Raw genomic sequence first — 115,343 nt, 5'->3', positions numbered from 1 at the left:
GAGGCCTTCCAGCTGCGCTACGTCTCGAAGGGGCTCATGCTGGATGAAGAAAAAAACGGCTCCGCGCCCTTGCCGAATGGCATTTCAGCGGGGGCGACCAGTATTGCCGATCCTGTCGCGCCACCTGCGGCGAGTGCCCAGCCGTCCTGAACCGCCCCCATACGCTTGAAGGCTGGCAGGTCTGGGATCTGGCCTTGCGGCTCACCGGCCAGATCCGCGTCATCCCCGGTGCGGTGCTGGGGCTCGACATGAATGCGGCACTCGCGATCGCCGGGGCGCTTGGGCTCGACACGCTCATCTGCGCCGAGCTCCTGCCGGATATCGAGGCGGTGATGGTGCGCGGTCTCAATGCGCAAATAAAGGCTGAATACGATGGCTGAGAAAAGGGTGTCCGTGCGCCTGGCGGTCGTCGGCGGCCGCGAAGTGCGCGCCGAACTGCACGGCATCGGCGATGCGGGCGAACAGGGCATGCGCCGTCTGTCGCGCGAGATGGATGCGGCCAATTCGCGCGTCGCTGCCTTCTATCGCCGGGTCCAGATCGCCGCCGCTGCGGCGGCTGCCGCCTTTGCAGCGGGCGCAGCGGCCATGATCCGCTCAGGGCTGCAGGTCGTCGATGCGCAGGCCAAGCTCGCCCAGTCGCTTGGCACCACCGTGGAGAGCATTCAGGTGCTCGAACGCGCCGGCGAGCTGGCCGGCGTCTCGATGTCGGGCATCGAGCAGGCCACCAAGGACCTCACGCGCCGCCTCAGCCAGGCAGCCGCCGGGACCGGTCCTGCCGTCGCGGCGCTCGAACGCCTGGGGCTCTCGGCCACCGCCCTCATCGCCCTGCCGCTTGATGAGCGCGTGGCCCGCATCAATCAGGCAATCGAGGACTTTGTGCCCGCCGCCGAGCGTGCAGCGGTCGCCGGTCAGCTGTTCGGCGAGGAAGGCAGCATCGCCATCTCGCGCATCGACACGGCCACGCTGCGGCACGCGACGCAGGACGTTCGCGACTTCGGCGTGGTCGTGTCCGAGCAGGACGCTGATCAGATCGAGCGGACGAACGATGCCATCTCCCGCCTCGGTCTGATCTGGCGGGGACTGTCCAACCAGCTGGCTGTCGCGGCCGCACCGGCGCTCGAAGCGGTCGCCGACGCGCTTGCGTCGGTCTCGCGCACGACCGGTCCTCTGGCGCAGGCGATCTCACTCCTGTTCGACAATCTGGGGCGTCTGGCCTCGATCGCGGCGGCTTTCGCCGCCTTCATGGCGGGCCGCTTCGTGGCCGGCATGGTCGTGGCCGCCGCCTCGGTGCGAGGTCTCGCCACGGCGCTCGTGTTCCTGCGCGGGGCGCTCATCCGCACCGGCATTGGCGCGATCGTGGTGGCCGCAGGCGAGCTGATCTACCAGTTCTCGCGCCTCATGCAGGCGACCGGCGGCTTCGGCGCCGCGCTCGGCCTTCTGGGCGATGTGGCGCGCGAGGTCTGGGACCGGATCGGGCTTCTGGCCGCTATCCTTCAAGCGCGTGTCAGTGCATCCTGGAGCGGCATTCAGGCAAGCATCGCTGATGCACTGCAGGCCTCGCTCGAGGCTGTCGTCGCCCTCGGCAATCGCACCATCGGGACGTTTCAGGGCGCTTTCGATGCGATGGTCGTCATCTGGAGCAATCTGCCCACGGCGATCGGCGATCTGACGATCCAGGCGGCGAATGCGCTGATCACTGGGCTCGAGGCGATGCTGAACGGCGCGGTCGACGGTATCAACGGCCTCCTCGAAAGCGTCAATGCGGGTCTGACGGCGATCGGCGTCGAGCGGGCGATCGAGCTTGTGCCGGACGTTGATCTCGGCCGGATCGAGAACGAGTTTGCCGGCGCCGCGAGCCGGGCTGGCAATGCCGCGCGCGACGCGTTTGCCGCCGCTTTCGAGACAGACACCTTCGCCACGCCGGATTTCGGGTTCTCGGCATTCGCCGAGGATGCGCGCGCTGCTGGCACCCGTGCGCGAGAGACGGCAGCGGCGCTCGGTGAGCTTGCTGGTGCGCCGCTGGCGTCCATCGCGGCGCTGCGTGAGGCGATGGCAGGTGCCAATACCGAGATCGATAACGCAGCCGAGGCAACCGAGCGGCTCGACGAAGCCTTCGCAGCCATCGGCGGTGCCGGGGGTGGCGCTGCAGGAGATGGTGAAACCGCAGCCGGTTCCGCAGTACGGGCCGCTGAGGCCAGCCGGGCCGCCGGTGAGGCAGCAGTCACTGCCGCTGCACAGGCGGTGACCGGCTGGGCCGCGGTGCGCGAGGAGCTGTCGCGTTACGCCAGTGAGGCAATGGACTGGGGCAGGGATCTGGGCAGCGCACTCTCGAGCGCATTCCGCCGCGCCGAGGACGCCGTTGCCAGCTTTGTGACCGGCGGCAGGTTCGACTTCAAGGCGCTCGCCGACAGCATCCTGGCTGACATCACAAGGATCGCAGTTCGCTCTGCGATCCTCGGGCCGCTCGCCAACGCGCTCGGCGGCATGGGTGGCAGTGGCGGGATCTTTGGCAATCTGTTCGGCGGAGGCAGCGGCATCCTGTCGGGCATCTTCCATTCGGGCGGTATCGTCGGCGCGCCCGCGCCGCAGCGGCTCGTGCCAGCGCTGGCCTTTGCTGGCGCGCCGCGTCTGCATGGCGGCGGCATGGCGGGACTGCGTGCCGACGAGGTGCCCGCCATCCTCCAGCGCGGCGAGATGGTGCTGTCGCGCTCTCAACTCGCGGCGATCGGCTCAGGCGCCGGCAGGCAATCGCCGGTCAATGTCGTGATGAACATCTCGACGCCGGACGCGAACAGCTTCCGCTACGCGCAAGGCCAGATCGCCGCCGACGCCGCCCGCGCCATGGAACGGGCGCGGCGCAATCTCTGACGGAGATGGGCCATGAGCGGATTTCACGAGGTGCAGTTCCCGCCTGACATCTCCTACGGGGCGTCGGGCGGGCCGGGCTATTCGACGACGGTGGTGACCACCGTGTCGGGGCACGAGCGCCGCAACGCCAACTGGGCCGCTGCACGCGGCAGATGGAACGTGGCCCATGGCCTGAAGAAGCGTGAACAGGTCGCGGCGCTGATCGCGTTCTTCCGCGCCCGCAGGGGCCGGGCTTATGGCTTCCGGTTCAGGGACTGGACCGATTATCAGGCGCTCGCCCAGCTCATCGGCGTTGGCGATGGGGCGACCAAGACCTTCCAGCTCATCAAGCGCTACGCCAGCGGCGGTGAGATCGAGGCCCGCATCATCGCCAAGCCTGTCCCTGGCACGGTGAAGATCTACCGCGATGGCGTCGAGGTGGTGTCGGGTTGGAGCGTGAATACGTCGACGGGACTCGTGACCTTTACGACCGCACCGGCATCGGGCGTTCAGGTGACAGCGGATTTCGAGTTCGATGTGCCGGTCCGGTTCGACAGCGACCAGATGGATATCACCATCGAGACCTATCAGCTCGGCAGCTGGGGACAGATCCAGGTGTTGGAGATCCGGCCCTAAGCGGCCCACGGGTCGATGAGCGTGATGCCGGTGTCCTGAAAGTGACGGGTATTGCCTGTGGCGAGCGCCGCCTTGCGCGATGCGGCGATGCCCGCGATCTGGACATCGCGGATCTCGACAGGCCTGCCAGCCTCACGCTGGCGAGCGGCAATGAGCGCAGCCGCATCTGCGGCGGCCTGATCGAACGCAAGAACCCGTCCGTCGAAATCCTCGCCAAGCGCCAGGGCGAACGCCTCTTCGAGGGCCTTGCGCCGGCGCCCCTCGGGCAGGATCTCAAGTCCATAGCGGATCTCGAAAACGGTGATGGCGGTGGTCCAGATGGATTCTGGGGGCTGGGCGTCCAGCCACGCCGAGACCGCCTGATCCGGCTCGCGCCGCATCAGGGCGGACAGCACATTGGTATCGATGAGGATCAAGTGTTGAACTCGGCAGGCCGGGCGGGCTGACCGCGCAGCTCGCGAATATCCTCGTCAAGACCGATCCCCGCAAACCGCGCACTCAGCCGCGAGCCGAGCGGGGGCAGGGGCGCGTCCTCGCCGCGCACGGCGCCGCGCAGGATGTCGCGCACCTCTTCCTCGGTGCTGCGGCCATGGCGGCGCGCGCGCCGCTGAAGCTTCGCCTTCACGTCATCATCGAGATTGCGGACCACAAGCTGGGCCATTGGCGCCTCCATATTGGATATCATGATATCGCATCTGGAGCGTGCTTTTCAAGGGCTCCCACGAAACGCACGGGTTCTCCCATGAAGTCCACCTCACCTGCGCTCGCCGCCCACCTGGCAGGGCCTGTCACCACGCTTGCCACCTGCTGGCGCATCACGCGCGTGGATGGCCGCGAGTTCTTCTTCACCGACCATGACCGCGATCTGCCCTTCGAAGGTGAGACTTACAAGGCAAGTTCTGGCTATTCGCGTACGGCCATCTCCAATGATGCAAGCCTCAGCGTCGACAATCTCGATGTGGAAGGCGTGTTCGATGACGAGGCAATTACCGAGGAGGAACTGCGCGCGGGTCTGTTTGATCAGGCCGAGGCGCGCATCTTCCTCATCAACTGGGCCGATCCATCCATGGGCGCCCTTCGCATGCGCCGGGGCTGGTTCGGCGAGGTGGTGCTGAGCGAACAGGGCGTGTTCCGCACCGAGTTGCGTGGGCTGAGCCAGGCGCTCTCCCAGCGCATTGGCGAGCTCTACAGCCCCGAATGCCGCGCAGACCTTGGCGACCATCGCTGCAAGGTGGCGATCACCGACCCGGCCTGGACCCGGCCTGGAACCGTGCTCGCCGTCACCTCGCGCGCGCAGTTCACCGCTGATGTGGACGCGCCGGACGCCGTGGATGGCTGGTTTGCGGGCGGGGTTCTCACCTGGCAGACCGGCTCAAATGCCGGTCGCTCCATCGAGGTGAAGGCCTGGAACCAGGCGAGCGGCGAGATCGAGCTCTTCCTGCCCATGCCGTACGCCATAGAGGCTGGCGACGCGTTCGCCATCCACCCCGGCTGCGACAAGCGCCTCGATACCTGCATCACCCGCTTCGCCAACGTCCTCAACTTCCGCGGCGAGCCCTACGTGCCCGGGCAGGACGCAATGATGAGCTATCCCGATGCCCGCTGAGGCCATCACGTCCAAGACCGTCACACCCGAGGCGATAGTCGCCGAGGCGCGCGGCTGGCTGGGCGTACCCTGGCGCCATCAGGGGCGCACACGGGCGGGGATCGATTGCGTGGGGCTGGTGGTGTGTGTCGCCCATGCGCTTGATCTCTCTGACTATGACGCCACCGGTTATGGCCGCCGCGCGCAGGGGCAAGGGTTCGTAGCGCATTTCCGGGACAACATGGACGCCGTCGCGATCCCCGACGCCCGGCCCGGCGACGTGCTCGTCTTTGCTGATCACGCCTATCCCTGCCATTGCGGCTTCCTGACCGAGTGGCTCGGCCATCCCCATCTCCTCCACGCCCATGCGACGCGCCGCAAAGTGATCGAGGAGCCCTATGCCGGCGAATGGCTGGCCAGGGTGAGGTTCGCGTTCAGATTCGATTGATGGGTGGGATGCGCGCGCTATTTCCAGTAGTGGAGAAAATTTCGATTCACTTTGGATTCAGAAAGTGCTGGTAAATACCGCAATTTAAAATGAGTGCGCCTTGGTGAAATGGCTCTAGAAGGGAGCGGTCATGACATCGGTGTCGGCCTATGCCGCGCCTCAAGGTGCCGTGTCGAGTGCACAAGCCTCGCAATCGTCGGCGGTTGCGAGCGCGACGTCCCATGGCCAGCGCCCGGCCAGGTCCATGGATGCCGTTTCGGCCATCCAGGTGACCAATGCGCTCAGCCAGCGCCTCAACCATCTCAACCAGATCCGTGCGCTGGAACGGGCCGATGGGCTCGTCAACGTAACCCTTGCCGCCGTGGAGGCCATCGAGGACACGCTCATGGAGATGAGGGCGCTGTCGGCGCGCCTGCAGGACGCAAGCCTGCCAGAAGATCATCGCGCCAAGCTGGCACAGGAGTATGGCGCGCTCATCCCGCGCATCAACCAGATCACCGAAATGGCGACATTCGGCGGGCGCAATCTCCTCAACCCGCAAGCGGCCAGCCAGTCAGGCGATGTCATCCTGCCAGGCGCGACGAATCTGGCCGCTGCAGATCTGCGCCCGGGGCCCTACGGCGTCACCGGAAGTTTGGACATGTTGGTCCCGCCGGCGGTTGAAAGCCTGCGCGGGGCCTTTGCGTTCGAGGGATCGCTTGCCAATCTTGCCTGGACGGGGGGGCTTGGCGCAGCGCTATTCTCCGCTGAATTCGTAAGCGGAGACCTGTATGGCTCCAACGGTCCAGACGCTGACCAGAGTATCAATACACAAGGGTCCACACGTGTGACAACGGTGGGTGAAATACCATTTTTTCGAGATAGGACGATTTCCTTTAACGTTATGGTCGACACCAATGATATTGATGGTTCTCAGGGCGTGTTGGAATTGTTTAATTACCATGTGAATGTAAATGAAAGTGGTGGTATTAGAATTCGTTTCGACATGAATAAAAGTGATGGAAAAATATTCATCAGATACGGAATTGGTCCAATAGGAACTCAAATATATTTAAAACCTGGAGAGTGGTCGAATATAACTGTTACGGAAGGCATCAATCAAGCCAATAACGTCGGCGATATAAGGCTGTATCACGACGGTAAACTCGTCGGTAGCTTCACAGATAATAGCCCGCTTCTTAGCGCTGGTAAAATAAGGATCAATGAAGGCCGATATAGTGATCTGGCTCTTTGGGATCGGGTTCTATCTGGGCAGGAAGTGGCGCAGGCGACAAGCGCCATGAAGCGGGGCGTGCATAACTGGCGCCCCGAGATCACCACGGCGGACTGGGGCTCAAAGATGTCGGCCCTTGATCAGTCGCTGGGCAATGTCCGCCAGGTCGCACAGCAATATGGCAGCGCATCGCGCTCCATCGCGGCCAAAATGAGTATGCAGCAGCGCATGACCGACATCATCGATGCAGGCGTGGCGCGGCTGGTTGATCGCGACATTGACCGGGTGGGCGCCGTCCAAGCGGCCGCAGACGTCCGCATCCAGCTTGCACAGGCGATGATGCAGACACAGACCGGCATCATGAGCGCCCAGATCGGCCTCCTGTCAAACAGCCTGGCTCTTTTCGACTCCATCAATATCGGCGGGTTCACGCCGGGACGGTTGAGTCTTTGACCTCTAGCCGGCCTCTCAGCTCACTGAACGGCTCGGCCATCCCCATCTCCTCCACGCCCATGCCACGCGCCGCAAGGTGATCGAGGAGCCCTATGCGGGTGAATGGCCGGCAAGGGTCAGGTTCGCGTTCAGGTTCCGCTCCACCCGAGGCTGATCCATGGCCATTCTCGTTGCAGCAGGCGGCGCCGCGCTCGGCTCCGCTGTCGGTCTTGGCTGGCAGGCAGGCTGGCTTGCAGGCTCGGCCATTGGCAGCCTGCTGTTTCCGGCCAGAGGCCAGAACATCACCACCGAAGGCCCGCGCCTTGGCGATCTGACGGTCTCGTCCTCGGCCTATGGCGCAGCGATCCCGATCGGTTACGGCACGGTGCGCATGGCCGGCAACATGATCTGGTCGTCCGGGATCCGTGAGCAGCAGAACGTCACGCGCGCGCGATCTGGCGGCAAGGGCGCGGCCACCGCGACCCAGACCTCCGTGAGCTACGCGTATTTCGCTTCGTTCGCGCTGAGCTTTGGCGAGGGCCCGGCTGCGGACGTGCTGCGCCTCTGGGCCGATGGCAAGCTGATCTACGACAAGACGGGATCAGGCCCGGATGTCGCCAGAGCGAGCCTGCGCTTTCGTTTCCATGGCGGCGGCGAGACCCAGCTGCCCGATCCCCTGATCGAGGCCCATGTGGGTCAGGGCCGCGCGCCCGCCCATCGCGGGCTGTGCGTCATCGTGTTCGAGGATCTGGCGCTGGCCGATTTCGGCAACCGCATCCCCAACATCACCGCCGAGATCACGTACAGGCGCGCAGACCAGAAGCCCTGGCAGCTGATCGACTTCATCACGGGCGGTGAAGGCGGCGTCCTTGACGGTTACCAGACCGGCGAGCTCGCTGTCGACTGGCGGCGCGGGCATGGCTATTTCCTGACCACCAGCCTGGACCCGCTGGAGGCGGGCGTGCGCCGGTTCAGTCTGCGCACTATGGCCGAGGACCGCCAGGCACGCATGGCCGATATCGCCAGCACCGAGCCTGCCGGTTCGCCCTCCACACTGTTCTGCGGCGAGGATGGCCATCTCTATCTGACCGTCGGCTCGGGCAATACCCGGCCGATCCTTCGCATCGAGCCCAATGCGCTAAAGGAGGTGGCCCGGTTTGGCTCCGGGGGAACCGGGCTCTCCAACACCACCACCAGCTTTGCGGCGGTGCGGTGGATGGCGATGATCTCGGCCTATGGCGCGTCAGGGCGGTCCGACTTCCTTCTGACGGGCGGGCTCTTTGATGATGTGGGCCTCCTGCGCGCCGACACGATGAGCTATGTCTGGGGCGCAGGGGAGAGCGTGGATGAGCCGCGTGTGTGCGGCGTGGTGGGCGGTCTGGTCGCGCAAGGTTTCGGCCAGGGCTGGATCCTCGCCAGCGCCACCAGCGGCGATCATGAGAGCATCGGCCTTTACCGCCTGCAGGTCTCGGCGCTGGCGCGCCATGACGCTCTGACCGGCCAGACACTCGGCGTGACCTTCGAGAAAATGGCCAACTTCAGCGCCAGTGATATCGAGCCAGGCGCGACGGGGTTTTTTACGAGCGCCGGCGCGCTGAGCTATGACGCCACCGACGACAGCGTCATCTTCCAGGTCCGCATGTCGAACGCCGGTTCTGCCGGGACGATCTACGTGGTCAAGTGGCGCGCCGATGCGGGGATCGTCTGGAAGACCGCTGTCCCCGTCGAGATCAATCAGGACGGCTCGTTTTTCGCTCAGGCCCGCCTGCGGGGCCAGCGCTGGACGCTGATGCGCTCGGCGCGCGTCACCCAGCTCGACACGGCCACAGGCGAACTCGTGCTCGACGAGATCTGGCCGTCGCAGGTCAGCGAGCTCGGCGCGCAGGTCTATGACGCGGTCACCGACACGCTTCTGGTGCGCGCCAGCAATGGCTGGGCGCGCCTCTTCCTCAATCGCGGCGGCGGAGAGGGAGAGGCGCTCTCCTCCATCGTCGCCGATCTGTGCGCGCGCGCAGGGCTGGGGCTGGCTGACATCGATGTGGGCGAGCTCACCATGTCCGTGCCCGGTTATGTGATCGCGCGCCAGACCAGCGTGCGCGGTGCCATAGAGCCGCTGGCGCAGGCCTTCTTCTTCGACGCTGCCGAGAGCGATGACACGCTGCGCTTTCGCACCCGGGGGCGCGCGCCGGTCGCCGCGATCGAGGCTCACCACCTCCTGGCGCTCGATACCCGCACGGGGGAGAGCTGGCGCGAGCGGCGCACCCAGGAGGTCGAGCTGCCAGAGCGCGTGTCGGTCGCCTATATGGACCGCGATCGCGACTATGCTCAGGGCGTGCAGAGCGAGAAGCGCGCCTCCCTGCCGCTGGCCGCCATGCACTCGCGCAACCAGACAAGCCTCGAGCTGGCGCTCGCGATCGACGCCACGACCGCCAAGCGTATCGCCGCCAGGACGCTCTTCAGCGCATGGGTCGAACGCAGCGCCTGCGAGGCTGAGCTGGCGCCCGACTGGCTGCGGCTTGATCCCACTGACGTCGTGGATGTGGTGCTCGCTTCGGGCTCCATCTTCCGTATACGGATTGCGCGGATCGATGTGGGCGCAGATTTTACTCTGGCGATGAAGGGCGTCTCGCAGGACGCCGCCAGCTATGTGTCCTCGGTCATCGCCGATGGCGGCTCGGGCGCCCCTGTCCAGACGATCGGCGCTGACGCCGCCACGCGCCTTATCCTGCCTGATCTGCCGCTCCTGCGTGATGTGGATGACGCCGGCGGGGCCGGCTCGCGGGTCTATTATCTGATGGGCGGGTTCGGCGGTCCGGGCTGGCCCGGCGCTGCGCTCTATGCCAGCGCGGACGGTTCCGCATGGGCGCAGGCCGGGCGGGCGTTGAGCGAGGCGGCCTGGGGCGCTGCGGCCAATGCCCTCGGCAGTCCGCGATCGGCGTTCTGCACCGATGAAGACAACGCCCTGCAGGTGTTCATGACCACAGGCGGCGAGCGGCTCGAAAGCGTCACGCAGGAGGCTCTGGTCAATGGCGCCAATGGCGCCCTGTTGCTCAAAGCCAATGGCGGGCCGGAAATCATCCAGTTCCGCGATGTCACCCTGAACCCGGATGGGTCCTACACGCTCACCGGCCTCCTGCGCGGGCGGCGCGGCACCGACGTGTTTGTTGAGGGCCATGCGGCCGGGGAGCTCTTTGTCCTGCTCGACCCCGACGATATCGAGACGCTGGTTGCCGCACTTGGCGATCTGGGCCTTGTGCGGTCCTGGCGCGCGGTGGGGTTCGGCACGCTGTTCGAGGACGCCGAGACGCTGGTCCAGAGCCAGACGGGCCGAGACCTCAAGCCCTATGCACCGTGGGACGTGCGCGCGGTGAAGAGCGGCAGCCCGGCAGACATCACGCTCAGCTGGATCCGTCGCACGCGCATTGGCGGCGAGCTGAAGGACGGGACCGGGCTCGTCCCGCTCGGCGAGGCGAGCGAGGCCTATGAGGTCGATATCCTGGATGCTCCCGGCGGCGCGGTGAAACGCACGCTGACGGCTTCGAGCCCGAGCGTTGTCTATGCCCATGCCGACATCCTGGCCGATTTCGGCGCGGCGCCAGCCGTTCTGTCTGTCGCCGTTTACCAGCTGAGCGCCGTTGCGGGGCGTAGTTTCGCGCGCGCCGTCACATTGGACATTGAATAGCGGAGATCTCCTGATGCCGAGCCCGAACCTCGCCGTGACCCATGTGGCGGCCGCCCAGAACCAGAAGGAGGTCACGATCAATGACGCCATCGACGCTCTTGATCGCGCCCTGACTGACACGCTGGCGCTCGATCTGTCGACCGGCGCGCTGACGCTCACCGCCGCGCAGTTTCGCTCTGCCATGGCGCTGCGCCCAGACGGGGCGCTGTCAGGGCCAGCCACGATCACCGTGCCTGCGCTGCGCCGGGTGTTCGCGGTTCTGAACACGGACGCGGTGCATGCGCTCACTGTGCAGCGCGGGACAGCAAGCGTCCTGCTGGTTCCGGGCGAAAGCGCCGTGCTGATCTGTGATGGCTCAGCCAACGGCCTGTTCCGCGCTGGCTCCGGGGCGCCGGTCTATGATTTCGGGATGGTGGCCAATGAGACACCTGCGGCGGGCGCTGTGCTGGGCAAGGTGGTCATGACCCGCGCGCTTGTCATCCCGGCCTTGCTGGCAGGCTCGCTCGCCCATGTAGACATGCCGCCCGATGACGCGTTCGAGATTACCGTGACCCGCAATGGAACCGCCGTCGGCTCCGTGACGATCAACCCGGACGCCAGCGTGGATCTCTCCACCGCCGGCGGCGCGCCCGTCACGATCGCACCCGGCGACATCATCCGCTTCCTGGCGCCCGCCGCCGCGGATGGGTCGATCGCAGGGATATCCCTGACCATCGCAGCGAGGCGCATCCCATGACGCTCCTGTTCACATCGCTGTTCTCGTCCGGGGCGATGGCGGCCCCGCCGCTCCCGCCCGAACCGCCCTTCGTCTGGACCACGAACCTCCTCTACCGGTTCAGCGCCAGTGAAGGCGCCGCGAGCGATGATGAGGGCTCGCCCGCCAGCGATGGCGACCCGGTTGCCCGCTGGCTAAATCTTGGTTCAGCCGAGGACGCAGTCCAGACCACGCCGGCGCGCCGGCCCGTCTATCGCACGGGCGGGCTCAATGGACGGCCCTACATCGCGTGTGACCGCGCCCTCGAGCAGTATTTTGAGGATCTGGCGTTCGCCCAGCCCTCCGGGTTCTCCAGCTTCAATCCGTTCACGGTCTTTGTGGTGACGGACGCCGTGGGGGAGCTCGATCAGTTCCCGGCGATCCTCGGCTCGCCCGCCACCAACGGCGGCAAGATGGGCTTTCACTTCCGCGATCCCGAAGGCGGCCAGATCCACTGGATCAAGTCCCAGATCCGCGTCGGCAATGTGGCCAGTCCCCAGCTCATCATGGCGGCTGCGGGACGCAATGCGGATGGAACCACATCCTCTGGCCATGTGCGTTTCTGGGTGCGCCAGAACCGGGCAGGGCTCTGGGAGGCGGCCTCCCAGACTTCCAACATCGTCAGCACCGCCATCGCCTCCACCCAGTTCCTGCGCTCGACCGGCTTGTCCACCGGCGGCCTCTTCCACGGGCGGCTCTACGAGTTCCTTTTCTATGTAGGCACGCTTGATGACGCGGCGACCTTCGCCATCGAGGACTGGCTCATCGCGCGCTACGCCATCGCCTAAGCCTGCCGCCTCCATCCATCCCGGCACAGCAGGGCACATGACATGACCCATACAGAGCAGCCGCCAGAAAGGCTGGAATCCATGACGGCGGGCGATCTTGAACGCCTGCTCGAACGCGCCGCGCAAACCGGCGCGCGCCGGGCGCTGCGTGAGGCCGGTCTCGACGGCCAGGACGCTGCCGAGGACATACGCCATCTGCGCTCACTGCTCGCAGGGCTCCGGATGGCCAGCCGCACCGCGGTCCAGACCAGCGTGCGCATCATCACCACCGCCATGCTGCTCGCCCTGATGACTGGTATCGCCATCAGGCTCGGTCTGTTCGGCAACGGCTCCTGAACCGCTGACGCCCACGCCATCGCCCATCAGCCCGCCCTCACGGCGGGCTTTTTCATATCCGGAGATCATCCATGACCACGACCTGCTTTGCACACTGGCGCGACGTGCCAGCCAGCCTCTGGCGCTGGCCGAACTTCAGCCCCGCCGAGATCGCCTGCCGCGGCACGGGCGCGTTGCGCATCCATGAAGATGCGCTCGACAGGCTCCAGGCGCTGCGCGACCAGCTGGGCAAGCCGCTCATCATCCGCTCGGCCTATCGCAGTGCGGCCCACAACCGCGCCATCGGCGGCTCGCCCCGCTCAAAGCACATGGACGGCGCCGCGTTCGATATCGCCATGGCCAACCATGATCCGTCAGAGTTCGAGGCGGCGGCGCGGGAGGCCGGTTTCGCCGGGTTCGGGTTCTATCCGCGCTCGGGGTTCATGCACATCGATCTGGGACCAGCGCGCACGTGGGGCGAGCGGTTCGAGGTGCGGCCGACGCCATTCGCCGCGGATACGCCGCCCGCGCGAGAGACCCTGGCTGACAGCCGCACCATGAAAGGTAGCGGGGCGGCCGGTGTGGCGACGCTGGGGGCAGCGGGCGTGGAGGTCGCACAAACCGTTCTGGCCGAGACCGAGGCCGCCATCCTGCCGCTCGTGCCCTATCTCGACACGCTGCGCTGGGTGCTGATCGTCGTGGCGCTCGCAGGCGTTGCCATCACGATCTACGCCCGCCTTGATGACTGGAAGCGGGGGCAGCGATGATCTCTGCGCTGTTCAACGCGATCGCCGCGAGCTCTTGGGGCCAGGGGGCCCTGCGTTACGGCGCACTCGCGCTCACCATCCTTCTGTTCCTGCTCGCACTGCGGCGCTCCGGCGAGCGCGCTGGCCGCATCGCCGAACGCCTCGAAACTATGGAGAAAACCCATGATGTCCAACGCCAGATGCTGGATGCCGCGACTCGCCGTCCTCGCGATCGCGACGAGCTTGCTGAGCGCCTGCGCGACGGCGAGTTCTGAGCCGCGCGTCGTCACCGTCTGTCCGCCGGTGGTGGAGTACAGCCGCGCGTTCCAGGCGCGCGCGGCCGACGAGCTCGTTTCGTTGCCGCAAGGCTCGGCGATCGCCGAGATGCTCGCCGACTACGCCGTCATGCGGGAGCAGGCGCGGGCGTGTGGCGGCAAGCTTCTTCGATAACAGAGAGATACTACCCCGCCCGAGACGATCAACGGCCTGTACAAAGCCGGGGCAATCTGGCGCCAGCGGTCATGGCCTACAACTACGCCAAACGACTGAAAGCGCTTCGCGGCCTCACGCCGTACGAACACATCGTCAAATGCTGGACCGATGAGCCAAACCGCTTCATCCATGATCCAACCCACCACATGCCGGGACTGAACAGATGCCAGTCAACGATCCTCTCCAGCCCTGCCGCGCATCAATTCGATCTGGACCTCAAGGGCCTCTGCCTTGAGATCGGCTATCCTGGAGATCAGGCTGCTCACGTTTTCCTGCTGGCCATCATCGGTGATGAGCAGCCCGAACAGGGCCATCTGCGCCAGGTTGCTGACTTTCTCGGCGATGGCTTCGTCGTGCTGGGTGGAGCCGGCTCTGCTGGCGATTTCCCCCATCGCCACCATCGAGAGCGCGCCGCCTGTCGCCGCTCTGAGAAAGCTCGCATATTCTGATGCGCTGATAACGCCTTGAGCATGGGCGATGCAGGCCTGAGCCAGCGTGTCGCGAAAGAGTTCCACAGCAAGATCGCGAGTGATGGTAGTTTGAGTGCGGCCGCTGGTTAGTGACATAGCTTGGCCTCCTCCACCAATCTCCACACCGCCATACTGACCGCGATCACGGCGAGTGGTGGTGTCGAAGCCGCCAACGACAAAGTTTTCGGTCATCCCCGCAGCGGTGTCGGGCGAGGGTTCAATGCACACCCGGTAGCTCGTTGGATCTGGCGCGCCTCGAAACACATGAAGCCCGCGATGGCCGCTGTCTGTGAAAAGCACGCTGTGACCGGGCGCGATTTCAACCGGTGCGCTCGGCCCGGAAAGGCGCGGGGCCAGCTGGCCTGCACAGGCGCTGAGCATGAGAGCGCTGACGCTCGCCAAAACCGTAGCCGAGAATTTCATGACTGCCCTCATTGCTAATTTCATTGTATGGCGTTGTTACTGCGCGCCGATCCGAGGCGCTCAAGCGGGGCCTGCACAAACCGGATTATCTGACGCTGCAGGCCCGGGTCGACACAAACATCGTCGCCTGGCCGGTAGAGGGAGGCCAGTGCGGGCGCGGCGTCCAGATCCTCCTGCGTGATCCGGCGCAATGCGCCACGCAGCCAACCGGCCTCAGGATCGCATACCGCTTCGCGCAGGGGCGGCAGTCCAAGCTGGGCTCGATCAACCGGGCCCATGGAGCGTTCGACATTCCATATCTGGGCGCTACCAGCTCCGCTGGCTGTGACTATACGGGAACCACCCGGGGAGAAGGTCACAGAATATACTGAGGAATCATGGTGCAGAGGATCCGTGACCAGTAAGCCCGTGGCGGAATCCCACACCCGCGCTGTTCCATCCCAGCTCGCTGTCACGATGCGCGCCCCATCCGGGGAGAAAGCGGCTGAGGTCACTGGCCTATCATGGCGCAATGGTTGGGTGACAGGTTCGCCTGTCGTGGCATCCCACACCCGGGCTGTGCCATCCCTGCTCGCTGTGACAATGCGCACCCTATCCTGTGTGATGCGCGTCCCAATCGGAGAAAAGGCGGCGGAGTTGATATCCGCCTCATGGCGCAGGGGCCCAGTCACAGGCGCGCCAGTGCCGGCGTCCCATACCCTGGAGGTGCGGTCCTGGCTCGCCGTGACAATTAGCGCTCCGTCCGCAGAGAACGCGGCGGAGTTAACTCCCTCCTCATGGCGCAAAGGCCCGGCTACAAGCTCCCCCGAGGCGGCATCCCACACCCGGGCTGTGCCGTCCCAGCTCGCCGTGACAATGCGCCCCCCGTCCGGGGAGAAAGCAGCGGAGGTGACTCTGTCTAGGTGGCCCAGGAGCCCGCTCACAAGCTCCCCCGTGGCGGCATCCCACAACCGGGCTGTGCCGTCCCAGCTCGCCGTGACAATACGTCCGCCGTTCGGAGAGAAGGCGGCGGAAGTGACTGGCCCTTCATGGCGCAGGGGTTCCATGAAAGCAGGCTCACCCGTAACGGCGTCCCACACCCGAGCTGTATGGTCCCAGCTGGCCGTGACTATACGCGTGCTGTCCGGTGAGAGAACTGCAGAGGTAACTCTATCATCATGGCGAAAATTTTGGATTTTGGACGCGCCGCTGTTAGCAGCCCACACTCGGACTGTACCATCATCGCATGCTGTGAGTATTTGTCGGCTGTACGCAGAGCTGTCGCCACGGTCCCGGAAAAAGGAGGCGGAGGTGACCCATTCCTCATGGCGCAATTGTTCGGCGATGGCAGCTCCTGTGACGGCGTCCCATACCCGGGCTGTGCGATCAGAGCTCGCGGTGATGATACGCTCACCATCCAGAGAGAAGGCGGCGGAAGTGACCCAACCCTCATGTCGCATCGGCTCTGCTACGGGCGTGCTCGTGAGGAGGTCCCAAACCCTCGCCGTGCCATCCTGGCTCGCAGTAACAATGCGCCCCCCGTCAGCGGAGAAGGCGGCGGAACTGACCCAACCCTCATGGCGCAGGGGTCCTGCTAAAGGCACGCCCGTAGCGGCGTTCCAAATTAGCGCTGCACCATTATTCAAAAGAGAGCCACCAGCAGTCAGGTGAGACGAGCCGGTTGCCGTGAGGATGCTCTCACCGTCTGGCGAAAAAGAAGCGGCGAAGACTTCACCCTCATGACGCAGTGGACCAGCGATGGGCTCACCCGTCCTCGCGTTCCAAATCAGCGCAACGCCACTGTTCAATGGCGGGCCGCTTACCGTGAGGATGCTCTCACCATCTGGAGAAAAGGAAGCGGAGTTGACCCAGTCCTGATGGCGGAGTGGCTCGGTGAGAGGCGCGCCTGTGCCTGCATCCCAGATCCGGGCGGTTCTATCCCGGCTTGCCGTGACTATACGAGTCCCCTCCGGAGAGAAGCTGGCCGAGGTGAGCCCCTCCCCATGGCGCAAGGGTCCGGCGATGGGAGCACCAGTGGCAGTGTCCCAAATCAGTGCTGTGCCATCTGAGCTGGCCGTAACTATGCGTTCGCCATAAGGAGAGAAGGCGGCGGACGTGATAATTTCCCCATGGCGCAGCGGGTCGGTGATCAGAGTACCGGTGGCGGTGTCCCAAACCCATGCTGCATTCTTGCCAACCGTCATGATGAGAGTGCCGTCTGCCGAGTGGGCGGCGAAGGTCATGCCCTCTCTGTGCTGAGCCAGGATAAGCGTTCGCGCCGCTGTGCCCGCCCGCGCCAAAGCTGGCTCCGCACGATTAGACGTGGGGCTCCACGGACTTTCGTAAGTCGCCGCGACGGCCAGACGCAAAGCTCTCTCTGACTGGGATACGGTCCGTTCCGGAGCATCCAACAGATCATTGGCTGTTCTCGCCAGTGCTTGAGATCGTTGTGCGCCCACTTCGCGCACCTGATAAGCCATCCCCGCGGCGATGAGGAGCGCGCCCATCGCTGTGGCTCCGGCAAGTCTCTGCCGCCCTCTCGCCCTGCGCCTGTCGCGTTGCCAGAGGCTGTCAAATGACACGTCGAGAAGCCCGGCGGCCAGACGGGCGCGCAGGCGCTTTATGCCGTCCTTGCGCCAGTCCGGCGCCAGCGGCTCGTCAGGCTCGCCGGTCAGCGAGCGGTCGCCGGCCACTTTCTCGCGCAGCGCCGGGCAGAAACACTCGGTATCAGGATCGCCGGTATTGGGCTGGCCCGCGACAATGACGGCAAACACCTTGCCCTGAGCGCGGGCCTTGAACCGGCGCACTTCCAGATCGACCCATTTCGAGCGGGCCGAACGCGGCGAACACACCACGATGAGGTGCTCAGAACCGTCAATGGCGCTCTCCAGCGTGGCGCTGAGCGAATGGGCCGCGCCGAGTTCCTCATCATCGCGGAAGAAGCGGCCCAGACGGCGTGTGCGGACGTCCAGGCTTGCCGCATCAACACCCTTTGGCACGCGATACGTCTCCAGCGCCTTGTGCAATGCTTTCGCCCAGCGCTTGTCGCGCTGGCTGTAGCTGATGAAGGCGCGATACCGCTTTGCGCCGGTAGCTCGAGGGCTCATGTTGAACCCTCTTGAGCCGATCTGGACACTCCGGTGAGCCGCGGCAGGCGCGCTGCGGCTATGGTGTCAAAGCCCGGGCGCACAGACTCTTCCTGGATACGGACCCATTCCTGATGCTCGGACGATATCTGCGCGTGAACCGCGCCGACGAACTCAAGCACGGCGTCCTTGTCACCCTGCACAGCCGCCTGACGGGCGGTATCGATATAGGTGCGATAGAGATACGACAGATTATCAAACGCCGTCGCGTAGCGGCTGGCGTTGCGGCGGTCCTGGGACAGAAGAGAGAGCGCGTTCTGGGCTGCCATAAGGGTAGCCGCGATGACGCCGGAAACCATCAGAAGGCTGGCGATGACGGGCTCTGACAGGAGCCGGGCGTCCGCGGTCTCCAGAAGTCCGCCAATGCGTGATCTCCAGTCGTCACTGACAAATGAAAGGGCGCCGGCACTGGCCGGCGCCACAGACAGCGCGCCGAGCAGACTGTACATATCGCGCCTTGTGGCCCGGCCGCGCGCCGCTCGGTCGTGCTGCGCTCCCCGGCCGGAATAGTAGTCCAGCTGGACGCCCAGCTGATATCGCCGGAAATACTCGAGCTGCAGCGGCAGCAGCGCCAGCTCTCCGTCCTTTTGAGGCTCTTTCAGCCGTATCACGGTCTCGAACAGCTCCAGCCGGCACATTTCCGCTGCCGCTCTGGCCTTCATCCAGGTTTCGAATGGCCGAAGGCGGATGACGAGCTGGGCGCTGATCAGGGCCGCGGCGATCAGCCCGTACTGCACGCTCAGCGCTACCGAGCGCGTTATGTCACCGGGCTCGACGCCGAACGTGGACAATATGTCAGCGCCTGCGAGGCTCAGCGCGCCAAGGATTACAGCCCCGGCATTCAGCATGATGGCCAACCGGCCAAAGCGCTTGTAGCGCGACTGGGCGGCCCCGGCCCTGCTGTCCGCGGCCGAGAACTGATCCATCAGCCCCTGCAGGTCAGACCGCATCAGGATGCGTTTCAGAGCTCCGGCTTCCGCTGGCAGCCGGGCGGCATGGGCTTGCGGCTCAAGTCGCCAGTCGGGCGACGCTGTATGCATGCCGATCGCGTTGATCGCGGCGCGCGTGATGGAGAGCCCCTCTGCCATCTCCATACCCCCGGTTACGCAGACTTGCGGGCAAGCTTGCGGGCCTGGCGGCGCGCACGGCGCCACCGCACAATGCGTCTCAGCAAGAGGTAGAGCCCCAGCGCAAAGATGATCAGGCCAAGAACGAGGGCGATCTGCGCCCAGACAGAACCTTCGGTCCATATCCGGCTCAAGAATGCAAAAACCGAGTCAATCATGCTCCCAGCGGCGCCCAGGTCCTCCTGGGGCGCGGATGGCGGATCGCTCGCGACTGGGGCAATGGCCTCTGGGGCTTGCGGAGCGTCAGGCCTGTCGGTCAAGGCTGCTTCAGGAACGGCCGGCTCCGGAACTGTGGCCGGTGGGTCGGCCGGACCCTCGCCTGAAGCGCTCAGCTCCGCGCCCGCGACAGCTGTCACTGCTGCGCCGCCAGCCGTTACGCCAACGGCCGCCAATGCCGTCCGCTCCTGGTCGCTTTCCTGAGCTTCATCGGCATCAACGCGCCCCGTGTCAGGGTCAATGACGGCCGCGCCGCCCGCTCTCTGGGCTGCGGATGCGTCATACTCAGATTTGGGATATTGCGCCCACGGCAACTGCCAGTGCGGCCCGTCGGGGAAGCTTTGCCAGTCGCCGCCCCACTCCACCGGAACGCCGCACTCCTCGGCTGCCTGTTTGACGACGGGGGCGAGAATGTGAAACAGGGGCCAGTCCCATCGAAGCGACCCGTCGACAAAGGGTGCGATATCTACCGCGTGCCCAGTAAGATGCCTTGAGTTCATCGTCGTGGACGCGCCCCGGGCAACATATTCCTGTTGCTGTTCGATCGTCCGGAGGCCCTCAACTATCGTGAAGTCCAGTGGCGAGATTTCCAGAGCACGCCGGATTACCCTCTCCAGATGAGGGTGAACGCCTCGCAGGCGCTGCTCGGAACGCGCAGAAAATCGAAACCCCATTCCCAGCCCCTCCCAGTAGCGTTAACATTTAAGCAAGGCTTCGGACCGATGGCGAGTCAAAAACAACCTGTCATCAAAAGGTCATTGAGCGAGTTTTGAGCAGATCGCCGGATATGCAGTCCCCAACTAGGGTGTGGCCATGATTGACTGCCCTGACGCTGAGCCAGTCGAAACTGTGGCGATGGTTGTTCACGAAACCATGCGCGCCTTCGCATCGCGATACGGAGACCAAATGCCCTCCTGGGAGGAGGCGCCGGACTGGATGCGTGACGCCACATTTGAGGGCGTCCGGTTCAGGCTAAGCCATCGCGATGCCAGCCCTGGCGCCCAGCACGATCAGTGGATGGCGCAGAAGGCCAGAAACGGATGGCGCTATGGCGAGGTTAAAGACGCCGACGCAAGGACCCACCCCATGATGGTTCCGTTCGAGGACCTGCAAGTGCATGAACGGCGCAAGGACGCCCTTTTCGCGGCTGTGGTCGAGGCGCTGACACGCCCTATCTGATTTTGCGTTAACCTTTCGAGGCAGGTTGGTTAAACTGCGTCTGTGAGGGGTTTGGGGAGCGGGGGCATGACGGGGGCTTCGTCAGGCGAGATAGCGGGCTCGAAGCTCAAGGTCTTCGTGTCCTATTCGCGCGCCGATGTGGCATTCGCCGATCAGCTTGTTCTGATGCTCAATGATCGCGGCTTCGAGGCTCTGATCGACCGCCACGCGATCGAGGGCGCCGAAGCATGGCGGCCGCGTCTGGCTACGCTAATCCGGTCCTGCGACGTGGTCGTGTTCGTCCTGAGCGACCATTCGGCTGTGTCCGCGATATGCGCCTGGGAAGTCGAGGAGGCGCTGCGCCAGGGCAAGCGCTGCATACCGGTGCTGCCAACCCCTCTGACTGCGCCGGCCCCGGCCGCGCTTTCGGAACTCAACTTTCTTTTCTTTTATCCCGATCCCAACATGCCGGGCTCGGGGTTTTATGACGGGCTGATCAAGCTCGAAGCGGCGTTGAGCCGGAATCTTGGCTGGACCCGCCTTCATACCCGGTTCGGTGAGCTGGCGTTTGAATGGGAGCAACGCGACCGGCCTGACGACCTACTTTTGCGCGGCAGCGTGCTGGACGAGGCTGAAAACTGGCTGCGCGCTGCACCGCCCGGTGAAACCGTAAATGATCGTGTGCGCGCCTTCATTACCGCCAGCAGGGACGCCGAAGACCGGCGGCAGGCTCTGCTCAAATCCGAAATCGCCGAGCGCGAGGCGCTGATTACAGAGCGTGAGGCGCTGGCGTCAAAGACCCTGATCCTGGGCCAACAGGCCCGCAAGCTCGGCTCGCGGCTCCAGATCGTCGCCATGGTGCTGGTACTGACGGCCATGGCGGGCACATCCTGGACTTGGGTGCAATTGCGTGAGACGGGCGAGCAGCGATCGCTGATGCTGGCGACCTTAACGCAGGATATACTTGAGCGACCGCAACGCACTGCAACTGAGATCGAACGAGCCTTGCGACTGGCCATAGTGGCAGCCGATGAACGCCCCTGGAGTCCAGCTTCGGATGCCGCGAAGCCAGCTTTGGTAAGGGCTGGTGGCGTAACGCGGACTATAGCTTTAGTTCGGCAAGATGAAGGAATCATATTTTCGGCTTTCTCCCCAGATGGGATACGCTTCGTCACCGCGAGCATGGATGGCACGGCGCGCATTTGGGACGCCGCCACGGGCACCCCTGTTACTGAGCCCATACGCCATCAGGAAGCGGTACGATCGGTAGCCTTTTCACCGGACGGGGCGCACATCGTTACTCGCACCAGTGATGCAGCCTATATTTGGGACGCTAGCTCAGGCGCGTCGATTTCAGGTCCCCTACTCCACGACGAGGGTGAGATCTTCTCAGCCACCTTTTCTCCTGATGGAGAGCGCATCATCACGGCTGGCGCGGATCGCACAGCTCGGGTGTGGGATGTTGGTACAGGCGCTTTAGTAATTGATCCTTTGCGCCATGGAGACGTGGTGTACTCTGCAAGATTCTCTCCAGATGGGTTGCATATTGTTACCGCAGGCAAGGATGGTGTGGCGCAGGTATGGGAAACGAATGGAGGCGCACCAGTCATACGTATTTTGCAAAATGGTTGGGCCTTTACTTCTGCTTTGTTTTCTCCTGATGGGGCGTATATTTTAACAGTTTCCCATGACGACATTCTGCTCGCTCGTAATGCTGTATTGCAGGTGTGGGATTCGACAACTGGCTTGCCCGTATCCGAGGGAATACATCGTCAAGGAAGAATAACTTTTGCCCTTTTCTCCCCCGATAGTAGTAGCGTTGTCACAGCAAGCGAACAAATTGGGTCGCGCAATAGCAGAGTCCAGATGTGGAGCGTCATAACTGGCGAACCTATCGGTGCGCCAATGCTCCATGATGATGGGGTCGAGTCGGTTGCTTTTTCCTTGGATGGGATGCGCCTCGTTACGGCAAGCAGGGATAACACAGCGCGGGTGTGGGACACTTCCACTGGTGCGCTCAATACCGAACCCCTGCGACATGAGGACTGGGTCAGTTCAGCCGCTTTCTCCCCGGACGGGATGCGTATTCTCACTGCCAGCTATGATCGCACGGCTCGTGTTTGGGATGGTGCCACAGGCTCCCCCACCACCCAGCCCATGCGTCACGAAGGGTGGGTATACTCCGCCGCATTTTCCCAAAATGGCGCACGTATTGTGACAGCGACCGGTTCAGATTTCGCTCGGGGCGAATGGCGAGTCTGGAATGCTGGGACAGGAACGCCCCTTATCGTCCCCCAGCGCCATGAGGCAATGTTCAGCTCTGCGGCTCTATCCCCGGACGGGGCGCAGGTCGTCACCGCGAGCATGGATGGCACGGCGCGCATTTGGGACGCCGCCACGGGCACCCCTGTTACTGAGCCCATACGCCATCAGGAAGCGGTACGATCGGTAGCCTTTTCACCGGACGGGGCGCACATCGTTACTCGCACCAGTGATGCAGCCTATATTTGGGACGCTAGCTCAGGCGCGTCGATTTCAGGTCCCTTGCGCCATCCGGGAGAGGTCACCTCCGCCACGTTTTCTCCTGATGGCGCGCGCATCGTTACTGCTGGCCGGGATGGTACAGCCCTAGTGTGGGACGCCGCAATCGGCGTACCCCTCACTGAGCCCCTCCGCCATGAGGAATCGGTCAGGTCCGCCGCTTTCTCCCCGGACGGGACGCTTATTTTGACGCAAAGCTTTGACCGTCAGGTCCGAATATGGGACGCTGCCTCTGGCGAGGTTATCCACGATCCAGTGCGTTATCTGCGTAATGGTGCCGCTACAAACTCCACTGACCGTTCAATAAATGGCACGTGCATTGTTTCCACTAGCGGCTCCCTTCTGAGCAATCGCGGTGCCATTGTGATCTCGGATATTGTAACGAATGAGCCCATTATGCAGCCAATAACATATAATACTGCAGTCTTAGATGCCGCTTTCTCCCCAGACGGCCGGAGCGTCGTTGCTACGGCTGAGGATGGTACAGTGAGAGTCTGGAGCGTCGATCGCGCAATGGGCTCCCTTGGCTGTGGTGGACAACTAACTCTCCCGCGGCGCGAGGCGATGTGCGATCCCGAGACGGGCTTGCTCCGCGGTCAACTCAGAATGCTCACCGAGAATGATTTAAGGGCCGCACCCCTACTGAGGTCGCTCTATGAACCGGGCGATGATGTCTGCAATCTGCCCGGACCGGCGGCCCGCGCCGGGCGATCAGTCAGCGGTTGGCTTCGACGTTCAGATCAAAGCTGACCGGGAAATGCGTATCCCTGACATATCGTCGGGCCATCGCTGCGCCGACCGCGTGGGCGAGGGGCATGGCCTTGGGATCGGTCATGTCGCGCAGTGTCTTGATGTCCCGGTCGCTGAACCCAAACCCGAGTTCCGACACCAGGTACGCCCGCGTCAGCTGTGACTGGTAACGCTGATAGCTCAGCAATGGTTTGTCGGCGATGAGGTCCTCGCGCAGATCTCCGATCTCACTGTTCAGCACCAGCGGGTCCGGCGCGTTGGAGGCCCATTGCATAAGCAGTTCGATAAATGCCTCCGAGCTTGAGATCATGGATGTCAGGGCGTTCAGGGCGCGTGCGGCGGATGTTCCGGAGAGCAGACCCGGCCGCTTGGGTGTTTTATCAATCAGCGAGCCTGTGCCGATGGAGATCATCAACAGATTGCGCGCGTTCAGGGTCCAGCCATAGCTGTGGTTCTTGAGGCCTGCCAGCATGAGCAGCTGAAACGCCGGATTGTTATGCGGAGTGAGGCCGCCATCAATGAACTCGCCAAACTGGCCCGGGCCGATTTCTATGCGCTCGGGATCGAAATACATGGGGGCCGCCGCTGAGGCGCGCACGATCTGGGTCAGCCGGTATCGCCGGTTTCCGAGATACCCGCCGTGTTCGGGGTCCTCAAAATAAGGTGACCTCGGATTATTGTGCAGCACCCACGGGCTCACCGTGTCGATCCGCTTGGCCACGGCGGCAAAGCCGGTTGCGAACTCTTGGGAACCGAGTTCAAGCTCGCCAAATACATTATCAAGCTGACGATGCAGATTGCCCGCGTCAAATCGCGCCCTGATCGCCCCGCGAGCGAGAAAGCGCCGCTTGAACACCTTGCCGGCCATCTCCTGATAGAGGTCCCAGATTTCGCTCACGGTCATGCGCTTGGCGGCAAGGCCTGCCGCGATGATGGAGCCCGTCGATGTGCCGCCGATGAGGTCGAAGTAGTCAGCGAGGCGGAAGTCGGGATGATTGCCGTGCCGGGCCCGCAGGAGGTCTTCGATACGTTGCAGGATCGCGATCTCCATCGCGCCGCGCACACCGCCACCGTCCAGCGCCAGAATGCGCTTGGGGCCCTCAGGGTCCAGATGTTCGGCAAGCGATTTTCGATGGTATGGGAGCGGAACGACCGTCGGAGCCTCGGCCGCCAGGCGGTTAGTCCGGAATAATGCGCGTAAAAACCCCATTGCCCCACCCCGAGTGCTCATTCCCCACAGATCAGATATCATCGGCACAGAGCAGCCGAGTGCAAGATGGAGAAAGAGGGTCTTCTTTCAGATAGCGCTTACTCAGTGCGGCAAAGGTGAGAGCGAGACCAGAAATTACTGTAAAGCGGTCACGGTTTGGCCCGGATTGATGGCGAGGCTGAGCCTGTTGCACAGGAGCCACGTCATGAGACTTTTATCAAAACTGACCGTGTCAGGAGCAATGGCTGTGATGGTGGCCGGTTGCGCGCCACTGCTGGACTTCGCCGGCCCTTCACTTTTCAACGCCGCCGGGCGCAATGCCTGTGAGCCTGCTCACCCGTCCGAGCCATCGGCTCCAGGCGACTGGATTTGCCCATCCACCTCTGGCGCCGGGTCCATCAATCGGCCCCGCCATCGTGTTGAGCGCAAGGAGTGAGCCGGACGGGAGGCTTAATCGTTCATCAGGCACGCATTGGGCGGATCAAAAGCGAACATTCGCTCTTGAGCGCCACCGCGGCCTCATGACCGTTGGCGTAGCTAGATGCAAGAGGCGCGGATCTGATCGGGAATAGCCTTGTCCGGCCCGACTAGGTCACTGAAGCATGTGATCGCAAAAATCGACGCGACGATAGCCCAATACACGACAGGGTATTGTCAGAGGAATCCGACTTGAGCCGGGCAGGACGGCTTCGCGGCCTTTTCGGATGAGAAATCCGCCCCACTATTTCAAGACTTCGCCTGAGGTGATCCGCCTTGAGGTGATGATGCATGTCCGGTTCCCGCATTGCTTTGCAATGTCGAGGATCTGCTGCACGAGCGCGGCGTCGATGTGAGCCACGAGACGATGCGGTTCCGGTAGATATCCCAGAGAGAGTTGGGTGTCAGTGCCGTTCCCTCCGCCAGTTTCCAGTCGCGAAACGGACTCGAGGCTCCTGATGGGGCCTTTTTTCTTTTTGTTTCAAAGGGGTTTGCGGCAGCCATCCGAACCTCGGAGACTGGCGAGCGCCCGTTTTTCGGTCTCTGAATCGCCCTGGTCTCAAACCGAGCGAACCTCGCCGGAATTGGTTCGCTTGAACAAGAGCAAATTAATCCAGTCACTTACCGATTTGCGCCAACCGCACTTTTACGCACGGTCCTCTCGCCTGGCATGTGGCCAGAGGAACCCGAGGTGCGCGTAGTGGCGCGTGGAGATGGCTGTGATTGCGTAGGTGGCCGTGCGCCTATTTGGATGTGGGGCTGGTGCGCGCCGAGGCGTCGCTGACGCTGGCCAACATGGCCTACAACATGGGCGATGGTGCTGGCTCGCTAGGCAAAATGCACCTGCGCGAGCGAAATAGACGCCCCGAGGGGGCCGAAAGCGCCCGCCGCGAACCCAGAACTGCGATAAAAATCCGCTCGGTCGGCAAGAAACGGCTTTCAGGGGACGACAGCCCGTAAATCAGGCGTCTCCGGAGGTGCTCAAACTCTATGCCCCGCCGGTTTCGTTTGCTTGTAACGCCCGGCTGGCGTAGCTTTCAAAAAGTCGGGTGGAGGGGCGTTGTTGAAATTTTTACAATTGTTTGCGGTCGGTTGCGTGCTTCTTGCCGAACAGCCAGCTTCTGCTCAATTGAATTTCCTTGGCGCAGTTTCTCCGGAGAGCCTTCGGAGCAACCCTGCCTATAGAGCATATTCGGAAAGTTTTGGTGCGGCCATGCCGGAGGCGGGTCCAGGCACGGAGCTTTCGGTAGTCGTAAGTAGGTCATTTAGTGACATCGCTGGGAATGGCGGATCTTTGGATCAAATTGCATCGATCAGAGGCGGCGCTGGCTACGGAATTTTTGTGCCTCGCTTTGAACACGACGTCGTCGAGATGCGTCTGATGGACGGGTCTAGTGCATATGCAACCAGGGTCTATACTACCGTCGTTCTGGATGTTTTTGCTGATCGCGGCGCCTTCTCAACGTCGCGACGGCTGGAAAGCGTCTACTCGAGAGGCGTTGCTCACGTATCCGTCTTTCCGGCTGGGTCTGTCTCACGACGGCCGCCGTCAGTTGCGGATCTGACAGCTTGGTACAGCCTAGCTTTTGAAGGGGCGCTCAATGAAATAAGATTGGCAATTGAGGCGGATGAGGTTGGCTTCCGGCGTCGCGCATTCCGCGTGTTTCGAGTCGAGCCAGTCCTGCTTTCGAGCGAGGCGCGTGAATTTCTGGAAGAAATCGGCTGGATAACTGACGCTAACTCTGCCCAACTCCTGGCGGGAGAGCTGGCATACACGTTCCATCTGAGCCTTCAAGGATACCTGATCGAGAACGGTTTCGATCAGGTCGCCCTCCTTCCCCCAAGCCTTGGCTGGGCTACTGGCTCGATTGCTCGCCTACTTGAGGACCGGCTTCCTCCCGGGACAGCGCTGATTTCAGCATCAGAAGATCTGGGGCGTCTGGCTTTGTCGGTTCAGGTCGAGCTGCAGCGAGCGGGTGTCGTCACAGGCGAGTCAAACCAGCTAGGCGAGCAACGCGTAGCCGCTACGCGCATTGCTGGCTGGCTGGAACGTGAGGGCATACGTGTCGGTGCGGAGGAGACGGTGGCAATCGCCCGCGGTGGCGGCTCGTATTTGGCGATTGCGGGCGTGCCGCCGTCAGCCGTTAGGGGAGCGTGGCGTGAAGGCTTCTCAGCGGCGACCCGTCAGCTGTCTCCAGAGGTTGGTGTGCACATATCAGTAGCGAATGAAAGCATGGAGTGACGACAGACAATGCTGCGATTTTTTGCATTGGCTTTGCTGGCTTATATCTTGATAGGCCAGTCACAGGCTCAGGATATATCGCCGGTGGTCGGAGTGGGGTCCGGTTCATCCATTGAGGAGGCAACTGTGGAGGCCTACCTCAACGCGTTCGACGCGGAGCTCCTTGGTGTATTGGGGCAAGCAGCAGTTAGGACCGCTGGCGATCGGTTTAGGCGCGCCGCTGAGCGTGATATTGCCAGCTTCAAACGCCGTTATTTCGGTGGCGACACTTTAGAGCGCTGCGTTCCACAAGGGGCGGCCTTCCTTTGTGAGATCCAAGGGGGGTTCAATCGGGCTGCGCTTCAAGTTGACGCTGCCGATCTAATTTCGGCTGCAGGCGGCGCATCATATGTATTTGTGGCCAGTGCTGCAGAGGCAAGTGATCACCGCGCCAGTTTTGTGGTTGACCGGCTGAGTGGTGAGTTCGCGAGCTATAATCATCGGATTCTTTCAGGTTCCGCAGGGGTTGCTGCGGCGCGAAGTGGTCAAGCTGACTTCAGTTTGGCTATCCATGAGGTCTCGTTCTCAGATTTTCAATTTGACCCCAATCTCGGTCGCAGCACGGGTGCTCTTACTGTGCGTTTTCGATTGAATGACTTAAGGGCAGAGGAAGTTCTAGCTGTGACTCCCGTGGCTGTTTCGGGCTGGGTGACTGGTGACAATCGCTCCGCCCTTGAGTCTCTTCTTGTTGCTGATTTGAGCAATAACGCCGCGCGCCAGATAGCTCGCGTCGTGAATGCTGAGACAGCCGAATATGGTTCGCGCCGAGCTGGTATCGCCACCGCGGAAACGCTTGCTGCTCTTGGGCGCACCGTTTTTTCAATTCGGGTCTTGAACGTCAATCGCCGTGATGTCGCAGACCGCAATCGCCTTCGCAGCTTGCGTGAGCGGTTAGAGTCGATGGATGGAATAGCTGATGTTGACACGGACTTTGCCGCAAGCACCGATATCGAGACGATCATTCGGTTCACCGCTCCAAGTACCAGCTCTCCCCAAAACCTTATCGACGCGCTTTATGATGCTTTCTCCACTGAGCCAGCATTCTATGCTGACTACTTTGGTGGGGAAGAATATGAGGTAAGCTTCCAATGAAACTCGTTACGTCCCTGTTTGCCGTGTCGCTCGCCCTCACTCCGGCGGCGCATGCTCAAAGTAACCGTCCGACTGCGGCGGTGATGGATACACAGATCTCAGCAGATGCGCGCGCGGCCCAGAATGCTGTGGGTATCGCTGAAACGCTGAGGCTAGAGATTGAGAATGCTTTGAGAGGTTCAAGGCAGTTCACGATGCTTGAGCGCAACCTAGTTAATCTCGACATGGCGTTTGCAGAGCAGGAGCTAGCTGATAGTGAGCTTTCGAACAGCGCAAATGCTCGCTCTGGCGCCCTTGAGGTGGCGGGTTATGTAGTAGTGCCGAGAATTACACATTTCAGCGCGGGAGCGAGATTCGAAGCTGTGGACGTTCTTCCTGGAATGTATAATAGACGTGACAGTGCGCGTCTTTCGGCGACCGTTCGAGTGCTGAGTTCAACGACGGGGGCGCTCTTGTACTCGTCGGATGATGACGCGACCTTCTCTCGCACTGTGGAGCTGGTTCAAGGCCGCACTGGTGGGCCTAGCATTAGCGTAATGGAGAGCCTCGCCCAGAGGATTGGCCGAAAGCTCGGTGCGGATATAATCGAGTTTCGCTTCCCGGTGATGGTGGCGCAGGTCCAAAATAGTGAGGTCTATCTGAATCGTGGAGAAGGCGGTCTTGAAATCGGCGATCAATTCATTGTTTTCAATCAAGGGCCGCAGCTGATAGATCCTGCTACCGGTGAACCGTTGGGCGGTTTTGGTTCGAGCGTTGAAACTCGGGTGGCGACTGTACGCGTTACTCGGGTGGCGGCCAGGTTTAGTGTTGCTGAAATCATAAGCGGCGATGCTAACGCGATCGAAATTGGTGCGGTTGCGCGACGTCCGCAATAGAAACCCCTTCAAGAGGAGAAGTGCTATGTTTTCACGACGTATGTTTATCGCAGGCGCCGCAACAGCAGGTGCATTTGTCAGTAGCGGTTCAGCATTCGCCCAAGTTAATGCAAGTCGCGTACTGCAGGTAATGGCTGATAATGGCCAGCTGCCAGAATTCGTATCCCCGACCCTTTTTGGCGATGCACCATTCGAGACGACGCTATCGGCGGGCACGACGTCTTTGATCACTGGGCTGGCCGAGGTTTATCTTGCGCTTGATAATCGCCTTTCCGCCGAACAGCTGATGGCGCTCCCGGCGGCGCTTGCTGGCGATTATGGACGTAATGAAATAAATGCAGTCAACGAAGAAATCTCTAGCAAAAGCAATATAGATCTTAGCGCCCTCGCCGGCGTTGCAGGCGAAGAGGCGCAGCAACACATTCGAAATGCGACCCTCCATTCCGGGCTGAGCTCTGTCTATCATGCTATTGCTATCCAGCAGGCGCGTGAAATCGCAGAAAATACGAGCAGTAGCGCTCGTGGGATTGGCGGAGGGCTCGGGGGGCTCCGCTCTGCAGCCAACGCCGTGGGGAATCGACGCACTATGTCGCTTGTGACTGCCGTTACTACAACACTGCCTCAGAATGCACGACTTGCGACAAATATTTTCAGGGCAAGCCGTGAATATCTTCAGGCCAATAACCTTTCTCTTCCCACACAGGACGAGGCTGCAGCGCTCTTGGCTGATTTTTAGGAGACCCAAATGTTCCTGCGAATTGCTCTTACGCTTTGCCTTTTAGGAGCAGGAGCGTCTGCTTCGGTTGCGGATGCTCAGCAACGGCCTCGTATTCTTGTTGCTGTCCCCCGTCAGCACCTATGGCACAGGTTTGGGGTTGTGATTTAAGGAGGATTTGGGTCTCGTCGCAGTGACGAAGGAACGAAGATGAGATCCAAATCCACAAAGCCCAAAGCCCCTGCTGCAACCGTTGTGAAGGACATTCGCCGAGCGACCCGGCGACACTTCTCGGCTGAAGACAAGATCCGCATTGTTCTGGAAGGCCTGCGCGGTGACGACAGCATCGCCGAGCTGTGCCGCAAGGAAGGCATAGCCCAGAGCCTTTATTATACTTGGTCGAAGGAGTTCATGGAGGCTGGCAAGCGCCGACTGGCGGGCGACACGGCACGTGCTGCCACCAGTGACGAGGTCAAGAACCTGCGCCATCAGGCGCGTGACCTGAAAGAATGCGTGGCTGATCTGACCTTGGAGAACCGTCTGCTCAAAAAAAGCATGATCGCGGATGGGGAGGACGACGCATGAGGCACCCCGCATCCGAGAAGCTCGAGATCATCAGGATCGTCGAGCAGTCGCACCTGCCTGCCAAGGTCACGCTCGACAAGCTGGGTATAGCCCGTCGGACCTTTTATCGCTGGTATGACCGGTATCTGGAAGGCGGACCTGAAGCGCTAGAGGACCGGCCATCAGCGCCAAGCAGGGTGTGGAACCGCATCCCCGCCGAGGTGCATGACCAGATTATCGAACTGGCGCTGGAGCAGTCCGAGCTGAGCCCGCGCGAGCTGGCTGTGCGGTTCACCGACGAGACGCGTTACTTCGTGTCGGAGGCGACGGTCTATCGCCTTCTGAAGGCCCATGATCTGATCACCAGCCCGGCCTATGTCGTGATCAAGGCCGCCGACCAGTTCCACACCAAGACCACCCGGCCGAACGAGATGTGGCAGACCGACTTTACCTACTTCAAGATCATCGGCTGGGGCTGGATGTATCTGTCAACCGTGCTCGACGACTTCTCGCGCTACATCATCGCCTGGAAGCTTTGCACCAATATGCGGGCCGAGGACGTGACCGACACGCTGGACCTCGCTCTCGCGGCTTCCGGCTGCGACCAGGTGAACGTCCATCACAAGCCGCGCCTGCTGTCGGATAATGGCCCTTGTTACATCGCCGGCGAGCTCGCCGAATACATCGAGGCCCAGCGTATGAGCCATGTGCGCGGTGCGCCGTTCCATCCCCAGACGCAGGGCAAGATCGAGCGCTGGCACCAGACCATGAAGAACCGCATCCTGCTGGAAAACTACTTCCTGCCCGGCGATCTTGAGACCCAGATCGAAGCGTTCGTCGAACATTACAATCACCAACGCTACCACGAGAGCCTGAACAACGTGACGCCCGCCGACGCCTACTTCGGCAGGGCCCCAGCCATCATCAAAGAGCGTGAAAAGATCAAGCGACAGACCATCGAACATCGACGCTTGCAACACCGAAAGCACGCCGCCTAATATCAACCAACCAGACGAGGCCGATGCTCCACTAATCTACGATGCCATCTGTGCCAAATGTTCTGACGACGGACAGAGGGCAAGACCCACGTCTATGCCGTCCCGTCCGGCGCGCTCTCCAGCCTGCCGCTGGCGTTGCTTGTGACCGAATTGCCCAGCGGCGCGGACGAGGATGTTCAGGCGTTACGCGAGACCGCATGGCTCGGGCGCCGTTTCGCCATGACCGTGCTGCCCACGCCCGCATCGCTGCAATCGCTGTCGCGCTTCGGGGCGAGCCGGGCGACGGGCCCGTTCCTCGGGGTCGGCGATCCGTGCATCGGCGCCCGGTCGGGCGCCGGGTGCGAGCGGGCGCCGGCCAGCTCGGGCGGCGGTCAGAATCGCGGCGGTCAAACGCGCGGCGTCTTCAACGCCAGCGCGTCGCGCGACGGGGTGTTCCTGGCCGATGTTGAGGCGGTGCGCGCCCTGAGCGCCCTGCCCAACACCCGGCCCGAATTGATCGCCCTGGCCCAGGCCTTTGGCGGCGAGCCGCAGCGTGATCTGCTGATCGGCGACGGCGCCACCGAGAGCAATCTGCGCACCACGGCCAATCTGCAGAACCGTCAGGTGATCGCCTTCGCCACCCACGGCCTGATCGCCGATGAACTGCCAGGCCTGACCGAGCCGGCCCTGGTGCTGACCCCGCCGGCCCAGGCCAGCGATGGCGATGACGGGCTGCTGACCGCGTCCGAGATTGCACGCGATCTGACGCTGGATGCTGACTGGGTGATCCTGTCGGCCTGCAACACCGCGGCGCCCGGCGGCGCCGGCGCCGAAAGCCTGTCGGGTCTGGCCAGCGCCTTTTTCTATGCCGGCGCCCGCGCGCTTCTGGTGAGCCACTGGGTCGTCGATGATGCGGCCGCGCGCCGGATCACCACCGGCACGCTGTCCATGAACGCCAACCCGTCAGCGGGCCGCGCGGAAGCGCTGCGCCAGTCCATGATGTCGATGATGGATGATCCGGAGTTCGCCCACCCGGCCATGTGGGCGCCGTTCGTGCTGGTCGGCCAGAACCGCCCGGCGCAGTAGGACGCACAGCGCCAGCGCGGGGCCCGCGCCCCGCGCTATTGGCGCCCCGCCATCAGCCGGGTGATCAGGATGCGCACCTCATCCAGCCTGTCCGTGATCGCCGCGCCCGGCGTGGCCACGGCGCTCTGCAGCAGCGCCATCGGATCGCCATCCTCGCCGCCGCGGCGCATGGCCGTGATAGAGTATTTGAACACATCCAGTTCGCAATTCGCCCCGGTCTGGGGATCGACAGCGTAGAACTGGCCGAGCTGGCCGGTGTCCGTATGCAGGATGCAGCGCTCCTGCGGGCTCAGCGACAGCCAGATCAGCGCCCGGAAATCGTCCATGGCCGGGCCGGCATAGTCGGAGTGCCCCAGCCCGCGCCCGCCCGCCGCCGTGGTGTCCACCGTGCTCAATCCCGCCAGCACCACCGGATAGGGCGGGCTGGAATCACCCGCGCGCGGCGCGCCGCCATTGATCCGCCGTGACAGGCGCAAGGCGCGGTCGCGGCTGGAGGTGTAGAGCGTCATGTCCGCCGCAAGATGGCCCACCTGCGGAACCAGCGCCATGAATTCCTGTGCGTCGACATCGGGCGACGCCCACACCACCTGGTCAAACAGCGGTTCGGGCGGGTTGGGATAGGTTTCGGCCAGACGCTCCAGCGCGCGGGCGAGGAAGCGGTTGCCCATGGAGTGCGCGACGATGTGGATGCGATCCGCGTTGGCGCCGCTCATGAGGAGGTAGAGATAGTCCACCAGATCTCCGACATTCTGGTCATTGACCTCGCGCCCATCGGCGAAATAGCCCAGGAGGGAGCCTCGCGACGGCCAGGAATAGAGCGCCGGGACGCCATCAATCTCCAGATCCACCGCCAGCTGGGCGGCGCGCTCGGCGGCCCCGCGGAAATCGGAATTGAACCCGTGAATGAAGACCAGCAGCTCGCGCCGCTCCGACGCGTCCATGGCCTCGCCCAGCGCGCCGGTGAACGCGTAATCATCGGCGAACGGCTCCACCCGCTCCAGGATGAAATAGTCTCCGCGATACTGGTCGATATCGCCGGGATAATCGCCGCGCCGCGGGATCGACCCGACTTCGCGATTGCGCGGCACCGACACCGTGACGACGCCCAGATCCAGAGGGCCGGCCGACGCGCCATAGAAGGCATTGGGATCGTCTGAGCCCGTGCGCAGCCTGTTGACGCCATAGAAGACCGGCACGACCACGTGGTCGGCGTCCGCCCCCGCTTCGGGATCACGCGTCAGCGCCGCTTCATCCTCGCTCGCGGCCTGGGCCCGCAAGGCGGCCAGTTCCGCCTGCACCGCTTCACGGCTATGGGACTGATCAGCGGCGGACGCGGCGGCCTCGACGATCAGCGCGGTCTCCATCAGGAACAGAAAATCACGCGCCCGCGCGGCGCCGGCGTCCACCAGCATCGCGTCCGCTTCGTCAATGATCCCGCGCGCGCGATCAAATTGGCCCTGCGCAGCCTCCATGCGCGCTTCGGTCAGAAGCCCGAGCGCCCAGGCGCCGTCGACGTCTTGTGTGGCCGCGATCAGGGCGCGCGCCTGCGCATAAGCGCTGCGCGCCGCGGCGATGTCGCCGCACCCTGCGCGCCACTCGCCCACATCGAAATGGAACGCAATCTGTTCAGCCTGGCTGAGCTCCAGCCCGGACAGGTCCAGTGCAGCGATCTCGCTCTGCGCCACATTGCAGGCCTGCGCCTGAACGGGTGCGGCGGGCAAAGCCGCGAGCCCCGCCAGAGCAAGCGCGAACGCCATAGTGTGCCTGAAACCCATGCCCGATCTCCCCACCCTTGCGCCAGAGCCTTATTCTGACGTCTCGATATTGGGACACGCCCACCATGGGGGCAAGCTGGCGCGGCGACCGGGCGGAGTGTTTCAGCCCGTCTGACCGTGAAAGTCAGACTTTTTGCGGCGAGCGCGGCGTTTGCCAGACGGTGCGGGACCGGTAATCATGCGTCCGGGACAAAGTCTGCGGGGGAGGTTGGGTTCATGAACCGTATCGTGTTCACCGTGTGGGCGCTCGCGCTTGCGCTGGCATTGATGATCTCGCCCGCCGCATTGTCCCAGGACGCGCCGCCGCCACTGGCGCCGAGCATCACCGACGCCTCTGCCCGCGCCCTGATCGCCGCCGCCGAAGCCATTGATATGGAGCAGGACCCGGCCGGCGCGCGCGCCGCCTGGCAAGCCGCCCATGACGCGGCGCAGGCGCTGGACGGGGTGGCGGCGCATGATCGCGCGGCCATCATCAACCAGCTGGGCTCGGCCATTTTCTATGATGGCGGCCGTGAAGCTGCGCTCGCCAATTTCCAGGAAGCGGCGGACATTTTCGCGTCCGCAGGCCCGGAGCACCGCGAAGCGCTTGAGCAGTCGCTGGGCAATGTCGCGTCCATCCTGGCGACGCTGGGCCGTCTGGAAGAGGCCGAGGCTGTGCAGCGGCAGGTGCTGGATATCCGCCGTGCGCTCTACCCCGAAAACCACCCGCAAATCGCCCGGTCCTATTTCGAGCTCGGCTCGGTGCTGAACGCGCGCGGTGATCTGGACAATGCGATTGCGCTGGTCGAACGCTCGCTGGATATCCGCCGCGCCGTGCTGGAGGACGGCCACCCTCACATCGCGATGACGCAGGTCAGCCTGGCCGCGATCCTGATCCGCGCCCACCGCTATGGCGATGCGGCGGAGCTGTCGCGCAGCGCCGCCGAACAGCTCGAAGCCAATCTGCCGCCCGGACATCCCTTCATTGGTTTTGCGCAATCAAGCTATGCCGGCGCGCTCAATGCGTGGGGCCGGTATGAAGCGGCTGAACCCCTGCTGCGCCGGATTCTGGAAGATCGCCGGGCAAGCCTGGGCGAAGCCCATCCCCAGGTGGCCGACACGCTGAACAATCTGGGCGTGGCGCTGTTTGCGCAGGGCCGCGCCGCCGAAGCGCGCCCGCTGTTTCTCGCCGCGCGCGACATCTACCGAAACGCCGCCGGTGCGGACTCGGTCGAAGCGGCGCGCATGCAGATGAACGCCGCCGACGCCGCGCTCGCGGCGGGAGAGATGGACGCTGCGCGCTCTGAATATCTCAATTCATTGGCCGTTTTTGATGCAGCCGGGACCGGAGGGCCGGACCGTTTGCGGGTTCTGACTGAACTGGCGGCTCTGGAGACCCTGTCGGGCGATTTTGACATGGGCCGGCAATATCTCGGCGATGCGCGGGCGCTGGCCGCGTCCTACCTGCCCGAAGGCCATGAGCGGCGGCTCGAGCTGGCCATTGACGAGGCCTGGATATCGGCGATGAGCGGCGACGCCATGCGCTTTGTCCCGCGCGCGGCCAACAATGCCGTCACGGCGCTGGCCGCCGATCTCAGCCTGGTGGATGTCGACAGCGCGAGGGACATGGCCCGCCGGCGCCAGCGCGCGTTCCGCCGCGCGCTGGACGTCGCCTTCGCCGCCAGCGACGCCGAGGCCGCCTTTCGCTATATGCAGCATGTCCAGATGACGGGACTGGCGCTGGCCGCCGAGGCGACAGCCCTGCGGGCGCGGGCCGAAGGCGTGGACGCGGCCAATCTGATCCGCGCGCGGCAGGATGGCTGGCGGGCCGTGCGCCTGGCCGAAGAAAGTTATATCCGCGTGCGCTCGGCTGCCGGAACGCCGGACCCGCAGGCGCTTGCGAATGCGCGTGACGCCTATGATGCGGCGCGCGCCGGGCTGGGTCAGCTTACGGATGCGGGCGCCACGCCTGGCGGTCTGGCGGGCGTCAGCCTGCAAACGGTCCGCGACGCACTTCAGCCCCAAGAAACGATTGTCGCCTTCGCCTTCACGCCCGCAGGCGGGGTGAGCCTTCGCATCACGCCGGACGAGGTGCATATGGACCGTTTGGCGATCGACGCGGATACGGCGCTGGAGGCCGTCACCACGCTGCGGTCCGCGCTGGAAGCCGGTCCGTCAGGCGGCGATGTGCGGCCGTTCCCGGCCGAGCAGGCCCATCAGCTTTACGCCGGGGTGTTCACGCCGCGCCTGACGCAGGGGCTGGAGGCGGAGACGACGCTGCTGATCGTGGCCGACGGGCCCTACCGGTCCATTCCTTTCACGGTGCTGCTTACCGATGAATTTGACGCGCCGCTGACAGACGGCGCCGGCTTGCGGGCCGCGCCCTGGTTGATCCGGCGGCACGCCACGGCGGCCCTGCCGGACTTTTCGAGCCTCACAGCCCGCCACGCCCACGGGGGCGGCGTACGGGATCCCTTCCTGATGGGTTTTGGCGCGCCGGACTTTGCCGGCGAGGGGGATGGCGGCCCGGTCACGATGGCGGCGCTGGTGCGCAGCGGGGGTGGAGAGAGCGCCACACGGTCCCTTTCATCGCTGGCGCCATTGCCCGGCGCGCGCGCCGAGCTGGAGGAGCTGGCGCTGGTGTTTGGCGCGGACCGCTCTGACATCCGCCTTGGCGCTGACGCCACCGAAGCGGCGGTGAAGACCGCCGATCTCAGCCGCGCGAGCACGCTGGTCTTCGCCACCCACGGGCTGTTGAGCGGAGAACTGGAGACGGTGCTGGAGCCAGCGCTGGCCTTCACGCCGCCGGATGAATCCGGCCCGCTGGATGACGGTCTGCTGACCGCGTCCGAGATCGCCCGCCTGCCGCTCAATGCCGACTGGGTGGTGCTGTCGGCGTGCAATACCTTCGCCGCGGACGGCGCGGCGCGCTCGCCCGACAGGCTGGCCCAGGCCTTTCTTTATGCGGGCGCCCGCAGCCTTCTGGTGTCGCACTGGACGGTGCGGGACGATGCGGCGGCGGCGATTACGGCGCAGACCGCGCGCCGGTCGCTGGCCGGCGAGCCGCGCGCGCAGGCGTTCCGCAATGCGGTGTTGGGGCTGATGCAGGATGACACGATTGACGGTAGCAGCCATCCCGGCGTCTGGGGGCCCTTCGCCCTGATCGGACAGTGACCTGGCGATGTCAGCCCGTCAGATGTCAGTTGGTGATCAGATAATATTCAACCGGGCCGCCGGTGAGATGGGCGATCTCTATGGTGAACGGCTCCGACCACACCGGAATCCACTGGCAGTTTCCCGGTGCGTCGGCCGCCAGCACGTCGCAAACCGCTTCGCCATCTGTGCGCTGGACCGACAGGCGCAGCACCCCGGCGCTGCGGGCCTGCAGCGAGACCCTCGCCGCGCGGCCCGAGTGGAAGCTGTCGCGCAGCACCGCCGCCTCGCCTGGACCCACGCTGCCGATGCGGTAGGCCGGCCCGGCGATTCGTCCGCGTACGGGCGGCGCAGAATGACCCAGATCACGGGCCATATTCCGCCAGCGCGCCGCCAGGTTTGCTTCGCCCTCGGCAGGCCGTGCGCCGCTGGAGTCCAGCAGCGTGGCGGCGGTCAGCATGGCGGCGCCGTCACGCGCCAATTCGGCCTGCAGGCCGGTTTCGAGCGCCAGGACAATCCGGGCCTCCGGTCCGGATGCGGCCTCGGCCATCGGGGCCGGGGCGTGCCCGGCGCAGGCGGCGAGACTGGCCGACACGGCCAGGCTGGCGGCCAGCGTGCTGCACCGATGACGCATTGGGGAGCCCCTCGTCCATGACCTCTGTGGAGAGTTTACCGCCAGAGGCCGCCGGGCGAAAACCCTTTCGTTTCGCGATGCTGCGGTCCACCTTTGCGCGCCTGGCCGCGCTGATCGCCGTGCTGGTCAGCCTGGCCTCCACCGTGGTCTTCGTGATCGCCTATGTCGCCTTCGCCTATGTCTCTGACCAGACCCTGCGCCAGCTGGTGGACACCGACGCGGCGGGGCTGGTGGATATCTACACGCTGGAAGGCGAGCCGGGCCTGCGCCGGTCGATCCAGGACAGGCTGGCCCTGCGTCCGCTGGAGGGGGAGGGGCCGGTCTATCTGCTGACCGACCCGGACGGCGAACCGCTGGCGGGCAATCTCACCCGTTGGCCCGAGGCTTTCGCGCTGGACGCCAGCTGGGTGCGCGGCGACTTCACCGTTGATGATGAGCCGCTGCCGGTTCTGGGCCGGGCGTTCCTGATGCCACAGGACTACCGCCTGTTCGTCGGGCGATCGACCACCAGCCAGGCGCAGGCGCAGGCGCGTCTGCGCACCATCTTCATCGCTGGGTTCTTCATCACGCTGACGCTGGGGATCGCGGCGGGACTGGTCGCGGCGGGGTGGATCATGACCCGGGTCGAACGGCTGAACCGCACCTGCCAGGCGGTGCGCGACGGCGCCATCGACCAGCGCGCGCCCGGGGCGGACGGGGTGGACGAGTTCGGCCTGCTGTCTCGCAATGTCAACGCCATGCTCGACCGGATCGAGCGGCTTATCAGCGCCCAGCGCGACGTGTCCGACCTGACGGCGCACGAACTGCGCACGCCCCTGATCCGCATTGACCGCACGCTGGCCGACGCCCTCGACGACCCGGCCCGGGTTGAGGATGCGCGCGAGCAACTCGCCGAGCTGGGCGAGCTCATCAACTCCCTGATGGATATCTCCGCGATCAGCGCCGAAATCGGCGATACGCGCGGACTGGAGATTCTGGATCTGGCCGCGCTCGCGCGGTCGGTCACGCCGCTTTACGATGATGTCGCCGCGGAAAAGGGCGCGCGGGTGAAACTCGATGCCCCCCGGCCGGTGATGATGCGCGGCAGCCCCGCCCAGCTGGGCCGCCTGATCGCCAATTTGCTCGACAACGCCGTCAAGTTTCTGCCCGATGGTGGAGAGGTGACGGTGATCGTACGCGACGGCCCGGTCCTGATCGTTGAAGACAACGGCCCCGGCGTGCCGGCCGACTGGCGCGAGCGGGTGTTCATGCGCTTTGCCCGGATCAGCCATGGCGGCCCGCGCGGGCACGGGCTGGGCCTGTCCTTTGTTCATGCCGTCGCGCGGCGTCACGCACTGGCCATCGAGGTGGAGGACGCCCGGCCGGGCGCCGCCCGCCCCGGCGCCCGATTCATCGTGCGTCCGGCGGGAGGCGCATAGCCGCCCGCGCCGAGGCGATGGCCCGATCTGAATTGGGGCGGAGCGACAGCATCGAGCAGCCGGAGGACGGCCGCCACGTCACCAAGAGCGTTCACGCCTGGTGCTGATCAGGGATTCGGGGAGCCAAAGCCGTGTTCGGGCGTTGATACCTCAATCCTTGCCGCCCCGGAGGCCTGCCGCCATGCTGAGGCAAGGCAGTTCGCGGGCGGCGCAATACGTTACGTTTGCGTGACGCGATGTCGCCGGCCAATCGGCCGGTCCGGCGCCGTGATCGAACCAGGCCCGCCCGTTGCGGGACGCCGCCGCACAGGAGCGAGCATGACCGAACCCCTATCGCCCGCCCCACCCCCGGCCTGGCAGCGGCATCTGGTGGAGCGGGCCCAGGCCATCATCCTGAAGCCCAAATCCACGTGGGCCGTGATTGACGGCGAGACCACGCCCATCCGCAATCTGTTCATCTATTATGTCCTTCCGCTGGCGGCTATCGGTCCGGTCGCCGGATTTCTGGGCGGGCAGATTTTCGGGCGCGGGGTAGGTGTTCTGGGCACGGTCTACCGGCCGTCCTTCCTGAATGCGCTGTCTTCGGCCGTGATCCAGTATGTGTTCGCGATTCTGGGCGTCGCCGTGCTGGCCCTTATCATCCATGCCTTCGCCCGGCAGTTTGGCGGCGCGCCCAGCCAGGCCCAGGCGTTCAAGGTGGCGATCTACGGCTCCACAGCCGCCTGGCTTGCCGGGATTTTCCAGCTTGTGCCGGCCCTGTCCGCGCTGAGCATAGTGGGGCTGTACAGCCTCTACCTGATCTATCTCGGCCTGCCCCGGTTGATGAAGGCGCCGCAGGACAAGGCGGTGATCTACGTGATCGTTGCGATCATTGCGGCGGTCATGGTGTGGATTGTCGCGGGCGCACTGGGCGCCGCTCTGACGCCACGCATGGTGGCATAGGATCTGACAGGACAATGCATGACCGGTTTGCGGCCTTCCACTGACAAAATCACACCCGCCCGGGGAACCGGATTGAGGTATATGTGATTTTTCATAACAAGGCTGGCGCCTCGCGCAATGAGCGCTATTATCCCCATCTGCCAATTTCGGAGGAGCAGGCTTAATGAGAACCACCAGTTTCTTTGCCGCGCTGATCGCGTCCACGGCCCTGGCCGCTTGCGGCGACAGCGGCGAACAGCCCGCCAGCGGCGCGCAACCGGCCCAGCCGGAACCCGCGGGTACGCAGACGTCTGCGCCTGAGCCCGCTGAAGAGCCGGCCGCTGAGGAGCCCGCCGCGGAAGAACCCGCCGCTGAAGAACCCGCCGCTGAAGAGCCGGCCGCGGAAGAGCCGGCCGCGGAAGAGCCGGCGACCGAAACGCCTCCCGCCGGTTCCGGCGGTGCGGGTGACGGCGAATACCTGATTGCGGGCCTGACCGGCGATCCGGCGGCTGGCCGCCGCGTGTTCGTTCGCTGCCAGACCTGCCACGTGATCGAAGAAGGCGTGAACCGCGTCGGCCCGTCCCTTTACGGGATTTTCGGCCGCACTGCGGGCACCGTGGATGGCTTCCGCTACTCCACCGCCAACGCTGAGTCGGGTGTGGTCTGGGATGCGGAGAACATGTTCGAGTATCTCGAAAATCCGCGCGCCTTCATTCCCGGCACGATCATGGCGTTCCCCGGCATCCGCAGCGAGCAGGAGCGGGCCGACGTGATCGCCTATATCAAGGACAATGGCGGCGTCGCCGAGTAAGGCGCTGACCTCACGCGGCGCCCCGGCGCCGGCGGATAACGTCCCACAGATGAAATACGAAAGCGGCGGCCAATATGGCCGCCGTTATCGTATGGGGCGCGTCCGTGAGGGCGGCGCGCAGCGCCAGCATCAGCATGACCCCGGGGGCGATCAGCAGAGCGATATCGGCGAAACTCATGGCCCCGCGCAGTCGGGGGAAAGCCGCCAGCACTATAACCTCCACGACGACCACAAGCAGGATGAGGTCGACCACCCGTCCTGACGTGAACAGGTCCGACCAAAGCTCTGTCATCACAGCCGCATCAGATCTGCATCAGCGCGGGGAGAGGCCCAGCAAGTGGGCCATATCCTTGAAGAAAATCTTGGCGTGGGCGGCGGGATCGCGGCGCACCAGCTCTTTCTCCATATAGCCTTGCCAGGTCAGGCGCTGGACATCTTCATCGGCGCAGATCTTCACAAAGCGCTCGCGCCGTTTGTCATTGCGGTACCAGAAATGCTGCATGATCCCGAGGATAAAGAAGACCCGTCCGTGCGCTTTCATGAAGCGCTTGCGCACATTGGCCAGCGCCCGGGAATCGCCGGTGGCGAGGAATTCCAGCGCGCCTTCAGCCGCCATTTCCCCCGACGTCATGGCGTAGAAAATACCTTCGCCGGATGAGGGCGCGACCGCTCCGGCGGCGTCGCCGGCGAGGACCAGGTCGCGGCCATTGTCCCAGCGGGGCGCGGGTTTGTAGGGCAGGGGGGCGCCTTCGCGCCGGACCACTTCGCAGTCGGCGAGCCCGGCCGATTCGCGCAAGGATTTGACCGCGCCGCGCAGCGAGAAGCCCTTGACCTGGCTGCCTGTCCCCACGCTGGCCACCGCGCCGTGGGGGAAGACCCAGCCATAGAAGTCCGGGGATATCTTGCCGTCATAATACACGTCGCAGCGCTGGGGATCGTAATGGCTTTTGCTGCCGGCTTCGGGCGCGCGCACGATTTCATGATAGGCGAACACGCTCTTGACCTTCTCGGCGCCCTTCACCGTTTGCTGGGCGAGTTTGGAGCGCGCTCCATCGGCCGCGATGACGACACGGGCGCGAACGCGCACGGTCTCGTCGGGCGCCTGCGCGGGTGAAAACACAATGATGGCAGCGCCCTGGTCGTCGCGCTCCATCGCTTCGACCGTGCCGTCGCGGCGCTCGGCCCCTGCGGCCGCGGCGCGCTCGCGCAGGAACTCGTCAAAGTGCTCGCGGTCGACCATGCCGACGTAACCCTCGCCGATGGGCATATCCACTTCGAGGCCTGAAGGGGCGAGGATACGCGCGCCCTGAGTGCGCGCGACGATCTGGGAATCGGGGATGTTATAGGTGCGGATAAGTTTGGGCGGCACGGCGCCGCCGCACGGCTTGATGCGACCGGGCTTGTCGATCAGCAGGACCGAGGCGCCGGTCTCGGCGATCTTCTGGGCGGCGGTGGCGCCGGCCGGTCCGCCGCCCACAACGACGGCGTCATAACTCTTCACAGCGTCGGTCACTATCCACCTCCCACTTGGGTTAGTACGAGTCCTCAAACGGGCCGATTGCGCCCGCCCTTATCCCTGATTTGCGTGACAACACAGCCTGTGACGGGGTCGTCAAACGGTCCTGAGGGGACATGGCGCGCCCGGCGCGTCACGAAACCGCCCCCTGATTGAGACCTGCCAGTGCAAAGGCGCTCGCCAGCATGCCCAGGACATAGAGCGTCACCCCGGTCCCGTTATACCAGGGCGCCAGCGCCTTGGGGTCGCGCATCAGGCGCACCATCAGGAGGAGCTGGACCAGCAGGGACAGGCCGACAATGCCGGCATGGATGGGCTGGCCCCAGAATGCCAGCAAAGCGACGACGACAAACTGTGGCGCAGCCATGGTGATGCAGGCGATCCAGGCGGCCTTGCGCGGCCCCAGGGCGGCGGGCAGGGATTTGAGCCCCATCTTGATGTCGCCCTCGATCGCCTTGAAGTCGTTGAGCACCATGATGCCGTAGGCCCCCAGGCTGTAGAGGACGGCCAGCAGTATGGTCCGCCCGTCGGGCAGGGCCTGGGCCATCACGGCGGCGCCGGTGAACCAGGCAAGGCCTTCATAGGAAATGCCGACCGAAAGCGGTCCCCAGACGCCGCTGCGCTTCAGCCGCACCGGCGGCGCGCTATAGGCCCAGGACAGGGCGACGCCCACGGCGGCCGCCACCAGCACCCAGACGCCCAGAAAGGCGGCCCAGACCAGGCCGGCGACGGACCAGAAAATCGCGATCCACAAACCCCAGCGGCCGGGGATCCGGCCCGAGGGAATTGGGCGGCCAGGTTCATTGATGGCGTCGACCTCGCGGTCGAACCAGTCATTGACAGCCTGGCTGCCCGCGCACAGCAGCGGGCCGGCCAACAGGACGCCGAAAATCAACAGGCCGATATTGTCGAGGCTGAATTGGCCGGACGAGACCACGCCGCACCCGAACGCCCACATGGGCGGGAACCAGGTGACCGGTTTGGACAGCTCCACGACCGCCAGCAAGGACGTTCGAAGGTCTGGCGACGGCAAGGGGGCTGAGCGCTCCATCCCTGTACGCTAAGGCGGACAAGACAGACCGTCAACTAAACTTGACGGTCTGTCAGTGCTCGGATTTGGGCTGGAGCTCGCCGATCTTGTGGCGGTGCATCTTGGCGTACAGGCTCTGGCGGCTGAGGCCGAGAATCTCCGCCGCCGAGGCGCGATTATCGTTGGTCAGGGCCAGCGCCGCCTCGATGCAGCTTTGCTCGATCATGTCGGTGCTTTCGCGCACGATGTCTTTCAGCGCGACCCGCCCGACCAGATCGGACAATTGATCGACGGTGCCGGGCATGGCGCCGCCGGCGCGCTGGCGTCCGGCGACCAGCCGGCGGCCGACCGGGCGGATGGAGAAGCCGAACACGCTGCCCGTGGGGCCGGGGGCGGAGACGGCGGATACTTCCACCGCTTCACGCAGATCATGCTGGCTGCGCACCAGGGTGGCGAAGTTGTGGATGACGCCATGCTCGCGCAAATTGGCCATCAGCACGTTCACTTCGGTCTCGGTGCGGCCGAGATAGGATTCGATGGGCACGCCCACGGCGGCGTCAATATCGCTGAGCTGGGCGATATCCACGAAGGCCTCGTTCACCGACAGGATCTTGCCGTCCTCGCCGGTGAGCACCAGCGCGTCGGGCAGGATTGCGGCGAGGCGCGCCATGGAGGCGTCGGCTTCCGCCGAGCCCAGCGCGTCCTGGGCCGAGACCCGCGCGAGGAAATAGACTTCACGGCCCTGGCGGTAGACCGAGGCCAGCAGCTGGCAGGGCTTCTTGGCGCCGTCCGGCGTCACTTCGATCTTTTCGGTGCGGCCGGTGCGGCGCGCAACGGCCAGCGTCTCGCGCACGATGTCTGCCGCCGCGGTCCCGAACGCGCCTTCCAGCGAGCGGCCCTCAAGGCGCTGCGAGGAGCGTCCGAGCAGGCGCGAGGCTGCGGCGTTGACGTCAGTGATCCGGAACGTGTTGCCGTCGATGATGATGACGCCTTCGGACGCCAGCTGGAACAGGAGGCGGAAGCGGGTTTCGGCTTCGCGCACCCGCGCATAGTCGCGCTCCATGGAGCGCTGGGCTTCGATCAGGCGCTTTTGCATGCGCGAGGCCGCGCGCAGATCGCGCCCGATGGCCAGCGTCCAGCCTTCACGCCCGGCGGGCAGGGTGAAATAGCGCACCGGCAGGTCCGAGCCGCTGGGCTGGGCGTGATTCACATGACGCCAGCGCCGCTGGCCCGGCGTCGTCTGGGGCGCCAGCAAGGCCGCGACCTTGTCGCGCGAATCGACCTGAACCAGATCGATCCACTTGCGCCCGATCCAGCTGTCGAACTCGTCGTCATCTTCGGAGAACTCGTCACCGGAGAAGGCCGCGTCGCGCACAACGCCGCGGCTGTCGATCAACAAGGCGAGGTCCGCCGCGTTGGCGGCGAGGTCGGCTGCCGTCTCGTCGGAGAACGCCGACCGGGCGACCTCACGGGATTGGAACCTCGCATTCGGGCCTTCAGAGGCCTTGGTGTCCATGGAATCGCCTTGTGATAATGATCAACTCAATCAACTCGCCTGCGCCAGCCTATGGACCAGCCTTTCGGCCGTGACAACCGCCCGTACGCCATCGGTTGCGGTCGCGTCAGCGCCGATGCGGCGCGCCAGACCCATGTCCTCATTAAACAACTGACCCCCGACAAGGATGATGATGTCAGGGTTTTGCGACCTCGCGCGGATCAGTTTGATCATCGATTTGAGATCTTTCATGTTCACGTCCGAGCTCGCCGACAGGCCGACGACATCGAAATGTGTCTCGACCACTGCGGCGACAATATGGTCGATCTCCGGAGTGGACTCGCAACGAACGCGCCAGCCTGAACGGGCGAAGAACTCACCGACCATGACAATGCCGAACACGTGCTGCTCGCCGGGCGCCGGCGCGAGCAGGACGCGCGGCGAGACCTTGCCCGAGCCCATGCTGCAGGGCGTGTCGGCGTTGATGCGCTCCAGGACGCGGTGCAGCTTCATCAGCCCGATGGTGACATCGGCGAAATCGCACACATCCTCTTCCCACAGCTTCCCGAGATGGCGCGCCGCCGGCGCGAGCAGCTTGAGCAGCACGTCCTCATGGGATGCACCGTCAAACAGCAGGCCATTGACCTCGTCGACCAGTTCCTGGGGGTCGCTGGTCACCGTGCGCAGCGCAAAGCTGTTGATCTGGGCGGTCTCGAACGCGGCGGTTTTCGCCGCCGGCGGTCGAGCCGGTCCTTCGGCATTGGCGGCTTCGCGGTTGATCAGCATCAGCCGGGGAATGATCTCGGCCTCGATCAGCTTGTCGAGGACCTCTTTGGGCGGTCCGGCCTTGTCGAGGTCGCAGGGCTTGGCGCCGCGGCCCCAATTTTTCCAGTTTAGCGATGCCTGAGTCGTGCGGGCCAGCCCCGCCAATCCGAACCGGTCGAATTCCGCCTGCGCCATGTTGGGTGCCTTCTCTCCCCGGGTGGTCGTAACGGGCGGACAGGCCGCCAGGTTCGCCACGATTTTTTTTACACCGCTGCCTGTTTGTGGCGGCAGCGGCGGTGACGGACCGTCCCCGGACGAGGGCGCCGGGGTTTGGTCCGCCCCGAAATTGTACCAAAGCCTGACAGGTAATTTTGCCGAGGGCCAGAAAATTCGTACCGCCGGTTTTTGCGGGCGCCCGCGCCAGGGAGCGGGCCCGAGTGTCCAATCGGCAGAACGTCAAACAATATTGACACTTCGTCAGCCGCTGCCGTACCTTCATCCCAACAAGAGACCAAGGGAGGGCGAGTCATGCAGGCCGAAGCTGATAGCCGCAATCGCCAGTTTTCAACCGCACAAGGGCGAACGCCCGGCGCCTCGACCGGCATAGGTTTCACGGTTGATCGCATGCTGCAGGGCTGGATCGACACGGTCGCGCCCTGTCCCTGGACGGCGCATTCGGGCAGCGCCGCGCACTATCGCCGCCGCGCCCACCGCGCCGCCTCCAAGCCTCAAACCCCGCTTTACACGCCCGAGCAGCGCATCAAGCGCGACGAAACGCCGTGGACGCTGGTTCAGGGGATTCTCGCGCCGCTTCAGTTTCTGGTGTTCGCGGTCAGCGTGTTTCTGGTAGTGCGCTATCTGGCCACCGGCGAGGGTTATGCGCTGGCCACCGCCTCGGTGATCATCAAGACGCTGGTGCTCTATCTCATCATGGTGACCGGCGCGGTCTGGGAGAAAGTGGTGTTCGGCCGCTATCTCTTCGCCCCGGCCTTCTTCTGGGAAGACGTCTTCTCCATGGTCGTGCTGGCGCTGCACACCGCCTATATCGGCGCGGTGCTGTTCAATATCGGCACGCCCGATCAGCAGATGATGATCGCGCTGGCGGCCTATTTCACCTACCTCATCAACGCAGGTCAGTTTCTGTGGAAACTGCGGGCGGCGCGCCTGGAGGGAGCAGTCTCTTGACCGCGGCTTCCGCCTCTGCGCCTGCGCCGCTCGACGGGATGCGTGATAGTGTTGTCCTGCGTGAACGCGGTCAACGCGAAGTGTTCTGCGGCCTCACCGGGATCATGTGGCTGCACCGCAAGATCCAGGACGCCTTCTTCCTGATCGTCGGCTCGCGCACCTGCGCCCACCTGATGCAGTCGGCCGCCGGCGTGATGATCTTCGCCGAGCCCCGCTTCGCCACCGCCATCATTGAAGAGCGCGATCTGGCCGGCATGGCCGACGCGAATGAGGAACTGGACCGGGTGGCGGCGCAGGTTCTGGCCCGCCGTCCCGACATCAAGACGCTGTTCCTGGTGGGCTCCTGCCCCAGCGAAGTGATCAAGATGGATCTGTCGCGCGCGGCGGCGCGCCTGGACTCAGCCCATTCCGGCGTGCGCGTGCTCGCCTATTCGGGCAGCGGCATCGAGACCACTTTCACCGAGGGCGAGGATGCGTGCCTGGAGGCGCTGGTTCCCGAGCTGCCGCAGGACACGTCTTCTGAAGCCTCGCTTCTGGTGGTCGGCGCGCTGGCTGATGTGGTGGAGGATCAGTTCACCCGCCTGTTCGAGGCGATGGGAATCGGCCCGGTCCGTTTCCTGCCCGCGCGCACGTCCAGCGATCTGCCCCCGGTAGGGCCCAATACGCGCTATCTGCTGGCTCAGCCTTTCCTCGGGCGGACCGGCGCAGCGCTGGATGATCGCGGCGCCAAGCGCATTTCCGCGCCCTTCCCGCTGGGCGCCAAGGGCACCGAAGCCTGGCTGCGCGCCGCCGCCGATGTCTGGAATATTGATGCCGACCGGTTCGAGACCGTGGTCGCCGCGCCGCGCGCCCGCGCCGAGCGCGCCCTGGCGACCCATCGCGCCGACTTCACCGGCCGCAGCGTTTTCTTCTTCCCTGATTCCCAGCTGGAAATTCCGCTGGCCCGCTTCCTCCATGAGGAGCTGGGCGCCCGGCTGATCGAGGTCGGCACGCCCTATCTGCACCGCGGCCATCTCGACTGCGAACTGCCGCGCCTGCCGGCCGGCGTGCAGCTGAGCGAAGGCCAGCATGTGGATTCCCAGCTTGATCGCTGCCGCGCGGCGCGCCCGGACCTGACGGTGTGCGGGCTGGGCCTGGCCAATCCGCTGGAGGCCGAAGGCCTGTCGACCAAATGGGCGATCGAGCTCGTTTTCACCCCGATCCACGGCTTTGAGCAGGCCGGTGACCTGGCCGAATTGTTTACGCGCCCGCTGCGGCGCCGCGATCTGTTGAGGGTTGGATGAAGCTGACGGTCTGGACATATGAGGGACCGCCCCATGTCGGCGCCATGCGGGTCGCCACGGGCATGACGGACGTGCACTACCTGCTGCACGCGCCCCAGGGCGACACCTATGCCGATCTCCTGTTCACGATGATCGAGCGGCGCAATCACCGCCCGCCCGTAACCTACACCACCTTCCAGGCGCGCGATCTGGGCTCGGACACCGCCGAGCTGTTCATGACCGCCGCCCGCGACGCCTACGAGCGCTTCAAGCCGGCGGCGATGCTGGTGGGCTCGTCCTGCACCGCCGAACTGATCCAGGACGATCCGGGCGGCCTCGCCCTGACGCTGGGCCTGCCGTGCCCGGTGCTGCCGCTGGAGCTGCCGTCCTATATGCGCCGCGAAAACTGGGGCGCGTCGGAGACCTTCTACCGCCTGGTGCGGGGCCTGGCGGGCGCCCATGCGCCGGCGCCGGGCGAGACCCGGGCCGAGCGGGCGCCGGGACCGCCGCGCTGCAATATTCTGGGCGGCACGGCGCTGGGCTTCCGCCACCGCGACGACATCAAGGAAATCAAGAAGCTTCTGGGCCGGCTCGGCATTGAAGTCGCGGTCTGCGCCCCGCTGGGCGCCAGCGCCGCCGACATCGCCCGCATGGGCGAGGCGGACTTCAACGTGGTCCTCTATCCCGAGATCGGCGAAGAGGCCGCGCGCTGGCTGGAGAAAACCTTTGGCCAGCCGCGCACCAAAATCGTCCCCATTGGCGTGGGCGCCACGCGCGACTTTGTGCGCGAAGTGGCCGAGATCGCCGGTGTCGATCCCGCCCCGGCGCTGGATGACGAAGACCTGCGCCAGCCCTGGTGGTCACGGTCTGTGGACAGCAATTACCTTACCGGAAAGCGCGTTTTCGTGTTCGGCGACGCCACCCATGCCGTCGCTGCGGCGCGCGTCGCGGTGGAAGAGATGGGTTTCGAGCTGGTGGGCCTGGGCGCCTATAACCGCGAGTTTGCGCGCAGCGTGCGCGAAACGGCGGCGCGCTACGGCGTGGAGCCGCTGATCAGCGACGATTATCTGGAAGTGGAAGCGGCCATCGAAGCGGCGGCGCCGGAACTGGTGCTGGGCACGCAGATGGAGCGCCATATCGCCAAGCGCCTCGGGATTGGCTGCGCGGTCATTTCCGCGCCGGTCCATGTGGAGGACTTCCCCGCCCGCTACGCCCCGCAAATGGGCTATGAGGGCGCGAACGTATTGTTCGACACCTGGGTCCATCCGCTGGTGATGGGTCTTGAAGAACATTTGCTGGGCATGTTCCGCGAGGACTTCGAGTTCAGCAACGACGCCGGACCCTCCCATCTGGGTTCGCACAAGCAGGCGCCGGCTCCGGCGCCCGCCCCCATGCCTGCGGTGCAGGCTGACGACACCCCTGAAACAGCTGACGCCGCCGCGGTCTGGCGCGACGACGCTCTGGCCGAGCTGAAGAAGATCCCCTTCTTCGTGCGCGGCAAGGCTCGCCGGAACGCCGAGACCTTCGCTGCCCAGAGCGGTGCGGAGGTGATTACGCTGGAGACGCTCTATGATGCAAAAGCCCATTTCGGCCGCTGAGGCGGCCCCCATCCGGGTCGTCATCGTCACGCTGGACAATCATCTGGCGGGGGCGGCGGAGCGTGCGCAGCGCAGCTTGCGGGCGGACTATCCCGGACTGGAGCTGGCGTTTCATGCCGCGGCTGATTTTGCTGCGAGCCCGGACTCGCTGGCGCGCTGCCTCAATGACATCGCGCGTGGCGACATCATCGCCGCCAACATGCTGTTCCTCGAAGACCACATCCAGGCCGTGCTGCCTGCGCTCAAAGCGCGCGCGCCCGAGTGCGACGCGATGGTCGGCTCCATGTCGGCGCCCGAAGTGGTGCGCCTGACGCGCCTGGGCGGGCTGGACATGAGTGCGCCCCAGAGCGGGCTCATGATGGCGCTGAAGAAACTGCGCGGCGGGTCGAACAATGGCGCGCCCAAGGCGGGCGGCAAGAGCCAGCTGGCCATGCTGCGCCGGCTGCCCAAGCTTCTGCGCTTCCTGCCCGGCAAGGCCCAGGATTTACGCGCCTATTTCCTGACCATGCAGTACTGGCTGGCCGGGTCGGAATCCAATTTCACCAACATGATCCGCAATCTGGTCGACCGCTACGCTGCAGGCCCGCGCGCCGTGCTGCGCGGCCGCGCCAAGGTCGACCCGCCGGTGGAATACCCCGAAGAGGGGCTATACCACCCTGATTTCCCGGGCCGGATCGCGGATAGCGTCTCGGCTCTGCCGGCCGGTCGCGGTCAGGGCAAGGGCACCGTCGGCCTGCTGGTCATGCGCTCTTACCTTCTGGCAGGCGACACCGCCCATTATGACGGCGTGATTCGCGCGCTTGAGGCCCATGGCCTTGACGTCGTCCCGGCGTTTGCCAGCGGGCTCGACGCCCGCCCGGCGGTGGAGCATTTCTTCATCGAGCATGGCCGCCCGAAGGTGGATGTGGTGCTCTCGCTCACCGGCTTCTCGCTGGTGGGTGGCCCGGCCTATAACGATGCGCGGGCCGCCGAGGCGCTGCTGGCCAAGCTCGACGTGCCGTATCTGGCCGCCCACCCGCTGGAGTTCCAGTCGCTGGAAGACTGGCGCGCCTCCACCGCCGGTCTGACCCCGGTGGAAGCCTCCATGATGGTGACCCTGCCCGAGCTCGATGGCGCGACCAATCCGATGGTGTTCGGCGGGCGCTGCGCGGACGGGCGTGTGTGCCACGGCTGCAAGCGCGAATGCGCCTTCCCCGAAGGCCAGCCGCGCGCCATGCAGGTGTGCGCCGAGCGCGCCGAAGCGCTGTCGGCCCGTGTGGCCAAGCTGGTGCGCCTGCGCCGCGCCAAGCTGAAAGACCGCAAGGTGGCGGTGGTGCTGTTCAACTTCCCGCCCAATGCCGGCGCGGCGGGCACGGCGGCCAATCTCTCGGTCTTCGCCTCGCTCCATAACCTCCTGCACGCCATGAAGGCCGAAGGCTATTCGGTGGAGCCGCCTGCCACGGTGGACGAGTTGCGCGCGGCGGTGCTGGAGGGCGACTCGGTCCGGTTCGGCACCGACGCCAATATCCTCGACCGCATCGCCATCAATGATCACGTGATGCGCGAGCCGCACCTTAAAGAGATCGAGGCCCAGTGGGGTCCGGCGCCGGGCCGCAAGGACACGGACGGACGCTCGATCTTCGTGCTGGGCGCCAAGTTCGGCAATGTGATGATCGGCCTGCAGCCCTCGTTCGGGTATGAGGGCGACCCGATGCGCCTTCTGTTTGAAGGCTCGTTCGCGCCGACCCACTCTTTCTCGGCCTTCTACCGCTATGTGCGCGAGGATTTCGCGGCCGACGCAGTGCTGCATTTTGGCACCCATGGCGCGCTGGAATTCATGCCCGGCAAGCAGACCGGCATGTCCAGCGAGTGCTGGTCGGACCGTCTCATCGGCGACGTGCCCAATTTCTATCTCTACTGCGCAGACAACCCGTCCGAAGGCCTGATAGCCAAGCGGCGCAGCGCGGCCACGCTGATCAGCTATCTGACGCCGCCCATCTCCAAGGCGGGCCTGTATCGCGGCATGACCGAGCTGAAAGCCACGCTGAGCGACTGGCGCCTCCTGCCGCCCGACACGCCGGCCAATCGCCGCGACGCGCTGGCCGAGCTGATCCAGACCCAGGCCTCTGTTCTGGATCTGGCCAAGCCCGAGCCGCTGTGGACCGGCGCGGACGCCGCTCACATCGACAAGCTGCGCGACACTCTGACCGAGCTGGAAAGCACGCTCATCCCCAACGGCCTGCATATTCTGGGCGAAGTGCCCGATACCGCAGCCCGGCGCGAACTGCTCTCGGCCATCGCCGAGATCGAGCGCGGAACCCCGCCGCCCGACAATGCGCTGGACCGGCTGATGGAAACCGGCGAGGCCGCGTCGGCGCTGGCCCTGCTGCCCGCCGCCCAGCGCGAGACCTGGGCGCCGGTGTTCGACCGTCTGGAAAAAACCCAGAACGGTCTCAGCGCCAATCGAGAACTGGACTCCACCCTACACGCCATTGGCGGCGGCTTCGTCGCGCCGGTGGCCGGCGGTGATCTGGTACGCAATCCGGACATTCTGCCCACGGGCCGCAATCTGCACGGCTTCGACCCGTTCCGTCTGCCGAGCCCCTGGGCGGTCCGGGACGGCGCGGCGCAGGCGCAGCGCCTGATCGACCGCCATATCGCCGACACCGGCGCGATGCCTGAAACCGTCGCGCTGGTGCTGTGGGGCACCGATAACCTCAAAACCGAAGGCGGGCCCATCGCCCAGGCCCTCGCGCTGATCGGCGCCCGGCCCCGGCAGGACTCCTTCGGGCGCCTGGCTGGCGCCGAGCTGATCCCGCTGGAAGAGCTGGGCCGTGCGCGCATCGACGTGTTGATGACGCTGTCGGGCATTTTCCGCGATCTTCTGCCGCTGCAGACGAAAATGCTGGCCGAGGCCGCGTATCTCGCCGCCACAGCCGACGAACCCGCCGAGCTGAACCCGGTCCGGCGCCACGCCCTGGCCTATGCCGCCGAGCATGGCGTGGACATGGACACGGCATCCTTGCGCGTCTTCTCCAATGCCGACGGGGCCTATGGCGCCAACGTCAATCAGCTGATCGACAGCGGCATGTGGGATGACGAGAACGAGCTGGCCGACGCCTATCAGACCCGCAAATGCTATGCGTTCGGCCGCAATGGCATGCCGGCCAAACAGGGCGAGCTTCTGGGTTCGATCCTGAGCGAAGTGGATCTGGCCTATCAGAATCTTGACTCGGTAGAGCTCGGCGTCACCACCATCGATCACTACTTCGATACGCTGGGCGGCATTGGCCGCGCAGTGCACCGCGCCCGCGGCAAGGAATCCCCGGTCTATATCGGCGATCAGACCTCGGGCGAGGGCAAGGTGCGCTCCCTGTCCGAACAGGTGGCGCTGGAGACCCGCACCCGGGTGCTCAATCCGCGCTGGTACGAATCCATGCTGCGTCACGGCCATGAGGGCGTGCGCAATATCGAGGCCCACGTCACCAACACGATGGGCTGGTCGGCCACCACCGGCCAGGTTGACCCCTGGGTCTATCAGAAAATCACCGAGACTTATGTGCTGGACGAAGCGATGCGCGACCGCCTCGCCGAGCTCAACCCGAAGGCCTCGGCGCGCCTGTCCGAACGCCTGATCGAAGCACATGAGCGCAGCTATTGGCGGCCCGACGCCGCCACGCTGGAGGCGTTGCGGCGCGCCGGTGAAGCCATTGAAGACCGGCTGGAGGGAATCGCCCCCGCCGCAGTGAAAATCGCATGACCGCGCGCATCCCACCCTCGCGCACAAGGATGGCCCAATGACCACGCTGAACCTCAATCGACCCGCGCCCAAGCGCCCTGACGGAGAGGGCAGTCTTCAGGTCCATCTGGACCCCACGCTGGCCATTGATTCTGCGAAAGTGTTCGCGGTCTATGGCAAGGGTGGCATCGGCAAGTCGACGACCTCGTCGAACCTGTCGGTCGCGTTTTCCAAGCTGGGCAAGAAAGTGCTTCAGATCGGCTGCGACCCGAAGCATGATTCCACCTTCACCCTGACCAAGCGCCTCGCCCCGACGGTGATCGACGTGCTGGAAAGCGTCGACTTCCACACCGAGGAGCTGCGCACCGAAGACTTCGTGTTCGAGGGCTATAACGGGGTGATGTGCGTGGAGGCGGGCGGCCCGCCGGCGGGCACGGGCTGCGGCGGCTATGTGGTCGGCCAGACAGTCAAGCTTCTGAAAGAACACCATCTTCTGGACGACGCCGACGTGGTGATTTTCGACGTGCTGGGCGATGTGGTGTGCGGCGGCTTCGCCTCGCCGCTGCAGCATGCCCATCGCGGGCTGATCGTGGCGGCCAATGATTTTGACTCCATCTTCGCCATGAACCGGATCATGGCGGCCATCGGGGCCAAGTCGAAGAATTACGAAGTGCGCCTGGGCGGCGTGATCGCCAACCGTTCGGCGGCCACCGACCAGATTGACCGCTTTGCGGCCCAGACCGGGCTCAACCGGCTGGCGCATTTCCCGGACCTGGACGAAATCCGCCTGTCGCGCCTGAAAAAGCGCACCCTGTTCGAGATGGATTCCACGCCGGAACTGGAGGCGGTGAAGACCGAGTATCTGCGTCTGGCCGCCTCGCTGCTGGCCGGGATCGAGCCGTGCATGGCCACACCGATGAAGGATCGCGAGATCTTCGACTTCCTGGGATTTGAATGATGGCCAACGCCACCTACACCCACACGCGCGACGCGCTGGAGACCTATTTCGACCGCACGGCGGCCGATGCCTGGGCCAGGCTGACGTCCGAAGCGCCGGTCAGCGGCGTGCGCGCCACGGTGCGTGCGGGCCGCGATTCCTTGCGCGACACCTTCCTGTCCTGGCTGCCCGAATCCATGACCGGCGAGGCCGTGCTGGACGCGGGCTGCGGCCCGGGCCAGCTCTCCTTCGCCATGGCCGGGCGCGGCGCTCATGTGGAGGCCGTCGATCTGTCGGCGACCCTGCTGGAGATCGCCGCCCAGCGTGCCCCGACCGACCTGCCGGGCTCGGTGACCTTCCGCGCGGGCGATATGCTTGATGTGTCGGGCGGCATGGTCGACCGCGTCGTGGCGATGGATTCGGTGATCCATTACGGCCCCGAAGACATGGTCAACATGATCAAGGGCCTGGCCAGCCGGGCGAGAACCTCGGTCATGTTCAGCTTTGCGCCGCGCACGCCTCTGCTCACCGTGATGCACGCGGCCGGCAAGCTGTTTCCCAAATCAGACCGCGCCCCGGCAATCGTCCCGATCTCGGAAAGCGGCCTGCGCCGCCGCATCGAAGCCTGCCCGGACCTCAGGGGCTGGCGGATCGGGCGGACCAAGCGCATCGACAGCTTCTTCTACATCTCTCAGGCGATGGAGCTGGTTCAGGCATGAAGCGCGAATCGGCATCTCTGGCGCGGCGCTGGGCGGAGTTTGGAATGTCCATGCTCCCCTTTGCGGACGTGGCCACCAAAGAGCTGCCGCTCAGCCGTATTCTGCGCCTGTCCCTGTTCCAGGTGTCTGTGGGCATGGCCGCGGTCCTGCTCACCGGCACGCTCAACCGGGTGATGATCGCCGAGCTGGGCGTTCCAGCGGCGCTTGTGGCGCTGATGGTGGCCCTGCCGCTGGTGTTCGCGCCGCTGCGCGCCCTGATCGGGTTCCGGTCGGACACATATGTCTCCGCCATCGGCTGGCGGCGCGTGCCGTTCATCTGGTTCGGAACACTGCTTCAGTTTGGCGGGCTGGCCATCATGCCGTTCGCGCTGATCCTGCTGACGGTTGAGAATGCCGGGCCGCTCTGGTTCGGAATGGCGGCGTCAGCGCTGGCGTTTCTGCTGGTCGGGGCAGGCATGCACACCACCCAGACCGCCGGCCTGGCGCTGGCCACCGACCTGTCCAGCGACGAGAACCGCCCCCGTGTGGTGGCGCTGCTCTACGTCATGCTGCTCTTGGGGATGTTGATCAGCGCGCTCATAATCGGGCTGGCGCTGAATGATTTTTCGCCCACGCAACTGATCCGGGTGGTCCAGGGGGCCGCGGCGCTGACCCTCGTGCTGAACATGGTCGCCCTTTGGCGACAGGAAGCGCGCGCGCCCCAGAAGACCGGCGCCGATCGTCCGCGCCAGACCTTTGCAGAGGCCTGGGAGGCCTTTTCCCAGGGTGGTCGCCAGACGCGCCTGCTCGTCGCCATTGGCCTGGGCGCTGCGGCCTTTTCCATGCAGGATGTGCTGCTGGAGCCGTATGGCGGGGAAGTGCTGGGCCTTTCCGTCGCCGGAACCACGGTGCTGACCGCGCTGTGGGCGTTCGGCGCGCTGGCCGGCTTTGCCGTGGCGGCGAAGGGTCTCAGCGCCGGGGTCGATCCTCATCGCCTGGCTGCCTATGGCATGGTCGTGGGCGTCTTCGCCTTTGCGTTCGTGATCCTGTCCGATCCGCTGGGGTCGCCCTTGCTGTTTCGCGCCGGCACCGTCCTGATCGGCCTTGGCGGCGGCCTGTTCGCCGTGGGTACGCTCACCGCGGCGATGGAGCTGGGCGAGAGCAGCGGGTCGGGCATGGCGCTGGGTGCCTGGGGCGCGGTGCAGGCAACCTGCGCCGGCGCGGCCATCGCCCTCGGCGGTGGCGTGCGGGACGTTGCCGATGCGCTGGGTCAGGCTGGCGCGCTGGGTCCGGGCATGACCGGGCCCGCTGTCGGGTATTCGGTCGTCTATCACATTGAAATTGCGCTCTTGTTCGCCGCGCTCGCGGCGATCGGGCCGCTGGCCCGGTACAGGGTCAGCGGACCGGAGCGTGCTCGGGGTAAATTCGGCTTGGCCGAGTTTCCCGGCTAGGGGCTTGAAGGAGGCCACACATGGAAGGCGTACAGATCATCGGATCTTTAGACTTCGCAACACTCCTGTTCATACTGTTTGTCGTGTTCTTTATTGGTCTGGTTTTTCATCTTCAGAAGGAAGGGCGCCGCGAAGGCTTTCCGCTGGAGTCCGATGAAACCGGGAAACTGGAAAGCATCGGCGTCACCTGGATGCCGGCTGCCAAGACCTACAAGCTCGCCGACGGGCGCTCGGTGGTGAAGCCGGACGGTCAACGCGATGCGAGCCTCGCTGACCGGTTCAAGCGGCTTGCCCCCTGGGCCGGCGCGCCCATCCAGCCTGTCGGCGATCCCATGCAGTCGGGCATCGGACCGGGTGCCTATGCGATGCGCGAGGATGTGCCGGACCTGACCCATGAAAACCTGCCGAAGATCGTGCCGATGTCGATCCTGCCGGCCTTCTCGGTCGCCGAGCAGGATTCCGATCCGCGGGGGATGGACGTGGTGGGCGCGGACGGCAACTCTGCCGGCAAGGTGACCGATATCTGGGTCGACCGCGCCGAAGCCCTCGTCCGCTACTATGAGATCGAGTTGTCTGCTGGAGGACGCAAGGTGCTGCTGCCGTACGCCTTCGCCAACGTGAAGGGCAAGTCCGGCAAGGTCATCGTGTCGTCAATTCTGGCCAGCCAGTTCGACGGCGTGCCCGCCCACGGATCGTCAGCCCAGGTCACGCGCCTCGAAGAGGATCGCATCAGCGCATATTACGGAGCTGGCACGCTCTACGCCACGCCCGACAGATCGGAGCCCTGGTTGTAAGATGTGTGATCCCGATAAAATCAAACCTGAGCCCATCCCCGGCCTGCCCGACAAGCTTCCAGAAGGCGAGCGTGTCCTCTGGAGCGGCGCGCCGGACTGGAAATCGCTGGCCCTGCATGTCTTCCATGTGCGTGCGGTGGCGATCTATTTCGCCATCCTCGTCACCTGGGAGGCCAGCTCCGGCCTGTCGGCCGGCGTCGCCGCCGGCGAGGCGGCCACGACGGCGGTCCTGCAGGTCCTGCTCGCCGCCGCAGCCATTGGCCTGTTGTCGCTCTTTGCCTGGCTGATCGCCCGCTCGACGGTCTACACGGTGACCAATGAGCGGGTCGTGATCCGCGCCGGGGTGGCGCTGCCCAAGGCGGTCAACATCCCGTTCAAGGTGATCGGCTCGGCCTCGCTCAAGGCCCGCGCCAGCGGCAATGGCGATATTCCGCTCAAGTTGACCGGACCGGACCGCGTGGCCTATCTGTCGCTGTGGCCGCACGTGCGGCCCTGGCACCTCAACAACGCCCAGCCCATGCTGCGCGGCCTGCCCGACGCGGCCGAAGCCGCCCGCGTGCTGGCCGTGGCGCTCGCGGAGAAGGCGGGTCAGCCGGCGCCGCGCATCGCGGTTCCGGCGACTGAAAAGCCCCGCCGCCAGTCCATGCCTGACCGTGGCGCGGCGGCGGTGAACAGCTAGAAACCGATGGAAACCGAGCCCATGAAAGAGAACCGTCAGGAAGTCATCCACCGCCGCGCCGTGCAGGGCATGGGTGTCCTTGTCGTGCTGACGGTCATTCTGGCGGCGGTCACGCAATTCACCGGCGGCGGGGCGCGTTATGCCCCCGAAGGCGTACCGATTGCGACAACCGAACTCCTCTTTGAAGATGGAGCGCGCGGCCTGGTCACGGTGGACAATGCCGTGACGGGCGCGCGTCTCATCGAGTATGGCGAGAATGAAGGCGTGTTCGTGCGCGCCATCATGCGCACCGTGGCGCGCCAGCGCCGCATGCGCGGCATGGGCCGCGAGACGCCGGTGCAATTGTCGCGGTTCGAAGGCGGCGCCCTCTGGCTGATCGATCCGGCCAGCGGCGTGCAGATGTATCTCAACGCCTTCGGGCCGGATAATCTGGCCGCTTTCACCGAGATACTGGAGCGCGGCGAGCAAAGCCTGCGTGCTGAAGCCGAAGGCAGCGCGTCATGAGCCGGGGTCCGCGCCAGTTTGATGTGAACTGCACCATCGAGGTGGAGCACACAAACGAACATCTGCACGCCCATGTGGCGCTGGCCGGTGATGTGCCGATCTATCCGGGCGACCGGGTGCGCGTGCACGGCTCTCCGATCCGGGTCAATTACGGGGAGTCCGCCCGCTATGACCGGGTGGCGACCGTCATGCGCGCGGGCTGGCTGTCACGCCAGTGGACGCGCTTCATGGCGCGCCTGGAAATCACCGAGCTTTATGAAGTCAGCTTTTCCGCCGGGAGGAAATTATGAACACCGCGACCCTCGATACTGCCGCTGCGCCCCGTGCGCGCCAGGAACCGAATGAATCCACGCGTCTGGCCCAGACCGACACGATTTTGAGCCCGCGCTTCTACACGACCGACTTCAAGGAAATGGATGCGCTGGATGTCGAGCCGATGCGCGCCGAATGGGACAAGCTGATCGCCGAGATGGAAGCCGATCCCAACAAGGGTCACTTCAAGCGTACAGAGGCGTTCGACAACGCGCTCATGAGCCTGCCCGAGGGTCTGCGCAAGGAATTCGTGGACTTCCTGGTCAGTTCGCTGACCTCGGAGTTTTCCGGCTGCGTGCTCTACGGGGAGATCGTGAAGAACACGAAAAATCCCGACATGCGCAAGCTGTTCAAGATGATGGCGCGTGATGAGAGCCGCCATGCCGGCTTCATCAACACCTGTCTGAAGGATTACGGGATCGGCGTGGATCTCGGCTTCCTGACCAAGACCAAGAAATACACCTTCTTCAAGCCGAAATTCATTCTGTATGCGACGTATCTGTCGGAGAAGATCGGCTATGCGCGCTACATCACCATCTACCGGCAGCTCGAGCGCAATCCCGAATACCAGTTCCACCCGATTTTCAACTGGTTCAAGGAATGGTGCAATGACGAGTTCCGCCATGGCGAGGCGTTCGCGCTGATCATGCGCGCTAATCCGCACCTTCTGCGCGGCATGAACAAGCTGTGGATCCGCTTCTTCCTGGTGGCGGTGTATTCGACCATGTATGTGCGCGATCACGCGCGGCCGCACTTCCACGCGGCGCTGGGCGTTGATCCCACCGAATACGATCATCAGGTCTTCCGCCTGACCACCGAGATCACGCGGCAGGTGTATCCGCTGACGCTGGACACGGACAGCCCGAAATTCCGTGCTGGCCTTGAGCGCATGCGGGCGGTGATGGGCCGTATGGAGGACGCCAAGGCGCAGGGCGGGGTGATGGGCGGCCTCAAGCGCGGCGTCGCCGCCTTCCAGGCCTTCACCACCTTTGTCACCCTGTATCTGCATCCGGTTCAGCGCCACGACCTGCCCGAAGACGTGCGCCTGGCACCGGTCTGGTAGCGAGCCTGCGCATGAGCCTGGTCGCCCCCATCCTCGCCATGCTGGCGCTCTGGTGGTTCTCCACCGGTGCGATCCTGATGCTGGGCGAGCGCTCCGAGCGCTCGCGCCGTGCCGCGATGGCCATCGTCAGCGTGCTGGCGGTGGGCAGTCTGATCGGTCTCTGGATGGTGCGTGACATCACGACGCCGTTCGGTGCCTATGCCGGTGCGCTGTGCGCACTGACGCTGTGGGCGTGGCATGAGATGAGCTTCCTGTTCGGTTATCTCACCGGCCCCAACCGCAAGCCATGCCCGGACAATCTGACCGGCTGGCCGCGGTTCCGGGCCGCGGCGGCGACGCTGATGCATCATGAGCTGGCCATTGCGGCCACGGTCGTGGTGATGGCTGTCATGAGCCTCGGCGCCGCTAACCAGGTGGCGCTTCAGCTCTTCGTGCTGCTGTTCGCCCTGCGGCTGAGCTCGAAATTCAATCTCTTCCTGGGCGCGCCCCATTTCACAGACCAGTTCCTGCCCGGACGGCTTGGCCATCTGCGCAGTTATTTCAGCCCCCGTCCGGCCGGGTGCTTCTTTGTCGTCACCACCAGCGTGATAGCGCTGATCACCGGGGCTTTGATCTGGAGCGCCGTCACCGCTGCCTCGCCCTTTGAGGCGGCCGCCTTCGCGCTATTGGGGACGCTTGCGGCCCTCGGCGTGCTCGAACACCTGTTTCTGGCCCTGCCGCTGCCTGACGCAGCGCTGTGGCGTTGGCTCTTGCCGGCGCGCGACCCGCGCCGCTCGCCCGATCTGTGAGGGGAGGGGACATGATGGACTTCCAGGCATTTTTTGAAAACGAGCTCAGCAATCTGAAAGCCGAAGGCAATTACCGCGTCTTCAATGATATCGAGCGGCGCAAGGGCGCCTTCCCCGTCGCCACCCGCCATCAGGACGATATCGAGACCGAAGTGACGGTCTGGTGCTCAAACGACTATCTGGGCATGGGCCAGAACGCCGTGGTGCTCGACGCCATGCATGAGGCGCTGGACCGTTGCGGGGCCGGTGCCGGGGGGACGCGCAATATTTCCGGCACGAACCACTATCACGTGCTGCTGGAGCGCGAGCTGGCCGATCTGCACGGCAAGGAAGCCGCGCTCCTGTTCACCTCGGGCTATGTCTCCAACTGGGCGACCCTGGGCACGCTGGCGGCGCGCATCCCGGGCTGCATCGTGATGTCGGACGCGCAGAACCATGCCTCGATGATCGAGGGCATACGCCACTCGCGCGCCGAGAAGCATGTCTTTGCGCACAATGATCCCGAGGACCTGGACCGGCGCCTCAGCCAGCTTGATCCCGATGCGCCCAAGCTGGTGGCGTTTGAATCGGTCTATTCCATGGATGGCGACATCGCGCCCATTGCCGAGATCTGCGACGTGGCCGAGCGCCATGGCGCGATGACCTATCTGGATGAAGTGCATGCGGTGGGCCTGTACGGCCCGCGCGGCGGCGGCATTGCCGAACGTGAAGGCCTGATGGACCGCGTCACCCTGATCGAGGGCACGCTGGGCAAGGCCTATGGCGTCATGGGCGGTTACATCGCCGGTTCGGCCGCGATGTGCGACTTCGTGCGCTCCTTCTCCTCGGGCTTTATCTTCACCACCGCCCTGCCGCCGGCCGTGGCCGCCGGCGCGCTGGCGGCGGTGCGCTACCTCAAGGTCTCCGACATGGAGCGCCAGCGCCAGCGCCGCAATGTGCGCCGCGTGCGCGCCAAGCTCGCAGCCATGGGTATTCCCACCCTGGACAATCCCAGCCATATCGTGCCGGTGATGGTGGGCGAGCCGGTCAAGTGCAAGCGCATCAGCGACTGGCTGATGAGCGAGCACGGCATCTATGTGCAGCCGATCAACTATCCTACCGTGCCCAAGGGGACCGAGCGCCTGCGCATCACGCCCTCACCGGTCCACAGCGATGCAGACATTGATCGCCTGATCACAGCCCTGTCGGAAATCTGGTCGGAATGCGCCCTGCACCGAAAATACGGCGCCGCCTGACCTCCGGTCCGGACGATCGCATCATTTCGGCCATCGGCCCTGACGGCGCGCGCTTCCCTGTGGAGAAGCTGAAAGCGCATCGTGAGGGGCTGTTGCACGATGCTGTCTCGGTGTTTGTCTTTGATGGCCCCGAGACGCTGCTCCAGCGTCGGGCGGCCAGCAAATATCACTGCGCCGGACTGTGGGCGAACGCCTGCTGTACGCATCCCGACTGGGGTGAGGATGCGGGCGTCAGCGCCCGCCGGCGCCTCGGCGAGGAGCTGGGAGTCGATCTCGATCTCACCGAATTTGCCCAGACCACCTACCGGGCTGATGTCGGCGGCGGCATGGTCGAATATGAGCGCGTGCGCCTGTTCCGCGCGCATGTAGATCGCTGTGCGCTCACGTTCGCTCTCAACCCGTTGGAAGTGTGCGACGTGCGCTGGGTAAGCCGTGAGGTGCTGCTGCGTGAGGTGGCGGAGGCTCCCGAGCGCTTTGCGCCCTGGCTGCGTATCTATCTGGAGCGCTGGGACGCGCTGGGGCTTACGGGGTAATACCCGGGGTCCGATGAGCGCTGGCTCAAAAGGCACGGCTCACCATCAAAGTTCACAATAACCGCATAAAAAAGACCCCCGGGAAGCGCTGGGTGCGCCGTCCGGGGGTCCTTGGAATGCCCGTCAAAGGCCGGTTCTTGCGGCACCCTAGAGCGGCCGCGCGATCCCGTTCTCGCTGGCCCAGATGAACCAGTTGTCCACAAGTGTGCCGGTGATCAGGATACCGATTCCCCCCGTCAGGGTCGTCAGGACCGCGAACCACCATGCCCAACGGTGGATGGATTCCATCGTCGCGTTGAAGCCCATGGTCCAGCGCCAGAACAGCGCCGCCCTTTCGGTGGCGGTCCCGCGATCCGTGATCTGCTCGATCTCGCGGTCCCCGCCAAACCGGCCCACCGCCAGGATCGTCGCGCCGTGCATGGCGAACAGCAGGGCTGAGCCATATAGGAAGGCGATCGAGAGCATGTGGAACGGGTTGTAGAAGAGGTTCCCGTAGATCAGGGAGAAGTTATTGGTCCAGTCCAGATGGCTGAAAATGCCGAACGGCACCGCCTGGGACCAGTCACCCATGAGCATGGGCCGGATAAAGCCCAGCACCAGGTACAGCCAGATCGCCGAGGCGAACGCCCAGGCCACATGGGTGCCCAGGCCGAGCTGGATGGCGCGCCGGTATGTGCGCACCCACCACAGCAGGATGGACGCGGTCAGGAAGAAGCCGGCCAATATGTACCATCCGCCCTCATTGAGAGGCACGAAGGGCTGGAAGCCGTATTCAGGTCCCGGGGGATCCAGGGTCAGCCAGAAGAACTCGCGGCCGAAAGCCAGCGGGTCCCAGTTCACCGAGGCCAGCATGTTCAGCCCGATGATCTCGATCGCGATGAAGCCGCAGATGAGCGAGGCGACACCGGTGAAGCCGAGATAGATCGGACCGATCTGGGCGTTGCCGATCCGGCCCAGCAGGTGGCTGAAGAAACCCCCGCCATAGCGCGGTTCGTCGCCGGCCGGCAGGTGTACGCCCTGCTCGACCGGACCGCGGACCTGAACCTGGGTGAAGATGTTTTGATAGGTTGTCATCATATGTCTCCGCTCAGCTCCAGATCGGCAGCTCGCGCCACCATTCCCACCAGTCCACCCATGACCGGACCCAGGGTCCGGAGATGATGATGCAGACCGCGCTCCAGAAACCGGCCGACAGGGCGAGGAACAAGCCCAGACGGTGGATCCCCAGCGGGCCGATAGAATAGCCCAGGATGTCTCGGAAGAAGGTGTCTTCGTGGTCCGGCGTCTTCACCGTCTTGCCCTTGCCGGGATTGGTCGCCGACAGAACAAGCGCGCCGTGAAGGCCCAAGGCGAAGGTCGTGATGAAGAAGAAGCTCACCGCGATCATGTGCGCCGGGTTGTAGTGGAAGTTCACGTAGGCGTAGCCCACGTTGGAGACCCAATCGAGGTGACTCATGATGCCGTAGGGGAAACCTTCCCCCCAGGCGCCCAGCAGCATGGGCCGGAACACGTTGAGGGTCACAAAGGCGAAGATCGCCACACCAAAGGCGATGGGCACGTGATAGCCGATGCCCAGCTTGCGGCAGATTTCCACTTCTCGCAGGGCCCAGGATACAAAAGCACCCGTTGCGCAGATCGTGATGATCTGCCACAGACCGCCTTCCCGCATCGGCGCCAGGGCAAGCCCGTAGCTGACGTCAGGTGGCTGAATGTCGATCAGCCAGGGATTCCAGGTATCGCCGAGCGAGGCAGCGAAAAAGATCAGCCCGGTGCCCAGCACCGCGAAGAAAATCGTGGTCACGCCGAAGAAGCCGACAAAGAACGGACCGACCCAGAAATCAAACAGATCACCGCCGATCAGCGTTCCGCCGCGGACCCGATATTTGCGCTCGTAACTTAACAATGCCATTGCGCTGTCTCCGTTATCGGTCGTCCGGGCGGTGCCGGGCGCATGGAGCCCGGCACCGCTGTACGGCCGTCAGCATTGACCGGAACACACATACGTGTCCGGCTTGCTGCCCCTGAATGGGGCGGCATCAAGATGCTCAACCTGCTAGAGGTTGACGACTTCAACGTCCTGGCTCAGTGACGCCGAAGCGCCACCGCCCGCTGCGCCATCAATCCAGTTGTACCTGTCACTTGAGAGCAGGATGAAATGGATAAGCACTGCGAGGGTGAACAAAAATACCGCGAGCGCGATCATTACGCGGCGCGGATCAAACAGAAGCCAAACTCTCCACATTGTCTCGATTCCTTTTGTTGCGTGACTCTAGAACGAGAGCCAAGGCTTGTAGAGCCACAGTGAAACGTGTGCGAGAAACGGGAAGAGGGACATGAGGATCGCACTTTTCACAAAATAGCGATGAATCTCTTGCGCCTCTCCGTGGGTGAGCCCCGAAAGAGACTCTCTATCTGAAGCCATAGGAATGACCTCCCTTTTGCCTGTCGGCGGTTACCGCGCAGAACCCTCGCGGCAAGGGCACCAGATCAAGTCAAGATCTGGCTCATCCGCACCAGTGGTCAGGTTCTGGTGTGAAATGTTCTTTCGACCGGGTGTCGCCGCATACCCCGGCGCCGCCCACTTGGCCGCTGGCACGGGGATGCAGGTTTCACCCGCACGATTCTTCATGTGTGGGGCCTGCGTCATGCCGGACTCCCTGCCTTCAAGGCCCGCCCGGTCTTGGCCACACGGGTGGTCGACACCCGGGTCTCGCCGGCTGAGCGTGCGTCGTGTTCCGCCGCGTCGCGCAGCTGCTTGGCGGCCGATATGCGCACCAAGATGGGCTCGCGCGACACCAGTTCGTCCAGGAGGGCGCGCGCATCGCTGTCCCAGGTAAGCTCGCGGGCGAGGCGTGCGGGCGTGGCGGGCGCGCGGTCCATGTCCGTGCCCAGGGGCAGGATGTGGAACAGCGCGTCGAACAGCGCGTTGCAGGTTTCCTGGATGATGTAGGTGGCGCCCGAATAGCCCATGAAGGGCGTGCCGGTGTGCCGGCGGATCACCGCGCCCGGGAAAGAGGCGGGGATGAAGCGCGCGCGTCCGCCGGTCTCGGCCAGATACATGCGCTCGTTGAAGCTGCCGAACATGATGAAGGGCGGCGTGTCCTTGATCGCCTGGCGCACGGCGGCATTGTCCGGCTTCACGCCGGCGCGCCGGGAGAAGGCGAAGGTGCACGGCAGACCCATCTCCTCGTGGAGGAAATGCTTCAGGCCCCGGGCGTAGGTCTCGTTGGCCACCACGGCAAAGCTCGCCGTGCCGAAAAAGTCCTGGGTGACCGACCGCCACAGATCCCAGAGCGGCTTGATCGTGGTGTGGCGCTCGCGCTCGATGAAGGGCTCGGCGTCCAGCTCGAGCAATTCAGCCAGCTTGCGCAGGAATTTGGTGGTCGAATGCAGGCCGATGGGCGCCTGCAGATATGGCATGTCGAGCGCTTCGCACAGAAGCCGCCCGAACTCGCGATACATGCAGATATTGACGTCGGCATCGACCAGGCGCGGCGCATTGGCCAGATGGCTGCCCAGCGGGAAGACCATGTTCACTTCCGCGCCGATGCCCTCGACCAGGCGGCGGATCTCAGCCAGATCGGACGGCATGTTGAACATGCCATAGGCCGGGCCGATGATGTTGACGCGCGGCTTGGCGCCCTCGGCGCGTTTCTTGGCCTTGGGGCGCTTGCCATGCTTGGCGCCGTACTCGGTCCACAGCCACAAAAGGGCGCGGTCGGCGCTCTGCCACTGATCCTCGTCGATGGTGCGCGGCAGGAAGCGGTGAATGTTCAGGCCTTCGGGCGTCACGCCGCCGCCGATCATCTCGGCGATGGAGCCGGTGACCACCACGGCGGGCAGGTCGGGCTCCAGCGTCTCGTGGGCGCGCTTCATGGCCTCTTCGGTGCCCGCGCCCATCTCGTCTTCGCTGAGCCCCGTGACCACAATGGGCAGCTCATGCGGCGGCAGCGCGTCGGTATAGTGCAGCACCGAGGTGACGGGCAGGTTTTCGCAACCCACCGGTCCGTCGATGATGACCTGCAGGCCCTTGACGGCGGTGAACACATACACCGCGCCCCAGTATCCACCGGCCCTGTCGTGATCGAGCACTAACATCCTGTGGGCGCCTCGATCGCTTTTTCGCGGGCTTTTTCGGCGCTGTAGCGCTTGCGGGCCTCTTTCATGCGGAAGGTGCGGCTGTCTTCGGGCGTGTCTTCCCACACCCCGGCCGCATGGCCGGTTCCCACGCCTTCAAAGAAGTCGCGCATGGTGTCGAAACGGTGCTTGGAGCCCATGGCCGCATTGACCACTTCAGCCAGCGAGCCGGCGCCCGCCGGACCCATCAGGGGCCGGGCGGAAATGAGATTGGTGAAGTAAAGCGACGGGGTCCCGGTCTCTTTCACGGCCTGCACGACGGGCGTCGTGCCGATGGCGAGGTCAGGCTTGAACTCGCGGAACGCCGCCATGTCCTGCTCCAGCGAGGCGCGGAACTGGACGTGGACGCCCTTGGCCTTGAGCCATTCCAGATCATCCGCCGACCAGGGCGTCTTGGGGCAGGCGGTGCCCACATAGCGCACGTCCGCGCCGCTCTCGACCAGCAGGCGCGCCACCAGCAGTTCTGAGCCTTCATAGCCCGACAGCGTGATGCGGCCCTGGATCGGCTTGGCCTTGAGCGCGCCCTCGATGGCCGGCAGGACCGCCTGCTTGGCCGCTTCGATCTTCGCGTTGGAGACATTGGCCGCCGCGCCGATGGCCTCAAGCCAGGCCGCTGTGCCGTCGCGGCCCACCGGCGCGGAACCGACAATGGCGCGCCCGGCGGCTTTGAACTCGCGGATGGAGGCGGTGTAGAAGGGGTGGATCGCGCCGACCACCTGGCTGTCGAGCGCGGCATAGAGCTCGCGCCATTCGCGCGTCGGGACCACCGGTCCGGCCCCCAGGCCCATAGGCTCAAGCAGGCGGCCGATCACCACCGGATCCGCCGGGAACATCTCGCCCAGCAAGGTCACCGTGGGGCGCTCGTCGCGCGGACGGTCGGGTGCCTGGACCGGGCCGAGCTCGGCCTCGGTGCGGGCGTAATTGAGCATCGCGCCGGCCAGAACGTCCTTGGCCTCGGCATGGGTCGGTACGCCAAAGCCCGGCACGTCGATGCCGATGATGCGCACGCCGTTGATTTCCTTGGGCAGAAGACGCAACGGTACCCCGGACGCGGTCGGGACACACAGATTGGTGATCACGATGGCGTCGTAATTGTCCGGGTCGGCCATGTCATAGACTGCGTCACGGATGTCCTCGAACAGCTTGCCGGTGACCAGCGTTTCCGAATTGAACGGAACATAGCCCACCGTCCGGCGCGCGCCGTAAAAGTGCGAGGTGAAGGTCAGCCCGTACACGCAGCAGGCCGAGCCCGACAGGATCGTCGCGGTGCGGCGCATGCGCAGCCCCACGCGCAGCGAGCCGAAGGCCGGGCACATGGATTGCGGCTGGTCGTGGGGGCCTTTGGGATAGTCTTTCTCGTATTGCTCGAGAATCTCTGACGCGCCCGAGGCTTTCGCCTGGGCCAGCATTTTTTCCGCGCCGGCGTGACAGCCCGACCCATCGCCCGCCGCCGCAGACGGCATGCCCTGCGCCGCTGATGCGTCACCCGGTGCGGTCATGGCCTGGACCGGCGCGCTCACCACGGCGGTATCGTCCAGCGATGTCTCGCCGGCGCCGTCATAACGCACCTCTCCACCGGAGCGGGTATTGATCAGAGTCACAGAGTCTTTCGCCATGCCGCTGCCCTCAGACTTCGTCGTACACGACTTCAAGGGAGGGCTTTTCAACATGGTTGAGCCCGCACATGTCCGCCGAGGTCGCCGGCGTCATGGAGAAGCCTTCGGCCTCCTGGGAGTCGAACAGGGCCAAAAGCTCGTCCTGGCTCAACGGCGAGGGCTGCACCGGAGGCGCGTCGGCGACATTGATCCCCAGCTCTTCAAACAGCGCCGCCCAGGGCGAACCGGGACGGCCAATGATCTCGTAATTGGCGCTCTTCTTGCGGATGTCGTCATCGGCCGGAATGGCGGCCAGAACCGGAATGCCGACCTGCTTGGCGAAGGCCTGGGCCTCGCCCGTGCCGTCATCCTTGTTGATGACCAGGCCGGCCACACCGACATTGCCGCCCAGCTTGCGGAAATACTCCACCGCCGAGCAGACATTGTTGGCGACATAGAGCGATTGCAGGTCGTTGGAGCCGACCACGATCACCTTCTGGCACATGTCGCGGGCGATCGGCAGGCCGAAGCCGCCGCACACCACGTCGCCCAGGAAGTCCAGCAGGACATAGTCGAAATCCCACTCGTGGAAGCCGAGGCTTTCCAGAAGCTCGAACCCGTGAATGATGCCACGTCCGCCGCAGCCGCGGCCGACTTCCGGTCCGCCGAGCTCCATGGCGAACACGCCGTCGCGCTTGAAGCAGACATCACCAATGGCGACAGCTTCGCCCGCCAGTTTTTTCTTGGACGAGGTCTCGATAATGGTGGGGCAGGCGCGGCCGCCGAACAGGAGCGAGGTCGTATCGCTCTTCGGGTCGCAACCGATCAGCAGGACCTTCTTGCCCAGCTGGGCCATCATATAGCTGAGATTGGACAGGGTGAACGACTTGCCGATCCCGCCCTTGCCATAGATGGCGATGACCTGTGTGGTCTTCTTGATCGGTCCGGTATGGACCGCATCGGGCTCGATCGCCGCTTCACGCCGAAGCGCGTCAGAGCCGCTGTCTTGCTTGAATTCGCCATCCATTAATGGGCACTCCAATCAATGATCATTTTCAGGCAGTTGGCGTCGGAGAAAGCGGTTTCGTACGCCTCTCCGGCCGCATCGGGCGCGCTGTAATGGGTGATCAGTCCATCCAGTGACAGCGCGCCGCTATTGAGCAGGTGTCCGACGCCCTCAAGGTCGCCGGGATTGAATTCCGCCGCGATGCGCAGGCGGGCTTCTTTCATGAAGGCGGGTGCGAAATTGAAGCTCAGCCGTTCGGCGTAAAAGCCCGCCAGGACGATCTCGCCGCCCTTGGCCAGCCGGCCCACCAGCGAGTCGAGCAGGGAGGAATCCCCGCTGACGTCATAGATCGCGCGATAATCGCGCCGCGCATCGTCTTCGGGGCGGATGACCGGATAGCCGTCCGCGCCATCCATGCGCATCGGGTTGATTTCCCACACCGTCGGGGCAGGCCCGCCGGAGGCGACCGCGATGCGCGCCAGCAAACGGCCGAGCGCCCCATGTCCGATGATCAGATCCGGCGCGACACTGGTGTTGGCCATGGCGTGATAGGCGGTGGCGGCCAGCGCCAGCAGCACGCCGCGCTCGCCGAGATTTTCATCGACCGGGGTGACGCGCGCGCCGGGCAGGGTGACCCGCGAGGCGGAGCCGCCAAACAGGCCGCGCACTGCGCCAAAGCATTGTGAGCCCGGAACAAAGACCCAGTCGCCTTCAGCCCGGCCCGAAGCGGGCCCTGCCTCAACGACGCGTCCAATGGATTCGTAACCGGGGACCAGCGGATAGCCCATACCGGGGAAGGCCGGCATCGTGCCGGACCAGAGCAGGCGCTCGGTACCCGTACTCACGCCTGACCAGGCGATTTCGACCACCACGTCCTGATCGCCGGGCGCGGCGATATCGAGCCTGTTCAGCGCAATGCGCTTGGGCTCTTCGAGAACGATAGCGAGGGCGTCCAAGTTTTGCCTCCCCAGGCTTGTGGTCGGATTAAGGCGTCATCTGTCAGTTTACATTGACACTGCCCACAGTCAATTCTGATTTACGCTTTTCCGGTTCGCGCGGTCATGACACTGGCGATAAGGGGGATTCGCGACCGGTGGACGCGTGCGCCGGCAAAGCCTGCATCGCCCAGCATGCGGGCCAATCGGGCCGCGTTACGCGGCCGGCCTGCGCCCATCGCCGCGAGATAGAATCCGAAATAGGCGTCCCCCATGGGCGCGGCGCCGGGGGCGTCAGCCATGGGTTCGGCGACCAGAAGCGTGCCGCCCGGCGCTATCGATTCGCGGCAGGCGCGTAACAGGCGCATGACATCGTCATCGCTGTGATCATGAATGATGCGCACCAGAGAGATCAGATCAGCCCCGGAGGGCAGCGTGTCCGTAAGGAAGCTGCCGCCATGGATGTTGGCGCGATCGGCCAGACCGGCTTCGGCGAGGCGCTCGCGCGCCCGGGCCGCTACAGGCGGAAGATCGAACAGGGCGAGCGAGAGCCGGGGCGCGGCGCGCGCAGCCTCTTTCACGAATGCGCCTTCGCCGCCGCCCACATCCAGAAGCGTGTTGTATTTTTTGAGGTCTACTGCCGCGAACACCTCCTCGGCGACCATGGGCAGGGTGGCGGCCATGAGGGCGGAATAGGCGTCCGGGCGGCCCGATGCGCCGTCGCCGCGCCCGTAGCCCCAGAAATCAGCCAGCTGGCCCGGCGTCCCGCCGCGCAGCACCACCATGGGGTCTATGAGATCCTGATATAGCAGGCGGTGATGCTGCACCATGGCGGCCAGGCCTGGTTCGCCGATCAGCGCCGCGCCCAGTGGGCCAAGCGCAAAACGGTCGCCGCTGCGCGGTTCGAGAAGTTTGAGAGATGCCGCAGCGCGCGCCAGCAGTGCTGCACCGTCCAAGGGCAGGTCTGCATGGGCGGCGATCGCCTCGACCGGCTGGGGGCCGTCCTTGAGAAAGGTGAACAGGTCGGCCTGGACGCATGCCAGTACAGTCTGGGAATAGACGAAGCCGGCAAAAAGGTCGAAAAGCGAGCGCGCACTGGCCCTGGCGCTGCCGCGCGTGACCGGGAAGGCTTTGGCCCAGCGCCGGAAGCCCGGATCTGACACCAGCCCATTGCGAAGATCGCCCAGAGCAGACCGCCAGCCCATGTGCGGCTCTACTCTGCGGGCACGGCTATGTTCTTGGGTACAAGTCGATGAGCCTGGGCGGTGACGATCTGGCGTAACCGGTCGGCACCATTGACGCCGGGAATTGACGTTACGGCTTCGGACACGCGCGCCTTCAGCCGGCCAATCGCCCCGTCCATGCCAAGCTCGTGAACGCAGTTGGGCCGACAGAGCTGCGCATCCTTTCCGGCTCCCTTGCCCGCCTCGCCGCCGCCTGCAGCATCCATTATATCGTCAGCGATCTGATAGGCTTCACCGATCTTTTGACCCAAAGTCCGCCAGCGCTCCGGGTTCCCGCCTGCCACCAGCGCCCCGCCCATGGTTGCAGCGACGAAGAGTGCGCCAGTCTTTGCGCGGTGATACTGCTCCAGCGGTATCGCCGGTTCGCTTTCCCACGCCTGGCCGGCCGAGATTCCGTTCGGCGCGCCGATGGAGCGCGCGATCAGTGCAGTCAGGGCCGGAAGGCGCGATGGGTCAGGCGCTTTCGCCAGCGCGATCGTTTCGAAGGCCAGCGCGATCAGCGCATCGCCCGTGAGAATCGCCAGAGGTTGCCCGAATACGGCGTGCACGGTGGGCTTTCCGCGGCGCAGGCTGGCGTCATCAAAGGCAGGAAGGTCATCATGAACCAGCGACGCGCAATGCAGTAGCTCAAGTGCGGCGGCGGCTGAATCGGCAAGGTCCGGAGCCGGATCGCCACAAGCAGCCGCCACAGCCAGCAAAAGCTGCGGCCTGACCCGAGCGCCGCCGGGAAACACCGCATAGGCCAGCGCTTCGGAAAAGCGGGGCGGGCATCCCTTGCCGCCAGCCCGCTCGATTGCGGCGTGAAGCTTGGCCTCAATGCGTGCGTCCGCGTCCATGTCCCGCTCCTCATCGCTTGCGAGCGTCAAGAATACCTGTCACTTTAAGTGTTATGATGATTGGACACTTCAGCTTGGGCTGTCAATGATGCGGACGCGGTCTGAGCACGGCGCGGTCATTATCGGTGCCGGCGTCGGCGGGCTGGCGGCCGCGATTGACCTCGCGTCGCGCGGCTTGCCGGTGACCCTTGTCGAGCGGGCTGACGTCCCCGGCGGGAAGATGCGCGCGCTCCATGTAGGCGGGCAGGACATTGACGCCGGTCCGACCGTGATGACGCTTCGAAGCGCCTTTGACCGCCTGTTCGAGGAGGCCGGGGCCACATTTGAAGACTATGTCGGCCTCATCCCGGCCGAGCGCCTGGCCCGCCATGCCTGGGATGCAGAGGACACGTTCGACCTGTTTGCAGATCCCGAGCGTTCCATTGATGAGGTGGGCCGTTTCTGCGGGGCGCGGCAAGCCGGATTGTTCCGCCGTTTCCTGTCGGATGGTTGCAGGCTCTATGAGGCTCTGGACAGGAACTTCATGCAAATGCCCCAGTCGTCGCCGGTCAGCCTGGCCGGCCGCATGCTGCGGCATAATCCGCGTGGGGCGCTGACGCTGAGGCCATTCTCCAGCCTCTGGGATGCGTTGGGAGATTACTTTCCGGATCCCCGGCTGCGCCAGCTGTTTGGCCGCTACGCCACCTATTGCGGCGCGTCGCCCTATCAGGCGCCGGCCACGCTCATGATGATCGCCGAGCTGGAGCAGCGCGGCGTCTGGTACGTCAAAGGCGGCATGAGCCGGCTGGCGCACGGCATGGCCGCCTTTGCGGCTCGGCTGGGATGTGAGATCCGCTATGGCGAGGCCGTCGAGCAGGTCATTGTCGAGGGCGGGCGGGCCTGCGGGGTCAGGTTGGGATCTGGTGAGGTTCTGGCTGCGCGCGCGGTTCTGTCCAATGCTGATCCCGACGCCCTGCGTCAGGGCCTGCTTGGCCAGGCAGCGGCCCCGGCTCTGGGCGCGGCGCGGCTGCCGCGCAGTCTCTCGGCGCTGGTATGGACGGCCACAGGGCGGCCCCACGGCTTCGCGCTGGATCGGCACAATGTTGTTTTTTCAAGCAATTATGCCGCCGAGTTTGACGCCTTGTTTGCTGAAGGCCGCATTCCTGATGACCCGACGGTCTATGTTTGCGCGCAAGATCGCGGCGCAGGGCCGCCGCCTGACGGCCCCGAACGGTTTCTGATTCTGATCAATGCGCCCGCGGATGGCGATGCGCGCACATATACGGCCCGGGAGACGGATGCATGGCTCGATCTGACACTCAACCGGTTGCAGGCGCGCGGTCTCGACCTCGACCTCGAAAGCATCGCCACAACAGCGCCGGACGGTTTCGCCAGGCTCTGTCCCGGGTCCGGCGGGGCCATATACGGCAGAGCCCTGCACGGCTGGCAGGCGGCGTTCCAGAGGCCGGGCGCGCGCACCCGGCTGCCGGGTCTGTACCTGGCGGGGGGCGGCGTGCATCCGGGGCCGGGCGTGCCCACGGCGATGCTGTCGGGGCGGATCGCGGCACGCTCGATCTTGGCCGATTTGGCTTCGATGCGGCGCTTCCACCCGGCGGATATCGCTGGGTCTATGCCGACGCGGTCAGCGAGGACGGACGGTTCGCCCTCGTCCTGATCGCGCTTCTGGGCAGTGTCTTCTCACCCTATTACGCTTGGTCGGGACGGGGTGATCCGCTCAATCATTGCGCGCTTAATGTTTGCCTCTACGGCCCCGGCGTACGGCGCTGGGCGATGACCGAGCGGCGGCGCGGCGCGGTGCAGGCGAGCGCCGACAGCCTGGCGCTGGGCCCCAGCCAGGTGCGCTTTGAAGACGGGGCGCTGATCTATGACATCGCCGAGCATGGTGCGCCTTTGCCCAAGGCCGTGCGCGGGCGGGTCGTGATCCGGCCCGATGTGGAGCAAAGCGAGACCTTTACGCTGGACGCGGAAGGCCGCCATGTCTGGCGCCCGGTCTGGCCCCGTGCGCGGGTGGAAGCTGAGTTTGACGCGCCGGCTTTACGTTTTTCCGGCGATGGCTATGTGGACATGAATGCCGGCGCCGAACCGCTGGAAGCGGGGTTCCGGTCCTGGAACTGGGCGCGCACGGCGACGGAAGGCGGCGCGGCGATCCTGTATGATTCGGTCTGGGCGGATGGCGGCGGGCAGTCGCTTGCCCTGCGCATCGATCCGGCCGGCCGGGCCGAATCATTCGATGCGCCACGGGTACAGGCTTTGCCAAAGACCGGCTGGCGGGTGGATCGCGCCGCGCGCTCGGACGGGCCGGCGCGGGTGATCGAAACGCTGGAAGATACGCCATTCTACTCGCGCTCGTTGATCGAGACGGAGCTCCTGGGCGCGCGGCGGACATCGATGCATGAAAGCCTCGACCTGACGCGGTTCTCGTCACAGGTGGTGAAAATGATGCTACCCTTCCGAATGCCGCGGGCGTACTGGCGCTGAACAGGCAGCTGTTTGCCCAGGCGCGCCGCGCAGACCCTCGTCATGCCTTTGTTCTGTTCAGCCGCACGATCTCCAGATTGAGGGTGGCGGCGATGGTCACCCACACCAGATAGGGTGCCAGCAGCCAGCCGGCGATGGCGTCGATCTGGGCGAAGGCATAGAGATTGGCCGCCACGGCCAGCCAGAGCAGGACCACTTCGGCCAGCGCCAGTCCGGGCTTGCGCATCCCGAAGAATACGGCCGACCAGAGCGCGTTGAGCACCAGCTGCAAGGCCCAGATGGCGAGCGCAGGATGCCATCCGGCAAGGTCCCACACCCGCCAGGCCGCTATGGCCATGGCGATGTAAAGTATGGACCAGACGATCGGAAAAACGACGTCCGGGGGCGTCCAGCGGGGCTTGCTCAGGGTCTTGTACCAGGCGCCCGGACGAAAGATCGCCCCGGTCAGGGACGCGAGGAATACTGTGACGACAAATGGTAGAAGGGTCCAATAGGGGGCGTCCATTACTCCCTATTGCTCTCCTTGACGTCCTTGCGCTTCATGCGGCGAAGTTCGCGCAAGCCCCAGATAATGACCACAAGAGCCAGCAACGCTTCCAGTGCGAAGAATACATAGTGAATCATGCTCGCAGTTCCTCCGGGTCTTTGGCCGCGTCAGCCGCCGGCCGCCCTGTCTCTCATCTTAACTTCATGCAGTATTCCGATCACCCGCCCCCATTCCTCATCCACCCGCCACCAGGGCGGCGGCGTGTCTGGGGCTGGCACGTTCGGGGCGGCATCGACCAGAAAACGCGTTTCGGCCAGCGGCGCTTCGGCTGCGGCGCTGGAGGCGAACACGGCATCAAGCACTGCGGCTCCCGCCAGACCCAGCTTGCGCAAGGTCGACGTGGTCGCGCGGCGATTGACTGTATCGAACCGGTTGCGCCCGGCCTCCACGCCAATCTCCCGATAGATCCGGGCCGCTGCGTGAATGGCGGGCCGGCACCTGGACGGGAGGAAGGCAATGCCCGGCCGCGCGCGTTGGTACAGGCGGTCAGCTTCAGTTAGCAACCGCTCGACGCAGGCGGCGATGTGCTCGTCAAAGCATGGCTCGGCCAACCATGCATCAGGGTCGCGGCCCGCTTCGGCAAACCAGGCGCGCGGCAGGTACAGGCGGCCCGCCCGGGCGTCCTCGCCCACATCCCGTGCGATATTGGTCAGCTGCATGGCCACGCCCAGATCGCAAGCGCGCGCCAGGGCCTCGGCGCTGCGGGCGCCCATGACCAGCGACATCATCGCTCCGACCGAGCTCGCCACCCGGGCGCCATAGGCGCGCACGTCCGACAGCGTCTCATACTGGCGGCCGGTCGCATCCCAGGCAAAACCCTCGATGAGGGCGTCGGGCAAGGCTTGTGGTATGTCGCATTGGCGCACCACATCACTGAAGGCCCGGTCGATTGGGTTGTCGGCCGGTTGGCCGGCGTAAATCATCTCCAGGTGCCGGGTGACGAGGCTACAGGCCGCTGCGGCGTCTTCGCCCTGATCGACTGTATCGTCCGCCCATCGGCAGAACCCGTACAGGGCAAAGGCCCTGTCCCGCGCCTCGCTGGGCAACAGAAACGAAGCGGCAAAGAAGCTCCTTGAACCTCCCTTGATCGCTGCGCGACAGGCCTGAATATCCTGCGGGCTGGCAAACGGCTCAGCCATAGGCGGCGGCATCCGGCACGATGGCGTCAAGTACGCGTGCAGACGACAGAACGCCCGGAACGCCTGCTCCGGGGTGCGTGCCAGCGCCGACCAAGTAAAGCCCTTCGACCTCTTCGCTCTTGTTGTGGGCCCGGAACCAGGCTGACTGGGTGAGAAGGGGCTCCAGCCCGAAGGCGGCACCGTGAACCGAGTTCAGGCGGTCGCGGAAATCCAGGGGGGTCATGACCCGCGAGACCTCAACTGAGCCCTTCAGGCCGGGCAGCAAGGTCTCTTCAAGCCGCTGCTCCACCGCCTGGCGGTAGGGCTCGGCCATCTTTGCCCAGTCGGTATCGCCGGTCAGATTGGGAACCGGCGACAGCACATAGAACGCCTCGCAGCCCGGTGGCGCCATGGAGGGGTCTGTGGCTGTCGGGCGGTGAAGGTACAGGCTGAAATCCTCCGCCAGGTGCTTCTTCTCGAAGATATCGCTGAGCAGCCCCCGATAACGCGGGCCCAGCAGAATTGTGTGATGATCCACGTCCGGGTACAGCTTTCTTGTTCCGAAATACCACAGGAACAGGCTCATGGAGTAACGGGCCGTATCAACTTTCCGGTCCGTCCATCGCTTGCGCCGGACGCCGGACATGAGATGTTTGTAGGTGTGTCCGACTTCGGCATTGGACACGATCACCTGCGACGGGATATGGCGGCCGCTGGCCAGTTCCACGCCGGTGACCCGGCCGTTGTCCACCTTGATCTGACGCACTTCGCTGTTGCAGAGCACCTGTCCGCCCTGGCCCCTGATCAGGTCAACCAGACCCTCCACAAGCCTGCCCGTCCCGCCCATGACGAAGTGAACGCCCCACTGACGCTCGAGATGGGAGATCAGACAATAGAATGAACTGGCGGCAAACGGGTTTCCGCCTACGAGCAGGGGGTGAAAGCTCAGAGCAACTTGGAGCTTCGGATTCTTGACATATTTGGAAACAAGCTGGTGCACGGTCCGATAGGAGGACAGGCGGATGAGGTCTGGTGTCGCACGCGCCATGGATGAGAGCGTGTGGAAGGGCGCATGCGCCAACTCCTTGAAGCCGACTTCGAAGATATCCTTGCTCTTGCGCAAGAAGCGCTCATAGCCCGCGAGATCGTCCGGGGCCACCCGCATGACCTCGGCGCGCATGGCTTCGGCATCGCGCGGGCAGTGAATGACGCTGCCGTCGTCAAACCTGATGGCGTAGAAGGGGTCGATCTCGCGCAGATCGATCTCGTCCTGGAACGTGCGGCCGGCCAGCTGCCATAATTCCTCCAGCAGGAACGGGGCGGTAATGATGGTGGGCCCGGCATCGAACACGTAGCCTTTGTCCCTGAAGACATAGGCCCTGCCACCGGGCGCATCCAGCTTCTCAAGCACCGTGACGCGATACCCGCGCGCGCCGAGCCGGACGGCCGCCGCCAACCCGCCAAAGCCCGCTCCGATTACGATCGCATGGGGCTTTCCAGGCTGCTGGGCGGGAGTGTCATCGGTGCGTTCGAGCATGGTAGCCTCCATCCGCGCATCGTTTAGCTTCGGCGCAGTCACTCTAGTATCTATATTGACATGCGCAGCCTTGCCAGCCCGACCGTGTGCAGTGAGGTGCAGCCGCTGCGAGGCCTTCACCGGTTGAATTCATATTGCCTGGCGTTGACTAATTTGTTTCAATTTTGAGGCTGGGCCAGTCGGCTCGGACGAATCGGCGGTGGACATGGGCAAAACCATTCTGTTGACCCTTGGGCGGTTGCCGAAAGGGTTGGAATTGGCGCGATGCCTGCACGGGGCCGGCAACCGGGTGATCATTGCGGACCCCTTCGCCTTGCATCTTTCAAAGCCGTCCAGAGCTGTCGCGCGCTGCGTGACGACGCCGGCACCGGCGTCAGACCCTGAAACCTATCTGGACGCTCTGTGCCGGATCATCCGCGAGGAAGCGGTGGATCTGGTCATTCCCGTCTCCGAGGAAGTCATGCATGTGGCCGCTCTGGCCGGCCGTCTGCCCGAGACGACCGAGCTCCTGTGCGAACCGTTCGAACGCATCCTCACGCTTCATGACAAATTCGAGTTCATGGAAACCGTTGCTCGGGCCGGCTTGCGGGCGCCGCCGACCTGCCTGGGCGACAGCGCCGGGGCGGCGGCGCTGGCGGAGTGTGGCGAAACTGTCGTGAAGGCGCGATTTGGATGCGCGGGGTCGGGATTGCACTTTCTGCGCGCCGGCCAGGCCCTTCCCGATCAGCTCAGGTCTGCAGACTGGGTGGTGCAGCGCCGGATCAGGGGGCGTGAGCACAGCACACAATCATTCTGCCGCAACGGCGAGGTGCTGGCGCATGTCAATTATCGTGGTCTCATTTTCTCCGGAACCGTGGCGGTGTGCTTTGAGCAAGTGGCGCTTGCGGCCATTGATGAATGGGTTTCAAGGTTTGCCGAGCAGACCCGGTACACAGGGTTTGTCGCTTTTGATTTCATTGTTGACGCGGATGGAACGCCCTGGCCCCTCGAGTGCAACCCACGCCTGACCAGCGGTCTCCATTTCATGCGCCATGATGACCTCGCGGCGGTGATCATGGGACAGCCCATCGGCCATCAGGTGCGCCTGAAAGCCCAGCCGCGGTACCAGGAAAGTCATACCGCGCTGACCCGGGCCTACAGCCAGGCGCTCAGGCCCGGCGCGTTCTGGCGCATGTTGAAGACCATGGCCAGCGCCCGCGATGTGCTCTGGACAGCGGCCGATCCTTGGGTTTTTCCGCTGATGACGCCCATGTCATGGCCCGTCCTCAAGCAGGTGATCTTCCAGGGGCGCAGTTTCGGCGACGCAGCGACGCTGGACATCCAGTGGTATCCTGCGGGGCCAGTCCTGCTGCAGTCCGGCGCGCCGGCACATCAGGCGCCTGCGTTGTGACGCCTCACCCGCACATGGATCTGCTCAGCGGGGCGCGTCGTAAGGCGGGCGGAGGGGCGGACCTGGTCGCGCCCCAGGACGTCAAAATCAAACTGCTGCGCCAGGGTGGCCAGAATCAGTACCGCTTCCAGCGTGGCAAAGCCGGCTCCGACGCAGGTGTGCGGACCGGACCCGAAGGGGATATAGGCGTGGGGGTTTATCTCGGCCTCCCGGCCAGGCATGAAGCGATCCGGATCGAAATGATCGGGCCGGGACCAGTATTGCCGGTGGCGCTGCAGCGTCCAGGGCGAAATCATCAGCAGCGCCCCTTTTCGAACTGCGTAGGGGCCTATTCGTCCCGCCCGCATGGCCACGCGCGGCATGAAGGTGATCGGCGGGTACAAGCGAAGGGTTTCACGGAACACGCTGCGCGTGAAAAGCAATCTGCGCACGGCTTCGAAGCTGATGCCCCCCCCGTCGGACACGACGCTGACCTCGGCGCGCAACCGAGCCAGTATATCGGGCTGGATGGCCAGCAGGTAAAAAGCCCAGGTGAGCGCGCTGGCCGTGGTTTCATGTCCGGCCAGGAAGAAGACGCCCAGCTGGTCGATCAGCTCCTCTCGGTCAAAGGGTTGGCCGGTGTCGCTGTCGCGCGCGGCGATCACCTCGCTGGCGATGTCATCATAGGTGCCGTCTCCCGCTTCCAAATGGGTGTCGATCAAGGTGCCCAGGTGCTTGCGAATCCGGGAGCAGGCCGCCAGCACATCCGGGTCCTGCTCCGCCCGGGTCCAGGCCGGGTCGACGATAAGCCGCCATATCTTCACCTGAGCGACGCCCCGTTCGAAGATCGAAAAATCTTCAAACACGTCCCGCGAGATCTGGGAGCAGAGCGAGATGGAGAAAACCGTACGGCATATGATGTCTGCGGTGAGCTCGCTCATAATCTGATCGAGGGAGAGTGTTGCGCCCGCCTCAGCGGCGGCACCGAGGCGTTCGCAGCAATCTGCCGCTGCCGCCTGCATGGCGCCGAAAGCCAGGTTGAGGCGCATCTTGGAGAAGGCCGGATCGATCATGGCGCGCTGGCGCCGCCATTTGGGACCGTCCGAAACGAAAATGGAATCGCCGATGAGCGGCTCCAGCGCCCCCACCATCAGGTCGCTCTTGGGATAAAGCCCGTCCGTTTCATTGAGAATCTGACGCACCAGGTCAGGATCATTGAAAAGCTTGATGGAGCGGCGCGAAAAACCGAGCTCGCCGGCCTTCATGGAGAACGCCTCGCCGGGAAGCAGGCTGAGCAGGTCGCCGTCCCCGTGCCATACAGTGCGCATCAGCGACAGGATTGCCGGAAGCCGCGATGGCCGCGGCGGCCTGAAATCTCCTGCTGGCATGCCTGTCGCCTCCGTCCTGATACGAACACTTCAACTGGTTGGTGCTAAATCCATGTCTGCACATGACATCTTTGTTGTCTTCATCGTCCTTCACATCATCACGGGTGCGCCAGGACTGATCGTTTTCTGGGTGCCCGTCGCCGCCCGGAAAGGCGGCAAGCTTCATCGCCTGTCAGGCCGACTCTTCGCCATCGCCATGCTCATAACCGCGCTGGCCGCGGCCATCATGTCAAGCCTGACCTTGTGGCAGCCCATGGAGACCCACCCCCACCTGGCCGAGCATGCAGAGTTCTCCGATCCGGCGCTGGTGCGGGGGATATTTGGCTGGATGATGCTTTACCTGTCCATCCTGACCATCAATCTGGCCTGGTACGGCTGGCGGGCTGCCGTCAACAAGCATAATCACACGCGCAATCGCGACTGGGTCAACGGCATGCTGCAGCTGGTCTTGCTTGTCGCGTCAGCCCAATGCGCCCTGCAGGGCTTCAATCTGGGTCAACCGATGATGATCGGGATGTCGCTTGTGGGATTCGCCACTGTGGGCACCAATCTCTGGTTCCTTCTGAGGCGGAGCCCCGGACCGGTCGAGTGGTTGCTGGAGCACATAAAGGCTATCGTTGGAACGGGGATATCGGTCTATACGGCCTTCTTTGCCTTTGGTGCGGTCCGGTTGGTTCCCGAACTGGCGCTTGCGCCCGTGCTTTGGGCTGTGCCTTTGCTGATCGGGCTCGGCCTGATCCTGTACTACCGTCGCCAGGTCAGTCGGCGGTTCAGGGTCGGCAAGGCGTCAAGGCTGGCGACGTACGGACATTGAGCGGCTTCAGCGCGTCAATCCTCCTTCGCCGACTTGCCGAGCCGTCCGCGCACGCGGCGCAGGCCGATGAACAGCGCCAACGCGACCAGCGGAACGGCGGCGGCAGTGATGATCGCGGCGTCCAGCGGCAGGCCGAGCACCTCTGTGCCCTTGGCGAAGTAGGCGACCAGGCCGACGAGATAATAGGTGATGGCCGCGATCGAGAGCCCTTCCACCGTACGCTGGAGGCGCAGCTGGATCTTGGCGCGCCGCGCCATGGCGGCCAGAAGCTTGCGGCTGTCCTGCTGCTGGGTCAGGGCGACGCGCGTGGACAAGAGCTGTGTGACCCGCGCCAGGTGCTCCGACATGGATTCCAGCCGGTCAGAGACCGCCTCCACCGTGCTCATGGCCGGCGCCAGGCGGCGCTCGACGAACTCGGCAAAAGTCTGCAGGCCTTCCAGGCGCTCTTCGCGCAGCTCTTCGATGCGGGCCTGGACGATGCCGTAATAGGCCGCCGACGCGCCGAACCGGTAGCGGTGCTGGGAGTGGCGGCGCTCGATGTCCGACTGCAGGCGGGTGATCCGGTCCAGCAGGCCGCTTTCGTCGGAATGGATTCCATCGGCCATCTCGTGGGTGATGCCCGCCAGCTCCTGCTCGCGGTCGGTCATGACCCGCCCCAGATAGCGCGCCGCCGGGAGGCCGAGCAGCGCCATCATCCGGTAGGTGTCCATCTCCAGAAGGCTGCGCATCAGGCGCCCGGCCTGGATCGCCGACAGATTGCGATTGCGGATCAGATAGCGGTTAAAGCCGTCGCCATGGCTGCGGAAACTGGTCAGCGCCACCGCGCCGCCGGACGCAATGCGCGAGCCCACCAGCTCGGCGTCGCCGAACAGGCGGCGGGCGGTCTCATCCAGGGAGGAGTCGTCCTCGCCGGTGTCCAGCATCAGCACATGGGCGGCGAAAATCACCTGACCGGGCAGGCTGGCGAGCCAGTCGGCGGGCGCTTCGGCGATGGGCGGATTGTCGAAGGGGGCGCGTTCATCGCCCTTCTGGCGGATGAAGGTGTAGCGGGTAAACTCGGTATGGCGCTCCCAGATCACGCGCACGGGGCCGAGATGAGCGTTGTAGTGCGTGGCGCCTTCAGACGGCTCGGCGGCGCTGAAGCGCGCGGCCAGGGCGGCGATGGCGGCGCGGTCGGCGGCCTGTTCTTCCGGGCCGGTATAGAGCACCAGATAGGAGGCGCTGAGTGGCGCGGTGAGCGGCTGGGGCGGGCGGGCATGAACCTCCTCGCTGAGATCGACGCGGCGCGGATGGTTGGCAGGCAAGGTGAGGGCAGGCATCAGCTTCCTCCGGCCATGCGGCGCGTTTGCGCGCTGGCGCTTGTGTCGAGCCCTGCGGCCTGTGCAGCGAGGCGTATGATACCGGCCGTGCGGCCGGGGTCTTCTTCATGGGCGAGATGGCCGAGGCCCGGCAGCCGGACCTCCTGGCAGCCCGGAATGCGGCGGGCCGCTGCCCAGGCTTCGGCAGCCGGGGTGGCCCGGTCGTTCTCACCCAGCACAACGGTCGTCGGCGTGGTCACCCGGCACAGATCAGCCAGCAGGGGACGCAGCTTCCAGTGCGCCATCAGGCGCAGGGCCCCGGCCACATGGCCGGGCTGTTTGAGCAATTGCTGGTACAGCGCCACCCCTGCCTCATCGAGGCGGGAGCCGGTCTTGGCGATCAGGCGGGCGACGCTCGCGCTGTCGGCGCGCATGGAGAACAGGCGCGGGGTGAGCGGGTTGAGCAAAGCCATCCGGGCAAGTTTCGAGGCGATGCCGTCTGCCGCGCCGCCATAGGGCTGCAGCGCCGGGGCGAGGCCAATGAGCGCTCTGGGCTTGATCACCCCGTCCAGCGCCATGCGCAGGGCGATGGCCGCCCCGGCAGAATGGCCCGCCACGAGGGCGGGCGCGGTGTCGAGGCGCGCCATCATCGCGCCCAGCGCCTGGGCCACCAGCGGCAGTTCAGGCGCCTCCATCTGTCCGGAGAAGCCGTGGCCGGGCAGATCGGCCATGATGATCTCGAACTCGCCGCTGAGGTCGCGGGCCAGATGCGCGAAAGAGTGGGTCGAGGCCCCGGTGCCGTGGATGAGCAGGAGGACCGGTCCCTTGCCGACGCGCTGGACATGCCAGCTGACCCCGCCGGCCGCGACCATCTCGCTGGAGGCGCGGTGTGGCCAGTTATCGGGGATGCGCGCGAGGGTCATGCGGCGGCCGTCCGGGCGATATCAACCAGCGCGCCGGGATTGCCCGCGGGCAGGCGCACATAGCGCGCGGCCATATTCTGGGCGACCGATTTGGCTGTATCTGCGCCCCGCTTGGACACATCGACGATGATGGTGGCATGGCCCGCCGCGCGCAGGCGCCGTGCGGCATCATGCGCTTCAGCCTGGGCCACATCCCGTCCGCCGGTTCCGGCGCGCGTGACATTGGCGGCCCCGTCGGTGAGGAAAACCAGCGTCACGGTGCGTCCCTGCCGCGCGGCGGCGTGGGCGAGCGCTTCAGCGGCCTCAATGGCGGTGGCCAGCGGCGTGCCGCCGCCGCCGGGCAGGGCGGACAGGCATTTCTTGGCGCGGGTGAGCGAACGGGTGGGCGGGAGCAGCGTTTCGGCGGTGCTGCCGCGAAACGCGATGAGCGCCACTTGATCACGCCGCACATAGGATTCGGCCAGCATCAGCTCCACCGCGCCCTTGGCTTCGGACAGGCGGTTGAGCGCCAGAGAGCCCGAGGCGTCCACGACGAAGACGGTGAGCGTCTCGGCTTTCTGCTTGAAATGCTTGATGCGGAAGTCTTCGCGGCGGACCTCCAGCGCCGGGCCGGATTTCAGCCGGTCCCAGCCGCGCCGCCGCACGCGCCCCCAGGGAGCTGCGGCGCGCAAGGTCGCCAGGACATCCAGCTTGCGCCCTTCGCCCGGATCGCCGCGGCGCGTCCCGGCGGGCCGTCCGCGCTGGCCGCTCTTGCGCGTGGCGCCCGACTGGCCTGCGCTGCTGGCCCGGCTGGTCGACACGCCGGCTTCGAGGCGCGCCAGCAAGCCGGGTGGGATCGCGGCCTTGGCGGCTTCAGTGGTGATTTCGGTCAATTCATCCGGGGTCTGGGCGTTATCGGGTTGGTCGTCGGTTTGATCATCCGGCTCGGTATTGTCGTTCTGCGCCTCGTCGTCCTGGGGCGGCGCGTCGGGTTCGTTGTCCTGCGGCTGGTCGTCCGCCTGGTCTTCGTGGGGCAGATGCAAGGCGCGCGGCCCCAGCACCAGCCTTGCAGCCAGCGCCGCCTGTTCCTCGCCAATCTCGTCCAGACCGTCGAGCGCCGCTGCGGCGCGCGCGGCGCGCAGGGCCAGAAGGGGCGGGCGCAGGGAGTTGATCCCCAGCGCCGCGGCGGTCTGGGTCAGGGCGCGGTCCACATCGCCATTGAGCACGTGGGGCAGGCGCACCCGCGCCATGGCCACGGCCTCGCGGTCCAGATCAAACGCGCTGGTATTGAGATCGCTCAGGGACACGCCGGACAGATCGAGATGGAAGGCCAGGCGCTCGAGAAGCGCGCCGGGCGCGCTCTCATCCGGGTCGGCGCTTTCATCAAGGGCGATGATCATGGGCGCCGGATGGCTGTCGAGCGCCAGGGCCAGACGGGCCGCCAGCCCGGTCTCGGCGCGCTCGGCCATGGCCAGCACGCCAACGCCGTTTTGGATTTCGTCCAGCAGGCCTGCGCGATGCACGGCGTGTCCGGCTTTCAGGGTGGCGGCCAGATCGACGCCGCCCAGCAGCGCCTCATCACCCACGCCCGCCGGGATGCGCCGCCAGGGCGCGGTCTCGTTGACCAGATCGCGCAGCGTCTCCAGCCAGGCGTCCCGCGCCGGTCCGGCGCGGGCTCTCAGCACAGCGCCGCCGAGACCCGGATCCACCGCCAGCAGCGCGGCGGCCAGGCGCGCTTCGCCCCAGCCATCGCGCATATGGGCGGTCTCGCTCACGCGGCGAACGCCTCGGCAAGGCCGCGCTCGATGCGGACGGACGAGCCGGCCTCATCCAGCGGATCACGGCGCAGGCGATGGCGCAGGGCGGCGGGCGCCACGGCGCGCAAATGCTCCAGCGAAATCTCTTCCGACCCCTCCAGCGCGGCCTGCGCGCGCGCGGCCCGGATCAGGGTCAGCTCGCCGCGCAGCCCGTCCGCGCCCAGCGCCATGCAAATCTCCGAGGCGCGCCGCAGCACGGCGTCCGGCGTGCCGATTTTCACGACCAGCTTCTGAGCGGCGGCAACGCGTTCTCGCAGCGCGTCGCCGGCTTCAGTCCATGTCGCACAGAAGGCCAGAGGATCGCGCTCGAACGCATCGCGGCGGCGCACCACTTCGATGCGGTCTTCGATATCGCGCGGCGTGGCGACTTCCACCGACAGGCCGAACCGGTCGAGCAATTGCGGGCGCAGCTCGCCTTCTTCCGGGTTGCCGCTGCCGACAAGCACGAATTTGGCCGGATGGCGCACGCTCAGCCCGTCGCGCTCCACCACGTTCTCGCCGGTGGCCGCCACGTCCAGCAGCAGATCGACGATATGGTCCTCCAGCAGATTGACCTCGTCGATATAGAGAAATCCGCGATTGGCCCGCGCCAAGAGGCCGGGCTCGAACGCCTTCTCGCCCTTACGCAGCGCTTTTTCGATATCCAGCGCCCCAACCACCCGGTCCTCGGTCACGCCCAGCGGCAGATCGACCACAGGGGTCGGCTTGCGCACCACCGAGCCGCGCGACTTGGCGTCTCCGCCAATGGGATCGGAGCCCGGCGCCGAATTATAGGGGCAGTGCTCATAGGTCTCGATCCCGGGCAGCAGGCCGGCCAGCGCGCGCACGGCGGTGGACTTGGCGGTGCCGCGGTCGCCGAAGATCAACACCCCGCCCACTCTGGGTTCGACACAAGCGATCAGCAGAGCTTGCTTCATCTCCTCCTGCCCGACAATGGCGGGGAAGGGAAAGGATAGGGTCATGGATGCGCCTCGGTTCGTCAGAATGGGAAGTGTCTAGCAAATTGGACACTCGCACAATTTTTTTCGTCTGACACCGGCGCGTCGCGCGGTTTTTCAAATTCCGCTGTCATTGACGATTCGCGCGCGATGCAGGCTTGACCATCATATGCAACGCCGCGATCCTCCACGCCGTCAAAGGGGCGGGGATCATGAAAAAACTTCTGTTGGGCGCGGCCGGCATCGTGGCCGTGGCGATCGGCGCGGGCGCGCTCTACGTCAATCTGTCCACGATCGGGCAGATTTATCTGCCCAGCGGAACCGGCATCACCGCCAAGCAGGTGTGCTCGCTGGTCTTCGTGTCGGGGCTTGAGCCCGAACGGGCCCAGGCGCTGTACACTGATCCGCTGCTGGGCCCGGCCTTGCCGCTGGTGAGCGTGTCGGTGGATGAGGCCGCCCGCGAGGCGCAGGCCAGCGTGCTCGGGCTCGCCTGGCGCCAGCGCGCGGTATACCGCGACGGTCTCGGCTGCACGCTGGTGCATGGATCGGGCGCTTTTGACGCCGCCCTGTCCATGCCGGAACGCCCGGCTGATTCGGCGCAGATCGACGCCGCCCATCGTGACGCGCATTTCGACGCTGCGGCGCTTGACGCCGCGCTGGACGCGGCGTTCGCGGACGATGGCCGCAACACGCTGGCGGCTCTGGTGATGCATGACGGGCGGATCGTCGCCGAGCGCTATGCCGACGGCGTCACACACGAGACGCCGCTGCATGGCTGGTCGATGACTAAATCGCTGGCGGCCACCATGGCCGGCGTGCTGGTCCAGCGCGGCCTGATCGATATTCATGCCCAGGGCCAGGTCCCGGCGCTGGCCGAGGCCGGGCGGCCTGAGACCACGATCGATCATTTGCTGCGCATGACCGGCGGGCTGGCCGGGTATGAAGGCAATGACGGCACGGACCCCACGTCGCAGATGCTGTTCACCCAAAGCGACATGGCCATGTTCGCCGCCACGCGCGATGTGATCGCCGCGCCCGGCGAGCGCTGGGACTATCAGTCCGGCAACACGATTCTCGCCGGTTCGGCGCTGGAGCCGTATCTCGGTGATTCGCCTGCGGCCGTCATCGAAACCGTCCGCGCCTGGCTGTTCGAGCCGCTGTCGATGAACACGGCCATTCTCGAAGCGGACGAGTCCGGAACCCAGAAATGGTCCAGCTACATGTACGCCAGCGCCCGCGACTGGGCGCGGCTGGGCCAGCTTTATCTCAATGACGGGCGCGCGCCGGACGGGACACAGATCATTCCGGAAAACTGGGCCGCCTATGTCTCCGAGCCCACGCCGGGATCGGATGGTCAGTACGGATCGGGCTTCTGGATGTTCCCCACGGGCCTGCCCGAGGGCACGTTCATCATGAGCGGATTTCAGGGCCAGAACGCCTTTGTCGTCCCCGCTGAAGACCTTGTGGTGGTGCGCCTGGGCGCAACGAATTACCAGCGCACCGGGGCAGGCGATTTCGCCAACGCCGTCGTGGCCGCGCGCCGCGCGCCGGAACCGGTGGAGAGCGCGCCAGTGGCTGAGGCGCCGGCCCCTGAGCAGGACACGCCCGACACGCCGTGAGAGCCGGTGCGTTCGCACGACTGAACGTCCCGGACCGGCCGCGCTCAAGGATGCAAGGCGTCGAAGGCCAAAGTGAAATTGGAGCCGCCAAACTCCGCCATCAGCCGGGCGTGCTCGCTCTCGCTGATGCGCTGGATTTCGCACAGGCACCAGATATCGCCGTCCCAGGTAAAGTGCGGCGTGTCCAGCGTCTTGATGTAGGCGGTGCGGCCAGGGCTTTCGATCCGGTTGAGCGACACGGTCATGGCCAGCTCGCCCTGGAAAATGCCGGTGCTTTCCCAACGTTCGGTCACGCAATCGACGTCCGGCCCGAACAGGCCGTAGATGCTGCGTCCGCGCAGGTCGCTGGCCTCGACGCCAATCTCGCTCAGGGCGCGGGCGTTGAACTCGATGAACACGGCGCCGGGCCCCACCAGAGACGCCGGCCAGAGCGCATTGCGAACCCGGGCGCGCGCCACCAGGTCCTGCTTGCCCGCCGCGCGCTGGCGGTAGAGGTCACGGATGCGCTGGCGCAGCCTGAAGGCGGGCGCGTCCTGGCCGCGTTCCCATCGCGACACCGTCGTCTGATCCACGCCCAGCCAGGCCGCCAGCGCGGTCTGTGTCAGGTTCTCGCGCGAGCGCACGCTCTTGATCAGACGCGGCCAGTAGCTTTCCCCCTCGATCATGGAAGCCTCCTTGCTCGCTGGTCCCATTGTCTACCTGTCATGTGACAGTCGTGTGACGCCTGGCGCAGTCCCGCCGGTCCCGCCCCTGAACGTATTGCAGGCGCGCAGGCGGTTATAGGCGCTTGCGTTACGGAAAGTTTTCGGCGCCTTGGCGCGCCTGTCACAACAATGATGCAAACCGGTCCCGCCATTCGGCCCAGGAGGGGACCCATGACCCGATTCAAGACCGCCATTCGTTTCGCCAGCTGCCTCATCGCCGTGAGCGCGCTGACCCCGGGGGCTTTCGCCGACTCCGACGCCGCCATCGAGGCCGCCGTCCAGGCGGCTGCCGGCGAGGAGACGGACGCCCGGCCCGTGCGCCAGACGCCCGACGCCGACACCATCACGGTCTACAGCCGGGTGCCCCAGCGCCTGGATCAGGTGGGGTCCGCCGCCAGCCTGTTCACCGCCGAGGATATCGAGTTGCAGGATTTGCGGGTGCTGGACGACGTGCTGCAGCGCCTGCCGGGCGTGGCGGTCACGCGCTCGGGCGGGTTCGGTCAGAACACCCAGGTGCGCATGCGCGGCTTCACCACCAAGCACACCCTGATCCTGGTGGATGGCGTACGAATGAATAATCCGTCCGAGTTCTCCAACCAGTTCGGCATTTCCCACGTCATGCTGGACATGATCGAGCGGGTTGAAGTGCTGCGCGGCCCGCAATCGGGCCTCTACGGCGCCGAAGCGGTGGCCGGCGTGATCTCCATCACCACCAAGCGCGGGCGCGGCGAACCGGACTTCCGCCTGATGGGCGGGTATGGCACGCATAACACGGTCCAGGCCGGCATCGGCTCGCAGGGCGAGATTGGCGATTTCGGCTACGCCGCCTCAGTCTCCTTCATCGAAACCGACGGCATCTCCATCGCCAGCCGCGCGCCGGGCAATGTGGAGGATGACGGCTATCGCAATACGACGGCCTCGTTCAATCTCGACTATCGCCCGCGCGAGGGCCTGGAGCTGCGCAGCGGCGTGCGGTTCGCGCAGGCGGTGAATGAGACCGACAACGCTTTCCTGTTCGGCGATCCTGTGCTGCCCAACTTCCTGTTTCAGGATTCAGAGGGCTATATCGACAGCGATCAGCTGATCGTGAATGCGGGCTTTACCGCTGACTCGCTCGGCGGGCGGCTCATCCATGACGGCCAGATCGCCTACACCCGCCTGGACAGCCTGAGCGAGGCGCCCGCCAGCGCGTCCGACAGCGTGGGCGAGCGGCGCGAGATCCAGTACTTCGCCACCTGGCAATTTGATGGCGCCGGCCCGTATCTGGGATCGGAGTCGTTCTTCCTGGCGGGCGTGAACCACACAAGCGACAGCGCCCAGTTCCGCAGCCTGCGCGGCGCGCCGTTCGCGGCGATCGACGAGAGTGTCGATAATCTGGGCGTCTACGCCAATTTCAACTGGCAGATCGCCGAAGATTTGTTCCTTTCCCTGTCCGGGCGCCATGACGAGAACGAGTTGTTCGGCGGCGTGCGCACCGGCCGTGCGGCGGTGTCGTGGGGCGTGCCCCAGAGCCTGACCGGCGAGGCAAGCGTGCGGCTGCGCGCCTCCTATGGCACGGGCCGCGAGGCGCCGAGCCTGCGCCAGCTGCTGGGTCAGTCGGCGACCTTCCAGGGCAATCCCGATCTGCTGCCGGAAGAGACCTGGATGGTGGACGCGGGCATCGACCTCATCTCGCCGGGCGGGGGCTACTCCCTTTCGGTCACCGGTTATATCGGCGAAGCTGACAATGGCATTTTCTCGGTGTTCAATCCGGCGCTCGGCGTCAGCAGCCCGCAGAACATCGCCAGCGTGGTGGAGATGGACGGGATCGAGGTCGAGGCCGGCGCCCAACTGACCGACTGGCTCGATCTGACCCTGGCCTACACCAATGCCCGTTCCGTGATCGCCGCCACCGGCGTGCAGCTGTTCGGCCGGCCTGAGCACGAGTTCAGCTTCGCCTTCACCGCCCGCGCCACCGAACGCCTGAACCTGACCTTTGATGGTTATGCGCGCAGCGATTTCCTGTCAGATTTCCCCTCCACCTTCGAGATGCCGGGGTTTGAGCTGTTCAACGCGTCGGTGCGCTACCAGCTCAATGACGCCGTCACCCTGCAGGGCGCGGTGAAGAATATTCTCGACACCGAGTATGAGTACAAGCTGGGCGACGGGACCTATGGGCGCACGTTTGATGTGCGCATTTCAGTGCGGTTCTAGAGTTCTGACCGACTGCAGACCCACAGCCATGGACAGGATGATCCGATGAAGACGATCCTACAGGCGTCCGCCGCCTTCTCCTGCCTCTGGCTCGCGGCCTGCTCGGCGCCCGAAGGCGCGCCGGGCGTGGCGCCCGCCCCGCCCGCGACGGCGCAGCCCGCCCGTGCGGCCTTGCCTGAACCGCTCATCCCGGCTGTGACGCCGGACGGTCAGATCATCCCGGACGTGCTGCGCTGCCTGCATAGTCAGGGCGCGGCGCTGATCAGCGCCCATCGCGGCGGCTGGGGTCCAGGCTATCCGGAGAACGCGATCGAAACCGCCGCCTACACCCTGTCGCGCGGACCGATGATTCTGGAGATCGATGTCAGGCGTACAGCGGACGGGGTGATCATCGCCCTGCATGACGACACGCTGGAGCGCACCACGAACGGCGCCGGCGCGGTCAGCGAGATGGATTTCGCTGATCTGGCCGATGTGCGCCTGGTCGACCAGGACGGGGCAGTGACGGACTTCGCCATTCCTGCCCTGGAGGAAGTGCTGGACTGGGCGCGCGGACGGGCTTTCGTCCAGCTGGATGTGAAGTCCAGCGTGCCCGTCGAAGAGGTGGCCGCCGCCGTGGTGGAGGCTGACGCCATCGGCTACGCCGCCGTGATTGTTTATTCCGCCGAAGAGGCTATCCGCGCCGCAGGCGTGGACCCGCGCGTGGCGATTTCGGTGGAGGTCCAGGATCAGGACCGTCTCGATACGCTGATGGCTGCCGGAGTGGCGCCGGAGCGTCTGATGGCCTGGACCGGGGTGCACCGTGCACCCGTGCCTGACATCTGGGACATGCTGCATGCGGCGGACATCCCGGTCGCGTTCGGCGCGCTCTGGTATATCGATGCTGATGTGCGCGAGAGCGGGGATGTCTCCATCTATCGCGACATCGCCGATGGCGGCGTGGTGGTCATTGCCACCGACATCCACTGGACCGCCTATGAGGCGCTCAGTGAACGCCAGGACACGCTGGCCGCGTTCCGGGCCTGCACGGCGGGATAAGCGACGGGCGGCGGTATCGCCCACGGGAAAAAAACGTCGTTGCGCATTCAAACGCTTGCCCGAAATCTCGCCGGTCAGCGCGCGAATCCGGCCTCGGCGCGCTTCAGTTTTTCGCGCGGATGGGGTATCCCGCAGGCCTACATCACGCTCACGACAGAAAGCCGACGCCATGATTCGCACACTCTCTATGCCCTGGATTCGCGCCGCCTGCGCGCTGGCCGCAGCCGGGTTCCTGGCCGCCTGCTCGCCGGACGCCGCGCCGCCGGCGGACGCTCCGGACGCGCCCCCCGCCACTCAGGATGCACCTTCCAATGGGGACATGCCGGCTGGCGATCCGGCCCCTGCCGAAACGGCCCCGGCCATGGACGACGCGCCTGCCAGCGCAGAGGCCCCTGCGGCAGATCCTGCCGGTCCGAGCGGCGCCACGGTCGCCGAGGATGATATCGCAGTGCGTTTTGCGGTTCTGGGCGACGCCGAGCCCAAGCCGTGCGCGCTGTTTCCCGGCGTGGAAGCGGCGGTGCTGGACGTGAACGCGCTGGCGCAAGCGGGCCGCATCGATTTCGTGCTCGGCGTCGGTGATCTCGCCCACAAGGGCACGGAGATCCAGTACGAGAACGTCACCCCGGCCCTGCAATCGCTGACCGCGCCCTTCTATCCCATCATGGGCAATGAGGAGCATGGCGATACGGTCGAACGCTTCCTGGAGTTCGCCGGCCAGTGGAACCCTGAAGTGACCGAGGCCAGCTACACGCTGGAGCGCGGGCCGGTGACCTTCGTGATGGCCTCACCCGATTTCAGCCGCCAGTTCAACGATGAGAGCATTGACTGGATCCTGGAACAGGTGCGCGCCGCCGCGCCGCGCCCGGTCTTCCTGGTGGTGCATGGCGCGCAGGTGGGCGTGTATGCGGAGAACCCTGACAAAGGCGTGGAGAACCCGCGCTTCCTCGAGATCGTCGCCGAGCCCAATCTGGCCGCGGTGATTTCCGGCGATCTGCACATGGACATGGACCGGGTGCGGCACTCGCTGGAGATCGAGGGCGTGCACTATTTCCACATCCCCGGGCTGGAGCGCACCAAAATCCCAGACGAGACCAATCACACGCCGATGTTCCGCGTGTTCACCGTCACGAATGACGGCGAGGTTTGGGTGGACACCTACCAGACGGGCGTCGCCGAGCCGCTGGCGCGTCACGCCTACCGCTTCTCTCTGAACGGCGAGACGCGCTAGACGCGTCAGCCTCAGACAGCCTGCCTGACAGCCCCGTGCGCCTTGGATTACATCCGGCGCGCGGGGTTTTTTATGGGCCGGGCGCCGGCCTCAGATACTGTCTGTCTTTCCCCGCCGTGTCCCATTTTGTTCATTGATCCGTCACCGACGTGAAGCGGTGCTGTCAAATTCGCCGACTATGGTCTGGCTCCGATCGGGTGCATCGGGCGCCCTGTACGGGGGCATTCATGACACGACTTGCACGCATGCTTGGGGCCGCGTCCGCGCTGGCGCTCGCGACCGCCGCAGCGGCCAATGCCGGTGAGATCACCGGGCGGGTGACCGAAGCCACGGGTACGATCGGCCTTCAGGGCGCGATCATCCGGATCGTCGAGACCGGCCAGACAGCGACGACGCAACAGGATGGGACCTACCGCTTCGCCAATGTGCGGCCGGGCGACTACACGGTTGTGGTGAGCTATCTGGGCGCGGAGGACATGACGCGCGGCGTGGTGCTCTCGACCGAAACCGAGACGGTTGAAACCAGCTTCCGCATCGGCGCGGACCTGTCAGTCACCGACAACGTGCTGGTCATCGGCCAGCGCGGCCAGCTCACCAGCGCGATCAATCGCCAGCGCTCGTCGAACTCGGTGCTCACGGTGCTGTCGTCTGACGCCATCGGGGCCATCCCGGACGAGAACGTCGCCGAGGCGGCGCGCCGCGCGCCGGGCGTCAACGTGCTCAACGACCAGGGCGAAGGCCGCTTTGTGTCTGTCCGGGGCCTGGATCCGAACTTCGTGACGTCGAGCTTCAACGGTGTGCGCCTGCCCTCGCCGGAGGCGGGCGACCGCCAGGTGCCGCTGGACGTGATCGATTCCGAAATCCTGTCATCCATCGCCATCTCCAAGACGCTGACCCCGGAAATGAACGGCGACACGGTCGGCGGCAATATCGATATTGAAACGCTCTCGGGCCTGAGCCGGAATGACCGCCTCGTGCGCCTGAACGCGGCGGGCATCTACACCGATCTGGTGGACGAGACCGGGTATCGCGGCTCGCTGACCTTCGCCGACCAGTTCGCCGATGGCCGCTTCGGGATCGCGGCGTCGCTGGCGCATCAGAACCGCCCGTTTGGGTCGGACAATTTCGAGACCGGCGCGGAATGGGAGACCAACCCGGCCTTCTACCCGCTGGAAGTGGAGCTGCGCGACTATCTGGTCGAGCGCGAGCGCACGACCTTCGCGCTCAATCTCGATTTTGCGCCGGATGACAACACCCGCATCTACCTGCGCTCGCTGTACTCCGACTTCTCCGACCAGGAATACCGCACCACGGCGGTGATCCCGTTCGAGGACGGCGTGCTGGATCCGTCCAGCGCGGGCAATACCGCGATCATCCGCGCCGAGCCGGGCGACGAGATCGAGATCGAGCGCGAGCTGAAGGACCGTCTGGAAATCCAGCGCATCTACTCGGTGGCGGTGGGCGGCGAGCGCACCGCCGGCCTGTGGACCTTCGACGCCCAGGCCGCGTACTCGCAGGCGGAAGAGATCGAGGACAACGCGCTGTACAGCGTGTTCGTCCAGGAGCTCGACGCCGGCGCCTTCACCATCGACTCGCGCAATGGCGAGCTGCCGCGCATCTCCCTCGACGGCGACGCGTCGGCGGCCTGGAATGACGCCTCGGGTTATGAGTTCGACGGGTTCGAACTGGTCGATGGCGCGAGCCGCGACGAGGAGTGGTCATTCGACTTCAACGCCGAACGCGAAACCTATCTGTTCGGCGGCCCGGGCTCGATCAAGTTCGGCGGCGCGATCCGCCTGCGCGAGAAGGGCTTTGAGGCCGATGTGACCTTCTTTGAGGATTTCGCGGGCGGCGATCTGTTCCTGTCCCAGTTCCTCGGAGAGGTGGACTATTCGCTGGCGCCGTTCGGTCCGGCGGTGGACGGTCCGGCGATCCGCACCTTCTTCAACAACAATCGCAGCCAGTTCGACATCAACGACATCGACACGGCCATCGACAGCAATGCCGAGACCTATTCGGCGCAGGAAGACGTGTTCGCCGGCTATCTGATGCACACGCTGGATGTGGATGCGCTGCGCATTGTCTACGGCGTGCGGGTCGAGCGCACCGACTTCACCTCCACCGGCAACCAGGTCGACATCATCGAGGGTGGCGAGACGGTCAATGGCGTGTTCTACGCCGATGATACGGTGCTGGTGTCCCAGATCACCGCCGACAATCGCTACACCGACTGGCTGCCCAGCGTGAACCTGCGCTACGCGTTCAATGACCGGCTGATCGGCCGCGCAGCCTATTTCGCGTCTATCGTCCGTCCGAACCCGGAGCAGGCGACGGCGCGCGTGGCCATCGAGCGCTCCGGCGGCGATGTCGAAGGCGAGGCGGGCAATCCCGATCTGGTGCGCGCCCAGGCGGACAATTTCGATCTGGCGTTCGAATACTATCCCAACAACGACTCGGTGCTGTCGGCCAACCTGTTCTACAAGCGCATCGAAAACTTCATCGGCGAGACCACGTTCGACAACACCGTCGTCAACGGCGTGACCTTCGATGAAGTGTCGACCTTCATCAATCTCGATGACGCTGAAATCCTCGGGATCGAGTTCAACTACCAGCAGGCCCTGACCATGCTGCCGGGACCCCTCTCGGACCTGATCGTCTCGGCCAACTACACCTGGGTGGACTCCGAAGTGACCCTTCCCGATGGCCGCACGATCACCGTGCCGGGACAGGCGCAGAACGTGGCCAGCCTGGTGCTGGGCTATGAAAACGGACCGCTGGACCTGCGCGCCGCGGCCACCTATCGCGACCGCTTCCTGGACGGGATCAATGAGGGCGGGGACGGCATCGACCGCTTCGCTCAGGACCATCTCGGCCTGGACATCTCGGTCAAGTACCGCTTCACCGAGCAGCTGCGCGCCTTCCTGGAATTCAAGAACCTGCGTGACGAGCCCTTCGTCGCCGTGGTCAATCAGGGCGGACGCAATCTGAGCTCCCAGTACGAGGAATACGGCTGGACCGCCCTGTTCGGGTTCCAGTTCACTTACTAAGGCCGGCTCGCCGGAACGTGAGGCCCCCCGGAACCGGCGTTCCGGGGGGTTTTATGTCCTGGCATGCCTCGCCGCGCTTCCTCGCTCTTGCTGCGCCCTTGAGCTGCGTCCAGTCTGGCGCAAAGGGAGTCTGTCATGACCCACTGGACCTGTCGGGCCGCCGCCGCGGCGCTTTGTCTGGCGCTGGCCGCCTGCGGACAGCCATCACGCGATGATGGCGCGGTCCTGCATCGCGGCAATACGATTGAACCGGGCACGCTCGATCCGCACCGGGCGCTGATCACCAATGAGCAGGCGATCATCTATGATCTCTTCCTCGGCCTGGCCCAGCCCGGCCCCGACGGGCGGCCGGTCCCCGGTCTCGCGGACAGCTGGACCGTCAGCGAGGATGGCCTCGAATGGGTGTTTCATTTGCGCGCGGCGAGCTGGTCCGACGGCCAGCCCATCACGGCGGATGACGTGGTCGGCAGCCTGCGCCGCACGCTCGACGCGGCGACGCTCAACCCGTTTCCAGCGCTGCTGTTCTCCATCGAGAATGCGTCGGCGGTGAATGCCGGCGAGGCGCCGCCCGAGGCGCTGGGGGCGCAGGCCATCGACCCGCGCACCGTGCGGCTGACGCTGGCTTATCCCGCCCCCTACCTGCTTGACGTGCTGATGCAGAGCACCGCCGTGCCCGTGCCCCTGCAGGTCATCGCCGAGCATGGCGAGCACTGGACGCGGCCGGAGAACATGGTGGTCAGCGGGCCGTATCGGCTGGCGTCCTGGCGCTCGTTTGAACATATCCGCCTGGTGCGCAATGAAGCCTTCCATGAAGCGGACGCCGCCTGCATCGACACGGTGTATTACTACCCCACTGTTGACGCCGCCGCCGCCGAACGCCGGGTGCGCAATGGAGAGCTCGACCTGAACACGGACTATCTCGCCAGCAATGACGCCTTCCTGCGCCGCGAGGCGCCGGATCTGGTGCGCTCGGTCCCGGGCCGGGTTTTGCGCATGCTGACGCTGAACACGGCCCGGCCGCCGTTTGACGATGTGCGGGCGCGCCGCGCGGTGGCCCTGGCGATCGACCGCGATTTCATCGCCGATCAGGTGCTGGCCGGCGCCGACCGCGCGGCGTTTCAGTTCATGCCCGATGACGTGCCCGGACGCACCGGCCCGGCGCGGATGAGCCAGGCGGACGAGCCCATGGAGGCGCGCCGCATCGCCGCCCGGGCGCTGCTGGCCGAGGCCGGCTGGGGGCCGGACAATCCCTTGCGGCTCACCTTCTCCCACCAGCCTGCGGCCAGCTGGCCGCGCCTCGCCCCGGTGATCCAGGCCGATCTGACCGCCATCGCGCCCTGGGTGAGCGTGGAGATCGAGACCGCCGACACGCCGATCCATTATGCCCAGATGCAGGCGGGCGATTTCGACATCGCCAGCGATGGCTGGGCGCCCTATTTCGACGATGCCTACGGCTATCTCATGGTCACCGAAAGCGCGGCGGGCGAGTATAATTACTCGCGCTGGACCGACCCCGAATTCGACGCCCTGCTGACCCGCTCCCATTTCGAGCTGGACGAAAGAGAGCGCGGCGCCCTGCTGGCTGAGGCCGAGCAGAGGCTGCTCGACAGCGCCCACTACATCCCGGTCTTCTTCGAAAACCAGCGCGCCCTTGTCAGTCCGCGCGTCGAAGGCTGGACCGCCCACGCCCGGGTGATCAATCCGACGCGATGGCTGTGTGTGGGGGAGGGGGATTAGGGTCTCCACCCATGCCTTTCAGGGCGTCTAAATCTCGCCCCGGTCGATCTGGTGATCCCGGCGACGGGTCGCGACCCTAATCGCAATCAGCAAACCCGCTCGTCGTGCAACGCTCCGCCCGGGCGATGGCCTGGGCGATTTGGTCCGGCGTCAGGTCATCAGCGAGGCGGTCGAGGTCACGGTTCGCCAGGTCATGGCCGATGTCCGCCGCGATGATCAGGAAAGTCAGGGCGGACACGCCATCGGGCTCCCCGCGACTGCCCGTTAAATAAGAGACTGCCAGATTATAGCAGCCCAGCCCTATGCCGCTCATGCAACCCTGTCGAAACAGGGCCGCCGCCCGCGTCTCGTCGGCCGTGACCCCTTGTCCGAGGCTATACATCACCCCGAGATTGACGCATCCGGTGTCGTCGCCGGCGTCACAGGCCTGGCCAAAGAGTATGGCGGCGCGCGATTGATCCTGCGCGACGCCCTGACCATTGCGATGCAGCACCCCGAGATTCAGGCAGCCCAGAGCCACCCCGCCATCGCACGCGGCTTCGTACAGTTCGGCGGCCCTTGCCTCGTCCTGCGCGACGCCGCGGCCGTCAGCGAGCAGGACGGCGGCATTGTAGCAACCGTCCATGTCCTCACTGTCGCAGGACAGGCGATAATACCCATAGGCGCGGGCCGCATCCTGCGCGACCCCGAGGCCATTGTCGTAGAGGTATCCCAGATTGCTGCAGCTTCTCGAATGCCCGCTCTGGCAAGCCTGCCTGTAGAGCCCGGCGGCCTGACCATAGTCCTGCGCGACAGCGCGGCCATACTAATAGGAAACCGCCAGATTGTGGCAGCCGTCCGGCGATCCGCCCTCGCAGGCCTGCCGGAACAGCTCCACCGCGCGGGCGCCGTCCTGTGTCACACTGCGACCCTCCACGTGCTGGATCCCGAGATTCGCGCAGCCATTCTTATCACCCGCCTGGCAAAGCTGGTGATTGCGCTCGGCCAGCGCGATATCGTCGTCCGGCGTCTGCGCGTGCGACGCGGCGGCAGCGACAGCCAGCAAAAGGCCAGTAGCGAGTACCCGAAACATCGTCATCGTCCCCCCGGACTTGATCAGACCGCGAACGCCACCGGGCGCCGTGCGGGTGGACAAGAGGGATTGGCCGGGGCAATGCCCCGGCGGGGACTTGAAACGAGCAAGCGGGCGCGCCCCTTAGGGAGCGCGCCCGCCTGATGAACGCCTGTCCTACCAGCCGAAGCGCAGGCCGGCGCGGGCGCCGACCTTGCCGGTGTCGGCCCCGACGCCCAGAGCGCCGTTGAACGACACCTGGGAGTTGATCCGCGCCGCGCCGGAGAAGGCGAACGCGTTGGCGCTGTCAAAGAAGCCCCAGTTGGCGCTGACCGCGTAACGCTCGCCCGCTTCCAGATGGGTGACGCCGGCCATGGCCATGGCGACCGCGGCGCCGTCAACGGCGATGCGAAGCCGGGAGTCCAGCTGGCCCACCCGTGTGTGCAGCTGATCCACGTCGGTGCGCAGGATCGAGACATTGTTCTCGATGCCCGCGAAGCGCAGCTCGGCCTGCGGGCTGATCGCCGGGACGTCAGCCAGGGCGAGATCGCGCACCCCGGGCGACCCGTCAATCGTGCTGCGCGCGCCCGGCACATAGGGCCGGTTGCCTTCCGGCATGACCGGCTGGGCCGCGTCGGCGACCTCGCGCGCGTCGCCGGTGACCGGCCGGGCGCCGGACTGGACCGGGGTCTCGGCCTGCGCCAGCAGCGCCGAAGCGTCGCCGCCGTTTTGCATCATGGCCATCAACTGGCTCTGCATGGCCTGCATCTGCGCCATCTGGGCTTCAAGCGCCTGAACGCGGCTGTTCAGGATCTGATTTTCAGCGGTCACGGTTTCATTCTGGGCGCGAAGCGCCGCCAGTTCTGGAGCGGCTGTGGAAGACTGGCTCCCCGGCATGGCGCTTCCCATGGCCGTGGACGCGCCGCTGGAATAGGCGCTGGCGGACGCCGACGCGCCGGAACCCATGGTGAAGTTGGAGATATGCATGGATTTCAGCGATCCAGACCCGTCCGAGACCACCAGCCAGTCCGCGCTGGTGACCTGGTTGTGGGCCGAGAGCAGGCCCGGAAAGGTGTAGATCGACTGGGCCCGGCCGAACACGAACTGCTCGGCCATGCTGGTGACAGCGCCAAAGCCCAGCGCCACCGAGCCGGTGTGAAGCGCCTGTGTGTCGCGTCCGAACGCCATGGAGCGCGCGCCGGTGGCGCGGGCATTGAATCCGAACGCGAAGGCGTGGTTTCCGGTCGCTTGCGAGCTGGCCCCGATGGCGATGGAACTGTTGGCGCTGGACAGGGAGTTGCGGCCCATTGCGAATGCATTCGCCCCGCTGGCCACGGCGTCCGATCCGATCGCGACCGACGAGCCGCCTGTCGCCCTGGACGAGACGCCGAACGCCAGATCGCGGTTAGTGGTCGCCCGCGCGTCCGTGCCCAGCGCCATTGTCTGGCCTTCGGTCGCCTGAGCATTGGCGCCCAGAGCCAGAGCGCCGGTGCCGGACGCGATTGCACCTGCGCCAGCGGCCACGCTCGACACCCCGATTGATGTGCTGCCATCGCCCAGAGCCACCGTGCCGGTATTGCTCGCCACAGCGCCCGAACCCAGTGCGATGGCGCCGGCGCCGGCCGCGCTGGCGTCCAAGGTCCCGTTGATCACGACATACGGGTTCTGCAAGCCTTCGATCCCGGCATTCAGGATGGCCGCATTCATCTGACGCAGCGTCACCGCATCACGCTCATCCACACCGTCATCGAGATTTGTGATCCGGCGGAACAGATTGGCGGTGGCATTGCCCACCGAGACGGTGAAGGACGCGCCGGTCAGTGAGTTGTGACCCAGGGCGACGGCGTCCTGATGGTCTGCGTTGACGACAGCGCCGCGGCCTAACGCCGTGCTGCTGACGCCGCCGGCTGCCGCCAGATTGCCCAAGGCTGTGCTGTTGAAGCCAGTGGCAAGGGCGTTGGAGCCAAGAGCCGTGCTGGAATCTCCTGTTGCTGCGGCAAAAGCGCCGGACGCGGTGCTGTTGATGCCCGAGGCTGCGGCGCTGTGGCCCAAGGCGGTGCTGTCAAGGCCGGAAGCCGAAGCAGTGGCGCCCAGTGCTGAACTGCGGTCGCCCGCCGCAGAGGCGCTGCTGCCCAACGCTGTGCCGTCAGCGCCAGCAGCCGAGGCGCCGAACCCCAATGCTGTGCTGTAGTTGCCCAACGCCGAAGCGCTGCGGCCTAACGCCGTGCTGAAGTCGCCTGCAGCCGAGGCATCGTAGCCCAGTGCTGTGCTGTCAAGGCCGGAAGCCGAAGCGAACGCGCCCAACGCGGTGCCTCGGAGCCCGAAGGCAGAAGCAAAGTAGCCGACGGCTGTGCTGCCATTACCCGCAGCGGAGGCTGATCGGCCCAGGGCTGTGCTGCTCGTGCCTGCAGCCGACGCGCCGCGGCCCAGGGCGGTGCTGTCACCCCCGACAGCGGACGCGAACGTGCCCAGGGCTGTGCTGCTGGCCCCGGTAGCCGACGCGAACGTGCCCAGTGCTGTGCTGTTAAGGCCAGAAGCCGTAGCAAAGTAGCCGAGGGCTGTGCTGTCATTACCCGCAGCGGACGCCGATCTGCCCAGTGCTGTGCTGTTCGTGCCTGCAGCCGACGCGCTGCGGCCCACGGCGGTGCTCTGCCCGGTAGCCGACGCGAACGCGCCCAAGGCTGTGCTGCTCGTGCCTGCAGCCGAGGCGTTGCTGCCCAACGCGGTGCTGTCTTGACTTGCGGCCGAAGCGAGGCGGCCCAACGCAGTGCTGCCTGCTCCTGCAGCCGACGCGCCATTGCCCAGAGCTGTACCGCTTGAGCCCGCAGCCGAAGCATTGCCGCCCACAGCCGTGGCGAAGGCGCCACTGGCTTCAGCGCCATCGCCACACTGTAGCCGGGACGTAACGTTGCTGTTGCGCTGACAGGCCGCCCCCACATTGGGGGCGAAGGGCGTGTCGGCCAGATATGCTGACTGAGACGCATCAAAATATCCATTCAGCAATCCGGTGAGGGCGAAACGGTTGGGCGCCCGTTCGTCCGTTGCACCGGCAGAGTCATGCGGGCGTGTGACATTGAAGTCTGCAAATGACGCCGTATCCGGCTTGTTTGCCCCGGATGCGGCTGGCTGGCCGGCCTCAGCGAACTCCCGGGCGGCGTTGTCGGCCGACAGAAGATCAGAGGATTGCATGCCGGTAACATTTTGAAGCCTGAATTGAGAACTGGCTGCGGGCGCCACGTTGTCAAAATTGGAACCGTCACTTGCAAAGGCTGAGCCTGCGCAAAATAATGTTATATTCACATAAGTGAAAGCTGCAGCTCCTGACATGAGCATCGAATTTTTTGTAGACATGGACCCCCCCGGATTTATGAAAATGCATTACTAGATGGACCTGAAAATGAAGGTCATCGCCAAAGTTCAATTTGCGGCGATCATCACGGAAAGTTTTCCCAGGAACAAGCGAAACTTTTTAAAGCATCCGATGCACGCCGGCGCGCACTCTATCGCCCGGCACAAGCGGGCAGGCCGGGGCTCCCGCAATGAGTCTGTTATAAGCGTGCAGGCATCTGCAGACGGATGATGAAGAGAGGCCGGGAGCAACAACGCGTTCGAGGGCGCCGTGTTTGCAGGCCTGCAGAGCGTGACCGGAGAGGAGGCTGGCGCTGAAACCAGGTCCGCAGGAGCTGCCGCCGCGCCATGCCGCCAGTGACGCCCGGACGCTGAATTCCAGGGCGGACCCATGAAGGTCTCGCCTCTGAAATTTCATCCAATTTAACGGATCAAGACAATCTGTGGTGCCCAGGAGAAGACTCGAACTTCCACTCCCTTTCGGGAACTGGCACCTGAAGCCAGCGCGTCTACCAATTCCGCCACCTGGGCAAGGCAACAGAGGCCGCGGGTGATACGGCGCGCGGGGCGGGGTGTCAACGCCCGCACGCGGGCGCCAGGGCGGGCATATGCACATGGGCTGCGTCTGGAGGCGTCGCCACCGCCGCACGCGCCCCGCCGCCGGCCGGGTGTGTGATCCGGCCCGGTCACATGGTCACAGCGCCTGCAGCGCGCATGGACAGGCGCGGGGATTTTTGGTCTATCGCGGGACAACCAGTTTCTGATGCCCTGACACGAGCGCGCGAGGCCTTTCGCGGCGCTGCTCACCGGGAGACCCGCCATGGCGTTACGCGACGAGATGATCACGGTGTTTGGCGCCTCCGGCTTTATCGGCCGGTACGTTGTGCGCCGTCTGGCCAAGGCGGGCTACCGGGTGCGCGCGGCCACGCGCCGCCCGCATTTGGCCCATGAGCTCAAGCCCATGGGCGTTGTGGGGCAGGTCCAGCTGGCCCAGGCCAATCTGCGCGACGCGGATTCGGTGGCCCGCGCGGTGGATGGCGCCTATGGCGTGGTCAATCTGGTGGGCATTCTGGCCGAAGGCGGCCGCCAGACCTTCCAGTCGCTGCAGGCTGACGGCGCGCGCACCATCGCTGAAGCTGCACACGCCGCCGGGATCGAGCGCTTTGTGCAGGTCTCGGCCATCGGCGCAGACGCGCAGAGCAAGTCACGCTATGCCCGCACCAAGGCGGCGGGCGAGGCGGCGGTGCTGGAGGCGTTGCCCGGCGCGGTGGTGCTGCGCCCCTCCATCGTGTTCGGACCCGAAGACGGGTTCTTCAACCGCTTTGCCGACATGGCGCGCTTTGTCCCCGCCCTGCCGCTGATCGGCGGCGGCGCCACGCAGTTCCAGCCGGTCTATTGCGGCGATGTGGCCGAGTGCGCAGTGCGCGCCCTGGAGATGGAGGCCGCGCGCGGCCAGGTGTTCGAGCTGGGCGGGCCGTCGGTCTACACATTCCGCGAGCTGATGACCTACATCCTCACCACCATTGACCGCCAGCGCCTGCTGATCCCCGTGCCGTTTCCCATCGCCACGCTGATGGGTCTGGGCGGCGAGATCGCCGGCGCGCTGCCTTTCGTCGAGCCCTTCCTGACGCGTGACCAGGTCACCCTCCTGAAGCAGGACAACGTGGTCGGCGCGGGCGGCGAGGGGCTGGGCCGGATTGATGCGTTCGGCGTGACGCCCGAAGCCATCGAGGCCATTGTGCCGTCCTATCTGGCGCGCTACCGCAAGGGCGGCCAGTTCGCCGCAAAGCGGAAAGGCGTATGAGCGAGACCCAGACCTTCCCCGGCTGGCGCGGCACCACCATCGTGTGCGTGCGAAAGGGCGGCCGCGTGTGCATCGCGGGCGACGGCCAGGTGTCCATCGGCAACACGGTGATCAAGTCACGCGCCCGCAAGGTGCGGCCTCTGGCCGGCGGCGCGGTGGTGGCCGGGTTCGCCGGCGCCACGGCGGATGCATTTGCCTTGTTCGAGCGCCTCGAAGCCAAGCTGGAGCAATATCCCGGCCAGCTGGCGCGGGCCTGTGTGGAGCTGGCCAAGGACTGGCGCACGGACCGGTATCTGCGCCGGCTGGAAGCCATGCTGATCGTGGCCGACGCCAAGGAAAGCTTCGTGCTCACCGGGGCGGGCGATGTGCTGGAGCCCGAGCACGGCATCGCCGCCATCGGGTCGGGCGGGCATTACGCGCTGGCCGCGGCGCGCGCGCTGATGGATCACCTGGATGATCCCGAAGCCATCGCCCGGCGCGCCATGGAGATCGCGTCGGAAATCTGCGTCTTCTCCAACAATAATCTGACCGTCGAAACGCTCGGCTAGAACGCCTCTGGCGCACGGCGCGGCGGCGCCTTACCTCCTCGCGGCCCGCCGCCTGTGGGCGGTGTGCTTGTCGAGATGATCATGACCGATGCGCGGTTTCTGTCCGGCGACGCGAGAGCGGACAGCCGGTTCGCCTTCGCCGAAGCGCTGGCCGCGCGCGGCGATTTCGCCGGCGCCATCGACGTGCTGACAGGCGCGCTTGAGCTTGCGCCCGACTGGGCGGCGGGCTGGTATCAGCTGGGCGACTGGTGCGCCGGGGCTGACCAAGGCAAGGAGGCCGAACTGGCCTGGCGGCGCGTGCTGACGCTGGACCCCGAAGATGCGCTGGGCGCGGGCGCGCGGCTGGATCTCCTGACCGGTCAGCCAGTCTCGGAAAGCCTGCCGGCGGCCTTTGTGGAGACCTTGTTCGACCAGTTCGCACCTCGCTTTGACGCCGCCCTGACCGGCAAGCTCGCCTACCGCGCGCCGCAGCTGATCGGCGAGGCGCTGGATCAGGCCGGGTTCGGCCGGGCCGGCTGGGCGCTGGATCTGGGATGCGGCACCGGGCTGATGGGCGAGGTTTTGCGCGACCGGTGCGACTGGCTGGGCGGGATCGATCTGTCCGCGGGGATGCTGGCGCGGGCGAAGGCCAAGGGCCTCTATGACCAGCTGGACAAGGCCGACCTCAACACGCTGGCGCTGGACGAGCCGCGCTATGATCTGATCGTGGCGGCGGACGTGTTCACCTATGTGGGCGCGCTGGAACGCATCATCGCTTGGTGCGCCGGATCGCTGAACCCTGGCGGACGGCTGGTGTTCGCGGTGGAAGCGGGTGAGGCGGGTGAGGCGGGCGTCATCCTGCGCGAAAGCCGCCGCTTCGCCCATGGCCGCGCCTATCTGGCGGACCTGCTGGCGAGTGCAGGCTTTGCCGGCGCGACGCTCACCGATTGCGTGCTGAGGCAGGACCGGGGCGCTGATATCGCCGGCCTGATCGCTGTGGCCGCAGCGCCGGTCATTGGCCAGCACCGCGAAGGTGATGGCGCCCTGACCGAGATGATCTGAGGCGTCCGCCAGCCTGTGACCAAACCCGCCTTCAGCCAATGTCCCCGCCCGATGTAAAACCGGCCTTGGATATGCCGCTTGCCGCAATCGGCGTTTCAAATGCGCGCTGGAGCGCGCTAAGACTGCAGCATGGCGGTCGAGCAGATGTCCTCAAAATGACCACGACACTCGTGACAGGCGGACTCGGCTTTATCGGGTCGGCGATGGTGCGCCGCCTTGTGCGCGAAACCACCGACCGGGTCGTGGTGCTGGACGCGCAGACCTATGCGGCCTCGCCCGACGCCGTGGCCGAATGCGCCGCATCGGGCCGCTACCGGCTGGAGACCGGCGATATCCGCGATGAGGAGCGGGTGCGCGCGGTGTTCCTGGCGCACCAGCCTGACCGGGTGCTGCATCTGGCGGCGGAAACCCATGTGGACCGCTCCATCGACGGGCCGAGCGCCTTCATCGACACCAATATCAACGGGACCTACACCCTGCTTCAGGCCGCCCGCGCGCATTATGAGGGGCTGGCTGGCGAAGCCCGCGCGCATTTCCGCTTCCTGCACGTCTCCACAGACGAGGTGTATGGCAGTCTCGGTCCCGATGACCCGGCGTTCAACGAGGCCACGCCCTATGATCCGCGCTCGCCCTATGCGGCGTCCAAGGCGGCCTCCGATCATCTGGCGCGCGCCTGGGGCGAGACCTTCGGCCTGCCGGTGATCGTGTCGAACTGCACCAATAATTACGGCCCCTGGCAGCATGCCGAGAAGCTCATCCCCCACATGATCGCGCGCGGCGCGGACGGCCTCACCCTGCCGGTCTACGGCACGGGGCTGAATGTGCGCGACTGGCTGCATGTGGAGGATCATGTGGAGGCGCTGCACCTGATCCTCGACCGCGCCAGCCCCGGGTCCAGCTTCTGCATTGGCGGCGGGGCCGAGCGCACGAATCTGCAGGTGGTCGAGGCGATCTGCGCGGCGCTGGACGCGCGCCGGCCCGGCGGCGCGCCCCACGCGGACAAGATCAGCTTCGTCACGGACCGGCCCGGGCATGATTTTCGCTACGCCATGGACTACACGGCGCTGGAGCGCACGCTCGGCTGGTCGCCGCGCCGGCGGTTCGAGGACGGGCTGATCGCGACCGTGGACTGGTATCTCGGCCACGAGGCATGGTGGCGGCGATTGCTGGCGCGCACGGGCGGCGCGCAGCGCCTGGGTCTGGGGGCCCCGGCCGGCCCGGAGGGGACATGAAGGGCATTATTCTGGCCGGCGGCGCGGGCACGCGCCTGCATCCGGTGACGCTGGCGGTCTCCAAACAGCTCCTGCCGGTCTATGACAAGCCGATGATCTACTACCCGCTTTCGCTTCTGATGCTGGCGGGGGTGCGCGAGATCCTGATCATCACCACGCCGCGCGACCACGAGGCCTTCAGCCTGCTCCTGGGCGACGGATCGCGTTTCGGCGTGACGCTGAGCTATGCGGTCCAGACCAGGCCGGACGGGATCGCGCAGGCGTTTCTGATCGGGCGCGAGTTCATCGGGGGCGATCCCGTGGCGCTGGTTCTGGGCGACAACATACTCTACGGCCACGCGCTGAAAGACATCCTCTCCGCCGCCGCCGCGAAGCGGTCCGGCGCCACCGTGTTCGGCTATCAGGTGGCTGACCCGGGGCGCTATGGGGTCATCGCGTTTGATGATGAGGGCCGCCCGGTCTCCATCGAAGAAAAGCCGAAAAAGCCCAAGTCCAATTTCGCCGTCATCGGGCTCTATTTCTACGACAATGATGTGGTCGATATCGCCGCTCACCTGACGCAATCGCGCCGGGGCGAGCTGGAGATCACGGACGTCAACCGGATCTATCTCGACCGGGGCGCCCTGACTGTGGAGCGCTTCGGACGCGGCTATGCCTGGTTTGACGCCGGCACCCATGCCTCGTTGCTGGATGCATCCAATTTTGTGGCCAGCCTGACCGAGCGTCAGGGCGTGTCGATCTGCGCACCCGAAGAAGTGGCCTGGCGCAATGGCTGGCTGACCGATGAGCAGCTGGCGGCGTCTGCGCGCGAGATCGGGCGCAGCGGCTACGGCGCCTATCTCGCCACGCTGGTGAAGGCCGGGCGGCCCGCCGATCCGTCCTGACGCTCTAGCGGAACAGCATCACCGGGACCGGGCTGGAGCGCAGCATTTCGGTCGTGGTGCTGCCGATGAACAGATTGCGCAGCCGCGAATGGCCATAGGCGCCCATCACCAGCAGATCGATATCGTGCGCCTTGATGTGTCCGGCGATGGCGTCCTCCGGCTTGCCCGCCAGGATGTGCGCCGTGGCGTCAAGCCCGCCCGCGCGCAGCGCCTCAGCAGCCGTCTCCAGCGGCGCGCGCCGCTCAGGCGCCTCCTCGCCCACTGAGACGATATCAATGGCGACGCCCTTGAGCAGGGCCCCCTTGGCCAGATGCGCCACCGCTTTCTGCGCGCTGGGGCCGCCATCAAAGGCGATCAGGGCGCGCGCGACCGGTTTGAAGGCCTGGGACGCCACCAGCACCGGCTTGGTCGCTGCGCGCACGATGCGCTCCAGATTGGAGCCCAGATGATCCTTGGCGTAGTCAGCCGCCTCGCCGCGCTTGCCCAGAATGATCAGCGCCGCGTCGGCCTCTACATCCTTGATCGCCTCGACAATATCGCCGAGACGCAGGCGCGCCGTGACTTCGCTCACCCCTGCAGCCTCAAGCTCGGCCTTGGCCGCGTCCAGGATGACCCGGCCGCGCTCCCTGGCCAGCTTGGCGTACTCAGCATCGTGACTGGCCAGCTTGTCGAGCAGGTCCGACCGCGCGCCCAGCGTCAGATTGCCGGACAAATTCGCCGGCTGGCTGCCTGTGCTGCGCCGGCCCAGCACGTGCAGGAGCTCCACGCTGGCCGAGGTTTGCCAGGCGGCCCACGCGGCGTGATCGCAGACGCTTCTGGCATAGACCGAGCCGTCGATGAGGGCGGTGATATGGGTCATGGCGGCGGCCTCCTAATGGCCCATCAGGCGCTCGAGCGCGCCCGGCTTGTCGTGAATGCCCAGCCTGTCGACGAGGGTCCGGCTGGCGTCATTCATGCCCTTGAGCTCCACCTCCGCGCCGTCGCGGCGGAATTTGAGCACGGCCATATCGATAGCGGCCACGCTGGACAAATCCCAGATATGGGCTGCCGACAGATCAATGGTCACCTTGTCGAGGGCTTCCTTGAAGTCGAAGGCCTTCATGAAGTCCTCGGACGACGCGAAGAAGAGCTGGCCGGTGACGGTGTAGGTGCGTTCGCGCCCGTCCTCGCTGGCCATGGTCGTGACGGCGAAATTGCGCGACACCCGCCAGGCGAAGAATATCCCTGACAGCAAGACGCCGACGCCCACCCCGATGGCCAGGTTATGGCTGAAGATCACCGTGGCGACGGTGGCGATCATCACGAAGCTGGAGCTTTTGGGGTGGTCGCGCAAATTCTTCACCGAGCGCCAGGAGAATGTCCCGATGGACACCATGATCATGATCGCCACCAGGGCGGGCATCGGGATCAGCCCCACCCACTCGCCCAGCACCAGGATCATGAACAGCAGGAACAGGCCCGCCATCAGCGTCGACAGCCGCCCGCGCCCGCCCGATTTGATGTTGATGATGGACTGGCCGATCATCGCGCACCCCGCCATGCCGCCGATAAAGCCGGTGGCGGTGTTGGCGACGCCCTGGCCGATGCACTCGCGATTGCGGTCGCTGGCTGTGTCGGTGAGATCGTCGACGATCTGCGCCGTCAGCAGCGATTCCAGCAGGCCCACCATCGCCACCGCCAGCGAGTAGGGCAGGATGATCATCAGCGTGTCGAGATTGAACGGAATGTCCGGGATCAGGAAGACCGGCAGGGTGGAGGGAAGTTCGCCCATGTCCGACACGGTGCGCACATCCATCCCCAGCCACATAGCAAGGCCAGTCAGCACCACAATGCACACCAGCGGCGAGGGGATCGCCTTGGTGATATAGGGAAAGCCGTAAATGATCCCCAGCCCGGCGGCGACCATGGCGTAGGTGACCCAGGTCACATTGGTCAGCTCAGGGATCTGGGCCAGGAAAATCAATATGGCCAGCGCGTTGACGAAGCCCGTCAGCACCGAGCGCGAGACGAAGCGCATCACGAAGCCGAGCCTGAGCACGCCGGCGCCAATCTGGATAAGGCCGGCCAGCACGGTGGCCGCCAGCAGGTATTGCAGGCCATGGTCGCGCACCAGCGTGACCATCAAGACGGCGGTGGCCGCCGTCGCCGCCGAAATCATGCCTGGGCGCCCGCCGGTAAACGCGATCAGCACGGCGATGGAGAAGCTGGCGTAGAGTCCGACCTGCGGGTCGACCCCGGCGATGATGGAAAACGCGATCGCCTCCGGGATCAGCGCCAGCGCCACCACCAGTCCCGCCAGCACATCCCCGCGCACATTGCCGAACCATTCCGCCCGGATGCGGCGCAGACTGTCGAAATCCAGGTCGGGCAGGGGAATCCGGGGCAGGGTCATGTCGGGTCTCGTTTCAGCAATGGCGCGACGCGGGCCGCCTGAAGGCAGGCAAGCCTGATGGCCGGACGTCGATGTCAGCTTGAGCGCCGCACCGCGCGGGGCGAGCGGGGACGCGTGAATCGCCGTGGGGATATATGTTGCAGCGCACAATGGCAAGAGGGGGGCAGGGTGTGCCCCCGAACCCGAGAGTGTTCGCACCCGGCTACGCCGGAGCGAAGCCCCGGCTTCGGCGAGGCGAGAGCGCGAAAACCTGGGCGGGTCTGAGCACAATAAACCCTCGAACTCTTCAGAGTTCGCAAGCGCGACCGCGCGCCCGCAGCTTTAGCGAGGACGCGAACGCCCGGACGGGCGTGAGCACAGGAAAATTCTGGCGTCCCCGACAGGATTCGAACCTGTGGCCCCCAGATTAGGAATCTGGTGCTCTATCCTGCTGAGCTACGGGGACGCAGCCAGCGCGGTATAGCGCGGGAGGGCCGTTTTGGCGAGATGGCAGGCGGCGCTGTGCAGGCGGTCAGCCCACGCCCGTTCGTTTGATTGTTGCCGCCAGGGCACACTGTCCAGGTAATCGCGCGGCGCTGCGCCATCAGGTGAACAACGCATTGGCGAGGCGATCAGGCTAGCTGGCAATACACGGCTCTCGCCAAATCAAGCAGGTCGGGTTGCAGGCCTCAAGGCCTAAGGGTCTCGGTCGCATTCCTGATACATAAGCGCAGAATTACTGTCATGGTTCAGTGATCAGCCTGTCACGAAATCCGGCTATCTAGCCACCAATCGGCCAGCGCCCTTCTTCTGAAGCGGTCGCCAGGGGCTGAGGATTTCACAAACGGGGGCTTTCCTATGAAATTTCATGCCGCGCTGCTTGGTGCAGCGTCAGTTCTGGCGCTTTGCGCCGCTTCGGGGGCGGCCTACGCCCAGCACGCCGTGTCGGGCGTGGTTGTCGACCAGCGCGGCACGCCGCTGCCGGGCGCGCAGGTGCGCGTGCGCGAACTGGGTCTGTCCACCGCGACCAACCGTCAGGGGGAATTCACCTTCCTGTCGCTGCCGGCCGGCGAAACCCAGCTGGAAGTCAGCTATCTGGGCCTGCCCACCGCCGTGAACGCGATCAGCGTGTCGCCGACCGATGCGAACTTCATCACCTTCACCCTGTCAGACAGCGAGGCGGTGGACCGCATCGTCATCACCGGCCAGATTCTGGACTCCACGGCGCGCGCCCTGAACCAGCAGCGCACCAATGACGCCACCACCAACATCATTTCGGCTGACACCATCGGCCGCTTCCCCGACGCCAACATCGCCGAGGCGCTGCAGCGCGTGCCGGGCTTCGCGGTCGCGCGTGACCAGGGCGAAGGCCGCTTCATCAATCTGCGCGGCGCGCCCGGAGGTTTCACCGGCATCTCCGTGGACGGCGTGGCCGTGGGCTCGCCCGATCCGGAGACCCGCGCGGTGGATCTGGACACCATCCCGTCCGACATCGTTGCTTCGCTGGAAGTGTCCAAGACCCTGCTTCCCAATCAGGACGCCGACTCCATCGCCGGTTCGGTGAACCTGGTGACCCGCTCGCCGTTCGACCGTCCGGGCTTCAACGTCACCGGCCAGGGCGGCGTGAGCTATAACGAGTTCGGCGGCGGCAATGACCGGCGCGCCTCGGGCACGGTGTCCAACACGTCCGCCGACGGCCGCTTCGGCGCGCTGCTCTCGGCGAGCTATTCGCGCACCGACCGTCAGGTCGACAACATCGAATCGGGTTGGGCGATCGAAGAGATCGGCGGCCAGGATGTGTTCGTTGTCGAAGACCAGGAGTTCAAGGACTATGACACGGTGCGTGAGCGCTCGGCTCTGACCGGATCGTTGGAATTCCGCCCCGACGACGCAACCCGCTTCTTCATCACCGGCAGCTATTCGCGCTTCCGCGATGACGAATTCCGCAACACGCTGATCGTCGACTACTCTGCCGGCGATCTGGAGCCGGGCGCGAGTAACGGTAATGCGACCTGGAGCGACACCCGCATAGAGAAAGAGCTGCGCCACCGTATTGTGCAGAACGAGATCGCCACGCTCCAGGCGGGCGGCGAGCATCTTCTGGGTGCCGGCGAGCTGGATTACTCGGTGTCCTATTCGCGCTCGGAACAGTTCAACCCGCGCCGCGCCCAGTTCCTGTTCCGCTCCTCGCTGCGTCCGACGCTGAGCTATGACTACGCCGATGCGGATAATCCGGCCCTGTCGCTGTTCACTACCAACGAGCACCTCGACCTGGGTGCCTATAATTTCCGCGAGAACGTGTCACGCGGCCAGACCACCGAGCAGGACGAGATTGCCGCGCGCATCAACTATGCCTTCAGCAGTTCGCTTTTCGCCAATCCGGCCGAGTTCCGCACCGGCGCGTCGGTGCGCAACCGCGACGTCACCAATGATAACGAGCAGTATCGCGACCGCCGCGGCGTCGCCAACCCGGGCCAGCCGATCTCGGCCTTCCTGGGCAATGAGCGCTCGCAGAATTTCGGCTATTTCCTCGGCCAGAAATACGACCCGGCCCTGGTGACCGCCTACTGGAACGCCATTCAGGCGACCTCCACCCAGCCGGCGGTGCGCCGCGTGCCGCAATCGACCACAGCCGACTATGACGCCGAAGAGCGGATCTACGCCGCCTACGGCATGGCCACGGTGGAAGCCGGCGCCACGCGCATTGTGGCCGGCCTGCGCGTCGAGCACACCGAGTTCGAAGGCTCGGCCCCGTTCATCGACGACAATGACAACATCCGCATCAACGCGGTCAGCCGGGATTACACCAACTGGTTCCCGAACCTGACCGTGCGTCACGAGTTTGCCGACAACTTCATCGGCCGTGTCGCGCTGACCCGCGCCATCAGCCGTCCGCGCTACCAGGACGTGGTGCCGCGGGTGGAAGAAGGCGACCGCACCTCGCTGCCGGTTGAAGTGGACCGCGGTAATCCGGACCTGCGCGAAACCCTGTCGAACAATTTCGACGCGGGCCTGGAATACTATTTCACTCCGCTCGGCCTGGCGGCCGTCAACGTGTTCTACAAGGATCTGGAGAATTACGAGTTCACGCTGAACCGCGACGGCACGTATGAAGGGCTTCCTGCGGAAATCTCCCAAGCGGAAAACGCGCCGGACGGCTATATCCGCGGGATCGAGCTGACCTATCAGCAGCAGTTCGTTAACCTGCCGGGCTTCTTGTCGAACACCGGCGTGTTCGCCAACTACACTTGGACCGATGCAGAGATCACGCTGGCGGCCCCGATTTCGGGCAGCCGCACGCGCATCCTTCCGGGTCAGTCGGACACCATCCTGAACCTCGCCGTGTTCTACGAAACCGAGCGTTTCAGCGCCCGTCTGTCGTGGAATGAGCGCTCCGATTATCTGGATGATGTCGATGGCGAGGACTCGCGTCTGGACGAGTTCTGGGAAGGCCGCAGCCAGCTGGACTTCTCGGCCAGCTACGATGTGAGCGAGCGTCTGGGCGTGTTCTTCGAAGCCAAGAACCTGACCAATACCGAGGGTGTGCGTTACGTGGGTGACCGCAGCCGCGTGCTTGAGCGCGAAGCGTTCGGTTACACCCTGTTCGGCGGCCTGCGCTTCAACTTCTAGAAGCGCCAAGCCGATCACCAGCCTGCCAGCGGGGCGCGGAAGGGGAGACCTTCCGCGCCCCGACTGCGTTGGGGGCGTCACGGATCTGTGAGTGCGCCCGGCTTTCGCGGCGCGGCCTTTGCGCGTATAAGCGAGCATGATGCGCTGGTTCATGTCCCTTCTGGCGGTGCTTGTCCTCGTCGAGGCTGGCGCACGCTTTTGCCCCGGCATGCTGGACGGGACAGCGCATGCGCAGGCGTTTGAGGGCGAAGCGGTGCCCACAGCCGACTGCCATGGCGCGCCGGCGCAGACCCCGGACTCAGACACCCACTCCGAATGCATGGGCGGCGCGGCCTGCGGGACCTGCGTCCTGCTGGCGGCTCTCGAGAGCCCGCCCGCCGCCGGACCGGCCTCGCCAGAGGCGGATCCGGGACACGCCTTCGCGCCCGACCCGGCGCCGTCTGTCCTGCGCCTCACCGATCCGCCCCCGCCGAAACGCTGACCGCGACACGAGTTTTCGCGTTCTTCGTTTACCCGGCATGGGAGCGTATGACAGTTCATGCGACATTTACTGACGGCCTGCGCGTGTATCGCGCTGGGTGCTGGCGCGGCTGACGCCCGCCCGGTGTCCTATGAAGGGGGATGGACCAC

Annotated in this window: 100 protein-coding genes, 2 tRNA genes and 1 pseudogene (2 of these 103 running past the window's edge); 64 read left to right on the top strand and 39 right to left on the bottom strand. The window is 65.2% G+C overall.

Features of this window, described 5'->3' with window-relative positions; translation table 11 throughout:
- The 4 genes in view from L2D01_13485 to L2D01_13470 are tightly spaced (at most 44 nt apart) and all read left to right on the top strand, a layout consistent with a single transcriptional unit that may run on beyond the window.
- Positions 1-150 carry the 3' end of a hypothetical protein gene (locus L2D01_13485; GenBank protein ID WBQ09884.1) on the top strand. Its footprint begins 288 nt before the window's first position, so the window shows 150 of its 438 coding nt (coding positions 289-438); the start codon falls outside the window, past its left edge; its stop codon occupies positions 148-150.
- Between the two features lie 44 nt (positions 151-194).
- The gene (locus L2D01_13480; protein WBQ09883.1) at positions 195-380 is read left to right on the top strand and encodes a hypothetical protein; all 186 of its coding nucleotides are present in this window, start codon (positions 195-197) and stop codon (positions 378-380) included.
- A complete protein-coding gene (locus L2D01_13475) occupies positions 373-2,868 on the top strand; it encodes a hypothetical protein (protein ID WBQ09882.1) in 2,496 nt (831 codons plus the stop codon). The genes L2D01_13480 and L2D01_13475 overlap by 8 nt, the downstream gene beginning before the upstream one ends.
- Positions 2,869-2,880: 12 nt before the next feature.
- A complete protein-coding gene (locus tag L2D01_13470) occupies positions 2,881-3,483 on the top strand; it encodes a DUF2460 domain-containing protein (GenBank protein ID WBQ09881.1) in 603 nt (200 codons plus the stop codon).
- On the opposite strand, the gene L2D01_13465 is transcribed toward L2D01_13470, so the two are convergent.
- Together L2D01_13465 and L2D01_13460 are read right to left on the bottom strand one after the other, a co-directional pair.
- A complete protein-coding gene (locus tag L2D01_13465; GenBank protein WBQ09880.1) occupies positions 3,480-3,899 on the bottom strand; it encodes a type II toxin-antitoxin system VapC family toxin in 420 nt (139 codons plus the stop codon). The genes L2D01_13470 and L2D01_13465 overlap by 4 nt on opposite strands.
- On the bottom strand, positions 3,896-4,144 hold the full coding sequence (locus tag L2D01_13460; GenBank protein ID WBQ09879.1) for a plasmid stabilization protein: 249 nt from the start codon (positions 4,142-4,144) through the stop codon (positions 3,896-3,898). The genes L2D01_13465 and L2D01_13460 overlap by 4 nt, the downstream gene beginning before the upstream one ends.
- 81 nt (positions 4,145-4,225) lie before the next feature.
- Here L2D01_13460 and L2D01_13455 point away from each other — a divergent pair, with 81 nt between their 5' ends.
- The 11 genes and pseudogenes from L2D01_13455 to L2D01_13405 all read left to right on the top strand — a co-directional run bounded on the left by L2D01_13455 (position 4,226) and on the right by L2D01_13405 (position 14,093).
- Complete coding sequence (locus tag L2D01_13455; GenBank protein WBQ09878.1) at positions 4,226-5,089, top strand: DUF2163 domain-containing protein; 864 nt, start codon at positions 4,226-4,228, stop codon at positions 5,087-5,089.
- Positions 5,079-5,516, top strand: a complete 438-nt coding sequence (locus L2D01_13450) for an NlpC/P60 family protein (GenBank protein ID WBQ09877.1) — start codon at positions 5,079-5,081, stop codon at positions 5,514-5,516. The genes L2D01_13455 and L2D01_13450 overlap by 11 nt, the downstream gene beginning before the upstream one ends.
- 130 nt (positions 5,517-5,646) lie before the next feature.
- Positions 5,647-7,182, top strand: a complete 1,536-nt coding sequence (locus L2D01_13445) for a hypothetical protein (GenBank protein ID WBQ09876.1) — start codon at positions 5,647-5,649, stop codon at positions 7,180-7,182.
- Between the two features lie 157 nt (positions 7,183-7,339).
- Complete coding sequence (locus L2D01_13440) at positions 7,340-10,843, top strand: phage tail protein (GenBank protein ID WBQ09875.1); 3,504 nt, start codon at positions 7,340-7,342, stop codon at positions 10,841-10,843.
- Between the two features lie 13 nt (positions 10,844-10,856).
- Positions 10,857-11,579: a hypothetical protein gene (locus tag L2D01_13435; GenBank protein ID WBQ09874.1), complete on the top strand. Its 723-nt coding sequence runs from the start codon at positions 10,857-10,859 to the stop codon at positions 11,577-11,579.
- The gene (locus tag L2D01_13430; GenBank protein WBQ09873.1) at positions 11,576-12,385 is read left to right on the top strand and encodes a hypothetical protein; all 810 of its coding nucleotides are present in this window, start codon (positions 11,576-11,578) and stop codon (positions 12,383-12,385) included. Before L2D01_13435 ends, L2D01_13430 begins: the two co-directional genes overlap by 4 nt.
- 42 nt (positions 12,386-12,427) lie before the next feature.
- Positions 12,428-12,721, top strand: a complete 294-nt coding sequence (locus L2D01_13425; protein ID WBQ09872.1) for a DUF6127 family protein — start codon at positions 12,428-12,430, stop codon at positions 12,719-12,721.
- A 71-nt stretch (positions 12,722-12,792) separates the two neighbouring features.
- Positions 12,793-13,467 (top strand): D-Ala-D-Ala carboxypeptidase family metallohydrolase, encoded by a 675-nt coding sequence (locus L2D01_13420; GenBank protein ID WBQ09871.1) that lies wholly within the window; start codon positions 12,793-12,795, stop codon positions 13,465-13,467.
- Positions 13,464-13,721, top strand: coding sequence for a hypothetical protein (locus L2D01_13415; GenBank protein ID WBQ09870.1), 258 nt, complete (start codon positions 13,464-13,466; stop codon positions 13,719-13,721). The genes L2D01_13420 and L2D01_13415 overlap by 4 nt, the downstream gene beginning before the upstream one ends.
- Positions 13,630-13,896, top strand: a complete 267-nt coding sequence (locus L2D01_13410) for a hypothetical protein (protein ID WBQ09869.1) — start codon at positions 13,630-13,632, stop codon at positions 13,894-13,896. The genes L2D01_13415 and L2D01_13410 overlap by 92 nt, the downstream gene beginning before the upstream one ends.
- Before the next feature lie 68 nt (positions 13,897-13,964).
- A pseudogene (locus tag L2D01_13405) lies at positions 13,965-14,093 on the top strand (IS481 family transposase).
- 15 nt (positions 14,094-14,108) lie between these two features.
- On the opposite strand, the gene L2D01_13400 reads toward L2D01_13405, so the two are convergent.
- From L2D01_13400 to L2D01_13385, 4 genes are read right to left on the bottom strand one after another with little or no spacing between them, the layout of a single operon-like run.
- Positions 14,109-14,831 (bottom strand): hypothetical protein, encoded by a 723-nt coding sequence (locus L2D01_13400; protein WBQ11663.1) that lies wholly within the window; start codon positions 14,829-14,831, stop codon positions 14,109-14,111.
- Between the two features lie 20 nt (positions 14,832-14,851).
- Positions 14,852-17,917 carry a TIR domain-containing protein gene (locus L2D01_13395; GenBank protein WBQ09868.1) on the bottom strand — a complete coding sequence of 1,022 codons (3,066 nt, stop codon included), beginning with the start codon at positions 17,915-17,917 and terminating at the stop codon, positions 14,852-14,854.
- Positions 17,914-19,044 carry a DUF4231 domain-containing protein gene (locus L2D01_13390; protein WBQ09867.1) on the bottom strand — a complete coding sequence of 377 codons (1,131 nt, stop codon included), beginning with the start codon at positions 19,042-19,044 and terminating at the stop codon, positions 17,914-17,916. The genes L2D01_13395 and L2D01_13390 overlap by 4 nt, the downstream gene beginning before the upstream one ends.
- 14 nt (positions 19,045-19,058) lie before the next feature.
- Positions 19,059-19,973 carry a M15 family metallopeptidase gene (locus tag L2D01_13385; protein WBQ09866.1) on the bottom strand — a complete coding sequence of 305 codons (915 nt, stop codon included), beginning with the start codon at positions 19,971-19,973 and terminating at the stop codon, positions 19,059-19,061.
- A gap of 232 nt (positions 19,974-20,205) precedes the next feature.
- Here L2D01_13385 and L2D01_13380 point away from each other — a divergent pair, with 232 nt between their 5' ends.
- Positions 20,206-20,478: a hypothetical protein gene (locus L2D01_13380; GenBank protein ID WBQ09865.1), complete on the top strand. Its 273-nt coding sequence runs from the start codon at positions 20,206-20,208 to the stop codon at positions 20,476-20,478.
- Positions 20,479-20,544: 66 nt separating this feature from the next.
- The gene (locus L2D01_13375) at positions 20,545-23,748 is read left to right on the top strand and encodes a TIR domain-containing protein (protein WBQ09864.1); all 3,204 of its coding nucleotides are present in this window, start codon (positions 20,545-20,547) and stop codon (positions 23,746-23,748) included.
- Here L2D01_13375 and L2D01_13370 read toward each other — a convergent pair.
- Positions 23,714-25,000 carry a patatin-like phospholipase family protein gene (locus L2D01_13370; protein ID WBQ09863.1) on the bottom strand — a complete coding sequence of 429 codons (1,287 nt, stop codon included), beginning with the start codon at positions 24,998-25,000 and terminating at the stop codon, positions 23,714-23,716. The genes L2D01_13375 and L2D01_13370 overlap by 35 nt on opposite strands.
- Before the next feature lie 1,197 nt (positions 25,001-26,197).
- On the opposite strand from L2D01_13370, the gene L2D01_13365 reads away from it, so the two are divergent.
- The 7 genes from L2D01_13365 (at position 26,198) to L2D01_13335 (ending at position 33,025) form a co-directional block, all read left to right on the top strand.
- Complete coding sequence (locus L2D01_13365) at positions 26,198-26,395, top strand: hypothetical protein (GenBank protein WBQ09862.1); 198 nt, start codon at positions 26,198-26,200, stop codon at positions 26,393-26,395.
- Between the two features lie 103 nt (positions 26,396-26,498).
- Positions 26,499-27,677: a hypothetical protein gene (locus L2D01_13360; GenBank protein WBQ09861.1), complete on the top strand. Its 1,179-nt coding sequence runs from the start codon at positions 26,499-26,501 to the stop codon at positions 27,675-27,677.
- Between the two features lie 9 nt (positions 27,678-27,686).
- Positions 27,687-28,808 (top strand): hypothetical protein, encoded by a 1,122-nt coding sequence (locus L2D01_13355; protein WBQ09860.1) that lies wholly within the window; start codon positions 27,687-27,689, stop codon positions 28,806-28,808.
- Positions 28,805-29,683, top strand: coding sequence for a hypothetical protein (locus L2D01_13350; GenBank protein ID WBQ09859.1), 879 nt, complete (start codon positions 28,805-28,807; stop codon positions 29,681-29,683). The genes L2D01_13355 and L2D01_13350 overlap by 4 nt, the downstream gene beginning before the upstream one ends.
- A 25-nt stretch (positions 29,684-29,708) precedes the next feature.
- Positions 29,709-30,419, top strand: a complete 711-nt coding sequence (locus tag L2D01_13345; GenBank protein WBQ09858.1) for a hypothetical protein — start codon at positions 29,709-29,711, stop codon at positions 30,417-30,419.
- Between the two features lie 189 nt (positions 30,420-30,608).
- A protein-coding gene (locus L2D01_13340; protein ID WBQ09857.1) for an IS3 family transposase occupies positions 30,609-31,960 on the top strand; the annotation gives its coding sequence in 2 pieces (ribosomal slippage) (positions 30,609-30,945 and positions 30,945-31,960; 1,353 coding nt in all).
- Between the two features lie 141 nt (positions 31,961-32,101).
- Positions 32,102-33,025: a CHAT domain-containing protein gene (locus L2D01_13335; protein WBQ09856.1), complete on the top strand. Its 924-nt coding sequence runs from the start codon at positions 32,102-32,104 to the stop codon at positions 33,023-33,025.
- Between the two features lie 35 nt (positions 33,026-33,060).
- Here L2D01_13335 and L2D01_13330 read toward each other — a convergent pair whose 3' ends face one another.
- Positions 33,061-34,800: an alpha/beta hydrolase gene (locus tag L2D01_13330; GenBank protein WBQ09855.1), complete on the bottom strand. Its 1,740-nt coding sequence runs from the start codon at positions 34,798-34,800 to the stop codon at positions 33,061-33,063.
- 216 nt (positions 34,801-35,016) lie between these two features.
- On the opposite strand from L2D01_13330, the gene L2D01_13325 reads away from it, so the two are divergent.
- Positions 35,017-37,953, top strand: a complete 2,937-nt coding sequence (locus L2D01_13325) for a CHAT domain-containing protein (GenBank protein ID WBQ09854.1) — start codon at positions 35,017-35,019, stop codon at positions 37,951-37,953.
- A gap of 25 nt (positions 37,954-37,978) precedes the next feature.
- Here the strand turns inward: L2D01_13325 and L2D01_13320 are convergent, their stop codons facing one another.
- On the bottom strand, positions 37,979-38,566 hold the full coding sequence (locus tag L2D01_13320; protein WBQ09853.1) for a hypothetical protein: 588 nt from the start codon (positions 38,564-38,566) through the stop codon (positions 37,979-37,981).
- Between the two features lie 17 nt (positions 38,567-38,583).
- On the opposite strand from L2D01_13320, the gene L2D01_13315 reads away from it, so the two are divergent.
- From L2D01_13315 to L2D01_13305, 3 genes are all read left to right on the top strand, one after another.
- The gene (locus tag L2D01_13315; GenBank protein WBQ09852.1) at positions 38,584-39,984 is read left to right on the top strand and encodes a HAMP domain-containing histidine kinase; all 1,401 of its coding nucleotides are present in this window, start codon (positions 38,584-38,586) and stop codon (positions 39,982-39,984) included.
- A gap of 318 nt (positions 39,985-40,302) precedes the next feature.
- The gene (locus L2D01_13310) at positions 40,303-40,926 is read left to right on the top strand and encodes a YIP1 family protein (protein ID WBQ09851.1); all 624 of its coding nucleotides are present in this window, start codon (positions 40,303-40,305) and stop codon (positions 40,924-40,926) included.
- Between the two features lie 163 nt (positions 40,927-41,089).
- Positions 41,090-41,716 (top strand): cytochrome c family protein, encoded by a 627-nt coding sequence (locus tag L2D01_13305; GenBank protein WBQ09850.1) that lies wholly within the window; start codon positions 41,090-41,092, stop codon positions 41,714-41,716.
- Between the two features lie 10 nt (positions 41,717-41,726).
- Here the strand turns inward: L2D01_13305 and L2D01_13300 are convergent, their stop codons facing one another.
- The 5 genes from L2D01_13300 to L2D01_13280 form a co-directional block, all read right to left on the bottom strand.
- On the bottom strand, positions 41,727-42,008 hold the full coding sequence (locus L2D01_13300; GenBank protein ID WBQ09849.1) for a hypothetical protein: 282 nt from the start codon (positions 42,006-42,008) through the stop codon (positions 41,727-41,729).
- 21 nt (positions 42,009-42,029) lie between these two features.
- The gene (locus L2D01_13295; GenBank protein ID WBQ09848.1) at positions 42,030-43,229 is read right to left on the bottom strand and encodes a geranylgeranyl diphosphate reductase; all 1,200 of its coding nucleotides are present in this window, start codon (positions 43,227-43,229) and stop codon (positions 42,030-42,032) included.
- Between the two features lie 136 nt (positions 43,230-43,365).
- The gene (gene chlG / locus L2D01_13290; GenBank protein WBQ09847.1) at positions 43,366-44,265 is read right to left on the bottom strand and encodes a chlorophyll synthase ChlG; all 900 of its coding nucleotides are present in this window, start codon (positions 44,263-44,265) and stop codon (positions 43,366-43,368) included.
- Positions 44,266-44,335: 70 nt separating this feature from the next.
- On the bottom strand, positions 44,336-45,778 hold the full coding sequence (gene ppsR, locus L2D01_13285; protein WBQ09846.1) for a transcriptional regulator PpsR: 1,443 nt from the start codon (positions 45,776-45,778) through the stop codon (positions 44,336-44,338).
- Between the two features lie 30 nt (positions 45,779-45,808).
- Entirely contained in the window at positions 45,809-46,777 is a 969-nt protein-coding gene (locus L2D01_13280) for a cobalamin B12-binding domain-containing protein (protein ID WBQ09845.1), read from the bottom strand.
- Between the two features lie 273 nt (positions 46,778-47,050).
- On the opposite strand from L2D01_13280, the gene bchF reads away from it, so the two are divergent.
- Genes bchF through L2D01_13205 form a run of 15 tightly spaced genes read left to right on the top strand, consistent with a single transcriptional unit; the run spans position 47,051 to position 63,279 of the window.
- Positions 47,051-47,707 carry a 2-vinyl bacteriochlorophyllide hydratase gene (gene bchF, locus L2D01_13275; GenBank protein ID WBQ09844.1) on the top strand — a complete coding sequence of 219 codons (657 nt, stop codon included), beginning with the start codon at positions 47,051-47,053 and terminating at the stop codon, positions 47,705-47,707.
- Positions 47,704-48,990 (top strand): ferredoxin:protochlorophyllide reductase (ATP-dependent) subunit N, encoded by a 1,287-nt coding sequence (locus tag L2D01_13270; protein ID WBQ09843.1) that lies wholly within the window; start codon positions 47,704-47,706, stop codon positions 48,988-48,990. Before bchF ends, L2D01_13270 begins: the two co-directional genes overlap by 4 nt.
- On the top strand, positions 48,987-50,567 hold the full coding sequence (locus L2D01_13265) for a ferredoxin:protochlorophyllide reductase (ATP-dependent) subunit B (GenBank protein ID WBQ09842.1): 1,581 nt from the start codon (positions 48,987-48,989) through the stop codon (positions 50,565-50,567). Before L2D01_13270 ends, L2D01_13265 begins: the two co-directional genes overlap by 4 nt.
- A complete protein-coding gene (locus L2D01_13260) occupies positions 50,539-54,306 on the top strand; it encodes a magnesium chelatase subunit H (protein ID WBQ09841.1) in 3,768 nt (1,255 codons plus the stop codon). Before L2D01_13265 ends, L2D01_13260 begins: the two co-directional genes overlap by 29 nt.
- 37 nt (positions 54,307-54,343) lie before the next feature.
- Positions 54,344-55,243 (top strand): ferredoxin:protochlorophyllide reductase (ATP-dependent) iron-sulfur ATP-binding protein, encoded by a 900-nt coding sequence (bchL, locus tag L2D01_13255; GenBank protein WBQ09840.1) that lies wholly within the window; start codon positions 54,344-54,346, stop codon positions 55,241-55,243.
- On the top strand, positions 55,243-55,941 hold the full coding sequence (gene bchM / locus L2D01_13250; protein ID WBQ09839.1) for a magnesium protoporphyrin IX methyltransferase: 699 nt from the start codon (positions 55,243-55,245) through the stop codon (positions 55,939-55,941). The genes bchL and bchM overlap by 1 nt, the downstream gene beginning before the upstream one ends.
- Positions 55,942-55,985: 44 nt before the next feature.
- Complete coding sequence (locus L2D01_13245) at positions 55,986-57,371, top strand: BCD family MFS transporter (GenBank protein WBQ09838.1); 1,386 nt, start codon at positions 55,986-55,988, stop codon at positions 57,369-57,371.
- A 20-nt stretch (positions 57,372-57,391) separates the two neighbouring features.
- Positions 57,392-58,165 carry a photosynthetic reaction center subunit H gene (gene puhA / locus L2D01_13240; GenBank protein WBQ09837.1) on the top strand — a complete coding sequence of 258 codons (774 nt, stop codon included), beginning with the start codon at positions 57,392-57,394 and terminating at the stop codon, positions 58,163-58,165.
- A 1-nt stretch (position 58,166) separates the two neighbouring features.
- On the top strand, positions 58,167-58,844 hold the full coding sequence (locus L2D01_13235; GenBank protein WBQ09836.1) for a PH domain-containing protein: 678 nt from the start codon (positions 58,167-58,169) through the stop codon (positions 58,842-58,844).
- 21 nt (positions 58,845-58,865) lie between these two features.
- Positions 58,866-59,348: a hypothetical protein gene (locus L2D01_13230; protein WBQ09835.1), complete on the top strand. Its 483-nt coding sequence runs from the start codon at positions 58,866-58,868 to the stop codon at positions 59,346-59,348.
- A complete protein-coding gene (locus tag L2D01_13225) occupies positions 59,345-59,638 on the top strand; it encodes a hypothetical protein (protein WBQ09834.1) in 294 nt (97 codons plus the stop codon). Before L2D01_13230 ends, L2D01_13225 begins: the two co-directional genes overlap by 4 nt.
- Positions 59,635-60,723 (top strand): magnesium-protoporphyrin IX monomethyl ester (oxidative) cyclase, encoded by a 1,089-nt coding sequence (gene acsF / locus L2D01_13220; protein WBQ09833.1) that lies wholly within the window; start codon positions 59,635-59,637, stop codon positions 60,721-60,723. The genes L2D01_13225 and acsF overlap by 4 nt, the downstream gene beginning before the upstream one ends.
- Before the next feature lie 11 nt (positions 60,724-60,734).
- Positions 60,735-61,511, top strand: coding sequence for a DUF3623 domain-containing protein (locus tag L2D01_13215; GenBank protein WBQ09832.1), 777 nt, complete (start codon positions 60,735-60,737; stop codon positions 61,509-61,511).
- A gap of 14 nt (positions 61,512-61,525) precedes the next feature.
- On the top strand, positions 61,526-62,746 hold the full coding sequence (hemA, locus tag L2D01_13210; GenBank protein WBQ11651.1) for a 5-aminolevulinate synthase: 1,221 nt from the start codon (positions 61,526-61,528) through the stop codon (positions 62,744-62,746).
- Positions 62,713-63,279 (top strand): NUDIX domain-containing protein, encoded by a 567-nt coding sequence (locus tag L2D01_13205; GenBank protein ID WBQ09831.1) that lies wholly within the window; start codon positions 62,713-62,715, stop codon positions 63,277-63,279. Before hemA ends, L2D01_13205 begins: the two co-directional genes overlap by 34 nt.
- Positions 63,280-63,426: 147 nt before the next feature.
- Here the strand turns inward: L2D01_13205 and pufM are convergent, their stop codons facing one another.
- The 9 genes from pufM to L2D01_13160 form a co-directional block, all read right to left on the bottom strand.
- Positions 63,427-64,353 (bottom strand): photosynthetic reaction center subunit M, encoded by a 927-nt coding sequence (gene pufM / locus L2D01_13200; GenBank protein ID WBQ09830.1) that lies wholly within the window; start codon positions 64,351-64,353, stop codon positions 63,427-63,429.
- A 13-nt stretch (positions 64,354-64,366) separates the two neighbouring features.
- The gene (pufL, locus tag L2D01_13195; protein WBQ09829.1) at positions 64,367-65,188 is read right to left on the bottom strand and encodes a photosynthetic reaction center subunit L; all 822 of its coding nucleotides are present in this window, start codon (positions 65,186-65,188) and stop codon (positions 64,367-64,369) included.
- A gap of 144 nt (positions 65,189-65,332) precedes the next feature.
- The gene (locus L2D01_13190; protein WBQ09828.1) at positions 65,333-65,482 is read right to left on the bottom strand and encodes a light-harvesting protein; all 150 of its coding nucleotides are present in this window, start codon (positions 65,480-65,482) and stop codon (positions 65,333-65,335) included.
- 440 nt (positions 65,483-65,922) lie between these two features.
- Entirely contained in the window at positions 65,923-67,377 is a 1,455-nt protein-coding gene (gene bchZ, locus L2D01_13185) for a chlorophyllide a reductase subunit Z (GenBank protein ID WBQ09827.1), read from the bottom strand.
- A complete protein-coding gene (bchY, locus tag L2D01_13180; protein ID WBQ09826.1) occupies positions 67,371-69,032 on the bottom strand; it encodes a chlorophyllide a reductase subunit Y in 1,662 nt (553 codons plus the stop codon). Before bchY ends, bchZ begins: the two co-directional genes overlap by 7 nt.
- A gap of 10 nt (positions 69,033-69,042) precedes the next feature.
- On the bottom strand, positions 69,043-70,038 hold the full coding sequence (locus tag L2D01_13175) for a chlorophyllide a reductase iron protein subunit X (GenBank protein WBQ09825.1): 996 nt from the start codon (positions 70,036-70,038) through the stop codon (positions 69,043-69,045).
- Complete coding sequence (gene bchC, locus L2D01_13170) at positions 70,038-70,973, bottom strand: chlorophyll synthesis pathway protein BchC (GenBank protein ID WBQ09824.1); 936 nt, start codon at positions 70,971-70,973, stop codon at positions 70,038-70,040. Before bchC ends, L2D01_13175 begins: the two co-directional genes overlap by 1 nt.
- A gap of 80 nt (positions 70,974-71,053) precedes the next feature.
- Positions 71,054-72,157: a methyltransferase gene (locus L2D01_13165; protein ID WBQ09823.1), complete on the bottom strand. Its 1,104-nt coding sequence runs from the start codon at positions 72,155-72,157 to the stop codon at positions 71,054-71,056.
- Positions 72,158-72,165: 8 nt separating this feature from the next.
- On the bottom strand, positions 72,166-73,032 hold the full coding sequence (locus tag L2D01_13160; protein ID WBQ09822.1) for a polyprenyl synthetase family protein: 867 nt from the start codon (positions 73,030-73,032) through the stop codon (positions 72,166-72,168).
- An 88-nt stretch (positions 73,033-73,120) separates the two neighbouring features.
- Between L2D01_13160 and crtI (L2D01_13155) the strand changes: the two genes are divergently transcribed.
- Entirely contained in the window at positions 73,121-74,686 is a 1,566-nt protein-coding gene (crtI, locus tag L2D01_13155; GenBank protein WBQ09821.1) for a phytoene desaturase family protein, read from the top strand.
- Between the two features lie 116 nt (positions 74,687-74,802).
- Positions 74,803-75,510 carry a hypothetical protein gene (locus L2D01_13150; protein WBQ09820.1) on the top strand — a complete coding sequence of 236 codons (708 nt, stop codon included), beginning with the start codon at positions 74,803-74,805 and terminating at the stop codon, positions 75,508-75,510.
- Between the two features lie 40 nt (positions 75,511-75,550).
- Here the strand turns inward: L2D01_13150 and L2D01_13145 are convergent, their stop codons facing one another.
- The 3 genes from L2D01_13145 to crtI (L2D01_13135) all read right to left on the bottom strand — a co-directional run bounded on the left by L2D01_13145 (position 75,551) and on the right by crtI (L2D01_13135) (position 78,712).
- Positions 75,551-76,015 (bottom strand): tryptophan-rich sensory protein, encoded by a 465-nt coding sequence (locus L2D01_13145; GenBank protein WBQ09819.1) that lies wholly within the window; start codon positions 76,013-76,015, stop codon positions 75,551-75,553.
- Between the two features lie 149 nt (positions 76,016-76,164).
- Complete coding sequence (locus L2D01_13140; protein WBQ09818.1) at positions 76,165-77,196, bottom strand: phytoene/squalene synthase family protein; 1,032 nt, start codon at positions 77,194-77,196, stop codon at positions 76,165-76,167.
- The gene (gene crtI, locus L2D01_13135; protein ID WBQ09817.1) at positions 77,189-78,712 is read right to left on the bottom strand and encodes a phytoene desaturase family protein; all 1,524 of its coding nucleotides are present in this window, start codon (positions 78,710-78,712) and stop codon (positions 77,189-77,191) included. Before crtI (L2D01_13135) ends, L2D01_13140 begins: the two co-directional genes overlap by 8 nt.
- Positions 78,713-79,064: 352 nt before the next feature.
- Here crtI (L2D01_13135) and L2D01_13130 point away from each other — a divergent pair, with 352 nt between their 5' ends.
- Positions 79,065-80,102: an ATP-grasp domain-containing protein gene (locus tag L2D01_13130; protein WBQ09816.1), complete on the top strand. Its 1,038-nt coding sequence runs from the start codon at positions 79,065-79,067 to the stop codon at positions 80,100-80,102.
- Here L2D01_13130 and L2D01_13125 read toward each other — a convergent pair.
- Positions 80,084-81,346: a cytochrome P450 gene (locus L2D01_13125; protein WBQ11650.1), complete on the bottom strand. Its 1,263-nt coding sequence runs from the start codon at positions 81,344-81,346 to the stop codon at positions 80,084-80,086. The two genes, L2D01_13130 and L2D01_13125, sit on opposite strands and share 19 nt — an antisense overlap.
- Here L2D01_13125 and L2D01_13120 point away from each other — a divergent pair.
- Entirely contained in the window at positions 81,306-82,283 is a 978-nt protein-coding gene (locus L2D01_13120) for a DUF2306 domain-containing protein (GenBank protein ID WBQ11662.1), read from the top strand. The two genes, L2D01_13125 and L2D01_13120, sit on opposite strands and share 41 nt — an antisense overlap.
- Positions 82,284-82,297: 14 nt before the next feature.
- Here the strand turns inward: L2D01_13120 and L2D01_13115 are convergent, their stop codons facing one another.
- Genes L2D01_13115 through bchI form a run of 4 tightly spaced genes read right to left on the bottom strand, consistent with a single transcriptional unit; the run spans position 82,298 to position 87,262 of the window.
- Positions 82,298-83,602 carry a DUF3422 domain-containing protein gene (locus L2D01_13115; GenBank protein ID WBQ09815.1) on the bottom strand — a complete coding sequence of 435 codons (1,305 nt, stop codon included), beginning with the start codon at positions 83,600-83,602 and terminating at the stop codon, positions 82,298-82,300.
- Positions 83,602-84,504 (bottom strand): alpha/beta fold hydrolase, encoded by a 903-nt coding sequence (locus tag L2D01_13110; GenBank protein ID WBQ09814.1) that lies wholly within the window; start codon positions 84,502-84,504, stop codon positions 83,602-83,604. The genes L2D01_13115 and L2D01_13110 overlap by 1 nt, the downstream gene beginning before the upstream one ends.
- Entirely contained in the window at positions 84,501-86,258 is a 1,758-nt protein-coding gene (locus L2D01_13105) for a magnesium chelatase subunit D (protein ID WBQ09813.1), read from the bottom strand. The genes L2D01_13110 and L2D01_13105 overlap by 4 nt, the downstream gene beginning before the upstream one ends.
- Positions 86,255-87,262 carry a magnesium chelatase ATPase subunit I gene (bchI, locus tag L2D01_13100; protein ID WBQ09812.1) on the bottom strand — a complete coding sequence of 336 codons (1,008 nt, stop codon included), beginning with the start codon at positions 87,260-87,262 and terminating at the stop codon, positions 86,255-86,257. Before bchI ends, L2D01_13105 begins: the two co-directional genes overlap by 4 nt.
- A gap of 188 nt (positions 87,263-87,450) precedes the next feature.
- Between bchI and L2D01_13095 the strand changes: the two genes are divergently transcribed.
- A complete protein-coding gene (locus L2D01_13095) occupies positions 87,451-88,857 on the top strand; it encodes a beta-lactamase family protein (protein ID WBQ09811.1) in 1,407 nt (468 codons plus the stop codon).
- Between the two features lie 44 nt (positions 88,858-88,901).
- Here L2D01_13095 and L2D01_13090 read toward each other — a convergent pair whose 3' ends face one another.
- A complete protein-coding gene (locus L2D01_13090) occupies positions 88,902-89,522 on the bottom strand; it encodes a helix-turn-helix domain-containing protein (GenBank protein ID WBQ09810.1) in 621 nt (206 codons plus the stop codon).
- 210 nt (positions 89,523-89,732) lie between these two features.
- Here L2D01_13090 and L2D01_13085 point away from each other — a divergent pair, with 210 nt between their 5' ends.
- The 5 genes from L2D01_13085 to L2D01_13065 all read left to right on the top strand — a co-directional run bounded on the left by L2D01_13085 (position 89,733) and on the right by L2D01_13065 (position 98,804).
- The gene (locus L2D01_13085) at positions 89,733-91,754 is read left to right on the top strand and encodes a TonB-dependent receptor (protein ID WBQ09809.1); all 2,022 of its coding nucleotides are present in this window, start codon (positions 89,733-89,735) and stop codon (positions 91,752-91,754) included.
- Positions 91,755-91,799: 45 nt separating this feature from the next.
- Positions 91,800-92,792 (top strand): glycerophosphodiester phosphodiesterase family protein, encoded by a 993-nt coding sequence (locus L2D01_13080; GenBank protein ID WBQ09808.1) that lies wholly within the window; start codon positions 91,800-91,802, stop codon positions 92,790-92,792.
- 361 nt (positions 92,793-93,153) lie between these two features.
- A complete protein-coding gene (locus tag L2D01_13075; protein ID WBQ11649.1) occupies positions 93,154-94,020 on the top strand; it encodes a metallophosphoesterase in 867 nt (288 codons plus the stop codon).
- Positions 94,021-94,247: 227 nt separating this feature from the next.
- Entirely contained in the window at positions 94,248-97,067 is a 2,820-nt protein-coding gene (locus L2D01_13070) for a TonB-dependent receptor (protein ID WBQ09807.1), read from the top strand.
- A 135-nt stretch (positions 97,068-97,202) separates the two neighbouring features.
- Positions 97,203-98,804 carry a peptide ABC transporter substrate-binding protein gene (locus L2D01_13065; protein WBQ09806.1) on the top strand — a complete coding sequence of 534 codons (1,602 nt, stop codon included), beginning with the start codon at positions 97,203-97,205 and terminating at the stop codon, positions 98,802-98,804.
- A 76-nt stretch (positions 98,805-98,880) separates the two neighbouring features.
- Here L2D01_13065 and L2D01_13060 read toward each other — a convergent pair whose 3' ends face one another.
- The 3 genes from L2D01_13060 to L2D01_13050 form a co-directional block, all read right to left on the bottom strand.
- Positions 98,881-99,429, bottom strand: a complete 549-nt coding sequence (locus tag L2D01_13060) for a sel1 repeat family protein (protein ID WBQ09805.1) — start codon at positions 99,427-99,429, stop codon at positions 98,881-98,883.
- Between the two features lie 180 nt (positions 99,430-99,609).
- Positions 99,610-99,882, bottom strand: a complete 273-nt coding sequence (locus tag L2D01_13055) for a hypothetical protein (GenBank protein ID WBQ09804.1) — start codon at positions 99,880-99,882, stop codon at positions 99,610-99,612.
- A gap of 150 nt (positions 99,883-100,032) precedes the next feature.
- Positions 100,033-101,781, bottom strand: coding sequence for a YadA-like family protein (locus L2D01_13050; protein WBQ09803.1), 1,749 nt, complete (start codon positions 101,779-101,781; stop codon positions 100,033-100,035).
- A 46-nt stretch (positions 101,782-101,827) separates the two neighbouring features.
- Here L2D01_13050 and L2D01_13045 point away from each other — a divergent pair, with 46 nt between their 5' ends.
- The 3 genes from L2D01_13045 to L2D01_13035 all read left to right on the top strand — a co-directional run bounded on the left by L2D01_13045 (position 101,828) and on the right by L2D01_13035 (position 103,435).
- Positions 101,828-102,046 (top strand): hypothetical protein, encoded by a 219-nt coding sequence (locus L2D01_13045; GenBank protein ID WBQ09802.1) that lies wholly within the window; start codon positions 101,828-101,830, stop codon positions 102,044-102,046.
- Between the two features lie 369 nt (positions 102,047-102,415).
- The gene (locus tag L2D01_13040; GenBank protein ID WBQ09801.1) at positions 102,416-102,592 is read left to right on the top strand and encodes a hypothetical protein; all 177 of its coding nucleotides are present in this window, start codon (positions 102,416-102,418) and stop codon (positions 102,590-102,592) included.
- 660 nt (positions 102,593-103,252) lie between these two features.
- On the top strand, positions 103,253-103,435 hold the full coding sequence (locus L2D01_13035; protein WBQ09800.1) for a hypothetical protein: 183 nt from the start codon (positions 103,253-103,255) through the stop codon (positions 103,433-103,435).
- Between the two features lie 212 nt (positions 103,436-103,647).
- On the opposite strand, the gene L2D01_13030 is transcribed toward L2D01_13035, so the two are convergent.
- A tRNA-Leu gene (locus L2D01_13030) sits at positions 103,648-103,734 on the bottom strand.
- A 289-nt stretch (positions 103,735-104,023) separates the two neighbouring features.
- Between L2D01_13030 and L2D01_13025 the strand changes: the two genes are divergently transcribed.
- The 5 genes from L2D01_13025 to rfbA all read left to right on the top strand — a co-directional run bounded on the left by L2D01_13025 (position 104,024) and on the right by rfbA (position 108,712).
- A complete protein-coding gene (locus tag L2D01_13025) occupies positions 104,024-105,007 on the top strand; it encodes a complex I NDUFA9 subunit family protein (GenBank protein ID WBQ09799.1) in 984 nt (327 codons plus the stop codon).
- Positions 105,004-105,555 carry an ATP-dependent protease subunit HslV gene (gene hslV, locus L2D01_13020; GenBank protein ID WBQ09798.1) on the top strand — a complete coding sequence of 184 codons (552 nt, stop codon included), beginning with the start codon at positions 105,004-105,006 and terminating at the stop codon, positions 105,553-105,555. The genes L2D01_13025 and hslV overlap by 4 nt, the downstream gene beginning before the upstream one ends.
- 81 nt (positions 105,556-105,636) lie before the next feature.
- Positions 105,637-106,596, top strand: a complete 960-nt coding sequence (locus L2D01_13015; protein ID WBQ09797.1) for a methyltransferase domain-containing protein — start codon at positions 105,637-105,639, stop codon at positions 106,594-106,596.
- Positions 106,597-106,751: 155 nt separating this feature from the next.
- On the top strand, positions 106,752-107,828 hold the full coding sequence (gene rfbB / locus L2D01_13010) for a dTDP-glucose 4,6-dehydratase (protein WBQ09796.1): 1,077 nt from the start codon (positions 106,752-106,754) through the stop codon (positions 107,826-107,828).
- Positions 107,825-108,712 (top strand): glucose-1-phosphate thymidylyltransferase RfbA, encoded by an 888-nt coding sequence (gene rfbA / locus L2D01_13005; GenBank protein WBQ09795.1) that lies wholly within the window; start codon positions 107,825-107,827, stop codon positions 108,710-108,712. The genes rfbB and rfbA overlap by 4 nt, the downstream gene beginning before the upstream one ends.
- Before the next feature lie 4 nt (positions 108,713-108,716).
- Here rfbA and L2D01_13000 read toward each other — a convergent pair whose 3' ends face one another.
- The 3 genes from L2D01_13000 to L2D01_12990 form a co-directional block, all read right to left on the bottom strand.
- Positions 108,717-109,571, bottom strand: coding sequence for a universal stress protein (locus L2D01_13000; GenBank protein ID WBQ09794.1), 855 nt, complete (start codon positions 109,569-109,571; stop codon positions 108,717-108,719).
- A 12-nt stretch (positions 109,572-109,583) separates the two neighbouring features.
- A complete protein-coding gene (locus L2D01_12995; GenBank protein WBQ11648.1) occupies positions 109,584-111,074 on the bottom strand; it encodes a SulP family inorganic anion transporter in 1,491 nt (496 codons plus the stop codon).
- Between the two features lie 398 nt (positions 111,075-111,472).
- Positions 111,473-111,549: transfer RNA gene (locus L2D01_12990), tRNA-Arg, on the bottom strand.
- A 392-nt stretch (positions 111,550-111,941) separates the two neighbouring features.
- On the opposite strand from L2D01_12990, the gene L2D01_12985 reads away from it, so the two are divergent.
- From L2D01_12985 to L2D01_12975, 3 genes are all read left to right on the top strand, one after another.
- The gene (locus tag L2D01_12985) at positions 111,942-114,713 is read left to right on the top strand and encodes a TonB-dependent receptor (GenBank protein ID WBQ09793.1); all 2,772 of its coding nucleotides are present in this window, start codon (positions 111,942-111,944) and stop codon (positions 114,711-114,713) included.
- Positions 114,714-114,864: 151 nt separating this feature from the next.
- On the top strand, positions 114,865-115,194 hold the full coding sequence (locus L2D01_12980; GenBank protein ID WBQ09792.1) for a hypothetical protein: 330 nt from the start codon (positions 114,865-114,867) through the stop codon (positions 115,192-115,194).
- 57 nt (positions 115,195-115,251) lie between these two features.
- Positions 115,252-115,343, top strand: partial view of a hypothetical protein gene (locus L2D01_12975; GenBank protein ID WBQ09791.1) — the start only. The gene runs 547 nt beyond the window's last position; only the first 92 of its 639 coding nucleotides appear in the window; its start codon is at positions 115,252-115,254; its stop codon lies beyond the right edge, outside the window.

The sequence above is a fragment of the Hyphomonadaceae bacterium ML37 genome (genome assembly GCA_027627685.1).
Classification (GTDB): domain Bacteria; phylum Pseudomonadota; class Alphaproteobacteria; order Caulobacterales; family Maricaulaceae; genus Oceanicaulis.
Note: the sequence above shows the minus strand (reverse complement) of the source record. Positions and strands in the feature narration are given on the sequence as shown.

Bases quoted from the DNA above. Each gene is read 5' to 3' on its own strand.
- L2D01_13115 (WBQ09815.1), bottom strand. From the start codon at position 83,602: ATGCCTGCCCTCACCTTGCCTGCCAACCATCCGCGCCGCGTCGATCTC.
- L2D01_13435 (WBQ09874.1), top strand. From the start codon at position 10,857: ATGCCGAGCCCGAACCTCGCCGTGACCCATGTGGCGGCCGCCCAGAAC.
- L2D01_13035 (WBQ09800.1), top strand. From the start codon at position 103,253: ATGAAGGTCATCGCCAAAGTTCAATTTGCGGCGATCATCACGGAAAGT.
- L2D01_13110 (WBQ09814.1), bottom strand. From the start codon at position 84,504: ATGACCCTCGCGCGCATCCCCGATAACTGGCCACACCGCGCCTCCAGC.
- L2D01_13055 (WBQ09804.1), bottom strand. From the start codon at position 99,882: ATGACGATGTTTCGGGTACTCGCTACTGGCCTTTTGCTGGCTGTCGCT.
- L2D01_13015 (WBQ09797.1), top strand. From the start codon at position 105,637: ATGACCGATGCGCGGTTTCTGTCCGGCGACGCGAGAGCGGACAGCCGG.
- L2D01_13305 (WBQ09850.1), top strand. From the start codon at position 41,090: ATGAGAACCACCAGTTTCTTTGCCGCGCTGATCGCGTCCACGGCCCTG.
- L2D01_13475 (WBQ09882.1), top strand. From the start codon at position 373: ATGGCTGAGAAAAGGGTGTCCGTGCGCCTGGCGGTCGTCGGCGGCCGC.
- L2D01_13445 (WBQ09876.1), top strand. From the start codon at position 5,647: ATGACATCGGTGTCGGCCTATGCCGCGCCTCAAGGTGCCGTGTCGAGT.
- rfbA (WBQ09795.1), top strand. From the start codon at position 107,825: ATGAAGGGCATTATTCTGGCCGGCGGCGCGGGCACGCGCCTGCATCCG.
- L2D01_13025 (WBQ09799.1), top strand. From the start codon at position 104,024: ATGGCGTTACGCGACGAGATGATCACGGTGTTTGGCGCCTCCGGCTTT.
- L2D01_13085 (WBQ09809.1), top strand. From the start codon at position 89,733: ATGACCCGATTCAAGACCGCCATTCGTTTCGCCAGCTGCCTCATCGCC.
- bchI (WBQ09812.1), bottom strand. From the start codon at position 87,262: ATGACCCTATCCTTTCCCTTCCCCGCCATTGTCGGGCAGGAGGAGATG.
- L2D01_13330 (WBQ09855.1), bottom strand. From the start codon at position 34,800: ATGGGTTTCAGGCACACTATGGCGTTCGCGCTTGCTCTGGCGGGGCTC.
- L2D01_13300 (WBQ09849.1), bottom strand. From the start codon at position 42,008: ATGACAGAGCTTTGGTCGGACCTGTTCACGTCAGGACGGGTGGTCGAC.
- L2D01_13235 (WBQ09836.1), top strand. From the start codon at position 58,167: ATGTGTGATCCCGATAAAATCAAACCTGAGCCCATCCCCGGCCTGCCC.
- L2D01_13350 (WBQ09859.1), top strand. From the start codon at position 28,805: ATGAAACTCGTTACGTCCCTGTTTGCCGTGTCGCTCGCCCTCACTCCG.
- L2D01_13410 (WBQ09869.1), top strand. From the start codon at position 13,630: ATGATGTCCAACGCCAGATGCTGGATGCCGCGACTCGCCGTCCTCGCG.
- L2D01_13165 (WBQ09823.1), bottom strand. From the start codon at position 72,157: ATGGGCTGGCGGTCTGCTCTGGGCGATCTTCGCAATGGGCTGGTGTCA.
- L2D01_13160 (WBQ09822.1), bottom strand. From the start codon at position 73,032: ATGGACGCGGACGCACGCATTGAGGCCAAGCTTCACGCCGCAATCGAG.
- L2D01_13310 (WBQ09851.1), top strand. From the start codon at position 40,303: ATGACCGAACCCCTATCGCCCGCCCCACCCCCGGCCTGGCAGCGGCAT.
- L2D01_13345 (WBQ09858.1), top strand. From the start codon at position 29,709: ATGTTTTCACGACGTATGTTTATCGCAGGCGCCGCAACAGCAGGTGCA.
- L2D01_13125 (WBQ11650.1), bottom strand. From the start codon at position 81,346: ATGAAGGCCGGCGAGCTCGGTTTTTCGCGCCGCTCCATCAAGCTTTTC.
- L2D01_13420 (WBQ09871.1), top strand. From the start codon at position 12,793: ATGACCACGACCTGCTTTGCACACTGGCGCGACGTGCCAGCCAGCCTC.
- L2D01_13190 (WBQ09828.1), bottom strand. From the start codon at position 65,482: ATGATCGCGCTCGCGGTATTTTTGTTCACCCTCGCAGTGCTTATCCAT.
- L2D01_13320 (WBQ09853.1), bottom strand. From the start codon at position 38,566: ATGCGTCATCGGTGCAGCACGCTGGCCGCCAGCCTGGCCGTGTCGGCC.
- L2D01_13315 (WBQ09852.1), top strand. From the start codon at position 38,584: ATGACCTCTGTGGAGAGTTTACCGCCAGAGGCCGCCGGGCGAAAACCC.
- hemA (WBQ11651.1), top strand. From the start codon at position 61,526: ATGGACTTCCAGGCATTTTTTGAAAACGAGCTCAGCAATCTGAAAGCC.
- acsF (WBQ09833.1), top strand. From the start codon at position 59,635: ATGAACACCGCGACCCTCGATACTGCCGCTGCGCCCCGTGCGCGCCAG.
- L2D01_13355 (WBQ09860.1), top strand. From the start codon at position 27,687: ATGCTGCGATTTTTTGCATTGGCTTTGCTGGCTTATATCTTGATAGGC.
- L2D01_13215 (WBQ09832.1), top strand. From the start codon at position 60,735: ATGAGCCTGGTCGCCCCCATCCTCGCCATGCTGGCGCTCTGGTGGTTC.
- L2D01_13150 (WBQ09820.1), top strand. From the start codon at position 74,803: ATGACCGAGCGGCGGCGCGGCGCGGTGCAGGCGAGCGCCGACAGCCTG.
- bchF (WBQ09844.1), top strand. From the start codon at position 47,051: ATGCAGGCCGAAGCTGATAGCCGCAATCGCCAGTTTTCAACCGCACAA.
- L2D01_13385 (WBQ09866.1), bottom strand. From the start codon at position 19,973: ATGGGGTTTCGATTTTCTGCGCGTTCCGAGCAGCGCCTGCGAGGCGTT.
- crtI (WBQ09817.1), bottom strand. From the start codon at position 78,712: ATGCTCGAACGCACCGATGACACTCCCGCCCAGCAGCCTGGAAAGCCC.
- L2D01_13395 (WBQ09868.1), bottom strand. From the start codon at position 17,917: ATGAGCCCTCGAGCTACCGGCGCAAAGCGGTATCGCGCCTTCATCAGC.
- L2D01_13440 (WBQ09875.1), top strand. From the start codon at position 7,340: ATGGCCATTCTCGTTGCAGCAGGCGGCGCCGCGCTCGGCTCCGCTGTC.
- L2D01_13370 (WBQ09863.1), bottom strand. From the start codon at position 25,000: ATGATATCTGATCTGTGGGGAATGAGCACTCGGGGTGGGGCAATGGGG.
- L2D01_13245 (WBQ09838.1), top strand. From the start codon at position 55,986: ATGTCCATGCTCCCCTTTGCGGACGTGGCCACCAAAGAGCTGCCGCTC.
- L2D01_13080 (WBQ09808.1), top strand. From the start codon at position 91,800: ATGAAGACGATCCTACAGGCGTCCGCCGCCTTCTCCTGCCTCTGGCTC.
- L2D01_13470 (WBQ09881.1), top strand. From the start codon at position 2,881: ATGAGCGGATTTCACGAGGTGCAGTTCCCGCCTGACATCTCCTACGGG.
- L2D01_13000 (WBQ09794.1), bottom strand. From the start codon at position 109,571: ATGACCCATATCACCGCCCTCATCGACGGCTCGGTCTATGCCAGAAGC.
- L2D01_13140 (WBQ09818.1), bottom strand. From the start codon at position 77,196: ATGGCTGAGCCGTTTGCCAGCCCGCAGGATATTCAGGCCTGTCGCGCA.
- L2D01_13205 (WBQ09831.1), top strand. From the start codon at position 62,713: ATGCGCCCTGCACCGAAAATACGGCGCCGCCTGACCTCCGGTCCGGAC.
- L2D01_13460 (WBQ09879.1), bottom strand. From the start codon at position 4,144: ATGGCCCAGCTTGTGGTCCGCAATCTCGATGATGACGTGAAGGCGAAG.
- L2D01_13145 (WBQ09819.1), bottom strand. From the start codon at position 76,015: ATGGACGCCCCCTATTGGACCCTTCTACCATTTGTCGTCACAGTATTC.
- hslV (WBQ09798.1), top strand. From the start codon at position 105,004: ATGAGCGAGACCCAGACCTTCCCCGGCTGGCGCGGCACCACCATCGTG.
- L2D01_13325 (WBQ09854.1), top strand. From the start codon at position 35,017: ATGAACCGTATCGTGTTCACCGTGTGGGCGCTCGCGCTTGCGCTGGCA.
- pufM (WBQ09830.1), bottom strand. From the start codon at position 64,353: ATGACAACCTATCAAAACATCTTCACCCAGGTTCAGGTCCGCGGTCCG.
- L2D01_13450 (WBQ09877.1), top strand. From the start codon at position 5,079: ATGCCCGCTGAGGCCATCACGTCCAAGACCGTCACACCCGAGGCGATA.
- crtI (WBQ09821.1), top strand. From the start codon at position 73,121: ATGCGGACGCGGTCTGAGCACGGCGCGGTCATTATCGGTGCCGGCGTC.
- L2D01_13415 (WBQ09870.1), top strand. From the start codon at position 13,464: ATGATCTCTGCGCTGTTCAACGCGATCGCCGCGAGCTCTTGGGGCCAG.
- L2D01_13390 (WBQ09867.1), bottom strand. From the start codon at position 19,044: ATGGCAGAGGGGCTCTCCATCACGCGCGCCGCGATCAACGCGATCGGC.
- L2D01_13380 (WBQ09865.1), top strand. From the start codon at position 20,206: ATGCCCTCCTGGGAGGAGGCGCCGGACTGGATGCGTGACGCCACATTT.
- L2D01_13260 (WBQ09841.1), top strand. From the start codon at position 50,539: ATGATGCAAAAGCCCATTTCGGCCGCTGAGGCGGCCCCCATCCGGGTC.
- L2D01_13375 (WBQ09864.1), top strand. From the start codon at position 20,545: ATGACGGGGGCTTCGTCAGGCGAGATAGCGGGCTCGAAGCTCAAGGTC.
- puhA (WBQ09837.1), top strand. From the start codon at position 57,392: ATGGAAGGCGTACAGATCATCGGATCTTTAGACTTCGCAACACTCCTG.
- L2D01_13095 (WBQ09811.1), top strand. From the start codon at position 87,451: ATGAAAAAACTTCTGTTGGGCGCGGCCGGCATCGTGGCCGTGGCGATC.
- bchL (WBQ09840.1), top strand. From the start codon at position 54,344: ATGACCACGCTGAACCTCAATCGACCCGCGCCCAAGCGCCCTGACGGA.
- L2D01_13070 (WBQ09807.1), top strand. From the start codon at position 94,248: ATGACACGACTTGCACGCATGCTTGGGGCCGCGTCCGCGCTGGCGCTC.
- ppsR (WBQ09846.1), bottom strand. From the start codon at position 45,778: ATGGACACCAAGGCCTCTGAAGGCCCGAATGCGAGGTTCCAATCCCGT.
- L2D01_13225 (WBQ09834.1), top strand. From the start codon at position 59,345: ATGAGCCGGGGTCCGCGCCAGTTTGATGTGAACTGCACCATCGAGGTG.
- L2D01_13400 (WBQ11663.1), bottom strand. From the start codon at position 14,831: ATGAAATTCTCGGCTACGGTTTTGGCGAGCGTCAGCGCTCTCATGCTC.
- L2D01_13060 (WBQ09805.1), bottom strand. From the start codon at position 99,429: ATGGACGGTTGCTACAATGCCGCCGTCCTGCTCGCTGACGGCCGCGGC.
- L2D01_12985 (WBQ09793.1), top strand. From the start codon at position 111,942: ATGAAATTTCATGCCGCGCTGCTTGGTGCAGCGTCAGTTCTGGCGCTT.
- rfbB (WBQ09796.1), top strand. From the start codon at position 106,752: ATGACCACGACACTCGTGACAGGCGGACTCGGCTTTATCGGGTCGGCG.
- L2D01_13075 (WBQ11649.1), top strand. From the start codon at position 93,154: ATGGACGACGCGCCTGCCAGCGCAGAGGCCCCTGCGGCAGATCCTGCC.
- bchY (WBQ09826.1), bottom strand. From the start codon at position 69,032: ATGGCGAAAGACTCTGTGACTCTGATCAATACCCGCTCCGGTGGAGAG.
- L2D01_13065 (WBQ09806.1), top strand. From the start codon at position 97,203: ATGACCCACTGGACCTGTCGGGCCGCCGCCGCGGCGCTTTGTCTGGCG.
- L2D01_13430 (WBQ09873.1), top strand. From the start codon at position 11,576: ATGACGCTCCTGTTCACATCGCTGTTCTCGTCCGGGGCGATGGCGGCC.
- L2D01_13230 (WBQ09835.1), top strand. From the start codon at position 58,866: ATGAAAGAGAACCGTCAGGAAGTCATCCACCGCCGCGCCGTGCAGGGC.
- L2D01_12980 (WBQ09792.1), top strand. From the start codon at position 114,865: ATGTCCCTTCTGGCGGTGCTTGTCCTCGTCGAGGCTGGCGCACGCTTT.
- L2D01_13175 (WBQ09825.1), bottom strand. From the start codon at position 70,038: ATGGATGGCGAATTCAAGCAAGACAGCGGCTCTGACGCGCTTCGGCGT.
- L2D01_13425 (WBQ09872.1), top strand. From the start codon at position 12,428: ATGACCCATACAGAGCAGCCGCCAGAAAGGCTGGAATCCATGACGGCG.
- L2D01_13265 (WBQ09842.1), top strand. From the start codon at position 48,987: ATGAAGCTGACGGTCTGGACATATGAGGGACCGCCCCATGTCGGCGCC.
- L2D01_13090 (WBQ09810.1), bottom strand. From the start codon at position 89,522: ATGATCGAGGGGGAAAGCTACTGGCCGCGTCTGATCAAGAGCGTGCGC.
- pufL (WBQ09829.1), bottom strand. From the start codon at position 65,188: ATGGCATTGTTAAGTTACGAGCGCAAATATCGGGTCCGCGGCGGAACG.
- bchM (WBQ09839.1), top strand. From the start codon at position 55,243: ATGGCCAACGCCACCTACACCCACACGCGCGACGCGCTGGAGACCTAT.
- bchZ (WBQ09827.1), bottom strand. From the start codon at position 67,377: ATGTTAGTGCTCGATCACGACAGGGCCGGTGGATACTGGGGCGCGGTG.
- L2D01_13455 (WBQ09878.1), top strand. From the start codon at position 4,226: ATGAAGTCCACCTCACCTGCGCTCGCCGCCCACCTGGCAGGGCCTGTC.